This is a genomic window from Klebsiella sp. OBRC7 (assembly GCF_000293135.1).
Lineage (GTDB): Bacteria > Pseudomonadota > Gammaproteobacteria > Enterobacterales > Enterobacteriaceae > Klebsiella > Klebsiella michiganensis.
The window spans coordinates 1-113,992 of sequence record NZ_ALNJ01000146.1 but is presented as its reverse complement, the minus strand read 5'-3'; the positions used below and the strand labels follow the sequence as shown (position 1 = coordinate 113,992).

Annotated in this window: 109 protein-coding genes, 2 tRNA genes and 3 pseudogenes (1 of these 114 cut by a window edge); 68 read left to right on the top strand and 46 right to left on the bottom strand. The window is 56.5% G+C overall.

Annotation, left to right across the window (positions count from 1 at the left end):
• The 7 genes from HMPREF1144_RS28225 to mdcH form a co-directional block, all read left to right on the top strand.
• Positions 1–603, top strand: the 3' portion of a protein-coding gene (locus tag HMPREF1144_RS28225; RefSeq protein ID WP_009654685.1) for a triphosphoribosyl-dephospho-CoA synthase. The gene continues 240 nt to the left of window position 1, outside the view; the window shows 603 of its 843 coding nt (coding positions 241–843); the start codon falls outside the window, past its left edge; its stop codon occupies positions 601–603.
• 17 nt (positions 604–620) lie between these two features.
• Positions 621–920 (top strand): malonate decarboxylase acyl carrier protein, encoded by a 300-nt coding sequence (mdcC, locus tag HMPREF1144_RS28220; protein WP_004851298.1) that lies wholly within the window; start codon positions 621–623, stop codon positions 918–920.
• The gene (locus HMPREF1144_RS28215) at positions 913–1,746 is read left to right on the top strand and encodes a biotin-independent malonate decarboxylase subunit beta (protein WP_004851300.1); all 834 of its coding nucleotides are present in this window, start codon (positions 913–915) and stop codon (positions 1,744–1,746) included. Before mdcC ends, HMPREF1144_RS28215 begins: the two co-directional genes overlap by 8 nt.
• Positions 1,746–2,546, top strand: a complete 801-nt coding sequence (gene mdcE, locus HMPREF1144_RS28210) for a biotin-independent malonate decarboxylase subunit gamma (protein WP_009654713.1) — start codon at positions 1,746–1,748, stop codon at positions 2,544–2,546. Before HMPREF1144_RS28215 ends, mdcE begins: the two co-directional genes overlap by 1 nt.
• A 129-nt stretch (positions 2,547–2,675) precedes the next feature.
• Positions 2,676–3,635 (top strand): AEC family transporter, encoded by a 960-nt coding sequence (locus HMPREF1144_RS28205; protein WP_004851304.1) that lies wholly within the window; start codon positions 2,676–2,678, stop codon positions 3,633–3,635.
• A gap of 2 nt (positions 3,636–3,637) precedes the next feature.
• Entirely contained in the window at positions 3,638–4,258 is a 621-nt protein-coding gene (locus HMPREF1144_RS28200; protein WP_004851306.1) for a malonate decarboxylase holo-ACP synthase, read from the top strand.
• Positions 4,255–5,157, top strand: a complete 903-nt coding sequence (gene mdcH, locus HMPREF1144_RS28195; RefSeq protein ID WP_004851308.1) for a malonate decarboxylase subunit epsilon — start codon at positions 4,255–4,257, stop codon at positions 5,155–5,157. Before HMPREF1144_RS28200 ends, mdcH begins: the two co-directional genes overlap by 4 nt.
• On the opposite strand, the gene HMPREF1144_RS28190 is transcribed toward mdcH, so the two are convergent.
• From HMPREF1144_RS28190 to HMPREF1144_RS28175, 4 genes are all read right to left on the bottom strand, one after another.
• A complete protein-coding gene (locus tag HMPREF1144_RS28190) occupies positions 5,147–6,073 on the bottom strand; it encodes a LysR substrate-binding domain-containing protein (protein WP_004135593.1) in 927 nt (308 codons plus the stop codon). The two genes, mdcH and HMPREF1144_RS28190, sit on opposite strands and share 11 nt — an antisense overlap.
• A gap of 213 nt (positions 6,074–6,286) precedes the next feature.
• Complete coding sequence (gene mqo, locus HMPREF1144_RS28185) at positions 6,287–7,942, bottom strand: malate dehydrogenase (quinone) (RefSeq protein WP_009654732.1); 1,656 nt, start codon at positions 7,940–7,942, stop codon at positions 6,287–6,289.
• 300 nt (positions 7,943–8,242) lie between these two features.
• Positions 8,243–9,148, bottom strand: a complete 906-nt coding sequence (locus tag HMPREF1144_RS28180) for an N-acetylmuramic acid 6-phosphate etherase (RefSeq protein WP_009654768.1) — start codon at positions 9,146–9,148, stop codon at positions 8,243–8,245.
• Positions 9,149–9,379: 231 nt separating this feature from the next.
• Positions 9,380–10,120: an SDR family oxidoreductase gene (locus tag HMPREF1144_RS28175; RefSeq protein WP_009654733.1), complete on the bottom strand. Its 741-nt coding sequence runs from the start codon at positions 10,118–10,120 to the stop codon at positions 9,380–9,382.
• A 107-nt stretch (positions 10,121–10,227) separates the two neighbouring features.
• Between HMPREF1144_RS28175 and HMPREF1144_RS28170 the strand changes: the two genes are divergently transcribed.
• From HMPREF1144_RS28170 to dcuR, 3 genes are all read left to right on the top strand, one after another.
• On the top strand, positions 10,228–11,151 hold the full coding sequence (locus HMPREF1144_RS28170) for a LysR family transcriptional regulator (protein WP_004851316.1): 924 nt from the start codon (positions 10,228–10,230) through the stop codon (positions 11,149–11,151).
• 80 nt (positions 11,152–11,231) lie between these two features.
• Entirely contained in the window at positions 11,232–12,845 is a 1,614-nt protein-coding gene (locus HMPREF1144_RS28165; protein WP_004851318.1) for a sensor histidine kinase, read from the top strand.
• Positions 12,842–13,561 (top strand): two-component system response regulator DcuR, encoded by a 720-nt coding sequence (gene dcuR, locus HMPREF1144_RS28160; RefSeq protein WP_009654714.1) that lies wholly within the window; start codon positions 12,842–12,844, stop codon positions 13,559–13,561. Before HMPREF1144_RS28165 ends, dcuR begins: the two co-directional genes overlap by 4 nt.
• Here the strand turns inward: dcuR and HMPREF1144_RS28155 are convergent.
• Positions 13,542–14,492, bottom strand: a complete 951-nt coding sequence (locus HMPREF1144_RS28155) for an FAD:protein FMN transferase (RefSeq protein ID WP_009654764.1) — start codon at positions 14,490–14,492, stop codon at positions 13,542–13,544. The genes dcuR and HMPREF1144_RS28155 overlap by 20 nt on opposite strands.
• Before the next feature lie 67 nt (positions 14,493–14,559).
• Positions 14,560–17,337: a flavocytochrome c gene (locus HMPREF1144_RS28150; RefSeq protein WP_004851324.1), complete on the bottom strand. Its 2,778-nt coding sequence runs from the start codon at positions 17,335–17,337 to the stop codon at positions 14,560–14,562.
• A gap of 627 nt (positions 17,338–17,964) precedes the next feature.
• On the opposite strand from HMPREF1144_RS28150, the gene HMPREF1144_RS28145 reads away from it, so the two are divergent.
• Together HMPREF1144_RS28145 and fumA (HMPREF1144_RS28140) are read left to right on the top strand one after the other, a co-directional pair.
• Positions 17,965–19,470, top strand: a complete 1,506-nt coding sequence (locus tag HMPREF1144_RS28145; protein WP_004851326.1) for an anion permease — start codon at positions 17,965–17,967, stop codon at positions 19,468–19,470.
• A 52-nt stretch (positions 19,471–19,522) separates the two neighbouring features.
• Positions 19,523–21,178 carry a class I fumarate hydratase FumA gene (gene fumA / locus HMPREF1144_RS28140; RefSeq protein ID WP_009654749.1) on the top strand — a complete coding sequence of 552 codons (1,656 nt, stop codon included), beginning with the start codon at positions 19,523–19,525 and terminating at the stop codon, positions 21,176–21,178.
• Between the two features lie 83 nt (positions 21,179–21,261).
• Here fumA (HMPREF1144_RS28140) and pcaC read toward each other — a convergent pair whose 3' ends face one another.
• From pcaC to HMPREF1144_RS28110, 6 genes are read right to left on the bottom strand one after another with little or no spacing between them, the layout of a single operon-like run.
• Positions 21,262–21,645 carry a 4-carboxymuconolactone decarboxylase gene (gene pcaC / locus HMPREF1144_RS28135; protein WP_004851330.1) on the bottom strand — a complete coding sequence of 128 codons (384 nt, stop codon included), beginning with the start codon at positions 21,643–21,645 and terminating at the stop codon, positions 21,262–21,264.
• Complete coding sequence (pcaD, locus tag HMPREF1144_RS28130) at positions 21,635–22,402, bottom strand: 3-oxoadipate enol-lactonase (protein ID WP_004851332.1); 768 nt, start codon at positions 22,400–22,402, stop codon at positions 21,635–21,637. Before pcaD ends, pcaC begins: the two co-directional genes overlap by 11 nt.
• Positions 22,392–23,744 carry a 3-carboxy-cis,cis-muconate cycloisomerase gene (locus tag HMPREF1144_RS28125; RefSeq protein WP_009654793.1) on the bottom strand — a complete coding sequence of 451 codons (1,353 nt, stop codon included), beginning with the start codon at positions 23,742–23,744 and terminating at the stop codon, positions 22,392–22,394. The genes pcaD and HMPREF1144_RS28125 overlap by 11 nt, the downstream gene beginning before the upstream one ends.
• 9 nt (positions 23,745–23,753) lie before the next feature.
• Positions 23,754–24,956 carry a 3-oxoadipyl-CoA thiolase gene (gene pcaF / locus HMPREF1144_RS28120; protein WP_009654723.1) on the bottom strand — a complete coding sequence of 401 codons (1,203 nt, stop codon included), beginning with the start codon at positions 24,954–24,956 and terminating at the stop codon, positions 23,754–23,756.
• A gap of 10 nt (positions 24,957–24,966) precedes the next feature.
• Positions 24,967–25,623, bottom strand: a complete 657-nt coding sequence (locus HMPREF1144_RS28115; RefSeq protein WP_009654700.1) for a 3-oxoacid CoA-transferase subunit B — start codon at positions 25,621–25,623, stop codon at positions 24,967–24,969.
• A 10-nt stretch (positions 25,624–25,633) separates the two neighbouring features.
• Positions 25,634–26,320 (bottom strand): 3-oxoacid CoA-transferase subunit A, encoded by a 687-nt coding sequence (locus HMPREF1144_RS28110; protein WP_004851341.1) that lies wholly within the window; start codon positions 26,318–26,320, stop codon positions 25,634–25,636.
• 167 nt (positions 26,321–26,487) lie between these two features.
• On the opposite strand from HMPREF1144_RS28110, the gene HMPREF1144_RS28105 reads away from it, so the two are divergent.
• Positions 26,488–27,294 carry an IclR family transcriptional regulator C-terminal domain-containing protein gene (locus HMPREF1144_RS28105; protein ID WP_004851343.1) on the top strand — a complete coding sequence of 269 codons (807 nt, stop codon included), beginning with the start codon at positions 26,488–26,490 and terminating at the stop codon, positions 27,292–27,294.
• Here HMPREF1144_RS28105 and smrA read toward each other — a convergent pair.
• On the bottom strand, positions 27,291–27,854 hold the full coding sequence (smrA, locus tag HMPREF1144_RS28100; RefSeq protein ID WP_004851345.1) for a DNA endonuclease SmrA: 564 nt from the start codon (positions 27,852–27,854) through the stop codon (positions 27,291–27,293). The two genes, HMPREF1144_RS28105 and smrA, sit on opposite strands and share 4 nt — an antisense overlap.
• An 82-nt stretch (positions 27,855–27,936) precedes the next feature.
• Entirely contained in the window at positions 27,937–28,845 is a 909-nt protein-coding gene (locus HMPREF1144_RS28095) for a LysR family transcriptional regulator (RefSeq protein ID WP_004851348.1), read from the bottom strand.
• Between the two features lie 166 nt (positions 28,846–29,011).
• On the opposite strand from HMPREF1144_RS28095, the gene HMPREF1144_RS28090 reads away from it, so the two are divergent.
• The 6 genes from HMPREF1144_RS28090 (at position 29,012) to uspE (ending at position 36,411) form a co-directional block, all read left to right on the top strand.
• Entirely contained in the window at positions 29,012–30,322 is a 1,311-nt protein-coding gene (locus HMPREF1144_RS28090) for a M20 family metallo-hydrolase (RefSeq protein WP_004851350.1), read from the top strand.
• Positions 30,322–31,767, top strand: coding sequence for a M20 family metallopeptidase (locus tag HMPREF1144_RS28085; RefSeq protein WP_009654695.1), 1,446 nt, complete (start codon positions 30,322–30,324; stop codon positions 31,765–31,767). Before HMPREF1144_RS28090 ends, HMPREF1144_RS28085 begins: the two co-directional genes overlap by 1 nt.
• Positions 31,768–31,879: 112 nt before the next feature.
• Positions 31,880–33,406: a p-aminobenzoyl-glutamate transporter gene (gene abgT / locus HMPREF1144_RS28080; protein ID WP_009654727.1), complete on the top strand. Its 1,527-nt coding sequence runs from the start codon at positions 31,880–31,882 to the stop codon at positions 33,404–33,406.
• A gap of 454 nt (positions 33,407–33,860) precedes the next feature.
• The gene (ogt, locus tag HMPREF1144_RS28075) at positions 33,861–34,376 is read left to right on the top strand and encodes a methylated-DNA--[protein]-cysteine S-methyltransferase (protein WP_004851361.1); all 516 of its coding nucleotides are present in this window, start codon (positions 33,861–33,863) and stop codon (positions 34,374–34,376) included.
• 194 nt (positions 34,377–34,570) lie between these two features.
• Positions 34,571–35,323, top strand: a complete 753-nt coding sequence (gene fnr / locus HMPREF1144_RS28070) for a fumarate/nitrate reduction transcriptional regulator Fnr (protein WP_004851364.1) — start codon at positions 34,571–34,573, stop codon at positions 35,321–35,323.
• Positions 35,324–35,460: 137 nt separating this feature from the next.
• A complete protein-coding gene (uspE, locus tag HMPREF1144_RS28065; protein ID WP_004851366.1) occupies positions 35,461–36,411 on the top strand; it encodes a universal stress protein UspE in 951 nt (316 codons plus the stop codon).
• Between the two features lie 128 nt (positions 36,412–36,539).
• On the opposite strand, the gene HMPREF1144_RS28060 is transcribed toward uspE, so the two are convergent.
• From HMPREF1144_RS28060 to pntA, 3 genes are all read right to left on the bottom strand, one after another.
• Positions 36,540–36,728 carry a YdiH family protein gene (locus tag HMPREF1144_RS28060; protein WP_004851368.1) on the bottom strand — a complete coding sequence of 63 codons (189 nt, stop codon included), beginning with the start codon at positions 36,726–36,728 and terminating at the stop codon, positions 36,540–36,542.
• 144 nt (positions 36,729–36,872) lie between these two features.
• Positions 36,873–38,261 (bottom strand): Re/Si-specific NAD(P)(+) transhydrogenase subunit beta, encoded by a 1,389-nt coding sequence (gene pntB / locus HMPREF1144_RS28055; RefSeq protein WP_004851370.1) that lies wholly within the window; start codon positions 38,259–38,261, stop codon positions 36,873–36,875.
• A 10-nt stretch (positions 38,262–38,271) separates the two neighbouring features.
• Complete coding sequence (gene pntA / locus HMPREF1144_RS28050) at positions 38,272–39,801, bottom strand: Re/Si-specific NAD(P)(+) transhydrogenase subunit alpha (RefSeq protein WP_004851372.1); 1,530 nt, start codon at positions 39,799–39,801, stop codon at positions 38,272–38,274.
• A 522-nt stretch (positions 39,802–40,323) separates the two neighbouring features.
• Between pntA and ydgH the strand changes: the two genes are divergently transcribed.
• From ydgH to folM, 3 genes are all read left to right on the top strand, one after another.
• The gene (gene ydgH / locus HMPREF1144_RS28045; protein WP_004851373.1) at positions 40,324–41,274 is read left to right on the top strand and encodes a DUF1471 family protein YdgH; all 951 of its coding nucleotides are present in this window, start codon (positions 40,324–40,326) and stop codon (positions 41,272–41,274) included.
• Positions 41,275–41,453: 179 nt separating this feature from the next.
• On the top strand, positions 41,454–42,836 hold the full coding sequence (locus HMPREF1144_RS28040) for an amino acid permease (protein ID WP_004851375.1): 1,383 nt from the start codon (positions 41,454–41,456) through the stop codon (positions 42,834–42,836).
• Positions 42,837–42,872: 36 nt separating this feature from the next.
• Positions 42,873–43,598: a dihydromonapterin reductase gene (gene folM / locus HMPREF1144_RS28035; RefSeq protein WP_004851378.1), complete on the top strand. Its 726-nt coding sequence runs from the start codon at positions 42,873–42,875 to the stop codon at positions 43,596–43,598.
• Here the strand turns inward: folM and HMPREF1144_RS28030 are convergent.
• Complete coding sequence (locus HMPREF1144_RS28030; protein ID WP_004851381.1) at positions 43,595–43,930, bottom strand: GlpM family protein; 336 nt, start codon at positions 43,928–43,930, stop codon at positions 43,595–43,597. The genes folM and HMPREF1144_RS28030 overlap by 4 nt on opposite strands.
• Before the next feature lie 1,026 nt (positions 43,931–44,956).
• Between HMPREF1144_RS28030 and iraM the strand changes: the two genes are divergently transcribed.
• From iraM to HMPREF1144_RS28010, 4 genes are all read left to right on the top strand, one after another.
• A complete protein-coding gene (gene iraM / locus HMPREF1144_RS32190; RefSeq protein WP_009654719.1) occupies positions 44,957–45,304 on the top strand; it encodes an anti-adapter protein IraM in 348 nt (115 codons plus the stop codon).
• 348 nt (positions 45,305–45,652) lie between these two features.
• Positions 45,653–46,369 carry a two-component system response regulator RstA gene (gene rstA / locus HMPREF1144_RS28020; RefSeq protein WP_004851385.1) on the top strand — a complete coding sequence of 239 codons (717 nt, stop codon included), beginning with the start codon at positions 45,653–45,655 and terminating at the stop codon, positions 46,367–46,369.
• A gap of 409 nt (positions 46,370–46,778) precedes the next feature.
• Entirely contained in the window at positions 46,779–48,551 is a 1,773-nt protein-coding gene (locus HMPREF1144_RS28015) for an EAL domain-containing protein (RefSeq protein WP_009654688.1), read from the top strand.
• An 88-nt stretch (positions 48,552–48,639) separates the two neighbouring features.
• On the top strand, positions 48,640–49,122 hold the full coding sequence (locus HMPREF1144_RS28010; RefSeq protein WP_009654741.1) for a glutathione peroxidase: 483 nt from the start codon (positions 48,640–48,642) through the stop codon (positions 49,120–49,122).
• 177 nt (positions 49,123–49,299) lie between these two features.
• Here the strand turns inward: HMPREF1144_RS28010 and HMPREF1144_RS28005 are convergent, their stop codons facing one another.
• The gene (locus HMPREF1144_RS28005; protein ID WP_009654787.1) at positions 49,300–49,989 is read right to left on the bottom strand and encodes a VIT family protein; all 690 of its coding nucleotides are present in this window, start codon (positions 49,987–49,989) and stop codon (positions 49,300–49,302) included.
• Between the two features lie 318 nt (positions 49,990–50,307).
• On the opposite strand from HMPREF1144_RS28005, the gene rstB reads away from it, so the two are divergent.
• A complete protein-coding gene (gene rstB / locus HMPREF1144_RS28000) occupies positions 50,308–51,609 on the top strand; it encodes a two-component system sensor histidine kinase RstB (RefSeq protein ID WP_004851395.1) in 1,302 nt (433 codons plus the stop codon).
• A gap of 75 nt (positions 51,610–51,684) precedes the next feature.
• Positions 51,685–52,617, top strand: coding sequence for a DNA replication terminus site-binding protein (gene tus / locus HMPREF1144_RS27995; protein WP_009654718.1), 933 nt, complete (start codon positions 51,685–51,687; stop codon positions 52,615–52,617).
• On the opposite strand, the gene fumC is transcribed toward tus, so the two are convergent.
• Positions 52,607–54,007, bottom strand: coding sequence for a class II fumarate hydratase (fumC, locus tag HMPREF1144_RS27990; RefSeq protein ID WP_004851399.1), 1,401 nt, complete (start codon positions 54,005–54,007; stop codon positions 52,607–52,609). The two genes, tus and fumC, sit on opposite strands and share 11 nt — an antisense overlap.
• 141 nt (positions 54,008–54,148) lie before the next feature.
• The gene (gene fumA, locus HMPREF1144_RS27985; protein WP_009654773.1) at positions 54,149–55,795 is read right to left on the bottom strand and encodes a class I fumarate hydratase FumA; all 1,647 of its coding nucleotides are present in this window, start codon (positions 55,793–55,795) and stop codon (positions 54,149–54,151) included.
• A 197-nt stretch (positions 55,796–55,992) separates the two neighbouring features.
• Between fumA (HMPREF1144_RS27985) and manA the strand changes: the two genes are divergently transcribed.
• Positions 55,993–57,171 carry a mannose-6-phosphate isomerase gene (gene manA, locus HMPREF1144_RS27980; RefSeq protein WP_042928666.1) on the top strand — a complete coding sequence of 393 codons (1,179 nt, stop codon included), beginning with the start codon at positions 55,993–55,995 and terminating at the stop codon, positions 57,169–57,171.
• 98 nt (positions 57,172–57,269) lie between these two features.
• The gene (locus HMPREF1144_RS27975; RefSeq protein WP_009654706.1) at positions 57,270–58,832 is read left to right on the top strand and encodes a YdgA family protein; all 1,563 of its coding nucleotides are present in this window, start codon (positions 57,270–57,272) and stop codon (positions 58,830–58,832) included.
• Positions 58,833–58,857: 25 nt separating this feature from the next.
• Here HMPREF1144_RS27975 and HMPREF1144_RS27970 read toward each other — a convergent pair whose 3' ends face one another.
• Positions 58,858–59,886: a Mal regulon transcriptional regulator MalI gene (locus HMPREF1144_RS27970; RefSeq protein ID WP_004851407.1), complete on the bottom strand. Its 1,029-nt coding sequence runs from the start codon at positions 59,884–59,886 to the stop codon at positions 58,858–58,860.
• Between the two features lie 174 nt (positions 59,887–60,060).
• On the opposite strand from HMPREF1144_RS27970, the gene malX reads away from it, so the two are divergent.
• The 5 genes from malX (at position 60,061) to yedF (ending at position 64,891) form a co-directional block, all read left to right on the top strand.
• Positions 60,061–61,653, top strand: coding sequence for a maltose/glucose-specific PTS transporter subunit IIBC (gene malX, locus HMPREF1144_RS27965; RefSeq protein WP_009654752.1), 1,593 nt, complete (start codon positions 60,061–60,063; stop codon positions 61,651–61,653).
• A gap of 48 nt (positions 61,654–61,701) precedes the next feature.
• Positions 61,702–62,874, top strand: coding sequence for a MalY/PatB family protein (locus tag HMPREF1144_RS27960; RefSeq protein WP_014229581.1), 1,173 nt, complete (start codon positions 61,702–61,704; stop codon positions 62,872–62,874).
• Positions 62,875–63,057: 183 nt separating this feature from the next.
• Positions 63,058–63,261, top strand: a complete 204-nt coding sequence (ydfZ, locus tag HMPREF1144_RS27955) for a putative selenium delivery protein YdfZ (RefSeq protein WP_004851411.1) — start codon at positions 63,058–63,060, stop codon at positions 63,259–63,261.
• Positions 63,262–63,449: 188 nt separating this feature from the next.
• Entirely contained in the window at positions 63,450–64,661 is a 1,212-nt protein-coding gene (gene yedE, locus HMPREF1144_RS27950) for a selenium metabolism membrane protein YedE/FdhT (RefSeq protein WP_004851413.1), read from the top strand.
• Positions 64,658–64,891, top strand: coding sequence for a sulfurtransferase-like selenium metabolism protein YedF (gene yedF, locus HMPREF1144_RS27945; RefSeq protein WP_004102619.1), 234 nt, complete (start codon positions 64,658–64,660; stop codon positions 64,889–64,891). The genes yedE and yedF overlap by 4 nt, the downstream gene beginning before the upstream one ends.
• Before the next feature lie 85 nt (positions 64,892–64,976).
• On the opposite strand, the gene metQ is transcribed toward yedF, so the two are convergent.
• Entirely contained in the window at positions 64,977–65,792 is an 816-nt protein-coding gene (gene metQ, locus HMPREF1144_RS27940; protein ID WP_004851417.1) for a methionine ABC transporter substrate-binding lipoprotein MetQ, read from the bottom strand.
• Between the two features lie 271 nt (positions 65,793–66,063).
• Between metQ and add the strand changes: the two genes are divergently transcribed.
• Positions 66,064–67,065: an adenosine deaminase gene (add, locus tag HMPREF1144_RS27935; protein ID WP_004851418.1), complete on the top strand. Its 1,002-nt coding sequence runs from the start codon at positions 66,064–66,066 to the stop codon at positions 67,063–67,065.
• Positions 67,066–67,135: 70 nt separating this feature from the next.
• Here add and HMPREF1144_RS27930 read toward each other — a convergent pair whose 3' ends face one another.
• Positions 67,136–68,176 carry an oxidoreductase gene (locus HMPREF1144_RS27930; protein ID WP_004851420.1) on the bottom strand — a complete coding sequence of 347 codons (1,041 nt, stop codon included), beginning with the start codon at positions 68,174–68,176 and terminating at the stop codon, positions 67,136–67,138.
• A gap of 187 nt (positions 68,177–68,363) precedes the next feature.
• Here HMPREF1144_RS27930 and blr point away from each other — a divergent pair, with 187 nt between their 5' ends.
• From blr to gstA, 13 genes are all read left to right on the top strand, one after another.
• Entirely contained in the window at positions 68,364–68,513 is a 150-nt protein-coding gene (blr, locus tag HMPREF1144_RS27925; RefSeq protein WP_009654698.1) for a division septum protein Blr, read from the top strand.
• Positions 68,514–68,616: 103 nt separating this feature from the next.
• On the top strand, positions 68,617–69,987 hold the full coding sequence (locus HMPREF1144_RS27920) for a GH1 family beta-glucosidase (RefSeq protein ID WP_009654769.1): 1,371 nt from the start codon (positions 68,617–68,619) through the stop codon (positions 69,985–69,987).
• A 219-nt stretch (positions 69,988–70,206) separates the two neighbouring features.
• Positions 70,207–70,422: a transcription modulator YdgT gene (gene ydgT / locus HMPREF1144_RS27915; protein ID WP_004134363.1), complete on the top strand. Its 216-nt coding sequence runs from the start codon at positions 70,207–70,209 to the stop codon at positions 70,420–70,422.
• A 79-nt stretch (positions 70,423–70,501) separates the two neighbouring features.
• A complete protein-coding gene (locus HMPREF1144_RS27910; RefSeq protein WP_004851426.1) occupies positions 70,502–70,942 on the top strand; it encodes a DUF2569 domain-containing protein in 441 nt (146 codons plus the stop codon).
• 77 nt (positions 70,943–71,019) lie between these two features.
• The gene (rsxA, locus tag HMPREF1144_RS27905; RefSeq protein WP_004102633.1) at positions 71,020–71,601 is read left to right on the top strand and encodes an electron transport complex subunit RsxA; all 582 of its coding nucleotides are present in this window, start codon (positions 71,020–71,022) and stop codon (positions 71,599–71,601) included.
• Positions 71,601–72,179 carry an electron transport complex subunit RsxB gene (gene rsxB, locus HMPREF1144_RS27900; protein WP_004851428.1) on the top strand — a complete coding sequence of 193 codons (579 nt, stop codon included), beginning with the start codon at positions 71,601–71,603 and terminating at the stop codon, positions 72,177–72,179. Before rsxA ends, rsxB begins: the two co-directional genes overlap by 1 nt.
• Positions 72,172–74,247 (top strand): electron transport complex subunit RsxC, encoded by a 2,076-nt coding sequence (gene rsxC / locus HMPREF1144_RS27895; RefSeq protein WP_009654734.1) that lies wholly within the window; start codon positions 72,172–72,174, stop codon positions 74,245–74,247. The genes rsxB and rsxC overlap by 8 nt, the downstream gene beginning before the upstream one ends.
• Positions 74,248–75,300, top strand: a complete 1,053-nt coding sequence (gene rsxD / locus HMPREF1144_RS27890; protein ID WP_042928663.1) for an electron transport complex subunit RsxD — start codon at positions 74,248–74,250, stop codon at positions 75,298–75,300.
• A 10-nt stretch (positions 75,301–75,310) separates the two neighbouring features.
• Positions 75,311–75,931, top strand: coding sequence for an electron transport complex subunit RsxG (gene rsxG / locus HMPREF1144_RS27885; RefSeq protein ID WP_009654737.1), 621 nt, complete (start codon positions 75,311–75,313; stop codon positions 75,929–75,931).
• Between the two features lie 3 nt (positions 75,932–75,934).
• Positions 75,935–76,642, top strand: a complete 708-nt coding sequence (locus HMPREF1144_RS27880; protein ID WP_004851436.1) for an electron transport complex subunit E — start codon at positions 75,935–75,937, stop codon at positions 76,640–76,642.
• Positions 76,635–77,270 carry an endonuclease III gene (gene nth / locus HMPREF1144_RS27875; protein ID WP_004851438.1) on the top strand — a complete coding sequence of 212 codons (636 nt, stop codon included), beginning with the start codon at positions 76,635–76,637 and terminating at the stop codon, positions 77,268–77,270. Before HMPREF1144_RS27880 ends, nth begins: the two co-directional genes overlap by 8 nt.
• A 597-nt stretch (positions 77,271–77,867) precedes the next feature.
• Positions 77,868–79,373, top strand: a complete 1,506-nt coding sequence (dtpA, locus tag HMPREF1144_RS27870) for a dipeptide/tripeptide permease DtpA (RefSeq protein WP_032721458.1) — start codon at positions 77,868–77,870, stop codon at positions 79,371–79,373.
• Positions 79,374–79,481: 108 nt separating this feature from the next.
• The gene (gene gstA, locus HMPREF1144_RS27865) at positions 79,482–80,087 is read left to right on the top strand and encodes a glutathione transferase GstA (RefSeq protein WP_009654724.1); all 606 of its coding nucleotides are present in this window, start codon (positions 79,482–79,484) and stop codon (positions 80,085–80,087) included.
• 47 nt (positions 80,088–80,134) lie between these two features.
• On the opposite strand, the gene pdxY is transcribed toward gstA, so the two are convergent.
• The 5 genes from pdxY to anmK form a co-directional block, all read right to left on the bottom strand.
• Positions 80,135–80,995 (bottom strand): pyridoxal kinase PdxY, encoded by an 861-nt coding sequence (gene pdxY, locus HMPREF1144_RS27860; protein ID WP_009654806.1) that lies wholly within the window; start codon positions 80,993–80,995, stop codon positions 80,135–80,137.
• A gap of 61 nt (positions 80,996–81,056) precedes the next feature.
• Entirely contained in the window at positions 81,057–82,331 is a 1,275-nt protein-coding gene (gene tyrS, locus HMPREF1144_RS27855; protein WP_004851444.1) for a tyrosine--tRNA ligase, read from the bottom strand.
• A gap of 378 nt (positions 82,332–82,709) precedes the next feature.
• Positions 82,710–83,366: a pyridoxamine 5'-phosphate oxidase gene (gene pdxH, locus HMPREF1144_RS27850; protein ID WP_004851446.1), complete on the bottom strand. Its 657-nt coding sequence runs from the start codon at positions 83,364–83,366 to the stop codon at positions 82,710–82,712.
• Between the two features lie 57 nt (positions 83,367–83,423).
• Complete coding sequence (gene mliC / locus HMPREF1144_RS27845) at positions 83,424–83,747, bottom strand: C-type lysozyme inhibitor (RefSeq protein WP_014229593.1); 324 nt, start codon at positions 83,745–83,747, stop codon at positions 83,424–83,426.
• 92 nt (positions 83,748–83,839) lie between these two features.
• On the bottom strand, positions 83,840–84,964 hold the full coding sequence (anmK, locus tag HMPREF1144_RS27840) for an anhydro-N-acetylmuramic acid kinase (protein ID WP_004851448.1): 1,125 nt from the start codon (positions 84,962–84,964) through the stop codon (positions 83,840–83,842).
• A gap of 271 nt (positions 84,965–85,235) precedes the next feature.
• Between anmK and slyB the strand changes: the two genes are divergently transcribed.
• Positions 85,236–85,703, top strand: a complete 468-nt coding sequence (slyB, locus tag HMPREF1144_RS27835; protein WP_004851450.1) for an outer membrane lipoprotein SlyB — start codon at positions 85,236–85,238, stop codon at positions 85,701–85,703.
• 229 nt (positions 85,704–85,932) lie between these two features.
• Positions 85,933–87,285 carry a GGDEF domain-containing protein gene (locus tag HMPREF1144_RS27830; protein ID WP_009654807.1) on the top strand — a complete coding sequence of 451 codons (1,353 nt, stop codon included), beginning with the start codon at positions 85,933–85,935 and terminating at the stop codon, positions 87,283–87,285.
• Between the two features lie 41 nt (positions 87,286–87,326).
• Here the strand turns inward: HMPREF1144_RS27830 and slyA are convergent, their stop codons facing one another.
• The gene (slyA, locus tag HMPREF1144_RS27825; protein ID WP_016810099.1) at positions 87,327–87,767 is read right to left on the bottom strand and encodes a transcriptional regulator SlyA; all 441 of its coding nucleotides are present in this window, start codon (positions 87,765–87,767) and stop codon (positions 87,327–87,329) included.
• A gap of 171 nt (positions 87,768–87,938) precedes the next feature.
• On the opposite strand from slyA, the gene HMPREF1144_RS27820 reads away from it, so the two are divergent.
• The 3 genes from HMPREF1144_RS27820 to HMPREF1144_RS27810 are packed head-to-tail and all read left to right on the top strand — an operon-like array spanning position 87,939 to position 91,106.
• Positions 87,939–88,175, top strand: coding sequence for a DUF1656 domain-containing protein (locus HMPREF1144_RS27820; protein WP_004851455.1), 237 nt, complete (start codon positions 87,939–87,941; stop codon positions 88,173–88,175).
• A gap of 10 nt (positions 88,176–88,185) precedes the next feature.
• Positions 88,186–89,082, top strand: coding sequence for an HlyD family secretion protein (locus HMPREF1144_RS27815; RefSeq protein ID WP_009654712.1), 897 nt, complete (start codon positions 88,186–88,188; stop codon positions 89,080–89,082).
• Positions 89,082–91,106: an FUSC family protein gene (locus HMPREF1144_RS27810; protein ID WP_009654701.1), complete on the top strand. Its 2,025-nt coding sequence runs from the start codon at positions 89,082–89,084 to the stop codon at positions 91,104–91,106. Before HMPREF1144_RS27815 ends, HMPREF1144_RS27810 begins: the two co-directional genes overlap by 1 nt.
• Here HMPREF1144_RS27810 and sodC read toward each other — a convergent pair.
• The 3 genes from sodC to HMPREF1144_RS32185 are packed head-to-tail and all read right to left on the bottom strand — an operon-like array spanning position 91,099 to position 92,885.
• Positions 91,099–91,620: a superoxide dismutase [Cu-Zn] SodC gene (gene sodC / locus HMPREF1144_RS27805; RefSeq protein ID WP_004119475.1), complete on the bottom strand. Its 522-nt coding sequence runs from the start codon at positions 91,618–91,620 to the stop codon at positions 91,099–91,101. The two genes, HMPREF1144_RS27810 and sodC, sit on opposite strands and share 8 nt — an antisense overlap.
• A gap of 59 nt (positions 91,621–91,679) precedes the next feature.
• Positions 91,680–92,576, bottom strand: a complete 897-nt coding sequence (locus tag HMPREF1144_RS27800) for an aldo/keto reductase (RefSeq protein WP_009654772.1) — start codon at positions 92,574–92,576, stop codon at positions 91,680–91,682.
• A gap of 48 nt (positions 92,577–92,624) precedes the next feature.
• Entirely contained in the window at positions 92,625–92,885 is a 261-nt protein-coding gene (locus tag HMPREF1144_RS32185; protein WP_161505415.1) for a DUF1289 domain-containing protein, read from the bottom strand.
• Positions 92,886–93,006: 121 nt separating this feature from the next.
• Between HMPREF1144_RS32185 and HMPREF1144_RS27795 the strand changes: the two genes are divergently transcribed.
• The 4 genes from HMPREF1144_RS27795 to rnt all read left to right on the top strand — a co-directional run bounded on the left by HMPREF1144_RS27795 (position 93,007) and on the right by rnt (position 95,995).
• Positions 93,007–93,606 (top strand): TetR/AcrR family transcriptional regulator, encoded by a 600-nt coding sequence (locus HMPREF1144_RS27795; RefSeq protein ID WP_004851468.1) that lies wholly within the window; start codon positions 93,007–93,009, stop codon positions 93,604–93,606.
• Positions 93,607–93,659: 53 nt separating this feature from the next.
• Positions 93,660–94,757: an alkene reductase gene (locus tag HMPREF1144_RS27790; RefSeq protein WP_004851469.1), complete on the top strand. Its 1,098-nt coding sequence runs from the start codon at positions 93,660–93,662 to the stop codon at positions 94,755–94,757.
• A 79-nt stretch (positions 94,758–94,836) separates the two neighbouring features.
• Positions 94,837–95,244, top strand: coding sequence for a lactoylglutathione lyase (gloA, locus tag HMPREF1144_RS27785; RefSeq protein ID WP_004119471.1), 408 nt, complete (start codon positions 94,837–94,839; stop codon positions 95,242–95,244).
• Positions 95,245–95,350: 106 nt separating this feature from the next.
• Positions 95,351–95,995, top strand: a complete 645-nt coding sequence (gene rnt / locus HMPREF1144_RS27780; protein ID WP_004851472.1) for a ribonuclease T — start codon at positions 95,351–95,353, stop codon at positions 95,993–95,995.
• Between the two features lie 51 nt (positions 95,996–96,046).
• Here the strand turns inward: rnt and grxD are convergent, their stop codons facing one another.
• Both grxD and HMPREF1144_RS33415 read right to left on the bottom strand, forming a co-directional pair.
• Positions 96,047–96,394 carry a monothiol glutaredoxin 4 gene (grxD, locus tag HMPREF1144_RS27775; protein ID WP_004102692.1) on the bottom strand — a complete coding sequence of 116 codons (348 nt, stop codon included), beginning with the start codon at positions 96,392–96,394 and terminating at the stop codon, positions 96,047–96,049.
• 22 nt (positions 96,395–96,416) lie between these two features.
• On the bottom strand, positions 96,417–96,566 hold the full coding sequence (locus tag HMPREF1144_RS33415) for a hypothetical protein (RefSeq protein ID WP_009654702.1): 150 nt from the start codon (positions 96,564–96,566) through the stop codon (positions 96,417–96,419).
• A 167-nt stretch (positions 96,567–96,733) separates the two neighbouring features.
• Here HMPREF1144_RS33415 and HMPREF1144_RS27770 point away from each other — a divergent pair, with 167 nt between their 5' ends.
• Together HMPREF1144_RS27770 and sodB are read left to right on the top strand one after the other, a co-directional pair.
• Complete coding sequence (locus HMPREF1144_RS27770; protein ID WP_009654747.1) at positions 96,734–97,588, top strand: C40 family peptidase; 855 nt, start codon at positions 96,734–96,736, stop codon at positions 97,586–97,588.
• 124 nt (positions 97,589–97,712) lie between these two features.
• Positions 97,713–98,294 (top strand): superoxide dismutase [Fe], encoded by a 582-nt coding sequence (gene sodB / locus HMPREF1144_RS27765; RefSeq protein WP_004851476.1) that lies wholly within the window; start codon positions 97,713–97,715, stop codon positions 98,292–98,294.
• A 56-nt stretch (positions 98,295–98,350) separates the two neighbouring features.
• Here the strand turns inward: sodB and HMPREF1144_RS27760 are convergent, their stop codons facing one another.
• Together HMPREF1144_RS27760 and HMPREF1144_RS33160 are read right to left on the bottom strand one after the other, a co-directional pair.
• Entirely contained in the window at positions 98,351–99,517 is a 1,167-nt protein-coding gene (locus HMPREF1144_RS27760; protein ID WP_004851479.1) for an MFS transporter, read from the bottom strand.
• 164 nt (positions 99,518–99,681) lie between these two features.
• Positions 99,682–99,771, bottom strand: a complete 90-nt coding sequence (locus HMPREF1144_RS33160) for a YnhF family membrane protein (protein ID WP_049082851.1) — start codon at positions 99,769–99,771, stop codon at positions 99,682–99,684.
• A 296-nt stretch (positions 99,772–100,067) separates the two neighbouring features.
• Between HMPREF1144_RS33160 and purR the strand changes: the two genes are divergently transcribed.
• Positions 100,068–101,093: an HTH-type transcriptional repressor PurR gene (gene purR, locus HMPREF1144_RS27755; RefSeq protein ID WP_004851481.1), complete on the top strand. Its 1,026-nt coding sequence runs from the start codon at positions 100,068–100,070 to the stop codon at positions 101,091–101,093.
• Positions 101,094–101,111: 18 nt separating this feature from the next.
• Here the strand turns inward: purR and punR are convergent, their stop codons facing one another.
• Positions 101,112–102,023, bottom strand: a complete 912-nt coding sequence (gene punR, locus HMPREF1144_RS27750) for a DNA-binding transcriptional activator PunR (RefSeq protein WP_004851483.1) — start codon at positions 102,021–102,023, stop codon at positions 101,112–101,114.
• Between the two features lie 112 nt (positions 102,024–102,135).
• Between punR and punC the strand changes: the two genes are divergently transcribed.
• The gene (gene punC / locus HMPREF1144_RS27745; protein WP_009654751.1) at positions 102,136–103,320 is read left to right on the top strand and encodes a purine nucleoside transporter PunC; all 1,185 of its coding nucleotides are present in this window, start codon (positions 102,136–102,138) and stop codon (positions 103,318–103,320) included.
• Positions 103,321–103,617: 297 nt separating this feature from the next.
• Positions 103,618–104,766, top strand: coding sequence for a cyclopropane fatty acyl phospholipid synthase (gene cfa, locus HMPREF1144_RS27740; protein ID WP_004851486.1), 1,149 nt, complete (start codon positions 103,618–103,620; stop codon positions 104,764–104,766).
• Between the two features lie 31 nt (positions 104,767–104,797).
• Here the strand turns inward: cfa and HMPREF1144_RS27735 are convergent, their stop codons facing one another.
• Entirely contained in the window at positions 104,798–105,433 is a 636-nt protein-coding gene (locus HMPREF1144_RS27735) for a riboflavin synthase (protein ID WP_004851490.1), read from the bottom strand.
• Positions 105,434–105,662: 229 nt separating this feature from the next.
• On the opposite strand from HMPREF1144_RS27735, the gene mdtK reads away from it, so the two are divergent.
• The 5 genes and pseudogenes from mdtK to HMPREF1144_RS33845 all read left to right on the top strand — a co-directional run.
• Positions 105,663–107,036, top strand: a complete 1,374-nt coding sequence (gene mdtK / locus HMPREF1144_RS27730; RefSeq protein ID WP_004851492.1) for an MdtK family multidrug efflux MATE transporter — start codon at positions 105,663–105,665, stop codon at positions 107,034–107,036.
• Positions 107,037–107,246: 210 nt separating this feature from the next.
• A tRNA-Val gene (locus tag HMPREF1144_RS27725) sits at positions 107,247–107,323 on the top strand.
• A 14-nt stretch (positions 107,324–107,337) separates the two neighbouring features.
• Positions 107,338–107,414, top strand: a tRNA-Val gene (locus HMPREF1144_RS27720).
• Between the two features lie 311 nt (positions 107,415–107,725).
• Positions 107,726–107,869, top strand: a pseudogene (locus HMPREF1144_RS33950) (Arm DNA-binding domain-containing protein); the annotation flags it as partial.
• 46 nt (positions 107,870–107,915) lie between these two features.
• Positions 107,916–108,185, top strand: a pseudogene (locus tag HMPREF1144_RS33845) (hypothetical protein); the annotation flags it as partial.
• On the opposite strand, the gene HMPREF1144_RS32525 reads toward HMPREF1144_RS33845, so the two are convergent.
• The 7 genes and pseudogenes from HMPREF1144_RS32525 to HMPREF1144_RS27685 form a co-directional block, all read right to left on the bottom strand.
• Positions 108,109–108,558 carry a hypothetical protein gene (locus HMPREF1144_RS32525; protein WP_004851494.1) on the bottom strand — a complete coding sequence of 150 codons (450 nt, stop codon included), beginning with the start codon at positions 108,556–108,558 and terminating at the stop codon, positions 108,109–108,111. The pseudogene HMPREF1144_RS33845 and the gene HMPREF1144_RS32525 sit on opposite strands and share 77 nt — an antisense overlap.
• Positions 108,559–108,609: 51 nt before the next feature.
• The gene (locus HMPREF1144_RS27710) at positions 108,610–109,188 is read right to left on the bottom strand and encodes a VasL domain-containing protein (RefSeq protein ID WP_227500463.1); all 579 of its coding nucleotides are present in this window, start codon (positions 109,186–109,188) and stop codon (positions 108,610–108,612) included.
• Positions 109,189–109,255: 67 nt separating this feature from the next.
• Positions 109,256–111,055, bottom strand: a pseudogene (locus HMPREF1144_RS27705) (ImcF-related family protein); the annotation flags it as partial.
• Positions 111,042–112,196, bottom strand: a complete 1,155-nt coding sequence (locus HMPREF1144_RS27700; protein ID WP_009654744.1) for a hypothetical protein — start codon at positions 112,194–112,196, stop codon at positions 111,042–111,044. The gene HMPREF1144_RS27700 and the pseudogene HMPREF1144_RS27705, both read right to left, overlap by 14 nt.
• Before the next feature lie 3 nt (positions 112,197–112,199).
• Positions 112,200–112,466 (bottom strand): PAAR domain-containing protein, encoded by a 267-nt coding sequence (locus HMPREF1144_RS32175; protein WP_042928656.1) that lies wholly within the window; start codon positions 112,464–112,466, stop codon positions 112,200–112,202.
• A 54-nt stretch (positions 112,467–112,520) separates the two neighbouring features.
• A complete protein-coding gene (locus tag HMPREF1144_RS27690; RefSeq protein WP_172619287.1) occupies positions 112,521–113,294 on the bottom strand; it encodes a formylglycine-generating enzyme family protein in 774 nt (257 codons plus the stop codon).
• Positions 113,295–113,469: 175 nt separating this feature from the next.
• Positions 113,470–113,992: formylglycine-generating enzyme family protein (locus HMPREF1144_RS27685; RefSeq protein WP_042928654.1), on the bottom strand; the 523-nt coding region annotated here is incomplete at its 5' end.

The following is a 113,992-nucleotide window of genomic DNA, read 5'->3' as shown; positions in this document are numbered from 1 at the left end:
CGCGAAACCGTTGGCCGGCTTGGCCGCGAAGGCGAAGCGCGGATGATGCAGGCGACCGCCGGGGTCAATACCCATCGCGGCGCTATCTGGGCGTTGGGCCTGCTGGTCAGCGCGACGGCGATGCTCGGGGGGGAGGGTCAGGCACAGAGAATTACGGAAACCGCCGCCGCCCTGGCCCGTCTGCCGGACGCCTGCGCGCCAAAGGCCTTCAGTAAAGGTCTGCGCGCCAGCCGCCGCTGGCAGGTTCCGGGCGCGCGAGAAGAAGCGCAGCGCGGTTTTCCGCACATCACCACCCTGGCGCTGCCGCAGCTATTGCGCAGCCGGGCCGCGGGGGCCAGCGAGGATCAGGCCCGGCTTGACGCGCTGATGGCGATTATGACCTCGCTTAGCGATACCTGCGTGCTCTCCCGCGCCGGAATGGCGGGCCTTGAGGCGATGCGGCAAGGCGCAGGCGAAGTGCTGGCGGCAGGAGGATGTGCGACAGCCAGGGGGCGCGCCGCGCTGGCGCGTCTCGACGTGCAGATGCTGGCGCAGAACGCCTCGCCGGGTGGCGCGGCGGATCTTCTTGCCGCCACCCTGTTTCTCGACCGGGTTTCCGCTTAACGCATTCAGAGGATGTTATGGAACAGATTAAATTGTCATTCCCTGCCAGCCGCGCCCTCAGCGGCAAAGCGCTGGCAGGCGTTGTCGGCTCCGGCGATATGGAAGTGCTCTATACCGCCGGACAGAGCGATACGCTCAACGTCGAAATCACCACCTCCGTGGACAACAGCCAGGCGCGCTGGAACGCGCTTTTCGAACGACTGAGCCTGATTAACGGCCTGCCCGGCGGGCAGCTGATCATCCACGATTTCGGCGCCACGCCCGGCGTCGCGAGGATCCGTATTGAACAGGTTTTTGAGGAGGTGGCTCATGCGTAACGATCGCAGCTTTATTGAACTCCGCGCCCGTGAACGCGCCCGCACCCTGCTGGATGACGGCAGCTATCGCGAACTGCTGGATCCCTTTGACGGCATTATGTCCCCGTGGCTCGGCGCGCAGGGCATCGTCCCGCAGTCCGACGACGGTATGGTCGTCGCAAAAGGCACCATTAACGGCCAGCCGGCGGTAGTCATTGCCATCGAAGGTACCTTCCAGGGCGGCAGCATGGGCGAAGTCTCCGGCGCGAAAATGGCCGCCGCCCTTGAGCTGGCGGCGGAAGATAACCGCAACGGCATTCCTACCCAGGCGGTGCTGTGCCTGGAAACCGGCGGCGTGCGCCTGCAGGAAGCCAATCTGGGCCTTGCCGCCATCGCCGATATTCATGCCGCGATTGTCGACCTGCGCCGCTACACCCCGGTAATCGGCATTGTCGCCGGTACCGTCGGCTGCTTCGGCGGGATGTCCATCGCCGCGGCGCTGTGCAGCTACCTGATTGTCACCCGTGAAGCGCGTCTGGGCCTCAACGGACCGCAGGTTATTGAACAGGAAGCGGGGATTGAAGAGTACGACTCCCGCGACCGTCCGTTTATCTGGAGCATGACCGGCGGCGAAATTCGCTACGCCAGCGGGCTGGTGGATGCCCTGGTGGGCGATGGCATCAACGCGGTGAAAAGCGCGATGAACGAAGCCATTGCCAAAGGCGTGCCCGCCCAGCATCGCAGCGACAAATATGAAGATTTCCTGACCCGTTTGACCCATTTCGATACCCGCCAGCAGGCGGATACCGCTCAGATCAAACAGCTATTCGCCCGGGAGGAGAAATAATGAGCCAGTTCACAAATCGCGCCGCGCTGTGGCTAAACCAGCTGGCGCCGAACGCCCCACTAATGACCGGTCTGTGCCCCTCGGTGCAGGTTGCCGATGCCGATTTTAACGGTGAAACCGCCCGTTTTATCGCCGTGGTGCCGGATGCTAATAACCATTACCCCCGCGCCGCTCAGGGTGAAGTCGGCCTGCTCGAAGGCTGGACGCTGGCCAAAGTGGTCAACGAAACCATCGACGCCGATGCCAATAACGCGGTGAAGCGCCCGATTATTGCGGTTATCGATGTCCCCAGCCAGGCCTATGGCCGCCGCGAAGAAGCATTCGGTATTCATCAGGCGCTGGCCGGCGCCGCGGGCGCCTACGCCAAGGCGCGGCTTGCCGGACATCCGGTGATTGGTCTGATCGTCGGCAAAGCGATGTCCGGGGCGTTTCTGGCCCACGGCTACCAGGCCAATCGTCTGATCGCCTTTAACGACGCCGGCGTGCTGGTGCACGCGATGGGCAAGGCGTCCGCCGCGCATATCACGCTACGTACCGTTGAGGCGCTGGAGAAACTGGCGGCAACCATTCCGCCGATGGCCTATGACGTCAGCAATTACGCAACGCTCGGCCTGCTCTCCGCCCTGCTGGATATCAGCAATCCTGACGCGCCCGACGCCCGCGATCTGACGCTGGTTACCGACACCCTGCGCGACGCCATCGCTGACGCCCGCCGGGATGTCTCGCTGAAGTGCCGCCTTGGCGCGGAAAACCGCCGTAGTTCCCAACAGGTGCGCGATCGCATGCGCGCCAGCTGGTAGTCAGTCCCTAAGTAGAAGAAAACCTGCCGGAAGCGGCCGCCCGGGGCGCCATCGCGCGCCCCGGAAAGGAACCGCTTTTAGAAATTATAACAATCGTGCCAGTACTCTATTTTCATTTACAGGTGATTTATGACTTATGTGATTATTCATGCCCTCGCGCCGATTTTTGTCATCATGCTGCTGGGCTTCTGGGCCGGCAAGGCCAAAATGGTCGATAACAAAAACGTCTCTTTACTCAACATTTTCGTGATGGACTTCGCCCTGCCCGCCACGCTGTTCAGCGCCACGGTGCAAACGCCGTGGAGCGGTATTGTCGCGCAATCGCCGCTGGTGCTGGTGCTGACCGGGGCGATGTGGATTACCTATGCGGCCATCTACTTCCTCGCGACCCGCGTCTTCAAGCGCTCGCCGCAGGATGCCGCCGTGCTGACCCTGACCGTCGCGCTACCTAACTACGCCGCGCTTGGCCTGCCGATTCTGGGCAGCGTGCTCGGCGAAGGCGCCTCCACCTCCCTCTCCGTCGCCGTTTCCATCGCCTGCGGATCGGTACTGATGACGCCGTTCTGCCTGCTGATTCTGGAACGTGAAAAAGCGCTCGCCGCCGGAGAGAACAGCGGCTCGACGCTGGCAATGCTGCCGGTTTTGATGTGGCGTTCGGTGAAAAAACCGATTGTCTGGGGTCCGCTGCTGGGGGTCGTGCTTTCGGCCATCGGTATCAAAATGCCGGATCTGCTGCTGGCCTCTATCAAACCGCTGGGCCTGGCGGCGACCGCCGCCGCGCTGTTCCTGACCGGGGTGATTCTGTCGGCGCGTAAGCTGCAGCTCAATGCGCTGATTGCCACTTCCACTATTGTCAAACTGCTGGTGCAGCCGTTTATCGCCTGGGGTCTGGTGATGCTGCTGGGGCTGCACGGCTCTATCGCCATTACCGCCATTCTGATGATTGCGCTGGCGGCCGGTTTCTTTGGCGTGGTCTTCGGCAACCGCTTTGGCGTGCAGTCGCCGGATGCGGAAGCGGTGCTGCTGTTAAGCTCGGTTCTGTGTATCCTGTCGCTGCCGCTGTTTATCACCTTAACGTCAGGAATCTAACGATGTCATCAACGCCGCGTCCTCATGATTTAGTCTGGTTGAATAATGCCGCCGCACTGGAGGCGATTGAGGAGTCCTGGGTCGCACAGCACTGGCGTATTAGCCTGCCGGTGGTGGTACGACGCGACGTTGATGCTAACGCCCGCATTCCGGTGGGCGTACGGGGTATGAAGCGCGATCAGCGGGCCGCAGGCTGGGTACAGAGGGAAAATATCGTCCGTACCGTCAGCCCGGAAACCCTCGCCGATCGCCAACAGCTCCTGCGCTCGCCGTTTGTCTCCCAGCCGCCGGTGCAGGCGGCGATATCACTGACCTTACACCCCTGGCCGTGGCGCTGGGGCATTACCGGCAGCACCGGCTACGCGCTGGCCACCGAGATTCCGGTACTTCACGCCGCCAGCGATCTCGATCTGCTGATCCGCGCGCCGCAGCCGATCGCCCGCGAAGCGCTGCTCGCCTGGCAGTCCCGCGTCGCGCAGCTGCCCTGCCGGGCGGATACCCAGGTCGAAACGCCCGCAGGGGCTTTCGCGCTAAATGAGTGGCTGCGCGATGGCCGCGTCCTGCTGAAAACGTCCCGCGGCGCGCGCCTGACCGCTGCGCCGTGGAACAGGGAGGAAGCATGAAAATTCTCTTTACCTTTCCCGGTCAGGGAAACCAGCGGCCTGACATGCTCGCCGCGCTTCCCGACCGCCAGAATATCCTCGCTGAAGCGCGAACCGTGCTCGGCGATGAAGTAGACCATTTAGATACCGCCGCCGCGTTAAAACATACCCGTGCGGTTCAGCTGTGCCTGCTGATCGCAGGCACAGCCTGGGCGCGGGAGCTACAGCGTCAGGGAGTAAATCCGGACATGGTCAGCGGCCTGTCGATAGGGGCTTTCCCGGCGGCGGTGATGGCCGGCGCGCTGGATTTCACCGACGCCCTGCGGCTGGTGGCGCTGCGCGGCGATTTAATGGAGCAGGCTTATCCTCACGGCTACGGGCTGACGGCGATTATGGGCCTGACGCTCGACCGCGTGGAAAAGCTGATTGCCGACAGCGACCTCTATATTGCCAACCTGAACGCGGAAACGCAGATTGTCATTGCCGGACGCGACGACGAGATGGCCCGCGTGGCCCGGCTGGCGCTGGCGGCTGGCGCCGGAAAAGCACAGCGGCTGGCGGTCAGCGTCCCTTCACACTGCGCGCTGCTGGATGAACCGGCGGCTAAGCTGGCAAAGGCCTTCTCTGACGTTACTCTGCAGCGCCCGCGCTGCGCCTATCTGAGCGGCTCCACGGCGCGCGTTTTATGGGACCCGTTAAGCATTGCCGACGATTTGGCGCGGAATATGGCGCGAACCGTGCGCTGGCAGGAAGCGATGATCGCCGCTGACGAACGGGACGCGCGGCTGGCGATCGAGATGCCGCCCGGCGGCGTGCTGACCTGTCTCACCCGCCAGGCGGGCTGGCAGGGGGAGTGTATTGCGCTGGAGCGCAGCGGTATCGACGTTGCCCGTCACCTGGCGAACCGGCTTAACGGCTGAGGCTGCGGGCGTACATCCGCCCTTCTGCCGCCAGCGCCAGCAGGTCTGCGTCGCGCTCGCGATGGTGTGAGTAGACAATGGAGATCAGCTGGCGCATCTGATACGGCTCCGCCAGCTTCAGCAGCTGTACGTCGTTTTCATACACCTTTTTCATTCGTCCCGGCAGCAGCGCAAAGCCTACGCCCGCCTGCACCAGGCTAATCATCGAAAAGATGTCGTTAACCCGGGTGACAATTTCAGGCTCGAATCCGGCCACCTGAAAAGCGTCCTGAAATCCGGCATAGGTGGCAAACCCTTCCGCCAGCGAAACAAACTTTCGCCTGGCGTAATCGCGCAGCTCGGCGGGAGCCGTGGTATCCAACTGTTCCGTCGCCGGGGCGGCGAGAAAGATATCATCCTCAAACAGCGGGACCACATCAAAAGCCGAATTATTGAATTCACCTTCGTTAGTGGCGATCAGGATCGCATCGAGCGCGTCATCTTCCAGCATATCCAGCAGCATCTGATTGGAGCCCATGGTGAGATCCAGCTCCAGTTCCGGCCGACGCAGCTTCATGCCCATAATAATGCGCGGCACGGTTTCAAGGGTCAGGGAGTAAAGCGTGCCGATGCGCAGCCGGCCCTGCCCGACACCGGCTACTTTACGCGTCGCTTCCAGCCCGCGGGTCATCAGGCTCATGACGTCCTGACAGTACTCCAGCAGCGTCCACGCAGCCGGGAGCGGCAGCAGGTTGCGCCCTTTATGAATAAACAGCGGGCAGCCGACGCCCTCTTCCAGCGTATGCAGCGCCCGGTGGACGCTGACGCCGCTCAGCTGCATGGCCTCAGCGGTTCTGGCGATGTTCCCTTTCGCCATAAACATCATAAATACCGACAGCTTGCGGAAGGTGATGTCCTGATTAATGTCGTCTTTCATTGCCCTGGGCTCCGCTTTCGGTCTTCATTAGCATTTTCTTTCGTGATTTCAAGACAGTATAACCACAATTAACGAATGAAGGATTAGCCGGAAGGGGGATATCAGCGCGGGGGGAAGAGTAGAGCAATGTCTCGTTTTCGCCGGGGCAGCGAAGAGAGGCCAGTAGGCCCGGTGAGGCGTCAGCCGCCACCGGGCAATGTCAACGACGTGGGCTTACAGCGCCATATCGTGCTGCGGCGACGTTTCCGCCTTCGGCTCTGCCGGTTTGGCGGTCATCACCGGCGCGGTGGCGTTCATCTCAATCACCGGCGGTTTGGTCAGCTGCAGCGCCGCCGCGGTATCATCCCAAACCTGCTGGGTCAGCGCGACGTTGCCGTTCAGCTTCTGGCCGTAGCTCGGGACGATATCGTGAATACGGCGCTGCCATTCCGCTGAATGAAACTGCTCAGGGAACATCTGCTTAAGAACGTTCAGGGTAATCGGCGCGGCGGTAGAAGCCCCCGGCGAAGCGCCCAGCAGCGCGGAGAGGGTTTTCTGCTGGTCGACCACCACTTCGGTACCCAGCTTCAGTATGCCGCCCTTCTCTGCATCTTTTTTGATGATCTGCACGCGCTGACCGGCCTGAATCAGCTTCCAGTCCTCTTTACGCGCGCCAGGATAATACTCTTTCAGCGCCGCAAAACGGTCGTCGTCGCTCAGCATCACCTGGCTGATGAGGTATTTCACCAGATCGAAGTTGTCCAGACCCACGTGGGTCATCGGCAGGACGTTATCGGTGGTGGTGGTGCTCAGCAGGTCGAAGAACGAACCGTTTTTCAGGAATTTCGTTGAGAAGGTGGCGAATGGCCCAAACAGCACTACGCGCTTGCCGTCGAGGAAACGGGCATCAAGATGCGGGACCGACATCGGCGGTGCGCCTACAGAGGCCTGACCGTAAACTTTTTGCTGGTGCGCATTGGTCACCGCCGGGTTTTCGGTCATCAGGAAAGAGCCGCCAACCGGGAAACCCGCATAGTTATCCGCTTCCGGAATACCGGTTTTTTGCAGTAATTTCAGCGCGCCGCCGCCGGCGCCGATAAATACGTATTTCGCATCGATCGCCTGCTCTTCACCACTATTAACGTTTTTAATCGTCACGTGCCAGGAATTATCGGCATTGCGTTTAAAATCGGTGACTTCTGAAGAGGTCTGCAGCGTGAAGTTATTATTTTTCTTCAGGCTACCGATCAGCTGACGGGTTATTTCCCCATAGTTAACGTCGGTACCCACCGGTGTCCAGGTTGCCGCAACGCGCTGCTGCGGATCGCGCCCTTCCATCACCAGCGGCGCCCACTGTTTTATTTGCGCGTGATCGGTAGAGAATTTCATCCCCTGGAATAAGGTCGTTTGCTGCAGCGCGGCGTAGCGTTTTTGCAGATAATCAACGTTATCTCCCCAGACGAAACTCATGTGCGGCGTGGAGTTAATAAAAGAGTGCGGATCGTGCAAAATGCCGCGTTTGACCTGCGCCGTCCAGAACTGGCGGGAGATCATAAACTGTTCGTTAATATCCAGCGCTTTGCTGACGTCGATGGTGCCGTCCGGGCGCTCCGGGGTATAGTTCAGCTCCATATTCGCGGAGTGCCCGGTACCGGCGTTATTCCAGCCGTTAGAGGACTCCAGCGCGACGCCATCCAGCTTCTCAACCATCACCTGTTTCCAGTCCGGCTGTAATTCCTGCAGCCAGGTCCCCAGCGACGCGCTCATAATACCGCCGCCAATCAGCAGGAAATCGGTTTTTTTCGAGGTATCGTCATTTGCGAAGGTCGCCGAGCTGACGAACATCGCTAATGCGGTCATAGATATAATCGTATTTTTAATTGCAGGCATAATAGAAATATCACATAGCACAAGTGTAATAAGAGCGTGCATATTAACGCACTTTTACTTTATTTTAAAATATCATTTACACATCCGCACACATAGCTAATTATTGTTAACCTGGTTTTTTAACTTAAAAAAGTAAAAACCTCGCTGGCAGCAATAAATACGCTTTGCGATCGCTATTTTCAGAAGGGGAATTAAACCCGGGTAAGCGGATGAAGAGTATGGAATAACGATGCTGTGTATGGCCAGATTATTTTGCGTTATCCGGCGCGTATTGTGGAAATACGCGCCGTCGGGTTAAGTTCAGGCAACCGTCTGCGCCGCGCGTAGCGCAATCCGCAGATGATCGTTATGCTCTGCCAGCAGCTCGCGCGCCTGCCAGGCATCCAGCCCGCAGAGGAGCATGAGTATTGCCGTCCGGCAGTGCTGATTGCAGCTGGCCAGCGCGGCTTTGGCCTCGCTGCGCGAGCACCCCGTCGCCGCCATCACGATGGCTATCTGCCGCTCGGCCTCGTGCGGCGTATTGGCCTGCAGATCGACGCGCAGGTTTTCATAGACCCGTCCTTCGCGAATCGCCAGCCCGGTGGTCAGCATCGTCAGGATCTGCCGCTGCGCGATGCGCGCTTTCGGATTCCCGAACCCCGCCACCGCTTCCGGCCCGGTTTGCGGGGCGATAATGATATCCGCGAGCTGCGCGGCTTCACTGGTGGCCTGTTGCGTCAGAACCGCAATCGGCGCCCCCAGCGACCAGGCGTGGCGCATCGCGCCCCAGACCCACGGCGTTTTGCCGCTGACCGTCAGCGCCAGCAGCATATCCTGGTTGCTGAATCGAAGAGCCTCAAGTTCGAAAGCCCCAAGATCGTAATGACTCGCGGCGGTTTCCATCTCCTGCCGCGCGGCGGTCGCTCCTCCGGCGATAAGGGCGACCAGCGAATGTTTTCCCTCCGGGGTAAATTCATTCACCGCCTGCGCGGCGGCTTGACCCGATGCCCCGGCCCCCACAATCACCAGCCGCCCTCCCCGGCTGAGCGTCGCCGTCGCGTTATCCATCAGGCGCGCGATCGCCGGCAAACAGGCTTCAACGGCATCGGCAATCCGCTTATCATCCTTATGCAGCAGCGTCAGCATATCGAGGGTGGCAAGACTATCAATATGGGTGGTTTCAGGGTGGCGTCGTTCCATCATTGAAGCGGTTGGCTTACTGCTCATAAAAACCTCCATTTAAACGCGAAAGAACCTTCCGGGACGAAAGCGCTGGCCTGAGGCAAACCCTTTCATTGACCATGGCTATTAATGGCAGTGTAAGGCTTAAGCGACGCGCTTTACCGCCACCGGAGTCACAGTTTTCATCCCCCTGAAGCCATTCAGCCGCCGATTGGTCGTTATCCAACCAGCGGCGCGTTCGGCGCGACGAGGTTGCGAGACGAGGCCAATGCGCTATTAGCGCAACGTCAGCCCGCCATCCACGACATACTGGCTACCGCTCACGAAAGACGCCGCGTCGGAAAGCAGAAACAGCGCCACATCAGCCGCTTCAGCCGCCGTCCCCTGACGGTGAAGCGCCAGGCGGCTGACAACCGAGGCTTCAAACTCCCGGCGCACCTCATCGCGCATAAAATGACGAAAATCGGTATCGATCGGACCGGGAACCAGGGCGTTAACGCGAATATTTTTTTCGCCTAACGCCGATGCCCAGCAGCGGGTTAACGAAATCAGCGCGCCTTTTGTCGCCGAATAGAGACTCGCCGCCGCGGCCCCCTCATAAGCGGAGGTGGATGCCGTCACCACTACCGAGGCTCCCGCATTAAGCTTTCCGGCGAGCGCCGCCATCTGGAGAACCGGCCCGCGCACGTTGGTCGCCATCATGCGATCAAAGGCCGCGGCATCCACCTGCGACAGCTCTCCAACCGCTGCGTATCCGGCATTGAGCCAGAGGCCATCAAGCCCGCCGGATGAATCGATCGCCTCGGCCAGCGACGCGCCGGTGAGCGGATCGCTGGCATCATTGGCAATGACCCGCGCCCGATCCGAGAGCTGCCGGCGTAGCAGCGCCAGCCGCCTGGGATCGCGCCCGGTGGCTATCACCCAACCGCCTTCGCTATCGATACGCTGTGCTCCGGCAAGCCCGATTCCGCTTGTCGCACCGGTGATAAGAACTCTTTTTGCGCTAAATCTCGCCATCGTCGTTTCCCCTGTCCGTTAAATGATATTCATCAGGATGGTAACCAGCGGGAGACTGTTTGATAATATACCTATTATCAACAAGACTGTTTGGGGAAATCGCCATAATGCGGGGAAGTGATTTTGCGGAATTAAAAGCCTTCGCGATGGTCGTTGAGCAAGGCAGTTTTACCCGGGCGGCGGCGCATCTCGGCGTCACGACCTCCACCTTAAGCGCAACCATCCGTCGTCTCGAGGAGCGCATCGGCGTACGTTTATTACACCGGACCACGCGCAGCGTCGCGCCGAGCGAGGCCGGCAAGCGCATGATGCAGCGGCTGGCTCCCGCGCTGGCGGCGCTGGAAGACGCGGTTACCGATGCCCGGACGGCCAGCGCGCCCGCGGGCCGCCTGCGCCTCAATGTGTCGCGCATCGCCGCGATTCATTATCTGGCCCCGCTGCTGGGCGGATTTATGCAACGCTATCCCAACATTGAGCTGGATATTGTTACCGACGATGCTTTAGTCGATATCGTTTCTGCCGGTTTTGACGCCGGAATTCGTCTCGGTGAAAAGCTCCATCAGGATATGGTTGCCGTCAGGCTGAGCGGCGACCTTGAAATGAAAGTCGTCGCCTCGCCGCACTACCTGGCGCAAGCGCCGCAGCCGCGAAAGCCGCAGGATTTGCTGCAGCACCCCTGTCTGACTTACCGCAGGCCCAGCGACGGCAGCGTTTATCGTTGGGAGTTTCAGCGCGACGGCGAACGCTACGAGATTGCGGTCAAAGGGCCGATCGTCGTCGATGAACCGGCCATGCTGACGCCGTTAGCCCTCAAGGGCACAGGCCTTGCCTATCAGTTTGCCCATCAGGTCGATCCCTGGCTGGAGACAGGCCAGCTAGTCCAGCTATTGAAAGAGTGGACCCCGGCTTTTCCCGGGTTTTACGTTTACTACCCCAGCCGTAAGCAGATGGCATCGCCGCTGCGGGCGTTTATAGACTATCTGCTGGCCGTCGGCGGCAAATCGCGTCCGCCAGAATTGCCGTCTGGCTGATTTTGCTTTTATTACGCGGCTTTATGAAAACCGCGCATTCAGCGATAATACGCCTCTATCCGTTTTCTCCTGGGGTCGGTATGAATGAATTCGCGCAGCAGCCCGCGCGTAAACGCGCAATGAGCATGAAGCTGAGCACCGCCGTGACCTTAATGATCGGCAGCGTCATCGGTTCAGTACTGATTCTGGTCTATGCCCTGTGGTTTATGCAGATTAGCGGCGCCACCCGCGACGGCGTGAAAGATACGGCGCTGGCGGTGGCGCGGACGCTGGCCGACACCCCTGAAGTCAAGCGCGGCCTGACGCTGCCGCCGGACAGCGGCATTATTCAGCCGCTGGCGCTGGCCGTCACCCGGCGCAATGGCCTGCTGTTTGCCGTCGTCACCAATATGGACGGCATTCGCTACTCGCATCCCAATAGCCAGATTATCGGCAAACCTTTTATCGGCGATGACATCCGGCCCACGCTGGCGGGCAAAGAGAACGTTGCCGTCAACCACGGCGTGCTGGCTCCGGCGCTGCGCGTCTTCACCCCGGTGTTTGACGATAGCCGCCGGCAAATCGGCGTGGTGGCGATTGGCATTTCGCTGAGCAAAGTTGATACGCAGATCGCCGCCAGCCGCTGGGATGTGATTCTGACCGTGCTGTTCAGCGCGCTCGTGTGCGCCGTCGGTACATGGAGCCTGGTTCGCGGCCTGAAGCGCGTCCTGCTGGGTCTTGAGCCGCAGGAGATCTCAACGCAGTTCCAGCAGCGCCAGGCGATGCTGCATTCATTAAAAGAGGGGGTCGTGGCGGTGGACACAGACGGCAAGGTGACGCTGATTAACCCTGCCGCGCGCGACATTCTGTTTAACGGCCCCGGGAACGATATCGCGCAAACGCCGCTGCTGGCGGATTTGCAGGAAGTGCTGCAAACCGGCGAGCCGATTTACGATCGGGAGCTGGGCTGTAACGGTCTGCTGCTGATCAGCAACACGGTCCCCGTCCGCGACGAGGATGACGTGGTCGGCGCCATCAGCACCTTCCGTGACAAAACCGAAGTCAGCCAGCTGCTGCAGCGTCTTGACGGGATGGTGAACTATGTGGACGCCCTGCGCACCACATCGCATGAATTTATGAATAAGCTACACGTGATCCTCGGCCTGTTGAATATGAAAAGCTACGATAAGCTGGAAGAGTACGTGCTGCAGACCGCCCATACCTATCAGGCGGATATCGGCGAAATCCAGCACCGGATTAAATCACCAGTAGTGGCAGGCTTTTTGATCGGCAAAATTCAGCGCGCTAAGGAGCGGGGTTTTACCCTCACTCTCGCCGAAGAGAGCCTGGTGCCGGACTGCCCGAATGAAAAACAGGTCACCGTACTGGTTACGGTGCTGGGTAATTTAATCGAAAACGCGCTGGATGCCATGAGCGGCCAGGCCGAAGGCGAAGTCGGCCTGCTGCTGCATTATCAGAACGGCTGGTTAAGCGGCGAAGTCAGCGATGATGGTCCCGGTATTCCGGAAGCGTTTATCGATGATATTTTTAATAAAGGCTTCTCCACCAAAGGCGAAAACCGCGGCGTCGGGCTGTTTCTCGCCAGCCAGCAGCTTCGCGAACTGGGCGGATCGCTGGCCGTGGAATCCGAACCCGGCGTATTTACTCAATTTTTTGTTCATCTCCCGTGGGACAGTAAAAGGAAAAGTGCGTGATAAATGTATTAATTGTTGACGATGATGCCATGGTTGCCGAACTGAACCGCCTGTACGTGGGACGGGTCAGCGGCTTCCACTGCAGCGGCACGGCGTCTACGTTGAGTAAAGCCAGGGAGATGATTAACGATAAGGATCTGGAGATAGATCTGGTGCTGCTGGATGTCTATATGCAGCAGGATAGCGGTCTGGATCTGCTGCCCGCCATTCGCGCGTCCGGACGGGCCATCGACGTGATTATGATTACTTCCGCCGCGGATGCCGCGACGGTTCAGGCCTCGATGCGCTACGGCGTGGTGGACTATCTGATCAAACCCTTCCAGTTTCCACGGTTTGAAGAGGCGCTCACCGCCTGGCGCGAAAAGCGTAAGCTGATGACCGGTCAACCCTATTATGAACAAGCGGATGTCGACCGGCTGCTGCACGGTGGCGTACCGGAAGCCGCTGACGCCCGCAAGTTGCCGAAAGGCCTGACGCCCCAGACGCTGCGCACCCTCTGTCAGTGGATTGATGCCCATCCGGACGTGGAGTTCTCCACCGACGAGCTGGCGGCAGCGGTAAATATATCCCGGGTTTCGTGTCGCAAATACCTGATTTGGCTGGCGCAAATTAATATTTTGTACACCAGTATCCACTACGGCGCCACGGGACGTCCGGTGTACCGCTACCACCTGATAGCGGAGCAGTACGGCCTGCTTAAGCAGTACAGCCAGTAAGCCGGTAGCCGTCATCCAGCAGTTGAAAGCGGAAACGGCGCTGTGAAGAGAGGATAACGTCGCGATTTTTAGTGACGAAAATCGCTTCGATATCCTCGCGCTGGCGCAGCGCCGCGCAGCCTTTCTCTACGCCAAGACCGTAGATCAGGGTGGTCCAGATATCGCCGTCCAGCGAGTCGGCGGAAATAATCGTTACGCTCTCCAGCTCGTTATCCAGCGGGTAGCCGCTGCGCGGGTCGAGAATATGGTGCCAGCGTTTGCCGTCCTGCTCGAAGTAGCGTTCGTAAATGCCCGAGGTCACCACCGATTGTCCCGCCACCGCAATGCTGCCAATCAGCGCATCCGCCGCTGAATACGGTTTTTTCAACCCGATAGACCATTCGCCCAGCGTGTGGACGTTGCCGCCGAGATTAATCAACGCGGCATTCACGCCCTGCTGCCGCAAATAGTCGCGCACCCGGTCGGCGATATAGCCTTTCGCGATGGCCCCAAGATCGATCTCCATTCCCGTCCGCGCAAGGTAGACGCTGCCGGCGGCGTCATCGAGGATTACATCCTGCGGACGCGTTAACGTCAGGCGAGCGGCAATATCCTGCGCGGCGGGCACGCTCTGGCCCTGAAAACCAACGCGCCACAGCTTCACCAGCGGACCGATCGCCAGGTTAAACGCGCTGTCCCGCACCATGCTGGCGGCTTTGGCGCATTTAATCAGCGCATACACCGGGCGGCTCACCGTCACCGGATGCCGCCCGGCGGCATGGTTGATATCCATCACCTGGGAGTGCGCGCGGTTAACGGTGAAAAGATCTTCATAGCCTTTAATCAGCTGAAAGACGCGGGAAGCAAGCGGTTCATCGTGAACGTAGAGCTTGAGGAGAATGGGCGAACCCATCAGTACGGCGGAGTAGCTGTAGACGCGGTTGTCGGACATATCGCCCTCCTCAGAGAGATAAGAAGCCGGGCCCTCTATTTGCCAGCCCGGCGGGTGTCGCTGACGCTTAACCTCTGGCGCGTTTCGCCGCCTGATGGCCCGCGAGGGTCCCGAAGATAATGATATCGGCCACCGCGTTACCGCCGATGCGGTTACCGCCGTGAATGCCGCCCACCACTTCGCCCGCGGCAAAAGCGCCCGCAATCACCTGGTGACTGGCATTCAGCACCGCGGTATCGGTGTTAATGGTCACGCCGCCCATCGTGTGGTGAACCCCCGGGGCGATACGAATCGCATGGTAAGGGCCTTCATTGATTGGCGCACGCAGCGCGGTGGTACGGCCAAAGTCATCGTCATGCTGTTTTTCAACAAAGCCGTTGTAGCGTTCCAGCGTATTGAGAAAAGCATGGTAATCCATCCCCAGTTTCTCCGCCAGCTGACGCGGCGAGCTGGCGCTGGTGACGAAACCTTTAGCGATGTACTCATCGGCGGCTTTGTTTTTCGCCCGGACGTGCTCGTCAAAGACGATATAGGCGAAATGCTCAGGCAGCGCGATAATCGCGGCGGAAACCTTATCGCGGGTCTCCATTTCGTTGAAGAAGCGGTTGCCCTGCGGGTTCACCAGTATCGCCCCGCCGCCGCGAATCGACTCGGAGATCAGGTACGAGGTTTGCTGCTCGACGGTTGGGTGAATCTGAATTTCACCCATATCCACGGTGCCCGCGCCGATGCGTTCAAGCAGCGCGATACCGCCGCCGGTCGCCCCTTTATGGTTGGTGGTCACAAAGCCCGCCAGATCCGGGCGGTATTTCACCACCATCGCGCTGTTGGCGCTGAAGCCGCCGGTAGCCACCACGATGCTCTTCGTCTGTACCACAACGGATTCGTTTTCATCGGTGAGCAGGCGTACGCCGCTCACCTCATCGTCGGTCATCAGGATCTCTTCCACCGACGTATCCAGCAGGACATCAATACCGCGTTTGGTGATGTTACGCACCAGGCCGCTGATCAGGTAGCCGCCGACCGCCGACCCGTCGCGCGGACGGTGGGTGCGGTCGATGCTCATCCCGCCGGTAGTGGTGATATCGTTAAGCATAATGCCGCGACGCGCCAGCCACTCAATGGCTTCCGGCGCATTCTCCACGAAGCGGCGCAGCAGCTGCGGGTCGTTTTTGCTCTTACCGCCTTTCAGCGTTTCCTGGTAAAACAGCTCTTTGCTGTCTTCAATACCTTTCACGCGCTGGAAGCGGGTCTCTGCGGCGTTCATCCCGGCAGAAGCTTTAATCGTGTTACCGCCGATGGTCGGCATTTTTTCAACGATCAGAACGCTCGCGCCCTCATCGTGCGCCTGAATCGCGGCCGCCAGACCGGCTCCGCCGCTGCCCACCACCACCACATCGTAGCTTTTCGGCGCCGCATCGCCCGCGCCCTCTTCGGCGGCCAGCGCTTTACTGGACTTCAGCATCGCTTTGGAAACCGCCTTTTTCACCGCTTCGCTCTGGCTGGTTGCGCCGGAAATCGCATCCACGTGCGGGGTGTTGGCGCTGAGGATCCGCTCGCGGATCTCTTCAAAGCTGGTGGTGAACTCGACGGTCTGTACCGGGCTTGCCGCCAGTGCGATATCGGCAATGCGGTCGTTTTCCAGGCTGACGTTGATCACCAGCTCGTTAGCGTCGTCCTGAACGGTTTCGACGAACATCCCCGGTTTGAATTTGGCGTCGCCCATGCTCATATCGCGGATCATCGCCTCCACCAGCGAGAAGCGCCACAGCGGCTCCGGGATGTTCAGCGCTTCGCGCTGGGTGCTGTCAATAAACAGCTCCAGCTCTTCGCCGGCAGCAATGCGCGCCGTCCAGTCAGGATACGCGATACAGGCGCGGCCCACCGCCATCAAGTCGTAGCCGTGATCCAGACCCTGCTCGGCATCGGCCGCGTTCACTACCCCGCCCACGCCCATCACCGGCACCTGAGCCAGGGTTTCAGAGCGCATGGCGCAATATTTTTCAATCAGCGGCGTGGGATCGGTGGTATCGACAATCGAGGGTCGCAACGTGGCGCCAACCGAGAAGTGGAGATAGTCGACGCCGCGGGCGGCCAGCTTTTCCAGCAGATACATGGTGTCAGCAAAACGGATACCGGGGACTTCCATCTCTTCCGGGGAGAAGCGGTAGCCGATAATAAAGGCATCGTCGGCGTACTGGCGGGCCATTTTGTGGGTGATGTCCAGTACCGCCAGCGGGAATTTCGCGCGATTATCGCGGCTGCCGCCCCATTCATCGTCGCGCTGGTTAGAGTTTGGCGAATAAAACTGCTGGATCAGATAGGTGTTCGCGCCGTGAATCTCGACGCCATCGAAACCGGCCTGAATGGCGCGGCGTACGCCTTCGCCAAACTTCGCGATCATGCCCTCGACTTCAGCACCGCTCAGCGCGCGGGGGGTTGCTGCGCCATCGCGCGGCGCGGCAATCGCGCTCGGGGCCACCGGCTGGCGTCCGCCGATAAGCTGCGGATCGACCATCCGGCCGCCGTGGTAGATCTGCAGAATCGCTTTTGACCCTTCCGCCTTGATGGCGGCGGCAATTTTCGCCAGGCCAGCCACTTTTTCATCATTATCGATACCGATGGCGCCGGGGAACGCCAGACCGTAGTCATCAATAAAGCAGCATTCAACGATAATGGTGCCGATACTGCCTGCGCGAGCGCGGTAGTACTCAACCAGTTCGCTGGTCACGGTACCGTCAAAATAACCGGTGCAGGTGGTCATCGGCGCCATTAACAGGCGGTTTTTAAGCTCAGTACCGTTCGGTAAAGTAAAAGGACGCAAAATTCGTGGATGACTGGTCATAATGACGCTCCAGATTTTAAATATTGAAAATTGAGAATTGGGTGACGGAATTGTTTTTGTTTGTATTTGGTAATCCCTTAAGTCATGCCAATAATATAGCGCTTTTTTTAGTTACCAAAATAATTACGTTAGTTAAAAAACTATTTAATACCAACAATAACATCGATACCTCCTTTGTATTATTAATTAAATATAATTCGTTCACATAGTGGATATAACCAATAACAAACCGGAAACCATTTTTAACATGTGCCGCCAGGAAGATATCAAAATAAAATGATAAAATTCAATAATATAAATAAATTATCAGTTCATGGAGCCATTCGTGATTTAACATTAAGCCAAATTTCAGACAAATAAACACCTCACTAAACAGGGTTATCCGTAATAATAAAAAAGTGGCTAACAACCCGCTTTTTTTGATCTAAATCAATTGCAACGGCGCATGAAAGCGCAATATATAGATAACCCAATATTTTAATTTAACGCCCAGCGAAGCGCGTTAAATAACGGTCAGCGCAATAACCAAAACCGACAATTAATAATTAAAGAAAGTTTTGCAACTAAAGAAATTGAACGGTTAAGCGATGACGAAGCCCTATTTTTAACTACTTGCAGATACTCATTATGAAAGAGAAAAAGACAACCATACCGCCTGCCGGTGCAGCAACAAATGCTGCTTATAAACGTCTGCTGATGATGGCGATGCCCATTATCGTTGCCGTCTTACTCTTATTCGTCCCGGTGCCCGACGGCCTTCCCCCTTACGCCTGGCACTACTTTGCCATTTTCGTCGGCGTGATCGTCGGTCTGATCTTCGAACCGCTACCCGGCGCGGTCATCGGTATTACCGGCGTGGTGGTGATTGCGCTGTGCAGCCAGTGGCTGCTGTTCAGCCCTGAACAGCTGGCCGCGCCAGGGTTCAAGCTTGCCGGCGCCTCCTTTAAATGGGCGGTGAGCGGTTTCGGTAACTCCACCGTCTGGCTTATCTTCGGCGCCTTTATGTTTGCCGCCGGCTACGATAAGACCCAGTTTGGCCGCCGTCTGGCGCTTATTCTGGTGAAGTACCTCGGCCGCCGCAGCCTGACGCTGGGCTACGCCATCACCTTCGCCGACCTGCTGCTGGCGCCGTTTACCCCCTCCAACACCGCGCGCAGCGGGGGGACTATCTACCCGATTATCGCTAACCTGCCGCCGCTGTACGGCTCTAAGCCCAACGACCCGAGCGCGCGCCGTATCGGCTCCTACCTGATGTGGGTGGCCATTACCGCCGCCTGTATCACCAGCTCAATGTTTCTCTCCGCACTGGCGCCGAACCTGCTGGCGCTGGCGCTGGTGAAAAGCATCGTCGGCATTAATATCTCCTGGGGCACCTGGTTTATCGCCTTCCTGCCGCTGGGTATCCTGCTGATTCTGGCAATGCCGCTGCTGGCCTACTGGTTCTACCCGCCGGAAGTGAAAGTCAACGATGAAGTACCGCTGTGGGCCGCCCGCGAGCTGGAAAAACTTGGCCGCCTGTCGCGCAATGAAATTCTGCTGCTGGTCTTCGTCTGCTTTGCACTGATGATGTGGATCTTCGCCGCCGAATGGATTGAACCGGCGCTGGCCGCCCTGCTGGTTATCGTGCTGATGCTGTGGACCGGCGTACTTTCGTGGAACGATATCACCAGCAACAAAGCGGCATGGAATACCTTTGCCTGGTTCGCGACCCTGGTGGCGCTGGCCGACGGCCTCTCCTCCACCGGTTTTATCGCCTGGCTGGGTAAAGAAGGAGGCGCGCTGATGAGCGGCATCTCCCCGGGCGTCGCGACCGTTGTCCTGCTGCTGGCGTTCTATCTGCTGCACTATCTGTTCGCCAGCACCACCGCGCACACCACCGCGCTGCTGCCGGCCATGCTGACTATCGCCTCCACCATTCCGGGGATGAATATGCAGGTGTTCGTGCTGCTGATGGTGACCTCGCTCGGCGTGATGGGGATTATCACCCCCTACGGTACCGGTCCCAGCCCAATCTACTACGGCAGCGGCTATCTGCCGACCAAAGACTACTGGCGTCTCGGCACGATTTTCGGCGCCATCTTCCTGGCCGCCCTGCTGCTGATTGGCTATCCGTGGATGTCCATGATGTTCTGATTCATAACCGTCGGGCCGAACCCCGGCGGTTTTACTCTTAGGGAGCAAAGCAATGTCGACTAAACCATTTGTCTATCAGGAAGCCTTTCCGCTAGCAAAAGATAAGACTGAATACTATCTGCTGAGCAAAGAGCACGTGTCCGTGGCCGAATTTGAAGGCCAGGAGATCCTCAAAGTAGACCCTCAGGCCCTCACTCTTCTGGCACAGCAGGCCTTCCACGATGCGGCGTTTATGCTGCGCGTTTCCCACCAAAAACAGGTCGCGCAGATCCTCCTCGACCCTGAAGCCAGCGATAACGATAAGTACGTGGCGCTGCAGTTCCTGCGCAACTCTGAAATCGCGGCTAAAGGCGTGCTGCCCACCTGCCAGGATACCGGCACGGCGATTATTATGGGTAAGAAAGGCCAGCGCGTTTGGACCGGCGGCGGTGATGAAGCGGCCCTCGCCCGCGGCGTCTATAACACCTATACCGAGGATAACCTGCGCTATTCGCAGAATGCCGCGCTGGATATGTATAAAGAGGTCAATACCGGGACTAACCTGCCTGCGCAAATCGACCTCTACAGCGTCGACGGCGACGAATATAAATTCCTCTGTATGGCCAAAGGGGGCGGCTCGGCCAACAAAACCTATCTGTATCAGGAAACCAAAGCGTTAATCACTCCGGCGAAGCTGAAAAACTATCTCGTTGAGAAGATGCGCACGCTAGGCACCGCCGCCTGCCCGCCGTACCATATCGCTTTTGTGATTGGCGGTACCTCGGCAGAGGCGACGCTAAAAACGGTGAAGCTGGCCTCTACCCACTATTACGACGAACTGCCGACCGAAGGCAACGAACACGGCCAGGCCTTCCGCGATATTCAGCTGGAGCAGGAACTGCTGGTGGAGGCGCAACACCTCGGTCTCGGCGCACAGTTCGGCGGCAAATACTTCGCCCACGATATCCGCGTCATCCGCCTGCCGCGCCACGGCGCCTCCTGCCCGGTGGGCATGGGTGTCTCCTGCTCGGCGGATCGCAATATCAAAGCCAAAATCAACCGTCACGGCATCTGGATTGAGAAACTGGAGAGCAACCCGGGCCAGTATATTCCCGAGCCTCTGCGCCAGCAGGGCGAAGGCAAGGTCGTCAGCATCGATCTTAATCAGCCGATGAGCGCGATTCTGGCCCAGCTTTCCGCCCATCCGGTCTCGACGCGTCTGACCCTCAACGGCACCATTATTGTGGCCCGCGATATCGCCCACGCGAAGCTGAAGGAGCTTATCGATAACGGTGAGGAACTGCCGCAGTACGTCAAAGATCATCCGATCTACTACGCGGGCCCGGCGAAAACCCCGGAAGGCTATGCGTCCGGCTCCCTTGGCCCGACCACCGCAGGCCGCATGGACTCTTACGTTGACCTGCTGCAATCCCACGGCGCAAGCATGGTGATGCTGGCCAAAGGCAACCGCAGCCAGCAGGTGACCGACGCCTGTCATAAACACGGCGGTTTCTACCTCGGCAGCATCGGCGGCCCGGCAGCGGTGCTGGCACAGCAGAGCATCAAGAGCCTGGAGTGCGTGGCCTATCCTGAACTGGGGATGGAAGCCATCTGGAAAATCGAAGTGGAAAACTTCCCGGCGTTTATTCTGGTGGATGACAAAGGCAATGACTTCTTCCAGCAGATCCAGAATAAGCAGTGCGCAGGCTGTTCGCAGCAAAGAGGATGAGATTACCCGCCCCTGGCGGCGGGTAACCGTCGAAGGCCGTCGCATGACGGCCTGAAATGAGCGACAAACCTGCCGGGTGGCGGCTAAACGGCATCCATCTCGTCAAATACCTGCTGTGCGAGGTGCATCGTGGCGTTGGCGGCGGGCAGGCCGCAGTAGAGCGCGGAGTGCATAATCAGCTCTTTCAGCTCATCGCGGGTGACGCCGTTATTAAACGCCGCGCGCAGATGCATTTTCAACTCAGCTTCCCGGTTCAGGGCAATCAGCATGGCGATGGTGATCATACTGCGGGTATGATGATCGAGCCCCGGTCGGGTCCAGGTTTCTCCCCAGGCGTAGCGGGTAATAAAATCCTGGAACGCTTCGTTGAGCGGCGTCAGCTTTTGCAGCGTCTTATCGACGTGAGCATCGCCGAGCACCTTCCGCCGGACCTCCATTCCCCGCTGATACCGCTGTTTATCGTCCATGCTTTTCCCCCTGAACAAAACCCAGCAGCGCCGAGCTGAACGCCCCCGGCGCTTCGATATTCGATAAATGCGAAGCCGCCAGCACGACGACTTCAGAGACCGGGATCTGCTGATGCAGGAAGTTGGCGTCCGCCACCGTTGTGACAGGGTCACTTTCTCCGGCGACGATCAGCACCGGAATCGCAATCTGCGCGACCTCTCCACGCAGATCGGCGGCGGCCAGCGCTTCGCAGCAGGCCGCATAGCCTTCAGCATCGATATGGGTCAGCTGGTGACACAACGCTTCCACCACTTCCGGCGTCTTCTGACGAAATGCGTGGGTAAACCAGCGGTCCGCGGCGCCTGCGGCGACCACTTCCATCCCTTCCTGACGCACCGTACGGGCGCGCGACAGCCAGCCGGCCTGGTCACCAATACGCGCAGCGGTGTTGGCAACGACCAGCCCCTGAAAACGTTCGGGGGCAAAGCGCCCCAGCCACAGGCCGGTCAGGCCGCCCATTGAAATCCCGCAGAACCAGGCTTTAGCGATATTAAGATGATCGAGCAGCGCAATCACATCTTCGCCGAGCTGCGCCAGCGTCACTTTACCGGTTTTACGGGTGGCGCCATGGCCGTGGGTATCGTAGCGCAGCACGCGAAAATGCTGCGTTAACGCCTCAAGCTGCGGCTGCCACATCGCCCGGGTAGTGCCCAGCGAGTTAGAGAGAACGATGACGGGCGCGTCTTGCGGCCCATCTATCTGATAATCAACATTCATGACGTTGCTCCTTATAGCGCGCCACAACCTGGCGCACGAAGAGTGCTGAGCTGCCGGTCGCCGTTGTCGGGTCCAGCAATTGGGTTAAGCGGCTGGCGGAGAGATGTTCGCTGACCAGCGGATCGGTTTCCAGCACGCTTAACAGCGAACGAGACGCATCCAGCGCCTGGCGACACAGCGCCTCAACCCGGTGATGAGCCTCGGCTTTGCCGACAAACTCCGCCAGCGCCAGAGTGACGGCCTCGGCCATAATCAGGCCATGGGTGATATCGAGGTCGGCGCGCATCTTATGCGGGAAGACCTGCATGTCGCGGACCAGCGCCTCGCTCTGCGCCAGCGTGCCGCCGACGAGAGTTATCAGCTCTGGCAGCGTTTCCCACTCCGCCTGCCAGCCGCCCAGCGCCCGCTCGTGCTGCTGGATCTGCCCGGCATAGAGCGTTGCCACCAGTCCGGGCGTACGCTGGGCGGCGGTCAAAATAGCGGCGCAGGAGATGGGATTGCGTTTGTGCGGCATGGTGGACGATCCGCCGCGCCCTTCGGCGACCGGTTCACCCACCTCTGCAACCTCGGTTTGCATCAGCAGAGAAAAATCATTGGCGAATTTACCCAGCGTGCCGCAGACGCCCGCGTACCATGCCCCCACCTCCAGCAACCGGTCGCGCTGGCTGTGCCACGGCGCATCCGGAAGCTGCAGGTCGAGGGTTTTCGCCAGCGCGCCGGCGATCCGCGGCGCCTGCGTTTTAAGGGAATCGAGGGTGCCCGCCGCGCCGCCAAACTGCAGCGCCAGCACCCTTGAGCGCATCTCTCGCAGACGCACCTGCCAGCGCAGCAGCGCATCCAGCGTCCCGGCCAGTTTCAGACCGAAGGTGACCGGCAGCGCATGCTGCATCCAGGTACGCCCGGGCATCACCGTATCCTGATAGCGCGCCGCCTGATGGGCTAACGCGTCGATCAGTTGCTGCAGCAGGGAGTCCGTTTCCTCCAGCGCGCCGCGCAGTTGCAGGATAAAGCCGGTGTCGATAGCATCCTGGCTGGTCGCCCCCCAGTGTACGTAGCGCGCCGCCGCGTCATCCCGTTGTTTCACCCGCGCGGTCAGCTGTTTGACCAGCGGGATCGCCAGATTCCCGGCGCTGGCGGCGGCCTGCCCCAGCGCGGCAAAGTCGATATTTTCGTGCCGGCAACTCTCGATAATGGGATTAAGCGCCGCCTGCGGCACGAGGCCGCATTCGACCTGAGCGCGAGCCAGCGCGGCTTCAAAATCCAGCATCCCCTGTACCCGCTGCGCATCGCTGAACCAGGCGGTCAGCGGACTGGTGCGCATCATCGGGGTCAACAAACTCATTATGGCTCCTTAAACGCGTTCTATAATCAGCGCGATCCCCTGACCGACGCCGATACACATGGTGCACAGCGCATAGCGCCCGCCGGTACGGCGCAGCTGGTACGCCGCGGTCATTGCCAGACGGCCGCCGGAGGCGCCAAGCGGATGTCCGAGGGCTATCGCGCCGCCGTTAGGGTTGACGTGCGCCGCATCGTCGGGCAGACCCAGATCGCGCGTGACCGCCAGCGCCTGAGCGGCAAAGGCCTCATTCAGTTCAATGACGTCCATCTGCCCAAGCGTTAGCCCGGTTTGCGCCAGCACCTTACGTACCGCCGGCGCCGGGCCAAATCCCATAATACGCGGCGCCACCCCTGCCGTCGCGACGCCCACCACGCGGGCGAGCGGCTGTAAATCATTGGCGGCCAGCGCCTGCTCGCTGGCAAGCAGCAGCGCGCAGGCGCCGTCGTTGACTCCGGAAGCGTTACCTGCCGTCACCGTACCGTCGGCGCGCACCACGCCGCGCAGCCTGGCCAGCGCCTCCGCCGTGGTGCTGCGCGAGTGCTCATCGCGGCTAAAGAGTAGTGGTTCGCCCTTACGCTGCGGCACCGAGACGGCGATCAGCTCGTCGGCAAAGCGTCCGGCCTCCTGCGCCGCCGCCGTACGCAGCTGGCTGCGAAGCGCAAACGTATCCTGGTCCTCCCGCGAAATGGCGAAATCGTCCGCCACGTTTTCCGCCGTTTCCGGCATCGAATCCACGCCGTACAGCGCTTTCATCTGCGGGTTAATGAAGCGCCAGCCGATGGTGGTATCTTCCATCCGCATCGTGCGGCTAAAGGCGCTTTCGGCCTTGCCCATCACAAACGGCGCGCGCGACATGCTCTCCACGCCGCCGGCGATCATCAGCTGAGTTTCGCCGCTTTTAATCGCGCGCGCTGCGATACCGATCGCATCGAGGCTGGAACCGCACAAGCGGTTTACGGTACTGCCCGGTACGCTTTCCGGCAGACCAGCCAGCAGCAGCGCCATGCGCGCGACGTTGCGGTTATCTTCCCCCGCCTGGTTAGCGCAGCCGTAAATCACATCGTCAATACGCGCCGGATCGAGTCCCGGGTTGCGCTCCAGCAGCGCCTTCAGCGGCAGCGCCGCCAGATCGTCGGCGCGCAGGGTGGCCAGGGTACCGCCAAAGCGGCCGAACGGCGTGCGCACCGCATCACAGATAAATGCCTGATTCATCATAGGTTCCTTACGCGCTTTCCGCCAGTTGTGCAAAAGTCAGCGCCACCGGAGTGATGCGCTGCAGTTCCTCAAAAGAGAGGCCGTTGAAGATTTCCCGCACCACCGGGCCGCTTTCGCTGATATCGATAACCGCCAGGTCGGTGTAAATCCGGCTGACGCAGCCGACGCCGGTCAGCGGATAGGTACAGTGCTCTACCAGCTTGCATTCACCATCACGAGTCAGGTGATCCATCATCACGAAGACCTGACGAGCGCCAATGGCCAGATCCATCGCCCCGCCGACGGCAGGAATGGCGTCGGGCGCGCCGGTGCTCCAGTTCGCCAGATCGCCGCTGGCGGAAACCTGATAGGCACCGAGCACGCAGATATCGAGATGGCCGCCGCGCATCATGGCGAAGGAGTCGCCGTGGTGAAAGTAGCAGCCGCCCTGCAGCAGAGTCACATACTCTTTTCCGGCGTTAATCAGCTCCGGGTCCTCTTCGCCAGTCTGCGGCTTTGGCCCCATTCCCAGCAGGCCGTTTTCGCTGTGCAGGAAGATTTCTTTATCGGCAGGAAGGTAGTTGGCGATACGGGTGGGTAAGCCGATCCCCAGGTTGACGTAAGCGCCTTCGGGAATATCGCGGGCTACGCGCTGGGCCATTTCATCGCGAGTCAGTTTTTGCATTACGGGTTCCTCAGGCGCTTTTAGCGGCAATCAGGTTTTCCAGGGAGTAGACGCGCTGAACAAAAATCCCCGGCGTGATGATGCTTTCCGGATCGAGCTCGCCCAAGGGCACCAGCTGCGAAACTTCCACGATGGTGGTTTTGGCGGCGGTCGCCATAATCGGGCCGAAGTTGCGCGCCGCTTTGCGATACACCAGGTTTCCCCAGCGGTCGCCCTGGTGGGCTTTGATCAACGCGAAGTCGGCCCTGATGGGGTATTCAAGCACGTAATGACGCCCGTCGATTTCGCGGGTCTCTTTCCCCTCCGCCAGCGGCGTACCGTAGCCAGTGGGGGTAAACACCGCGCCGAGGCCCGCGCCTGCCGCCTGGATCCGCGCCGCGAGATTCCCCTGCGGTACCAGCTCCAGCTCAACTTTGCCGCGGCGATAAAGGTCATCGAAAATCTGCGAATCAACCTGACGTGGGAACGAACAGATCATTTTTCGCACCCGACCGGCCTTCAGCAGCGCCGCCAGGCCGACTTCGCCGTTGCCCGCATTGTTATTGATAATGGTTAAATCACGGGCCCCCTGTTCTATCAGAGCATCTATCAGGTACGTCGGCTGCCCGGCGGGGCCAAAACCGCCAATCATTATGGTCGCCCCGTCGTGGATCCCGGCGATGGCATCACGTAGCGTCGACACGCTTTTATCAATCATCAGGTCGCTCCTGTATGTGCGGTAATCGCACTTTTATTCGTTGTTCGCACAAAATGTGACCCGCTTAACGATGCTGGTCAAGGGCGATAATCGAAATATGGTGCGATAATCGAACATCGTGTATGTTTAGCGAAAGAATGTGATCGACGGCAAATACGGAGAAGAAAATGGAGAAGCATCCAGATGATTTACTGACGGGCGATAGCGATCCGTTTAAGGGCGATCCGAACTTTATGGCTTCGCTGGCGCGCGGGCTGGAGGTGATCCAGGCGTTTACTCCGCAGCGCCCGCTGCTCTCAATTTCGCAGATCAGCCAAAAGACCGGTATTCCGCGCGCGGCGGTGCGCCGCTGCCTGTATACGCTGAGCAAACTGGGCTTTGTTTACGCCGAAGATGGTAAAAATTTCCAGCTGCGACCGAAAATTCTGGCACTGGGCCACGCCTGGCTTGCTTCCACGCCGCTGGCGCGTTCGGCGCAGCCGGTGCTGAAGCATTTAAGCGAAATGCTCAATGAGTCCTGCTCCATCGCCACTCTCGACGGCGACGACATTCTTTATATCGCTCGCGCGTCCAGTTCACGCATTATGACCATCGATCTCGACATCGGCAGCCGCCTGCCCGCCTGGGCGACCTCCATGGGACGCGTGCTGCTGAGCTATCAGCCGGAGGAGAAGCTGAACGATATGCTGGGCCGGGTCACGATGATTCGCTATACCCCACAAACCGTTGATTCGGTTGCGAAGCTGCGTACCGAACTCAAGCGCGTGCACCAGCAGGGCTACGCGCTTAACGATCAGGAGCTCGAGATGGGGCTGCGCTCGCTGGCGGTGCCGCTGTTTAACCCTCAGGGGCAGATTCAGGCTGCGCTGAACGTCGGCGTACACGCCGGGCAGGTCTCCACGCACGAGATGCTGGAGCGGGTGTTACCCGAGCTACAGAAAGCAGCCCGGGAACTGACGCTGCTGATGCGCTAGCGGCTATGCTTGGCGTGGCGCTCCCAGTTTTCCTGCTTTGCCTCCGCCGATTTCCGCAGGGCCACGTAGCAGGCGCCGCTGCCGCCGTGGTGCGGTAACGCCGCGCAGAACGCCTGGACTTCCGGGAGTTCCACCAGCCAGCGCGCCAGGTAGCTGCGAATAATATTGGCGTGCGCGTTATCGTCGCGCCCTTTGCCATGCACGATCAGCACATTACGCAGCCCCTCTTTTTGCGCCTGGACCACAAAAGCAAACAGATTCTGTCGGCACTTCTCCACCGGCTGGCGCAGCAGATTGAGGCTTGCCTGCTGGCCGTATTTGCCGCGCCGGAGCTTCTCCAGTACGCCGCTTTGCAGACCTTCCCGCTTAAACTCAAGGGCGGTTGCCAGCGGCACAATATCGAGATAGCCGGTGGTCAGAAAGTTATCCAGCTGCAGGGGATCAATCCGCTGCGCGGCGCGAGTATTGCGCGCGGGGTGCCAGTGAACGTCGTGATTATGTTTCAGAGGCTGAACGTCCTCCATGGCGCCAAGGAATAGGGATTTGTCGTCAAGGTTCATGCGCGCTCCTCCAGCTACTACCGGGTGGTTACTATAGCCGTCTCGCGGCGCCTCCTCAACGCGTTTAACCACCTCTGCGCGATTATGGAAACAGTTGTCGGCTCTGACGACGAAACAGCGTAATTAATGACGCGGTTAAGGGCGTTTGCCGCGTATCGCGGCGCTGAATCAGAAAATAGGTGGCTTTAGGTAACGCTTCGCGGATGGGGATCATCACCAGCTTATCCGCCATCATCGGGTCGTTGCCAAGTTCGACCGGCAGAATGCTGAGAAAATCGCTTTTCACCACCAGGCTAATGCACGAAGAGAAGGTCTCACAAACGATATCAACCTTTGGCGCCAGTCCGGCCTGGTTAAACATCTCCTGCAGCTGTTTGAAGTAGCTGCCGCGCGGCGTCGGCATCGTCCAGTGGCGATCGAGCAGCTCGGTCAGTGAAGTGACGTGTGCCGCCGGGTGACCAGCGCGGGCGAATACCGCGAAGGGTTTCTCAAATAGCTTCTCAAAGCTGAATTCATGATCGTAGGGGCCGGGATAGTAAGTATTGATGGTGAAATCCAGCTCACCCTGGCGCAGTTCATTAATCATCGCCAGCAGCTGTCCTTCCATAATCCGCACCTTCACCAGCGGATGCTGCTGATGAAAGCGGCAAATAACCGAAGGCATCAGCGAACGCGCTACGCTGGCGCCAAGGCCGATATTAATCTGCCCGGCCTGCTCGCCCTGACGTTGCAGCAATTCATCCTGCGCTACCCGCAGCTCTTCCAGGATCAGGCTCGCATGTTGATAAAAGCTTTCGCCATTTTCGGTCAGCGCCACCCCCTGGCTACGGCGCACAAATAGCTGCGCGGAGAGCCCCTCTTCCAGCTCTTTAATCGCTTTGGTCAACGCCGGCTGCGAAATCGCCAACGCCCGGCTGGCGCCGCGAATACTTCCTTCGCGCGCGACCTCAACGAAGGCGCGAATGTGGTGAAATTTAATCTGAAATGACATGTTGTGAGTGATAACCAGTGTTTATCAGACAGAAGAAAATGACATCTACTGTAATCGATCGTGCTGTGGCAGGTTAAGGATGAGAGTGCATGAAAGTGATGAGTGATAAGTAAAGGCTATCACTTCGTGAACACCATCACAGTTTTTGCTTATAACGGGAAAGGTTATGCCGCAACTTTATGATTTCATCAACCAGCTGGCGCCAAAAATGACCGAATGGCGTCGCGATTTTCACCTGCATGCGGAATCCGGCTGGCTGGAGTTCCGCACCGCCAGCAAAGTGGCGGAAGTATTAGACGGTCTGGGTTATCAGCTGGCGCTGGGGCGCGACGTTATCGATGCCGATAGCCGTATGGGCCTGCCTGATGAAGAGACCCTGGCGCAGGCGTTCCAGCGCGCCCGCGCGCAGGGTGCGCCTGAACGCTGGCTACCGGCGTTTGAAGGCGGCTTCGCCGGAGTGGTGGCGACCCTCGATACCGGGCGGCCGGGGCCAACGCTGGCGTTTCGCGTCGACATGGATGCGCTCGATCTCAACGAGCTACATGACGATAGTCACCGTCCGCATCGCGATCGTTTCGCCTCCTGCAACGACGGTATGATGCATGCCTGCGGCCACGACGGCCATACCGCGATCGGACTGGGTCTGGCGCACGTGCTGAAGGAGTATGCCGCGCAGCTCAACGGGACGATCAAGCTGATTTTCCAGCCGGCGGAAGAAGGTACCCGCGGCGCGCGCGCTATGGTGACGGCGGGCGTGCTTGATGACGTGGACTATTTCACCGCCATTCATATCGGTACCGGCGTCCCTTCCGGCACCGTCGTCTGCGGCGGCGATAACTTTATGGCCACCACCAAATTCGATGTGCTGTTCAGCGGTGTCGCCGCCCACGCGGGCGGTAAACCGGAAGATGGCCGTAACGCGCTACTGGCGGCGGCCCAGGCCGCCCTTGCCCTGCACGCCATCGCGCCCCACAGCGCCGGGGCGTCAAGGGTTAACGTCGGCGTCATGCAGGCCGGTACCGGGCGTAACGTGGTTCCTTCTTCCGCGCGATTAAAAGTCGAAACCCGTGGCGAAACCGATGTCATTAACCAGTACGTCTTTGAGCGGGCCAAACAGGCGATCGCCGGCGCGGCGACCATGTATGAAGCCCGTTACCAGCTGCAGCTGATGGGCGCGGCCACCTCCAGCGCCCCGTCACCGGCGTGGGTGGACTATCTGCGCCAGCAGACGGCCCAGGTCCCCGGCGTTAAACAGGCTGTCGATCGTATCGCTGCCCCGGCGGGTTCCGAGGATGCCACTCTGATGATGGCCCGGGTCCAGGAGCGCGGCGGTCTCGCCTCATACATGATATTCGGCACGGAGCTGAGCGCCGGTCACCACAATGAAAAATTCGATTTCGACGAGAACGTGATGACCCTGGCCGTTGAAACGTTAGCACGCGTCGCCCTGAACTTTCCCTGGCAGCGAGGTGTGTAATGGAACACGTTTATCAATTTGTCGATGACGTTATTGAGGGACGGCGCAACGATTTTTGCGCCATTGCCGATGATATCTGGGACCATCCGGAAACCCGCTTTCAGGAATTCTGGTCCGCTGCGCGTTTGGCCGATGCGCTGGAAGCGGAAGGCTTTCAATTGACCCGCAATGCCGGCGGGATCCCCAACGCCTTTATCGCCAGCTTCGGCGCGGGCCAACCGGTGATTGCCCTCCTCGGCGAATTTGACGCCCTGGCGGGGCTCAGCCAGCAGGCCCACTGCGCGGAACCCGCGTCTTCGACACCGGGAGAAAACGGCCATGGGTGCGGGCATAATCTGCTTGGTACGGCGGCGTTCGCCGCCGCGCTCGCCGCCAGGAACTGGCTGCAGCAACAGGGTGGCGCCGGCACGCTTCGCTTCTATGGCTGTCCCGGCGAGGAAGGCGGCTCGGGGAAAACCTTCATGGTCCGCGAGGGGTTATTCGATGACATCGATGCCGCCCTGACCTGGCATCCGGAAGCCTGGGCCGGGATGTTCAGCACCCGTACCCTTGCCAACATTCAGGCGGCGTGGCGGTTTACCGGCACTGCGGCGCACGCGGCAAACTCGCCGCATTTGGGCCGCAGCGCGCTGGATGCCGTGACGCTGATGACCACCGGCAGCAACTTCCTTAACGAACATATTATCGAAAAGGCGCGGGTGCACTACGCCATCACCGATACCGGCGGCGTCTCCCCCAACGTTGTCCAGGCGCAGGCGGAGGTGCTGTATCTCATTCGCGCGCCGGAAATGGCCGATGCGCAGCAAATCTTCGCCCGGATCGAGAAAATCGCCCAGGGCGCGGCGTTGATGACCGAGACCCGCGTCAGCTGTCGCTTCGAAAAAGCCTGTTCCAGCTATCTGCCCAACCGCACGCTGGAAGCGGCGATGTATCAGGCGGTTTGCCATTACGGCACGCCGCCCTGGAGCGCGGAAGAGCGCGCATTCGCCGCCGAAATTCGCGCAACCTTGAGCGCGAACGATATCAATAACAGCCTGAAAAACATTGCCGACACCGGCGGCGAGGACGGGAAAGCGTTCGCCCGCCGCCACCGCGAAACGCGCCTGATCGATGAAGTGGCGCCGTGGGCGGCAACGGACAACATCCTTGTGGGCTCTACCGACGTCGGCGACGTAAGCCGGAAGGCCCCCGTGGCCCAGTGCTTCAGCCCCTGTTTTGCCGTCGGGACCCCGCTTCACTCCTGGCAACTGGTGAGCCAGGGCAGAACCTCCATCGCCCACAAAGGGATGCTGCTGGCGGGGAAAGTGCTGGGCGCGACGGCCATTCGTCTGTTCAGCGACAGGGCGTTACTGACCGCCAGCCAGCAGGAACTGGCCCAGGTCTTAGCCGAAAGGCCTTACCGGTGCCCCATTCCAAAGGAGGTCAAGCCTTCGATTTTAAAATAATAAAAGCCCCGTGGATGGAGTACGGCAACGCGGTAATCGCCAAAAAAACAACGGCTGACACGCCCTGGGGTAAAGAGACAACCAACACAACAACGACAACTGAGGAACGCCCATGAGTATGTCATCCATACCGTCGCCTTCCCCCACCGGTAAGCTTTATGGCTGGGTTGAAAAAATAGGTAACAAGGTCCCGCATCCGTTTTTACTGTTTATCTATCTGATTGTGGCGTTAATGGTCGCCACCGCCATCCTGTCGGCGCTGAACGTCGGGGTACATAACCCCACCGACGGCTCGCGAGTGGTGGTGAAAAATTTGCTTAGCGTTGAAGGATTGCACTGGTTTTTGCCGAACGTCATTAAGAACTTCAGCGGTTTCGCGCCGCTGGGGGCCATTCTGGCTCTGGTGCTGGGGGCCGGTTTTGCGGAACGAGTGGGCCTGCTGCCTTCGCTGATGGTGAAAATGTCATCCCACGTTAGCGCCCGTTACGCCAGCTATATGGTGCTGTTTATCGCCTTCTTTAGCCACATCTCTTCCGATGCCGCGCTGGTGATTATGCCGCCGCTAGGCGCCCTGATGTTCCTCGCCGTCGGCCGCCACCCGGTTGCCGGGCTGCTGGCGGCTATCGCTGGCGTCGGCTGCGGCTTCACGGCCAATCTTCTCATCGTCACCACCGATGTCCTGCTCTCTGGCATCAGCACCGAAGCGGCAAAAACCCTTGACGCCTCACTTCACGTCAGCGTGATTGATAACTGGTATTTTATGGCAACCTCAGTGATCGTTCTCACGCTGGTTGGCGGATTGATTACCGATAAACTGGTGGAGCCGCGATTAGGGCGATGGCAAGGCAACAGCGATGAAACGCTGCAGACGTTGACGCCGGAACAGCGCTTCGGCCTGCGCGTGGCCGGCGTGGCCGCGCTGTTATTCGTGGCGGCGATCGCGCTGATGGTCGTGCCGGAAAACGGTATCCTGCGCGATCCCATCAAGCATACCGTGATGCCTTCGCCGTTTATAAAAGGGATCGTCCCGCTCATTATCTTTTTCTTCTTCGTCGTTTCACTGGCCTACGGCATCGCCACCGGCAAAATTCGCCGCCAGGCCGATCTGCCTCAGCTAATGATTGAGCCGATGAAAGAGATGGCAGGTTTTATCGTGATGGTCTTCCCGCTGGCCCAGTTCGTCGCCATGTTCAACTGGAGCAATATGGGCAAATTTATGGCCGTCGGCTTAACGGATCTGCTGGAGAGCGCGGGAATGAATGGCGTACCGGCGTTTGTCGGCCTGGCGCTGCTCTCCGCCTTTTTGTGTATGTTTATCGCCAGCGGTTCGGCAATCTGGTCGATTCTGGCGCCGATCTTCGTGCCGATGTTTATGCTGCTGGGCTTTCACCCGGCATTCGCGCAGATTCTGTTTCGCATCGCCGACTCATCGGTGCTGCCGCTGGCGCCGGTATCGCCGTTTGTGCCGCTATTTCTCGGCTTCTTACAGCGCTACCGGCCCGACGCTAAGCTGGGAACCTACTACTCGCTGGTCTTGCCTTATCCATTAATATTCCTTGCCGTCTGGCTACTGCTGCTGGTTGGCTGGTACCTACTGGGTCTGCCCATCGGACCGGGTATTTATCCGCGATTACCTTAACGTCGCGACAGGCCAGGGAAGGCCACAAAAACGTTAACGCCAGGTCGTGCGATTACTGATGACTTTATACAGTCCTTCAATCGCCAAAGCGATCAGATGAATTACTAAGCCGCTGATAATCACAATGACAACGCCAGTCATCATATATTGCATATCACCACCTTTGTTGGTAAAAACCCGCGCAGAAACGCCGGAAAATCATGGACTCAAGGAAAGCCAGTCTGTTTATCTGCCGCGCCGGATGGTTGCCGGTGAATTCACCGCCGGATAAAGGTAGCAAAATCGCCTTGCCAACGCGTCTGCAAGTTAATGTAAAAATAAACATCGCTTTCCTCACCTCATAATTAATAGTCCATGCTGACCCTGTTTGTTGACCTTTTCGGAGTATGGTTTGCCCACATCGCGCCGTGCTATGGTGATGCCCTGCCAAAATAACCTCGCTGAAGGAGGACCGATGCTCACGCTGTTGCAAGATAAAATTGACACCCCGCTGGGGCCGCTGTGGGTGATTTGCGATGAGCAATTTAACCTGCGGGCCGTTGAGTGGGATCAGCACCGCGACCGCATGGAACAACTGCTGGATGTTCATTATCGCCGTGAAGGCTACCAACGCGTTGATTCGCGTAATCCAGGTAACCTGAGCCGTAAGCTTAGCGATTACTTCGCGGGCGATCTCGCCATTATCGACACCTTACCTACCGCCACCGGCGGGACGCCGTTTCAGCGGGAAGTCTGGCAAACGCTGCGCACCATCCCCTGCGGCCAGGTTATGCACTACGGTCAGCTCGCGGAGGCGCTGGGACGTCCGGGCGCGGCGCGCGCCGTGGGTGCCGCCAACGGTTCAAATCCTGTCAGTATTGTGGTGCCCTGCCACCGGGTGATCGGGCGTAACGGCACCATGACGGGTTACGCCGGCGGCGTGCAGCGAAAAGAGTGGCTATTGCGTCACGAAGGCTATCTGCTCCTTTGACCGTAAGTGCCTTTTCTGGAATTTTCAGGTAATTTTACAATCCAACATCGCCAGATAACTTATTTATAATCAATGAGATAAAATGGGTAACTGATTTACCCTTTTAATATTACGTGTTTCAGGGGTTCGAGACTTACCTGCTCACCAAAAAGATGTTAAAATTGACCAATATCAATTAAAGCCTGAGCAGACTTATGATCCCGGAAAAGCGAATTATACGACGCATTCAGTCTGGCGGTTGTGCAATCCATTGCCAGGATTGCAGCATTAGCCAGCTTTGCATCCCTTTTACTCTGAACGAGCATGAGCTTGACCAGCTTGATAACATCATCGAGCGGAAAAAGCCTATCCAGAAAGGACAGACCTTGTTCAAAGCCGGTGATGAGCTGAAATCGCTGTATGCAATTCGTTCTGGCACCATTAAAAGCTACACCATCACCGAACAGGGCGATGAGCAGATCACCGGTTTTCATCTGGCCGGCGATTTGGTCGGCTTCGACGCCATCGGCACCGCCCACCACCCGAGCTTTGCCCAGGCGCTGGAAACCTCAATGGTCTGCGAGATTCCGTTTGAAACGCTGGACGACCTCTCAGGTAAGATGCCGAACCTGCGTCAGCAGATGATGCGTCTGATGAGCGGCGAGATCAAAGGCGATCAGGATATGATCCTGCTGCTTTCCAAAAAGAACGCAGAGGAGCGCCTGGCGGCCTTTATCTACAACCTGTCCCGCCGTTTCGCGCAGCGCGGCTTCTCGCCGCGTGAGTTCCGCCTCACCATGACCCGCGGCGATATCGGCAACTATCTGGGCCTGACGGTAGAAACCATCAGCCGCCTGCTGGGACGTTTCCAGAAAAGCGGTATGCTGGCGGTTAAAGGCAAATATATCACCATCGAAAACAGCGACCTGCTGGCGCAGCTTGCTGGCCAGGCCCGCAACGTCGCCTGATAGTCCTCCCGTATCCGGCCGGATCGCGAATTTTTTTCTAATTTGTTGATCTGGCCAGGCTCATCCCCTGTTTCATTTCATCCATATAGGTTATCTTTTTAATACAGACTGTAGTTACAGTTGTAAGGAGACCCTGTATGGCGAAGTATCAGAACATGCTGGTAGTAATCGACCCCAATCAGGACGACCAGCCTGCATTGCGGCGCGCGGTGTATCTGCACCAACGGATTGGTGGCCGCATCAAAGCCTTTTTGCCGATCTATGATTTTTCTTATGAAATGACCACTCTGCTCTCCCCCGACGAACGTACGGCCATGCGCCAGGGCGTCATCGGGCAGCGTACCGCCTGGATCCGCGAGCAGGCAAAATTCTATATAGAGTCCGGCGTGCCCATTGATATTAAAGTGGTGTGGCACAATCGTCCCTTCGAAGCCATTATTCAGGAAATCATCAGCGACAAGCATGATTTAGTGCTGAAGATGGCGCACCAGCACGACAAGCTGGAAGCGGTGATTTTTACCCCAACGGACTGGCACCTGCTGCGTAAATGCCCATGCCCGGTCTGGATGGTCAAAGATCAGCCGTGGCCGGAAGGCGGTAAAGCGCTGGTGGCGGTCAATCTCGCCAGTGAAGAGAACTACCACAACGCGCTTAATGAAAAACTGGTCAGAGAAACCATTGAGCTGGCGGAACAGGTTAACCATACAGAGGTTCACCTGGTGGGCGCCTATCCCGTCACGCCCATCAATATCGCGATTGAGCTCCCTGATTTTGACCCCAGCGTCTATAACGACGCTATTCGCGGTCAGCATCTGCTGGCCATGAAAGCGCTGCGGCAAAAATTCGGCATCGATGAAGGCCGCACCCACGTTGAAAAAGGGTTACCTGAGGAGGTCATTCCCGACCTGTCAGAGCATCTTCAGGCGGGGATCGTGGTACTAGGTACGATTGGTCGAACCGGCCTCTCGGCAGCCTTCCTCGGCAATACCGCTGAACAGGTTATTGACCACTTGCGCTGCGACCTGCTGGCGCTGAAGCCGGACCAGTACCAGACGCCGGTTGAACTGGACGACGAAGAAGACGATTAGTCCGTTGACTTCATTTGAGGTCATAAGACGTCATCCCCCGCCCGCGCGGGGGATTTTTTTGCATCCCATTAACAAAAATAAAGGGCCATTTGGCCCCGATTTCAACAGCTTTGCGGGTAACGAAAACGTTAGTGGATACCTAAGCGCCAGGCGTGATCGATCTCTTCTTTAAGCTCCATGGACGAAAGCGCCATTAAATCGGCGAACTCAAGTTCCAGCAATTTCAGCTTTTTCAGATACTGCGCGGGGGTTAAAGCAGCGGGGTCACGGCGCAGAAATTCGATGGCCAGTTGCGCGGGGGTTAACTCGGTATCCATAATATCCTCAGTTTGGGTGAAAAACGGCCTATTGTAACACCTTTCCCTGATTATTTTATGAGCAAACACCCCCTTCGTTACCTATATGAAAAAGCCGTCTCAGAAGAGACGGCTTAAGAAGCACTGGTTTTAAACGACCAGGCCTTACAACGCTTTCAGAATCGCATCGACGCTGGCTTTGGCATCGCCAAACAGCATGTGGGTGTTCTCTTTAAAGAACAGCGGGTTTTGTACGCCAGCGTAGCCGGTGTTCATTGAACGTTTAAATACAATGACGTTCTGCGCTTTCCACACTTCCAGCACCGGCATACCGGCAATCGGGCTGCCCGGATCGTCCTGCGCGGCCGGGTTCACCGTGTCGTTAGCGCCGATGACCAGTACGGTGTCGGTATCGGAGAAATCATCGTTGATCTCATCCATTTCCAGCACGATGTCATACGGGACTTTAGCTTCCGCCAGCAGGACGTTCATATGGCCCGGCAGACGCCCGGCAACCGGATGAATACCGAAACGCACTTTGATTCCGCGCGCGCGCAGTCTCTCAGTGATTTCCGCGACCGGATACTGGGCCTGCGCAACCGCCATGCCGTAGCCCGGGGTGATGATAACCGACTGGGAACCTTTCAGCATCTCAGCGGTTTCTTCGGCGCTGATTTCACGGTGCTCGCCCACTTCTTCATCACCTGTGGACGCCGTGCCGTCAGAACCAAAACCGCCGGCAATCACGCTGAAAAACGAACGGTTCATCGCCTTACACATGATGTAGGACAGAATTGCACCGGAAGAACCTACCAGCGCACCGGTTACGATCAGCAGGTCGTTGCTGAGCATAAAGCCCGCCGCCGCCGCCGCCCAGCCGGAGTAGGAGTTCAGCATTGATACCACGACCGGCATATCCGCGCCGCCGATGGAGGCCACCAGGTGCCAGCCAAACGCCAGGGCAATCACGGTCATCACCAGCAGGCACAGTACCTGCATGCCGATGCTGTCGGTACGCACGAAAACGATCAGCAGCAGGAAAGAAATGACCAGCGCCGCCAGGTTTAGCTTATGACGGTTCGGCAGCATCAGCGGCTTAGAAGACATCTTGCCGCACAGCTTGCCAAACGCCACAACGGAACCCGTAAAGGTCACCGCGCCGATGAAGATACCGAGGAACACTTCGGTCAAATGAATATTGACCAGAATCTGTTCCATGCCGGTTTCATGCTGCAGATAGCTGTTAAAGCCAACCAGTACCGCCGCCAGGCCCACGAAGCTGTGCAGAATCGCCACCAGCTCCGGCATCTCGGTCATTTCAACTTTCTTCGCCAGGCGAATACCGATCGCGCCGCCGATAACCATCGCCAGCAGGATCCACGCGACGTTGCTGCTATCCGGCCCCAGAATGGTCGCCACCAGCGCAATCGCCATCCCGGCAATGCCGTAGTAGTTCCCCTGCTGGGAGGTTTCGTGTTTGGAAAGCCCCGCCAGGCTAAAAATAAACAGAATCGCGGCAACAATGTATGCAGCTGTAACTAATCCACCAGACATTTGTTACCCCTTATCCTTTGCGGAACATTTTCAGCATGCGCTGAGTGACGGTGAAACCACCAAAAATATTAATGCTGGCGATCAGCACCGCGATAAAGCTCAGGAAGCTGACCCAGCCGCCGTGGCCTATCTGTAACAATGCCCCTACCACGATAATGCCGGAAATCGCGTTAGTGACCGACATCAGCGGCGTATGCAGCGCATGGGAGACGTTCCATACGACGTAGTAACCGACCACGCAGGAGAGCGCGAAAACGGTAAAGTGGCCGAGGAACTCTTTCGGCGCCACGCTTGCCAGCCAGCCAAACAGAATAATCGCCAGCGCCATCAGCGCATACTTGCGCAGCGGCGAGCTCGGTTTCGCCTCTGCTTTTGGCGCTTCAACCTTTTTCGCTGCCGCCTGCGGCTGAGCAGATACCTGAATGGGTGGAGCGGGCCAGGTGATTTCACCCTCGCGAACCACGGTAACGCCGCGGATAACGACATCATCAAAATCGATAACGACATTGCCGTCTTTCTCTTTGCACAGCAGCTTAAGCAGGTTAACCAGGTTGGTGCCATACAGCTGTGAGGACTGCGTCGGCAGACGACCTGGAAGATCGGTATAACCGATAATCTTCACGCCGTTGGCGGTGGTAACCACCTGGCCCGGCACGGTGTATTCACAGTTGCCGCCGTTTTGTGACGCCAGGTCAACTACCACGCTGCCGGACTTCATGGAGTCAACCATCTCGCGAGTAATCAGCTTCGGCGCCGGTTTACCCGGAATCAGCGCGGTGGTAACGATGATGTCGACGTCTTTGGCCTGAGCGGCAAAGAGCGCCATCTCGGCTTTGATAAAGGCTTCAGACATGACTTTGGCATAGCCGTCGCCGCTGCCCGCTTCCTCTTTAAAATCCAGCTCAAGGAACTCGGCGCCCATACTCTGCACCTGTTCTTTCACTTCCGGACGGGTATCAAACGCGCGGACGATTGCGCCGAGGCTGTTAGCCGCGCCGATAGCCGCCAGACCGGCAACCCCGGCTCCGATAACCATCACCTTCGCGGGAGGAACCTTACCTGCCGCGGTGATCTGCCCGGTGAAGAAGCGGCCAAACTCGTGGGCGGCTTCAACGATCGCGCGATAGCCGGCGATGTTAGCCATCGAACTTAACGCATCCAGCGACTGAGCGCGCGAAATACGCGGCACTGAATCCATCGCCATCACGTTGATATTACGCGCCGCCAGTTTTTCCATCAGCTGCGGGTTTTGCGCCGGCCAGATGAAGCTGATGAGCGTCGTGCCGGGATTAAGCAGCAGGATCTCTTCGTCATCGGGCGCGTTCACTTTCAGAATGACGTCGGACTGCCAGACGTCATCACCGCTAACGATCTCCGCTCCAGCCTGAACGAAGGCCTCGTCGTCGAAACTGGCCAGCTTACCTGCACCGCTTTCTACCGCGACGCTGAACCCGAGTTTCAGCAGCTGCTCCACCGTTTTCGGCGTGGCGGCGGCCCGGGTTTCCAGGGCTAGTCTCTCTTTTGGTACACCAATACGCATAGTTTTCCCTTCCATCGGTTTTTGATGATGGTTTACTTTTCTTACAAACGACCGTCGCGAAGGCGGATGGACGTGCCTTCCAACATATGTCTGAAAAAATAAAACAGTAACAAACTTTTTATAACCTACTGAAAATACCGATTGTGATCTACAGCAATAAAACAGAAATTTTGATTTTATTGGTAAAACGCACGGCTAACCGTGCCAGGCAGCAATATTTACCTTATTTTTATGCCAGCGCCTGATAATCCGCTTGGCAGAGGGGTTAATTCACCATTTATCGCCGTCTTGATCATCACATTAACATTACGTTAACTTATGAAAGTGATATCGATTATCGATTTTGCTGGTCAAGCGGCTGTTTTTTCAACATATCGAAAAATGTTATATTTCTGCAGTATACGTTTAGGGCGACAACTGAAAATTGACGCAGACAGTCACTCACGATAAATGCAATAATCAAATGTTTTCAGTCAACAACAATACCAGTACATGGTTTGCGCAAGGCAAAGGATTATTTTTATGAAGCTTAAGAACTCACTCCTGGCGTCTGCTCTTCTGGCTACAACCGCGTTGTCTGCCCATGCAGCGACCGAGCTGACTCCGGAGCAGGCGGCAGCGCTGAAGCCCTACGATCGCGTAGTGGTTACCGGCCGTTTTAACGCCATTGGCGACGCGGTGCAGGCCGTTTCCCGTAAAGCAGACAAAGATGGCGCAGCATCCTTTTATGTTGTCGACACGTCTGATTTTGGCAGCGGCGGCAACCTGCGCGTAACGGCCGATTTTTATAAAGAAAATGCCCCGCAGGCCGACGCGCCGAAAAATCGTGTGATTAACGGCGTAATGGAATTACCGAAGGACCAGGCCGTCGAGCTGGAGCCGTTTGATACCGTCACCGTACAGGGCTTCTACCGCAGCCAGCCGGAAGTTAACGACGCCATCACCAAAGCCGCTAAGGCCAAGGGCGCCGCCTCCTTCTTTATCGTACGCCAGGTTGATGCCAACCAGGGCGGCAACCAGCGAATCACCGCCTATATCTACAAAGCCGATGCCAAAAAACGCGTTCTGCAAAGCCCGGACGCTATTCCGGCAGATTCAGAAGCCGGTCGCGCTGCGCTGGCCGAAGGCGGAGAAGCCGCGAAGAAAGTGGAAATCCCGGGCGTAGCGACCACCGCAGCGGTCGGTTCCGGCACCGGCGTAGGCCGCTTCTTTGAAACGCAATCGTCTAAAGGCGGGCGTTACACCGTCACGCTGCCGGATGGTACCAAAGTCGAAGAAGTGAACAAAATCACCGCCGCGCAGATGGTTCCTTACGACAACATCAAGTTCACCGGTAACTACGGTAACATGACGGAAATCTCCTACCAGACTGCTAAGCGCGCGGCGAAGAAAGGCGCGAAGTACTATCACATTACTCGTCAGTGGCAGGAGCGCGGCGGCAACATCACCATCAGCGCCGACCTGTATAAATAACGGCAACTGAGCTGAACAAAAAGGCGGCGATCTGCCGCCTTTTTTCTTTTTTTCATTTCTCGCCATTGCATGCATACAAAACACTCCGTAAAATCCCGCGCCTTAGCGCAATCCTCCATTTTTATGCGATTTCGCCAAATAAATATTCTTAGCTTGATGGTTATCACCTCGGGAATGCAATGGAAAAGAAACTGGGCCTTAGCGCCCTGACCGCGCTGGTACTTAGCTCGATGCTGGGGGCGGGTGTATTCAGTCTGCCGCAGAACATGGCAGCCGTTGCCAGCCCTTCCGCACTGCTTATAGGCTGGGGCATTACCGGCGTAGGGATCCTGTTCCTCGCCTTTGCCATGCTGCTGCTCACGCGGATTCGCCCCGACCTTGACGGCGGTATTTTCACCTACGCCCGGGAGGGTTTCGGCGAGTTGATTGGCTTCTGCTCCGCCTGGGGCTACTGGCTGTGCGCGGTTGTCGCCAACGTCTCCTACCTAGTTATCGTCTTCTCGGCGCTCAGTTTCTTTACCGATACGCCCGAACTGCGCCTGTTCGGCGATGGCAATACCTGGCAATCCATCGTCGGCGCCTCTGTCCTGCTGTGGATTGTCCATTTCCTGGTTCTGCGCGGTGTACAAACGGCCGCGGGTATCAACCTGGCCGCGACGCTGGCTAAACTGCTACCCCTCGGCGCGTTTATCGCGCTGGCCGCCATCGCGTTTCGTATGGAGACATTCCGCCTGGATTTCAGCGGCCTGGCGCTGGGCGTACCGGTATGGGAGCAGGTGAAAAACACCATGCTGATCACCCTGTGGGTTTTTATCGGCGTCGAAGGCGCGGTCGTGGTTTCCGCACGCGCGCGGAATAAACAGGATGTTGGCCGCGCGACGCTGCTGGCAGTACTCTCCGCGCTGGCGGTCTACCTGCTGGTGACGCTTCTCTCGTTAGGCGTCGTGCCGCGTAGCGAGCTGGCGGAAATACGCAACCCCTCAATGGCCGGGCTGATGGTCAACATGATGGGCTCATGGGGGGAGATTGTTATTGCCGCCGGGCTGATTATTTCCGTCTGCGGCGCGTATCTGAGCTGGACCATTATGGCGGCGGAGGTGCCCTATCTGGCAGCAACGCATAAAGCCTTCCCGCGCCTGTTTGCGCGGACCAATAAAAACAATGCCCCGTCGGCTTCGCTGTGGCTCACCAACGTCAGCGTACAGGCTTCGCTGGTATTGATTTGGCTTACCGGCTCAGATTACAACACGCTGCTGACCATCGCCTCTGAGATGATCCTGGTGCCCTACTTTCTCGTCGGCGCATTTTTGCTGAAGATTGCCGAGCGCCCGCTACACAAGGCCGTCGGTGTCGGCGCCTGCATTTATGGCTTATGGTTATTATATGCCTCCGGCCCTGTGCATTTATTGTTGTCAGTGATACTTTACGCTCCGGGTCTTCTGGTTTTCCTGTATGCCCGTCGTACACACCAGCACGATCGCCCGCTCAAACGCCGTGACCTGGCATTAATTGGCTTTTTGCTGGTTGCCGCCGTACCGGCAACGTGGATGTTGGTAGGGTAAGCGGTTACCCTGCCGCTGAACTCAAAGGAGATACCCATGGCTGATATCCAGCCTCGTCCAATCCTGATTACCGGCGGGGGCCGTCGTATCGGCCTCGCCCTGGCCCGCCATTTTCTGGCCCGGCAGCAGCCCGTTATTATCAGCTACCGCACCTGGTATCCCGCCATCGACGCGCTGCGTGAAGCGGGCGCCGTTTGTCTGCATGCGGATTTCAGCACTGACGATAGCATTCTGGCGTTCGCCGAAGAGGTGAAGGCGCACGCCGGCAGCGGTCTGCGCGCCATCATCCATAACGCCAGCGGCTGGATGGCGGAAAAACCCGGAGTCCCGTTAAGCACGGTGCTCGCCAGCATGATGCAAATTCACGTCAACGCCCCCTACTTGCTCAACCATGCTCTGGAGAGCCTGCTGCGCGGCCACGGCCATGCGGCCAGCGACATTATCCATATCACCGACTACGTTGTGGAGCGCGGCAGCGACAAACACATTGCCTACGCCGCCAGCAAAGCGGCGCTGGATAATATGAGCCGCTCGTTCGCCCGCAAGCTGGCGCCGGAAATTAAGGTCAATGCTATCGCCCCCTCGCTGATTTTATTTAACGAAGGCGATGACGCGGAATACCGCAAGCAGGCGCTTGATAAATCGCTGATGAAAATCGCGCCAGGCGAAAAAGAGATCAGCGACCTGATCGAATACCTGTTCAGCAGCCGCTACGTGACCGGTCGCTCATTTGCCGTCGACGGCGGCCGCCACCTGCGCTAATGAAAACGGCTCCAGCCGATAATTAACAGCCACGCGCAGAGGCACCAGCACCCCACTGCGCCTGCCAGAGCGAACGGCAGGCGCATAATGCCGATGAAATACCATAGCGAGAGCAAATAGATAAAGTACGGAATGATCGACCACATCCCAAAGACGATGGTGGTTCGCAGCGCTTCGATCCCCCGCTCGCTGGCAACGATATAGTTCGCGATCAGGGCGAAAGTCGGAAAGAGCGGAATTAACCCGGCGATATAGTAGTTCTTCGTTTTAGACAGCACGCCAATCAGGACAACGACCAGTGCGCCGAGCAGCGCTTTTATCAACAACCCCATTCCTTTTGCCTTAACATTTAAACAACAAGACCCCGCAGCATAACGGAAGCTCCGACAATTATAAACGCGCAAGAGCGGCCGATACCGTGTAGAGGCAAAAGACTTTTTTAGCGCTCTCGTCACTGCCGCCCCCTCTATGCCTAATATCCGCAACTGGCGATAACCGTTCGCAAGCATGATATCCCAGGCAAGCGGAGCGCGTCATTCGAGAGTCGTTTTCGCTGTCTTGAAAACCCCTCGGTCCAATACATTCATTAAATCGAAAAGAGAATTTTTTCTCTGGTTGTTGAGTTATACGTATAACATATTATTTTTCGTATTTTTAGATACAAATCAAATTAGCCTATTCTCGGCGCATCTCTTCCTTACATATTCACACAGATTTTAAAGCCTGGAGCGCTTGACTGGCGGGCATTTTTAAAATGCCCGGCTCAACAACTGCACCGCTGCAGTGCAGCTATTTTTTTGCACTAAATGATTCAAATCAATACTGGCAAAATAGAGTAAAAGCGGTTAATTGATATGATTGACTTTTATCATAAGAGGTTATTTTTAAATTATTTTTTTTGCGCAAATCCTGAATAAGCGCACATAGCCATTTTATAGTAAAATGGCTAAATAAAAGCAATTATTTTGATTTATATCAACATAAAACCGATTTCATAAGGAAGCATACTTTGCCATTAATAAAAGGCGAAGTAGTAGATATGATCGTAATTGTTTGATTTCACAATCTTTCGATCTATCCTTGATATCTGAATCAGAATTTTATTCTGTTCACAATCCTCAATACAGCTATTTAGTTCAGCTCACGCCAGTTTTTCGAATCTTTTACTTGTTGCTATTATCATTACTAGTATTAGACACTCATCTGATTGTTATTATTTTATATTAATCAGCATAAGAATCAGTTAAAGGAATAACCATGTTTGGACCTGCTTCATGCAAAGTAAAAATGGCCATGAACTTAATCAAAATATATTCATCAACGCGAAAATGCTCGTAAATTACCGGAGAGCGTCAAGCATGCAGTGGAATATTAAAAATAGCCTTGTATGTCCTGTAACAGGAACAGGTTTTTCAGTTGCGGCAAGTGCCAAAAATCTGAAATTAATTATTTGGTATAGCGGAGATTATTTTTTGAGCATTGGTTCTGTTATTAACATTACGCAAAATGAAGTTTTCATCAATGGTATACCCGGCGATTTGCAGGTCATTCATGCTTTCCCCTATACGGAAAATTTGTGGTCAACATTTTCAAAGAATATTAAATGCCCCGGTAATCAGAACCCGATGCTGCTCATCTGCAATCGAAGAAGTCTCTGCAAATTCACCTTGTGCCCCTACGGCGCCAGGCAAAAGAGGATGCAATAAGGCTTCTCCATCATTCGCGCTAGCGTACCGGTACTTATTTTCCCGGCGGGCATAGGCTATCCTGACAGTCCGTGCCCACATTGTGCCGCACCCTATGTTCTTAATGCGCAAAGCTTCTGCTCGCATCTGAATCATTGTCTGGCTCCGCAAAGAATAGTCCTGAACCGCAGCTCCGGGAATCATAGCGAATTTCATGGCTAATATATAGCTCATATTAATGTCCGGATGGTTTACAATGGCGGTAGCGAATGAATAGGCACCTGACTTCAGATGCGGAATGCGCCACCTCAGCCGCGATTCAGGTAAAGAGATTCAAGCGATTAAAAGATGAGTGCAAGCATACACAATATGAATAAAATTGTTTTCGTTGAGGATGATGCCGAGGTCGGCGCACTGATTGCGGCCTACCTTGGCAAACACGATATGGACGTGGTGGTAGAACCGCGCGGCGATCGGGCGGAAGAGGTTATCGCGCGCGAAAAGCCGGACCTGGTGCTGCTGGATATCATGCTGCCGGGTAAAGACGGTATGACGCTGTGCCGCGATTTACGCGGCCAGTGGCAGGGGCCAATCGTATTGCTCACTTCACTGGACAGCGATATGAACCATATTCTCTCACTCGAAATGGGCGCCAGCGATTATATCCTGAAAACCACGCCGCCCGCGGTGCTGTTAGCTCGCCTTCGCCTGCATTTGCGCCAGCATATTGCCGTGCCGGACGGCAGCGTCCCCTCCTCGCTCACCCCGCATAAAGCGATCGCCTTCGGCTCCCTGAGTATCGACCCGGTGAATCGACAGGTGATGCTCGGCGGCGAAAGCGTCGCCTTATCCACCGCGGATTTCGATCTTCTGTGGGAGTTAGCGACACATGCTGGACAAATTATGGATCGGGACGCGTTATTAAAAAATCTGCGCGGCGTCAGCTACGATGGTATGGACCGTAGCGTCGATGTCGCCATCTCGCGGCTGCGTAAAAAGCTTCTCGATAATGCGACTGAGCCATATCGTATCAAAACGGTACGCAATAAAGGTTACCTGTTCGCCCCGCACGCCTGGGACAATTAATTCAGGCATGTGGCGATGGAATAGCTGTTTGTGCGGAGTTAGCCGCAAGAGCCAATTCAACCTCCTGTTAATTATTTTTAAAACAGGGGTTACGCTTGACGCCAGGCCGGAACGGGTTCGCTAACGCGATGTTACTCCGCACATTCTTTTGCGAATCACATCGCCTCTTCCCGACCCGAACATCAGCGGTGAAATTGCTTTTCCAACGCAAAACCCGCGCTTCACCGCGCGGCGCGCCTCATGACTTGCCGGGCGGGTGATACTCTTTTGCAGACAATCAACGGAAAACATTCTACTGTGAAGCGATAGCGCTGGCGCCTGGCCAGTATCGACACCCGTCGTGAGTATAGAGATACACACCTTTAGTGGGTTGGGATAACCGGAATATCTACTGCACGGGAGCATCCATATGTTGAACGATCTCAGCAGCGATGAAAGCAAAAGACGCGCGGCGATTGACCTGTTAAAAAACGCGGACGAAGGGCGAGACGAAGCGTTAAAAAAATACACTCATCTCCTCTGCCAGTTGTTAAAAATGCCGATGAGTTTTGTGTCAATACTTGACGATGAAAAGCAGTACATCAAATCCGCTCAGAATATCGCCCCCACGGACACCAGCCTGGCCGGAGCATTTTGCGAACAGACCCTGAAACAGGGTGAGACTTTCCTTTGTCCTGATACACATCTGCACCCGATCTTTCATCGCGATCGGGCGGTCACAGAAGCACCATTCATTCGCTTTTATGCAGGATGCCCGCTGAGAACCCGCGATGGAGTGATCGTGGGTATCTTGAGTATCTTAGATACGCAACCCAGGGCACTTTCGGATGAGCAGATCGCTATTTTTAAGGCGCTGGCCGAGCTGATATCGGATTTCTTAGCCTCCTGGCACTCAGTGGGGTATATCGACGTCGTCACGCTTTTACCCAATAGGCAGCGCCTGCTCAAGGACATTGAGGTGTCGGCGGAGGGTACTTTCAGGCTGATCATTATTGACTGCATTGATATGCCATTTGCCTACGAGATGGCCCGCTCATTGGGGATGCTGGCCGTAGAGAATTTGCTTCGTGACATGACCGTCGCGCTGCAGGCGCGCCTGCCCATGGCGAGCAAACTTTACGCCGTGGCGGTGGGACGCTTTGCCTTTTTCACCCCGGAACCCATGGCGCTGTCACTGGAGAGTATCGCACTACGGCTTCAGGGAACCCAGGCCAGGATCGGCCCGGACGTTCCCCTGGATTTGAATATTCACATGGGTGACTCCGGTATTTGCGATAGCGCCCTGACGCCAAATGAAATTCTGCGGCGCGCGGTGAGCGCACTGCATGAAGCGATAAGCCAGGGGCACCGCTTTACGACCTATAATGACGCACTGGACATCCGCAAGAAGCGAGATTTCAGCCTGCTGACCGAACTCAGGCAAACGCTGCAGGGAAACCAGGGGTTATATCTGGTCTTTCAGCCAAAAATTTCGCTGACGACGGGAGCCGTGACGGGCGCTGAAGCCTTGATAAGATGGAAGCATCCTATCAATGGCGAAGTGCTGCCGGGTGAATTTATTCCGCTGGTCGAAAAGACTAGCCTGATGCGCGAACTCTCGGCCTGGGTTATCGATCATACTATCGCGCAGCTGAGTGACTGGCAGGATCAGGGGCTTTCTCTTCCCGTCTCAATTAATCTCGCCGCCAGCGATTTTTCTCGACCCGATTTCGCTGAGGAGCTTGAGCAGAAACTGCGGGAGGCGTGTCTTGACCCAGCCCTGCTGGGGGTGGAGTGTCTGGAGACTGAGAAGATGCTTGAAAGTCCGGCCGCGCTGAACGGACTGGATATGCTCAAAAAACGCGGGTTTAAAATTTCTCTGGATGACTTTGGTTCGGGATACAGCAACATTAATTACCTGCGGCAAATCCCGCTGGACATCATCAAACTCGACCGGTCTATTGTGAGGCATATAGTCCATGAGAAAGCCAGCCGCATTATTGTGCACAACGTTATCAGGCTCCTCAAGCAGCTCGATTACGTCGTTCTTGCCGAAGGCGTCGAGGATCTCGAAACAGTTGAGATTTTACGCAGCCTGGGCTGCGATGAGGTTCAGGGATATTTTTTTGCCCGGCCGATGGTCTCCGTTGATTTTGCCGCATGGTATCGCGCCAGAAAGGCAGACCTGGGAAAGAAATCCTGAGACGAGCAACTCTTTTCAATGTTCTTTCAGGATATGAACCAATCCAGCGATAAAGACGCGCAACGGGCGCTGCACTGAGGAACACGATATGACTACCTTTTACCAATTGACTGCCACCAGCCTGCACGGCCAGCCTATCTCAATGGCTGACTATGCTGGCAAGCTCGTTCTGGTGGTCAATACCGCCAGCTACTGTGGCTTCACGCCACAATATGCAGGGCTGGAAGCGCTCTACGCGAAATACGCTGCCCAGGGGCTGATAGTGCTTGGTTTCCCCTGCAACCAGTTTGGTAAGCAGGAGCCCGGCGGCGTCGATGACATCGAGCAGACCTGTCTGATCAATTACGGTGTGAGCTTCCCGATGTTCGAGAAAGTGGAGGTCAACGGCGCCAGCGCGCACCCGCTGTTTCGTTACCTGAAAGATGAGTTACCCGGCGTACTGGGCGGGCGGATCAAATGGAACTTCACGAAGTTCTTGATCGGTCGCGACGGCACCCCTCTCACGCGTTTCGCGCCGTTCACCACCCCGGAGAAAATGGAGTCCGCCATCCTTGCCGCACTAAAGATTTAAATCTGTTGCCTCCCTGACCGCTGCCTGTACGCGAGTGAATGTTCGCTCCGCGCCGGAAGTGCACCTGAAAAAATGACGATGGGTTATGAATAAGTCCCGCGCACGCGATACAAATCACTCATTTTTTCAGCCCACTACACGGCAGATATTTCTCTTTTCTGCGAGTTAAGCCATCTCTTAAAACAATACCTGCCCGGCAAGATGACCTATTCCCATCGACGAAAGCATCGCCAGGGTGCTCCAGAAAGTAATTCTGCCGATCGCCCTGACAGGGGAGGCTCTGCTGACAATTGAAGATATATAGCCAAGAGCGGCCAGTGAAAAAAGGGAGGAGAGAATAACAAAGAGAAAAACCAGCGTTGCTGGAGAAAGCCATGCAACGACTAAAGGCAACGTTGCGCCAGCGGAAAAGCTCAGCGCCGAGAAAACGGCAGCCTGCAGGGGGCGCGCAGAATTGGTATCCGTCAGTCCCAGCTCCTCGCGGGCATGCGTGTCCAGAGCATCTTTCACCATGAGTTGTTCGGCAACCTTTTGGGCAAGCTCTGGCTCGAGTCCGCGTTGCACATAAAGTAAAGTCAGCTCGCGTACTTCTCCCTGATAATCTGTTTCCAGTTCCCTCTTTTCCTGAGCGAGAGCCGCGTTTTCCGTGTCGGCCTGAGATGAGACGGAAACATATTCCCCCGCAGCCATCGACATCGCCCCCGCGACCAGCCCGGCAATGCCCGCAAGTAAAACCCCGGAAGAGCCCGTATTAGCCGACGCAACGCCAAGAACAAGACTCGCTGTCGAAACAATACCATCGTTAGCCCCGAGTACAGCAGCCCTCAACCATCCGACGCGTTCAATGCTGTGTCGTTCAAGATGCATGCTTTTATTCTCCTTTAAGTACGACTGTTGAGCCTGCCGGGATGAGGATGGAATAAGACGGATTAAAACAGAGAACGCTTCGCACATCGGCGCCGACCGCGGTACATTACATTCTTCTCTGATTTGGCTTCAACCCCCACCATCATACTTATGCGTGCCGGATGTTGTCAGCCGCAGCGAACCCTGCTTTCATAGCAAATCAAATGGGCATAAAACGCAACAAGGTTTTTTCACGTAGATTCCGCCTTGATAAATGCCCCCGCAGTGCCCCTGCAGGTAAAAGCAGGGATTTAACTTTCTGATTTTGAGTGAGATTTAATGAAAAAGCTGTTTGTGCAGTTTTACCTCCTGCTGTTCGTCTGCTTCCTGGTCATGACCATGATGGTGGGCCTGGTGTACAAATTCACCGCCGAACGCGCAGGACGTCAGTCGCTGGACGATCTGATGAAAAGTTCGCTGTATCTGATGCGCAGCGAGCTGCGGGAGATCCCGCCGCGCGACTGGAGCAAAACGCTCAAAGAGCTGGATCTCAATCTCTCTTTCGATCTGCATATCGAGCCCATCAGCAAATTCAAGCTCTCGGAAAACTCGATGCAGCATCTGCGCGCCGGTGATATCGTCGCCCTCGACGATCAGTACACCTTTATCCAGCGGATCCCGCGCAGCCACTACGTGCTTTCCGTCGGTCCGGTGCCGTATCTCTATTTTTTGCATGAGATGCGCCTGCTCGATCTGGCCCTGATGGCTTTTATCGCCATCTCGCTGGCCTTTCCGGTCTTTATCTGGATGCGTCCTCACTGGCAGGAGATGCTGCGTATTGAGACCGCCGCCCAGCGCTTCGGCGATGGACATCTTACTGAACGTATTCATTTCGACAGCATGTCCAGCTTCGCGCGGCTGGGGGTGGCGTTTAATCAGATGGCCGATAACATCAACGCGCTTATCGCCAGCAAAAAACAGCTGATCGATGGCATCGCCCATGAGCTGCGGACCCCGCTGGTGCGTCTGCGCTATCGCCTGGAAATGAGCGAGAACCTCACCGAAGCCGAATCGCAGGCGTTGAACCGCGATATCGGCCAGCTGGAGGCGCTGATTGAAGAACTTCTGACCTACGCCCGGCTTGATCGCCCGCAGAACGAACTGAAGCTAACGACCCCCAATTTCCCGGCGTGGATCCGCGATCACGTGGAAGATATTCAGACGGTTAATCCCCAGCGCGAGATTGCGCTAACCGACGTCGTGGCCGGGAATTACGGCGCGCTGGATATGCGCTTAATGGAACGGGTGCTGGATAATCTGGTGAATAATGCCCTGCGCTACAGTAACCAGCGTATTCAGATCAGCCTGACGCTGCAGGCTTCGCGCGCGACGCTGCGGGTCGAAGATGATGGCCCCGGAATTGCGCCTGATGAACGTGAGCGAGTGTTCGAGCCTTTCGTACGCCTCGACCCGAGCCGCGATCGCGCGACCGGCGGCTGTGGCCTCGGTTTAGCTATCGTCCACAGCATCGCCCAGGCAATGTCCGGGGAAGTGCATTGCGAAGCGAGTTCGCTGGGCGGGGCCTGTTTTTGCTTTAGCTGGCCGGTCTATCATCAGTTGCCGGATTTTACCTCCGCCTGATACGCCTTTGCGCAAAAGCTGAGGCCTGCTATAGTTAAAAAATCGATAAGTATGTTGTAACTAAGGTGGGGAAATATGGCCAGCTATGACCTTGTTGAACGTCTGAACGACACCTTTCGCCAGCTCGAGCATGAACTACAGGCGCTAAAACACGCCCTGAGCCAGTGCCGCCTGCTGGCCGCCCGCGTCTTTGAGCTGCCGCCGGTGAGTAAAGACGCTGAACACCAGCCGCTGGAGAGCATCAACGTGGTTCAGCACACCGGCAAAACCGCGCTGGAGATGGCGCTCAGGCACTATAGTCATCTGTTTATCCAGCAGCAGTCGGAAACCCGCAGCAGCAAAGCCGCCGTGCGTTTACCCGGCGCGATTTGTCTGCAAACTGACGCCCGCGAACAGGCTGAACTCTTAGACAAAATCACCCATATCAACGACCTCAAAGCGCGCTTCGAGAAGATTATCACCGTGGATTCCGGCCTGCCTGCCGCCGCGCGGTTTGAGTGGGTCCATCGCCACCTGCCGGGACTGATTACGCTGAGCGCCTATCGCACGCTAACTCCCCTCCTCGATCCGAGCACCATCCGCTTCGGCTGGGCCAATAAGCACGTGATTAAAAATCTCACCCGCGATCGGGTACTCATGCAGCTGGAAAAAAGCCTTCAGTCGCCCCGGGCGGTTCCGCCGTGGACCCGCGAGCAGTGGCAAAGCAAGCTGGAGCGAGAGTATCAGGATATTGCCGCCCTGCCGCAGCGGGCAAAGCTGAAAATAAAGCGGCCGGTGAAGGTGCAGCCCATCGCCAGGGTCTGGTACAGTGGGGAACAAAAACAGGTGCAATACGCCTGTCCGGGACCGATGATTGCGCTGATATCCGGCACGAAAGGCGTCAGCGTGCCGGACCTCGGTGAACTCCTGAACTATGACGCCGATAACGTGCAGTATCGCTACAAACCGCAGGCGCAGTCGCTCAGGCTACTGATTCCGCGGCTGCACCTGTGGCTGGCTAGCGAGTAGACATACTGCCCACCATCTCTTCCGGGCGTACCCAGCGGTCAAACTCGGCTTCCGTCAGGTAGCCGAGCGCCAGCGCCGACGCTTTCAGGGTTAACCCCTCTTTATGGGCCTTTTTGGCAATTTCCGCCGCTTTGTCATAGCCGATATGGGTATTCAGCGCGGTCACCAGCATCAGCGACTCATTCAGCAACTGGCTGATGCGTTCACGGTTCGGCTCAATGCCTTCTGCGCAGTGCTCGTTAAAGCTCGCCATCCCGTCAGCCAGCAGCCGCACCGATTGCAGGAAGTTGTGGATCACCATCGGGCGATAGACGTTGAGCTCAAAGTTGCCCGATGCACCGCCGATATTCACCGCGACATCGTTGCCCATCACCTGACAGCACAGCATGGTCAGGGCTTCGCACTGAGTCGGGTTCACCTTGCCCGGCATAATCGACGAACCCGGTTCATTTTCCGGGATCGCAATTTCGCCAATCCCGCAGCGCGGGCCGGAGGCCAGCCAGCGCACATCGTTGGCAATTTTCATCAGCGACGCGGCCAGCCCTTTCAGCGCCCCGTGCGCGTGCACCAGCGCATCAACGGTCGCCAGCGCTTCAAACTTGTTCGGCGCGGTGACAAACGGCTGGCCGCTTAAGGCCGCCAGCTCGGCGGCGACGCGTACCGCATATTCCGGATGGGTATTGAGCCCGGTTCCCACCGCCGTCCCGCCCAGCGCCAGCTCGGCCAGATGCGGCAGGCTATGGTCGAGATGTTTTAAATTGTGTTCCAGCATGGCTACCCAGCCAGAGATCTCCTGACCGAGGGTCAGCGGCGTCGCATCCTGCAGATGGGTGCGGCCGATTTTGACAATATCGCTGAAGGCAACGGCTTTATTGTTCAGGGTCTGCTTCAGCACGTTGAGCTGCGGGATCAGCTTCTCCCGCAGGGCAATCATCGCCGCCACGTGCATCGCCGTCGGGAACACGTCGTTAGAGCTCTGGCTCTTGTTGACATCATCGTTGGGGTGAATCTTACGCTCCATCCCGCGCGGACCGCCCAGCAGTTCACTCGCGCGATTGGCCAGTACCTCATTCATATTCATGTTGCTTTGCGTGCCGGAGCCGGTTTGCCAGATAGCCAGCGGAAACTCGTCCGGATGTTTGCCTGCCAGCACTTCGTCTGCAGCCTGAATAATCGCTTGCGCTTTCTCCGCGGCCAGAAGGCCGAGATCGTTATTCACCTTCGCCGCTGCGCGCTTGGTCAGCGCCAGCGCATAAATAAGCTCGGCCGGCATTTTTTCCGTTGAAATACGAAAATGCTCCAGCGAGCGCTGGGTTTGCGCGCCCCATAGCTTGTCGGCAGGCACATCGATGGCGCCCATTGAGTCTTTTTCACTGCGATGCGTTGTCATGACTTTCTCCTTGGATTCAACGTGCGTAATAGCGACAAAGCTCACCTGCTCAAGGGTAAAGTATGGGTCAGATTTATAAGTTGTTTTGGTGGTTCGTGCCGCTAAGCGGCATAAAAAAACCGCCCCGAAGGGCGGCTGAAATCATTTCACGCAGCGGGTGCACTGCGAGCTCTGGATTTGCTGGAAGAAGTCGTTGCCTTTGTCATCCACGAGGATAAACGCCGGGAAGTCTTCGACTTCAATTTTCCAGATGGCTTCCATACCCAGCTCCGGGTACGCCACGCACTCAAGGCTGCGGATACTCTGCTGCGCCAGTACCGCCGCCGGGCCGCCGATGCTGCCGAGGTAGAAACCGCCGTGTTTGTGGCAGGCGTCGGTCACCTGCTGGCTGCGGTTGCCTTTGGCTAACATGATTTTACTCGCCCCGTGCGCCTGCAGCAGGTCGACGTAGGAGTCCATGCGGCCAGCGGTCGTCGGGCCAAGGGAGCCGGACGCGTAGCCATCGGGCGTTTTCGCCGGGCCCGCGTAGTAGATCGGGTGGTCTTTGACGTACTGCGGCAACGCCTCACCGCTGTCGATGAGCTCTTTCAGCTTCGCGTGGGCGATATCGCGGGCCACGATAATCGTCCCGCTCAGCGACAGGCGGGTCGACACCGGGTACTGCGACAGCAGCGCCAGAATATCGCTCATCGGCTGGTTGAGGTTGACCTTGACCGCCTCACCCTCGCCGGCCTGACGAAGATGCTCGGGAATATATTTGCCCGGATTGCTCTCCAGTTTCTCAATCCAGATCCCCTGACGGTTGATCTTGGCTTTGATATTGCGATCCGCCGAGCAGGAGACCCCCATGCCCACCGGGCAAGAGGCGCCGTGGCGCGGCAGGCGGATGACGCGGATATCGTGGGCGAAGTATTTGCCGCCGAACTGCGCGCCGAGACCAAGGTTTTGCGCCTCCACCAGCAGTTCCTGTTCCAGCTGAATATCGCGGAAGGCCTGACCGTGTTCGTTGCCTTCGGTCGGCAGGCCGTCGTAGTACTTGGTTGAGGCCAGCTTAACGGTTTTCAGGGTGGACTCCGCCGAGGTGCCGCCAATGACGAAAGCAATATGGTACGGCGGGCAGGCGGCGGTTCCCAGAGTGCGCATCTTTTCGACGAGATAGTTTTTCAGCTTCGCCGGGGTAATTAACGCTTTGGTTTCCTGGTACAGGTAGGTTTTATTCGCCGAGCCGCCGCCTTTGGCGATGCAGAGGAATTTGTACTCCTCGCCGTCGGTGGCGTAAAGATCGATCTGCGCAGGCAGGTTAGTGCCGGTGTTGACCTCTTTATACATATCCAGCGGCGCGTTCTGCGAATAGCGCAGGTTATCCTGGATATAGGTGTTATAAACGCCCTGCGCCAGCGCGGCTTCATCGCCGCCGCCGGTCCACACGCGCTGGCCTTTTTTGCCGGTAATAATCGCGGTACCGGTATCCTGGCAGGTCGGCAGCACGCCTTTGGCGGCGATATCCGAGTTGCGCAGAAACTGCAGCGCCACGTACTTATCGTTTTCGCTGGCTTCCGGGTCGTTGAGAATATCGGCCACCTGCTGCTGGTGCGCCGGGCGAAGCATAAAGGAGGCGTCGTGGAAAGCGTGTTGTGCCAGTAAAGTTAGCGCCTGAGGTTCAACTTTCAGAACTTCCTGGCCGGCGAATTCGGCGACGGAGACGTAATCACTGCTGAGGAGGTAGTACTCGGTATCGTCCTTTTTCAGTGGAAAAGGATCCTGATATACAAACGGTTTATTCGACATTGTGCTCTCACTTACTGCTTAGCTGATTATATTTCAGGCAGACACTCCATTTGCCCGTGGAAAAGCGAGTCGATCGATTTTACACAATTTTTTAACAAAAACTGAGACAAGGACGACTTTTTCTTCGCGCCGGTTGCTTATCGGTCGATTGCTGGTTTAATAGTGCCATGACTATTAAGTGGAAACAGGGATTGAGAATGCAAAAGCTCATTAACTCAGTGCAAAACTACGCCTGGGGAAGCCATACCGCCTTAACCGAACTTTATGGGATTGCTAACCCGGACAACCTGCCGATGGCGGAGCTTTGGATGGGCGCCCATCCCAAGAGCAGCTCGCAGATTGTGGATAATAGCGGGACACCGCGCTCTCTGCGCGACGCGATCGAAAGCGATAAAGCAACCCTGCTTGGCGCGAAAGTCGCCGAGCGTTTTGGCGAACTGCCGTTCCTGTTCAAAGTCCTGTGCGCCGCGCAGCCGCTCTCTATCCAGGTGCACCCCAACAAGCAGGCCTCGGAAATCGGTTTTGCCAAAGAGAACGCTGCCGGGATCCCGCTTGATGCCGCCGAACGTAACTATAAAGATCCGAACCACAAGCCGGAGCTGGTTTTCGCCTTAACGCCGTTCCTCGCCATGAACGCCTTCCGCGAGTTTGCCGAGATCGTCACCCTGCTGCAGCCGGTTGCCGATGCGCATCCGGCGATTGCCCAGTTCCTTGCGCAGCCTGACGCCGGGCATCTGAGCCAGCTGTTCGCCAGCCTGCTGAATATGAAAGGGGATGAAAAAGCGCACGCCTTACGGGTGCTGCAGGCGGCGCTGGACAGCGAGCAGGGTGAGCCCTGGCAGACTATCCGCCTGATCGCCGAGTTCTACCCGGACGATAGCGGCCTCTTCTCTCCGCTGCTGCTCAACGTAGTCAAACTGAATCCCGGTGAGGCGATGTTCCTGTTTGCGGAAACCCCGCACGCCTACCTGCAGGGCGTGGCGCTGGAGGTGATGGCCAACTCTGACAACGTGCTTCGCGCGGGCCTGACGCCGAAATATATCGATATTCCGGAACTGGTGGCGAACGTCAAATTTGAGCCAAAACCCGCGGGCCAACTGCTGACCCAGCCGGTGATTCACGGCGCGGAGCTGGACTTCCCCATCCCGGTTGACGATTTTGCCTTCTCGCTGCACGACCTGTCGACGCAGCCGTCAACCATCGCCCAACAGAGCGCGGCGATCCTGTTCTGCGTCGAGGGCGAAGCGGTCATCGCCAAAGACGAGCAGAGCCTGACGCTGAAGCCGGGTGAATCCGCGTTTATCGGCTGTAATGAATCACCGGTGCAGGTCAGCGGCCACGGCCGCGTGGCGCGCGTGTTTAATAAGCTCCAGTAAGTTACTGAACTTTTTAGCCACAGTTGCTAGACTTTCACCCATCATGACAACACAACCAGGCGGCCCGATCCGCCTGGTTTCATTTATGGACAAATGCTATGAAAAAATCGCTGGTCGCAGCAGGAGTTATCATTGCGCTGGGCGTCGTCTGGACGGGCGGCGCGTGGTATACGGGGAAGCAGTTGGAAAGCCGCATTGCCGATATGGTGCAGCAGGCTAATGCTCAGCTGCAAAGCAGCGCGCCGCAGGCTGGCGTGGAGCTGACGTATCAGGGCTATCAGCGCGGACTGTTCCGCAGCTATTTACAGCTGGTGCTGAAGCCCGCTGCCGGCAAAGCGCCCCGCTGGCTTGCCGCCGGACAGTCGCTGGTGTTTGATGAAGTCGTCGATCACGGCCCTTTCCCGCTGGCTTCGCTCAAATCCTTTAACCTCGCCCCGGCGATGGCGTCGGTCAAAACCACCCTGACCAATAACGATGCCAGCAAGGCGCTGTTCGACATCGCTAAAGGCGAAACGCCGTTCACCATTGATACCCGTATCGCTTATAGCGGCGACAACACATCCGCTATTGTGCTCAATCCGCTTGATTACGCAAAAGGCGATGAGAAGGTGGCCTTCAGCGGCGGACAGTTCCAGCTGGACGCTGACCGCGAAGGGAAAACCCTCAGCCTGAGCGGCGAAGCCGGTAGCGGGCAGATTAACGCGGTTAACGAGTACAACCAGAAAGTTCAGCTCACCTTTAATAACCTGAAAACCGACGGCTCTACCGAAATGGCCAGCTTCAACGAGCGTATCGGTAAACAGGCTATCTCGCTGGACAAGCTGGCGATTGGCGTTGAAGGCAAAGAGCTGGCGCTGTTCGAAGGGATGAAAATTGACGGCAATTCGTCGCTGACTGCCGACGGTAAAGGTATTAACAGCCAGCTGGACTACACGGTCAACAGCCTCAAGCTGCAAAATCAGGATATCGGCAGCGGCCGGCTGACGCTGAAGCTGGACAACATTAATGGCGAAGCCTTCCATCAGTTCAGCCAAAAATACAACGCTGAAGCGCAGGCGCTGATGGCGGATCCGCAGCTGGCGCAGAATCCTGAGCTCTATCAGCAGGCGTTAACGCAAACCTTCTTTAGCGCGCTGCCGATGATGCTGAAAGGGAGCCCGTCCCTGACCATTTCGCCGCTGAGCTGGCGCAATGCGAAGGGGGAAACCACCCTGAATCTTTCGATTCTGCTGAAAGACCCGTCGCTGACCACCACCCCGCCGCAGACGCTGGCGGATGAAGTGGATCGCAGCGTTAAATCGCTCGACGGTAAGCTGGTGATCCCGGTGGATATGGCAACGGCGTTTATGACCCAGATTGCCGGGCTGGAAGGCTATCAGCCCGCCGACGCCGCTAAGCTTGCGGATCAGCAGGTGAAAGGCCTGGCGGCGATGGGGCAGATGTTCCGCATCACCACCATGGAAGATAACGCCATTACCTCAAGTCTGCAGTACGCTGACGGCCAGGTTACGCTGAACGGACAGAAAATGCCGCTGGATGAGTTTGCCGGAATGTTCGGTTTAGCGCTTCCCGCCGTCTCTGAACCCGCAGCGCCGCAGGAAACTCAGCCGCAAGATGACGCGCCGCAAGACGTGGTGCCACCCGCCGCGCCGCAGCAATAAACGGCAAATAGCCCCTGTGCAGGGGCTATTTTCGGGTAATCAGCCGGGGAGAAATAATCTGGTTTCTCGCCGCGCCCTGTCCCTCTTCCATACGCCGTAAAATACACTCCGCGAGGCTTTGTCCCAGCTCCCGGGCGGGCGTCGTCACCCAGGTCAGCGGCAGATCGTCCAGCGCCTCCTCGGGTAACTCCGCAAAGGCCGCCAGCGCGACCCGCTGTTCAAAATAGCTTTCGACGCCAGCTTCGCCGCTCTGCCGCCCGGCGCGCATCAGCCCAAACCACGCCCCGGTGGCAATCACGCTGTTGTAGCACAGCACCGCACTGATCGTTGGGTTTTGCCGCAGCAGCGCCGCCATCGCCTCTGCCGCCTGCTTCTGGCTCGACTCGCACTCCAGCACCCACTCGCTATGAAACGGCAGGCCATACTTCAGCAGGGTGGCGCAGTAGCCGCCTACCCGTTCAGCGCGCGTCAGGGACGAGCTCTGCCCTCCCAGCCAGGCAATGCGCTGATGGCCGCGGCGGATCAGGTGCTCGGTGACAATCTGCGCCGCCTGCATATTATCCGGGCGGATCAGGTCGACATCGTCGAGATAGCTGGCGCGGGAAGCAAACACCAGCGGCATTCCAGCTTGCGCCGCGCGATCGCGCAGCTCCGCCCCCTGGTCGATCGCCCCGGCAATCACCACGCCGTCGACCCCTTGCGCCACCAGGGTATCAAAACGCTGGAGCATTTTTTCACCGCTGTGCCCCCCCTGGGTGAGAAACACCATTCTGCCCTGCGACTCAAGCGCGTCGGTCAATCCGGCGGTCATCTCCGCGTAGAAAGGCTTCGATAAGTCGCTGACGATCAGGCCAATAACGCCGCTCTGGCCGCCGCGCAGCGACGCCGCCTGGCGGTTGCGCACGAAACCCAGCTGTTCAATGGCATGATTGACGCGCTCGCCGGTGGCCGACGAAATACGCCCCTTGCCGCTCAGCACCAGCGATACCGTACTGACCGACACGCCCGCCGCCTGGGCGACATCATTAATGGTGATTTTTTTCGCGATAGCCATAACTGCAGGCCGACTCCCTTTGGCTGTCGATAAAACGTTTTATCAAGATACTCTCTTTATAAACGTTATTATCGCCGGAATATGTGATTTTTATCGCACTAAAATTTGATAAAACGTTTTATCTTTCCGTGGCGTTACATCCTACCGATAACTTAAAGAACCAGGATTCGTGTTATGACGGCGAAAACAGCAACCAAAATTACCCTGTGGGAGTTTTTCCAGCAGTTAGGGAAAACCTTCATGTTACCCGTGGCGTTGCTCTCCTTTTGCGGGATCATGCTGGGGATCGGCAGCTCTCTGAGCAGCCATGATGTCCTGACGCTCCTGCCGTGGCTGGACGTGCCGCTGCTGCAGGCCGTATTTATCTGGATGGGCAAAGTCGGCTCCTTCGCCTTCAGCTTTCTGCCGGTGATGTTCTGTATCGCCATTCCGCTAGGACTGGCCCGGGAAAACAAAGGCGTCGCCGCGTTTGCCGGTTTTGTCGGCTATGCCGTGATGAATCTGGCGGTTAACTTCTGGCTGACGGCCAAAGGCATTCTGCCGACCACCGATGCCGCCGTCCTCAAAGCGAACAACATCCAGAATATTATCGGCATTCAATCGATCGACACCGGGATCCTCGGCGCGGTGATCGCCGGGATCATCGTCTGGATGCTGCATGAGCATTTTCACAATATCCGCCTGCCCGACGCGCTGGCCTTTTTTGGCGGCACCCGCTTTGTACCGATTATCACGACCGTGGTTCTCGGCCTGGTCGGTCTGGTCATTCCGCTGATCTGGCCCGTCTTCGCCATGGGGATCAATGCCCTCGGCCACGTCATCAATAGCGCGGGAGATTTCGGACCGATGATTTTCGGTACCGGAGAGCGCCTGCTGCTGCCTTTCGGCCTGCACCATATTCTGGTGGCGCTGATCCGCTTTACCGAGGCGGGGGGAACCATGGACGTTTGCGGCCATAGCGTCAGCGGCGCGCTGACGATTTTCCAGGCCCAGCTCAGTTGCCCAACCACCCACGGCTTCTCCGAAAGCGCGACCCGTTTCCTCTCGCAAGGCAAAATGCCGGCCTTCCTCGGCGGCCTGCCGGGAGCGGCGCTGGCAATGTACCACTGCGCTCGCCCGGAAAACCGCCATAAAATTAAGGGGCTGCTGATTTCCGGCGTTATCGCCTGCGTGGTAGGCGGCACGACCGAGCCGCTGGAATTTTTATTCCTGTTCGTCGCCCCGGTGCTGTACGTTATCCACGCGCTCCTCACCGGACTGGGCTTTACCATGATGGCCATTCTGGGCGTGACTATCGGCAACACCGACGGCAACGTTATCGACTTTGTGGTGTTCGGCATTCTGCACGGTCTGTCAACCAAGTGGTATCTGGTACCGGTGGTCGCGGCCATCTGGTTTGCGGTTTACTACGGTATCTTCCGTTTCGCTATCACCCGTTTTAACCTGAAAACCCCGGGACGCGATATTGAAACCAATAGCGCTTTCGAAAAGGCCGTCACCGGCGTGACCGGAAAATCAGGCTACAACGTTCCGGCGATTCTGGCCGCGCTCGGCGGCGCGGAAAATATCGTTTCGCTCGATAACTGCATAACCCGCCTGCGTCTGTCGGTTAACGACATGAGCAAAGTCGACAGCGCCGCGCTGAAAGCGAATCGCGCCATCGGCGTGGTGCAGCTTAACCAGCACAACCTGCAGGTGGTGATTGGCCCGCAGGTGCAGTCGGTGAAAGATGAAATGGCTGTCCTGATGAATACCGTTGAGGCATAGGCTCCGCCCCCCTCCGTACAGGAGGGGGACATGATGAAGGAAGTGCAGATGTTTGATTTTTCAACGCCGGTCGACCGTCACGGCACCTGGTGCACACAGTGGGATTACGTCGCCGACCGTTTTGGCGCAGCCGACCTGCTGCCCTTTACGATCTCCGACATGGATTTCGCCACCGCCCCCTGCATCATCGATGCCGTCAGCAAACGCCTGGCGCACGGCGTTTTTGGCTACAGCCGCTGGAAAAACGATGAATTCCTCGGCGCGGTGAGCCACTGGTTCGCCAGCCGTTTTCATAGCCCAATCGACCGCGAAGCAATTGTTTACGGGCCGTCGGTTATCTATATGGTGGCGGAGATGATTCGTCAGTGGTCGGCAGCGGGTGACGGTATTGTGGTACACACTCCGGCCTACGATGCCTTTTATAAAACCATTGAAGGCAACCAGCGGCGCGTCGCGGCGGTTCCGCTCTCCCTCGACAACCATCAGTGGCGCTGCGATATGGCGCAGCTGGAACGGGTACTGGCTCAGCCGCGTAATACCGTGCTGCTGCTGTGCAGTCCGCATAACCCCACCGGCAAGGTATGGACCCGCGAAGAGCTGGAAACCATGGCACGGCTGTGCGAGAAGCACGGCGTAAAGGTAATTAGCGACGAGATCCACATGGACATGGTGTGGGACGAACACCAGCACACCCCGTGGTGCGAGGTGGCGCGCAGCCCCTGGGCACTGTTCACCTCCGGATCGAAAAGCTTCAACATTCCGGCGTTTACCGGCGCATACGGGCTGATTGACGATCCCGCGGCGCGCGAAAGCTATTTGCACGCGCTTAAGGCCCGCGATGGCCTCTCTTCCCCTTCCGTACCGGCGCTGGTGGCGCATATCGCCGCCTATCGCGAGGGCGCCGCCTGGCTGGATGCCCTGCGCGGCTATCTGCAGGAGAATATGCGCTACATCGCGCGCGAACTGAATCAGGCGTTTCCCGAGCTAAACTGGCAGCCGCCGCAGGCGACTTACCTGGCGTGGATTGACCTGCGCCCGCTGGCGGTGGACGATCGCGCCCTGCAAAAAGCACTTATTGAGGAACAGAAGGTCGCCATTATGCCAGGGGACACCTACGGCGATGAGGGTAAGGGTTTTGTCCGCCTGAATGCAGGCTGCCCGCGCGAGAAGCTGGAAAAAGGCGTGCAGGGATTAATTGCTGCCCTGGGCTCGCTGCGCTAACTGTTTTCGCTGGTCGCCAACGCGGTAGCGGCCTGTCCGCTACCGCTGACTCTCCGCTCACTCATCCGTCCTCCCGGCACAATAAAACGATATTTTGACGAGACTCAAAAAACGCTATTTCACAAAGGTGTATTTAAATGCCGTTTTTAATTCCCGTCAAAATATTCACCAGGAGGAAAAAATATGAACACCTACGATCGTAACCGTAACGCTATCGCTACCGGCAGCATGGTTATGGTGGCCGACAGCGGCGCGACGGGCGTCATCAAAGCCATCCACGCCGAGGGTAAAACGGCGGAGCAGCTCCGCCGGGCGGACTGTGTGGAAATAGACGGACATCAGGGGTTATATTGCCCGCTAAACCTTATTCGCCTGGGCTTTAATTAATCACAATATCCGTCATCAATATCTGACCGCGGATCCGCAGGCGTAAAAGGCCACCCAAGCGTGGCCTTTGATATTTTCTTTATCGTTCAATTTGATCCCATCGAGCGTTTTACATTAATAAGCAGCGTATTATCGCCCCTCTTCTACCCGCTACGGGTAATATACCTTCTGAGTTCAGAGGCATCTTCATGACATGGCAACAGTTCAAACAGGCGTGGCTGATTAAATTCTGGTCGCCCGTCCCCGCCGTTATCGCCGCGGGTATTCTCTCAACCTACTACTTCGGCATTACCGGCACCTTCTGGGCCGTCACCGGCGAATTCACCCGCTGGGGTGGGCAATTGCTGCAACTCGTCGGCGTGCACAGCGAAGAGTGGGGCTACTATAAACTCATTCATCTCGAGGGCACCCCGCTCACCCGTATCGACGGCATGATGATCATCGGCATGTTCGGCGGCTGTTTCGCCGCCGCGCTGTGGGCGAATAACGTCAAGCTGCGCTTCCCCCGCAGCCGGATCCGCATTCTGCAGGCCGTCGTCGGGGGAATCATCGCCGGTTTCGGCGCCCGTCTGGCGATGGGCTGCAATCTGGCCGCATTTTTTACCGGTATCCCACAGTTTTCTCTGCACGCCTGGTTCTTTGCCATCGCTACCGCTATCGGAACCTGGTTCGGCGCGCGCTTTACCTTACTGCCCATCTTCCGTATTCCGGTAAAAATGCAGAAAGTGTCCCAGGCCTCGCCGCTGACGCAAAAACCTGACCAGGCGCGGCGCCGGTTCCGTCTCGGCATGGTGGTCTTTTTCGCCATGATCGCCTGGGGCCTGCTCACCGCGGCCGATCGGCCGAAGCTCGGCCTGGCGCTGCTGTTTGGCGTCGGATTTGGCCTGCTCATCGAACGGGCGCAGATCTGCTTCACCTCCGCCTTTCGCGATATGTGGATCACCGGGCGTACCAATATGGCGAAGGCGATTATTTTCGGCATGGCCGCCAGCGCTATTGGGATCTTCAGCTATGTGCAGCTGGGTATGGAGCCGAAAATCATGTGGGCGGGGCCCAACGCGGTTATCGGCGGCCTGCTGTTTGGCTTTGGCATCGTCCTGGCGGGCGGCTGCGAAACCGGCTGGATGTACCGCGCGGTGGAAGGTCAGGTGCACTACTGGTGGGTCGGGCTGGGCAACGTTATCGGTTCAACGATCCTCGCCTACTACTGGGACGGGCTCTCTCCGGCGCTGGCCACAAGCTGGGATAAAATCAACCTGCTGGCGACCTTCGGACCATTCGGCGGCCTGCTGGTAACCTATCTCCTGCTGCTGCTCGCTCTGGTTCTGGTGATTGGCTGGGAAAAACGGTTTTTCCGCCGCCACTCTCTCGCCCCCTCGACGGTTAAGGAAAGCGCATGAAAACTCTGGTCCCCGATTATCGCCTCGATATGGTTGGCGAACCCTGCCCCTATCCGGCCATCGCCACGCTCGAAGCCATGCCTTCGCTGAAGAAAGGCGAGATTCTGGAAGTGGTCAGCGACTGTCCGCAGTCGATTAACAACATCCCGCTGGATGCCAAAAACCACGGCTACACCGTGCTCGACATTCAGCAGGATGGGCCAACCATCCGCTATTTGATTCAAAAATAGCCAGAAAAAGGCCGGTAGTGGGCTACCGGCCGTCTTTCGCATCACATGCGCTAGCCCGCGCATCAGGGGCTGAAAACGTCAACGATTACCAGCCCTTAACCGCATCGCCTTTGTAAAGCTGTTCTGCTGCCGCGGCCACCTCATCGCTCTGGTAGGCCTTCACGAGGTTTTTCACCTTTTCGCTGTCTTTATTTTCGATACGACTGGCGAAGATATTCACGTAAGGGGAATCTTTGCTTTCCACGAACAGGCCGTTGCGCGACGGCGACAGCCCGACCTGGCTTGAGAAGGTGGTATTGATAATCGCCATGGTTATCTGCTGGTCGTCCAGCGCTCGGGTGAGCTGCGGCGCTTCAATTTCGACGATTTTCAGCTTTTTCGGGTTGTTAATAATATCCAGCGAGGTGGGCAGCAGACCCACACCGTCTTTCAGCGTAATCAGCCCCTGCTTTTGTAGCAGCAGCAGAGAGCGGCCGAGGTTAGTTGGATCGTTGGGGACCGCCACCTGCGCGCCATCGGGCAGCTGAGCGACCGACGTGATTTTCTTTGAATAGGCCGCTATCGGATAAACGAACGTGGTGCCAACCTGAACCAGCTTATAGCCGCGCTCCTGGATCTGTTTGTCCAGATAGGGCTTATGCTGGAAAGCGTTAGCATCAAGATCGCCGTTGTTTAGCGCCTCGTTGGGCAGGACGAAATCATTAAACGTCACCACCTCAACATCGAGATTGTACTTCTCTTTCGCTACTTTTTGCGCCACCGCCCAGACTTCCTGGTCAACGCCTGCGCTTATGCCCACTTTGATGTGGTTGGGGTCCTGCTCGCCAGGTTTGCAGGCGGCCAGCAGCAGCGAGCCTGCGACAACCAGCGGTACCGCGACTTTTTTTAACGTGAAGATCATATTCCCAGAGTCCTTTTTAAAATTGCCTGCCATTCATTGCAGGAAAACCAGCGCCTGAGACTATAGAAAATCTCGGGCGCGAAATTAAATACTGATTGTCTATGATTAATAGCGTTTTGCTATGAGCGATTTCGTCATTGCTCCCTTTAAGAGGGCAATCTTCCCTTCCCTCACCCTTTTTCCTTGTATTGTTCGGTAATTTTCTCCGCTTTTAACCATTTATCGTTCTGATGTACAATGACGCGCACTTTAACTAAAAAAGAGTGCGACCATGATTGATTTAACTTTGCCATTAACCGACATCCATCGCCACCTTGATGGTAATATCCGGGCCCAAACCATTCTCGATCTTGGCCGCCAGTACAACCTCGCCCTTCCGGCAGACACTCTCGACACATTACGTCCTCATGTACAGGTCACCAGCAATGAGCCTGACCTGGTCAGCTTCCTCGCTAAGCTTGACTGGGGCGTAAAGGTGCTGGCCTCGCTGGAAGCCTGCCGCCGCGTCGCTTATGAAAACCTCGAAGATGCCGCACGCAACGGCCTGCACTACGTTGAACTGCGTTTCTCTCCGCGCTATATGGCGATGACCCACCAGCTGCCGGTCGCGGGCGTGGTCGAAGCGGTGATCGCCGGCGTTAAAGAAGGCAGTCGCGACTTTAACGTTGAGGCCCGCCTGATCGGCATTCTGAGCCGCACCTTTGGCGAAGCGGCCTGCGAAGAGGAGCTTGCGGCCCTGCTCGCCCATCGCGATGGCATCACCGCCCTCGACCTCGCCGGAGATGAGCTCGGCTTCCCGGGAAATCTGTTTATGGATCACTTCAGCCGCGCGCGCGATGCAGGCTGGCGCATCACCGTACATGCGGGCGAAGCCGCTGGCCCGGAAAGCATCTGGCAGGCGATTCGCGAACTGGGCGCCGAGCGTATCGGCCACGGCGTGAAGGCGGTGCAGGATCCGGCGCTGATGGATTATCTCGCCGCGCAGCGAATCGGGATTGAGTCCTGCCTGACCTCTAATATTCAGACCAGCACCGTGCCATCCCTGGCCGAGCATCCGCTGAAAACATTCCTTGAACACGGCGTGCTGGCCTGCATCAATACCGACGACCCCGCCGTTCAGGGCGTCGATATTATCCATGAATACACCGTCGCCGCCCCGGCAGCCGGTTTAAGCCGCGAGCAAATTCGCCAGGCGCAGAGAAACGGTCTGGAGCTCGCCTTTTTAAGCGCCCAGGAGAAAGCGGCGCTGCTCCAGCGCGTGCATCAGGCTTGATGTTTCTCCCCCGTGCCAGCACGGGGGGAAGCTCAATCAACGCCTGGCCAGCGCGTTTCGTCAGGTCGGCCTAATTCAGGCACAGCGTCGCCCGATGCCTGGCCGACTCCAGCCCAAGCTCAATCAGCTCCATAATCTGAATCGCCTGGCTTGCCGGAACCGGGTTAACGCCGATGCCGTTAAGCGCATCGCGAATGGCGGCGTAATAGGCCGGATAGTTGCCCGGTAGCGTCAGCCACGACTCCTCGGTGATTTCCTCGCCTTCGGCACGCGTCAGCAGCCCGTCGCGCATATCGTACCCCCAATCCTCCTGCGGCAGGCGCTCACCGCCTTTCAGCCGTTCTTCCTGCGGATCAAGGCCGTATTTCACATAGCTTCCCCGCGAACCGTGGATGATAAAGCGCGCCGTTTCCGCCGCGGCCACCAGGGTTCCGTGCAGCACCACGCGACGCTGCGGCCAGGCTAACACCGCATGAAAATAGTCTGTGGACTGGGAGCCAGGCCGTAGCTGAGCCAGGTCGACCTGCATACTCACCGGCAGACCAAAGAGATTTACCACCTGATCCAGCAGATGCGGGGCAAGATCGTACCAGATGCCGCTGCCCGGCCCACCTTGCTCGCGCCAGCGTTGCCGTACCTGCGGTCGATAGCGGTCGAAATGCGACTCAAAATAGCCGACTTCCCCTAACAGGCCTTCGTTAATCAGCGACTTCACCGTCAGAAAATCGCTGTCCCAGCGGCGGTTATGGAACACGGACAGCAGTCGGCCCTCGCTTTTGGCAATGGCCTCAAGCTCGCGCGCCTGTGACAGTGTCACGGTAAACGGTTTATCCACCACTACATGCTTGCCCGCTTCCAGCGCGGCTTTCGCCAGCGGGAAATGGGTATCGTTGGGCGTGGGGATCACCACCAGATCGATATCGGGGTCGCTAAAGAGCGCCTGCGGCGCGGTCACCACCTTCACCGCAGGCCAGTCGGCCAGCACTTTCGTTTCATCGCTGCTCGAGACCGCCGCCAGCGTCATCCCCGGCGTACCGCTGACCAGCGGCGCATGAAAGGTTTTGCTCGCATAGCCGTACCCGATTAAACCTACCCGGATAGGGTCACTCATTTTTCTGCCCCCTTAACGAAATGTCGCAGCCGCACTAACACCGCGATTCTGAACGCATCTTCGACGCGTTTGCCCCTGCACGGTTGCTCAGCTTTACGCCATTTGCGCAGCTAAGATCATGTAACACTTGCGTTACTTCAGTCGTTGAGTACCATTTCAGTCTGGTTTCACCATTTGCCGTAGAGTTATGGAAAACGTTTTTAACCGTATTGTAGAACTTATTGGCTGGATTGTTTTGGGCGTTTCGGCCCTGCTTTTAGTTATCGCTCATCATATTGATAACTACCAGTCCCCGCCTGCCATTGATGCTGTTCAGACGAAGCCGCTGTCGAAATAAACAGTGACCCGCTTCGCAACTATGCAACCGGTTTCTGAAACCGGTTGCATAGTTGCATACGCCTTTATTACACTCTCTTTATCAATCGATAAGGAGTTTCTTCATGTCCAAATTCCCGCAACACTTTTTATGGGGCGCCGCGACCGCGGCCTGGCAGGTTGAAGGCGGTCACGATGCCGACGGCAAAGGCCCTTCTATCTGGGATATTTATTCCCACCTTCCGGGTACCACCTATCAGGGGACGACCGGTGACGTCGCCGTTGACCACTACCATCGTTTTCGCGAAGACGTAGCGCTGATGGCGGAAATGGGTTTGCAAAGCTATCGCTTTTCTATTTCCTGGCCCCGCCTGCTGCCTGGCGGCCACGGTGAAGTGAACGAGGCTGGCGTCCAATTCTACAGCGACCTGATTGACGAACTGCTGGCGCATAACATTGAACCGATGATTACCCTGTACCACTGGGATCTCCCCCAGGCGCTGCAGGATGAAGGCGGCTGGGAGGCGCGCAGTACCGCGGAAGCCTTCGCTGAGTACGCTCGCCTGTGCTATCAACGTTTTGGCTCCCGGGTCAAACTGTGGGCAACCTTTAACGAGACTATCGTCTTTATCGGCCACGGTTACATTAACGGCCTCCATCCTCCTGCGGTGCGCGATCCGGCGCGCGCCATTCAGGCCTGCCACCACGTCTTTATCGCCCATGCGCTGGCCGTGAAAGCGTTTCGTGAAATGGGTGTGGCGGGGGAGATAGGGTTTGTCAACGTGCTGCAGCCGCACACCGCATTAACCGACAGTGAGGAAGATAAGCGGGCGACAGAGATGGCGGACGCCATCCATACCCACTGGCTCTACGATCCGGTATTAAAAGGCGGCTATCCCGCAGAGCTACTGCAGCAGACCCGGGCACTGTGGGGGGTTCCGGTCTTTGAACCGGGAGACGACGCCCTGCTGCGTGACAACCGCTGTGACTTTATCGGCCTGAACTACTATCGCCGTGAAACCGTGTCGGCGCAGCCTCCTGAAGTACCGACCGGCGGCGAGCCGGGCGTGGATGGGCTCTTCTACTTCGTGCGCAACCCGCAAAGCACCTATACCGAATGGGGCTGGGAAATTTGGCCTCAGGGCTTAACCGACGGGATCATGATGATTAAAGCGCGCTACGGTGATATTCCGATCTACATCACCGAAAACGGCCTGGGGGCGATAGACCCGATTATCAATGGCGAAATCGTCGACGACCCGCGGATTGACTATCTCAGTAGCCATATTACCGCGCTGGAAAAAGCGCTGGAACAGGGCGCCGACGTTCGCGGCTACTACCCCTGGTCCTTTATTGATCTTTTGAGCTGGCTGAACGGTTATAAAAAACAATACGGATTCGTTTATGTCGATCACCAGCAAAATCTGGCGCGTAAACGGAAAAAGAGTTTTTTCTGGTACCAAAACGTTATTGCCAGCCGAGGCGAACAGCGTTAATCTTCTCTCCCAGGCGCCTTCCGGCGCCTGATTCAGTTCTGGAATACGCTTAAATTTCTTTTTACCAGGCCGGAAACATCATCTGTTCTTGTCACCGGTATTTACAACCGAAATAATTGCATACAGTTTATCTTAGAAAGGAACTGCCGGTTGAGAACAGGTTTACTCAGTATGGGTATATTCAACTTAATTTATTCCGATTATAAAATGGATACGCAAATGACCGTTCAGGACTACTTATTAAAATTTCGTAAAATCAGTTCGCTGGAAAGTCTGGAAAAACTTTTTGATCACCTTAACTATTCCCTGACCGATAACGAAGAGATCGTCAACATGTATCGTGCGGCCGACCATCGCCGGGCGGAGCTGGTTTCTGGCGGCAAATTGTTCAACATCGGCGAAGTGCCCAAGTCCGTCTGGCGCTACGTGCAATAAAGACTGTCATCATTCACGCCAGTTGCTTATACTTCCGCCCTGCTTTTATTTATAACTGGCGTTGAATTTTGGAGTAATAATGTCTTCTGACTCTGTGGAACGTATTGGCGGATGGCTTCTGGCACCGCTGGCATGGCTCCTGGTAGCCCTGCTTAGCGCCTCATTGTCGCTGCTTTTTTTTGCTGATGCTCTGATGTCTTCCCAGACTTACACATTGCTGAGCGCGATGAGTATCGAACATCTCGCCCTGTGGATCGCCTCCTTAGCCTTTGCGATCGCCATGTGGTACTACACGCTGTGGTTGACCATCGCCTTCTTTAAACGGCGGAAAGGGGTACCGAAGCACTACATTATCTGGCTGCTGATCACGCTTCTGCTGGCGGTAAAAGCCTTTGCCTTTTCCCCGATTTCCGACGCGCTCGCGCTGCGCCAGCTGCTTTTCCCTCTCCTCGCCGCAGCGCTGCTTGCGCCCTATTTCAGGCGTTCTCAACGGGTTAAGCGGACCTTTGTGAATCCGTAATAACCACACAGTTAACCTGTTGTCGCCGGTATCGATTTATTCGATAATAGACGGCTTTTTCTATTTCAGGTCGAATGATGGCTGATTATTTACTGCTCTTTGTTGGCACTGTCCTGGTTAACAACTTCGTGCTGGTGAAGTTTCTTGGACTGTGCCCGTTTATGGGGGTTTCCAAAAAGCTGGAAGCCGCTATGGGGATGGGGCTCGCCACCACGTTTGTGATGACGCTGGCCTCTATTTGCGCCTGGTTAATTGATACCTGGATCCTTATCCCGCTGGATCTGGTCTATTTACGTACGCTGGCCTTTATCCTGGTCATCGCCGTGGTGGTGCAGTTTACCGAAATGGTCGTGCGTAAAACCAGCCCGGCGCTGTATCGCCTGCTGGGCATCTTCCTGCCGCTGATCACCACCAACTGCGCGGTGCTCGGCGTGGCGCTGCTCAACATTAACCTCGGGCATAATTTCCTGCAATCGGCGCTGTACGGTTTTGCCGCCGCGGTCGGTTTTTCGCTGGTTATGGTGCTTTTCGCCTCCATTCGCGAGCGACTGGTGGTAGCGGATGTTCCCGCGCCGTTTCGCGGTAACGCGATTGCGCTGGTCACCGCAGGTTTAATGTCCCTTGCTTTTATGGGCTTTAGTGGTTTGGTGAAGTTGTAATGAACGCTGTCTGGATAGCCGTGGTCGCCATTAGCCTGCTGGGGCTAATTTTCGGCTTAATTCTGGGGTACGCTTCCCGCCGCTTTGCGGTGGAAGATGACCCGGTGGTGGAAAAAATTGATGCCCTGCTTCCGCAGAGCCAGTGCGGCCAGTGCGGCTACCCTGGCTGTCGTCCCTACGCTGAAGCGGTGGGGACCCAGGGCGAGAAAATCAACTGCTGCGCCCCCGGCGGCGAAGCGGTAATGCTGAAAATCGCCGAGCTATTGAACGTCGATCCGCAGCCGACAGACGGCGATGCGCAGGAAGCCGAACCAGCGCGAATGCTGGCGGTGATTGACGAGGCGAACTGCATCGGCTGCACAAAATGCATTCAGGCCTGTCCCGTCGATGCCATCGTCGGCGCCACGCGCGCCATGCATACGGTGATGAGCGATCTCTGTACCGGCTGTAATCTTTGCGTCGCGCCTTGTCCGACGCAATGTATTGAACTGCGCCCGGTGGCGCCGACGACAGAAACCTGGAAATGGGATCTTCAGACCATCCCGGTACGCATTATTCCCGTGGAACAACATGTTTAAGTTATTTTCCGCTTTTCGCAAAGATAAAGTCTGGGACTTCAACGGCGGCATCCATCCGCCAGAGATGAAAACCCAGTCCAACGGTACCCCGCTACGTCAGGTGTCGCTGCCACAGCGTTTTGTCATTCCGCTAAAACAGCATATCGGCGCGGAAGGTGAACTCTGCATTCAACCGGGCGATCGCGTCCTGCGCGGCCAGCCGTTAACGCGCGGCTGGGGCAGAATGCTGCCGGTGCACGCCCCGACGTCCGGTACGGTGGCGACCATTGCCCCCCACTCTACCGCCCACCCTTCCGCGCTGGCGGAAATGAGCGTCATTATTGATGCCGATGGCGAAGACCGCTGGATTGAACGCGATGGCTGGAACGATTACCAGAATAAATCCCGCGAAGCGCTGATTGAGCGTATTCACCAGTTTGGCGTGGCCGGACTGGGCGGCGCGGGTTTCCCGACCGGCGCCAAGCTGCGCGGCGGCGGCGACAAAATCGACACACTCATTATCAACGCCGCCGAGTGCGAACCCTATATTACCGCCGACGACCGTCTGATGCAGGATTGCGCGGCGCAGATCGTCGAGGGTATTCGCATCCTTGCCCATATTCTGGAGCCAGCTCAGGTCCTGATCGGCATCGAGGATAATAAACCGCAGGCGATTTCGATGCTGCGCGCGGTATTAGCCGACACCCACGGTATTTCCCTGCGCGTGATCCCCACGAAATATCCCTCCGGCGGCGCGAAACAGCTGACGCAGATCCTCACCGGCAAGCAGGTGCCTCACGGCGGACGCTCCTCTGACATCGGCGTGCTGATGCAGAACGTCGGCACCGCCTATGCGGTGAAACGCGCGGTAATCGACGGCGAGCCGCTGACTGAGCGCGTCGTCACCCTGACCGGAGAAGCGATCTCGCGTCCGGGCAACGTCTGGGCGCGCCTCGGCACTCCGGTCAGCCATCTGCTCAACGATGCCGGTTTCTGTCCGAGCGGCGATCCTATGGTAATTATGGGCGGGCCGCTGATGGGCTTCACCCTGCCGTGGCTCGACGTGCCGGTCGTGAAAATCACCAACTGCCTGCTGGCGCCGTCGGCGAGCGAAATGGGCGAGCCGGAAGAGGAAAAAGGCTGCATCCGCTGCAGCGCCTGCGCGGACGCCTGCCCGGCCGATCTTCTGCCGCAGCAGCTTTATTGGTTCAGCAAAGGCCAGCAGCACGACAAAGCCACCAGCCATAACCTGGCGGATTGCATTGAGTGCGGCGCCTGCGCCTGGGTCTGCCCAAGCAATATCCCGCTGGTGCAGTACTTCCGCCAGGAAAAAGCGGAGATTTACGCGCTTGCTCAGGAAGAGAAACGCGCGGCGGAGGCGAAATTACGCTTTGAGGCCCGTCAGGCGCGTCTTGAGCGCGATAAAGCCGCGCGTCTGGAGCGGCATAAGCAGGCCGCGGTCCAGCCCGCGGCGAAAGATCAGGACGCGATTAACGCCGCCCTTGCCCGGGTACGGGAAAAGCAGCGTGACGCGGCGCAGCCGATTATCGTGCTCTCCGGCGCCAAACCGGATAACAGCGAAGCCATTGCCGCCCGCGAAGCCCGCAAGGCCGAGGCCCGGGCACGCAAAGCGCAGCAACAGGCACAAAGCAACGTCCCCGGGCCGTCATCCGACGCCGCCGTTGACCCGCGCAAGGCCGCCGTCGAGGCCGCCATCGCCCGGGCCAAAGCCCGCAAAGTCGAACAGCAGGCGGTTCCTGCGGAAGACGCCGTAGCAGAGCAGCTTGCCGCCAGTGACCCGCGCAAAGCCGCCGTTGAGGCCGCCATCGCCCGGGCCAAAGCGCGTAAAGCCCAACAGCAGGCCGCGCCGGCAGAAGACGCCCCAGCGGAGCAGCCCGCCGCCGTTGACCCGCGCAAGGCCGCCGTCGAGGCCGCCATCGCCCGCGCCAAAGCGCGTAAAGCAGAACAACAGCAACAAGCAGTTCCCCCGTCGGCAGCCAATGATGACGCCCGCAAAGCGGCAGTCGCTGAAGCAATCGCCCGCGTTCAGGCCCGGAAAGCATCCCGGCAGGCAGTTAACGAGGATTAAATGGTTTTCAGAATCGCAAGTTCCCCTTATACCCACAATCAGCGCCAGACTTCGCGGATTATGCTGCTGGTCCTGCTCGCCGCCGTGCCCGGCATCGCGGTTCAGACCTGGTTTTTCGGCTGGGGTAGCGTGCTGCAAATTATCCTTGCCGCCATCACGGCGTGGGGAGCCGAAGCGGCCATCCTTAAACTGCGCAAACAAAATATTCCCGCGATCCTCGCCGATAACTCCGCGCTGCTGACCGGCCTGCTGCTGGCCATCAGTATTCCGCCTTTTGCTCCCTGGTGGATGGTGGTGCTGGGGACCGCGTTCGCGGTGATCATCGCTAAACAGCTCTACGGTGGTCTGGGTCATAATCCTTTTAACCCGGCGATGATCGGCTATGTCGTACTGCTCATCTCCTTCCCGGTCCAGATGACTTCGTGGCTCCCGCCGCATGAGATAGCCGCCAATGTTCCCGGATTTAGCGACGCGCTGCGGATGATTTTCGCTGGCCATACGGCGAGCGGTGGAGACATGAACAGCCTGCGAATGGGCATTGACGGTATCAGCCAGGCCACGCCGCTGGATACCTTCAAAACCTCGCTTCATGCCGGTCACGCGGTTGAAGAGATTCTCCAGTATCCTGTCTACGGCGGCGCGCTCGCCGGCCTCGGCTGGCAGTGGGTTAACCTGGCCTATCTGGCGGGTGGTCTGTTCCTGTTATGGCAAAAAGCCATTCGCTGGCATATCCCGGTCAGTTTTCTGCTGAGCCTTGCCGTTTGCGCTACTCTCGGATGGCTGTTCTCCCCGGAAAGCCTCGCCTCGCCGCAAATTCATCTGCTGTCCGGCGCCACCATGCTGGGCGCGTTCTTTATTCTGACGGATCCGGTAACCGCCTCCACCACCAATCGCGGACGCCTGATCTTCGGCGCGCTGGCGGGATTACTGGTATGGCTAATTCGCAGCTTTGGCGGCTATCCGGATGGCGTGGCCTTTGCCGTTCTGCTGGCCAATATTACCGTTCCCTTGATCGATTACTATACGCGCCCGCGCGCGTACGGCCACCGCTGAGGACCCGAACATGTTACAAAGCATGCGTAAACACGGCATCACGCTGGCCCTCTTTGCGGCCGGGTCTACCGGGCTGACGGCCGCGATTAACAAGCTGACCAAAAGCACCATTGAAGACCAGGCTGCCCAGCAGCAAAAAGCCTTATTTGACCAGGTTATGCCGGCTAATCTTTATAACAACGACTTGCTGAAAAGCTGTTATCAAGTTACCGCCCCGGCGCTGGGAAAAGGCCAGCACAAGGTTTGGATCGCTCAGGATGGCGAAAAACCGGTGGCTGCGGTGATGGAAGCCACCGCACCGGACGGCTATTCCGGGGCCATTCAGCTGCTGGTGGCCGCCGATTTTAAAGGTACCGTGCTGGGTACCCGCGTCACCGAACATCATGAGACGCCGGGGCTGGGCGATAAAATTGAACTCAGAATTTCCGACTGGATCACTCTCTTTGCCGGTAAAGTGATTCATGGGCAAAACGACAGCCACTGGGCCGTGAAAAAAGACGGCGGCGACTTCGACCAGTTTACCGGGGCCACCATTACCCCGCGCGCGGTGGTCAATGCCGTCAAGCGCGCCGGCCTGTACGCACAAACGCTGCCCGCGCAGATTTCCGCATTCACTCCCTGTGGAGACTAAATCATGAGCGAAGTAAAAGACGTTATTGTTCAGGGGTTGTGGAAAAACAACTCCGCGCTGGTTCAGCTGCTGGGGATGTGTCCCCTACTCGCCGTGACCTCAACCGCCACCAACGCCCTTGGCCTTGGGCTGGCGACAACGCTGGTGCTCACCCTGACGAACCTGACCATTTCCAGCCTGCGCCGCTGGACGCCGGCGGAAATCCGTATTCCGATTTACGTCATGATCATCGCTTCGGTGGTGAGCGTCGTGCAGATGCTGATCAACGCCTACGCGTTCGGCCTCTATCAGTCTCTTGGGATCTTTATCCCGCTGATTGTCACCAACTGTATCGTGGTTGGGCGCGCCGAGGCCTTTGCCGCGAAAAAAGGCCCGGCGCTGTCGGCGCTGGATGGTTTTTCCATCGGTATGGGGGCGACCTGCGCGATGTTTGTGCTCGGCTCAATGCGGGAAATTCTCGGCAACGGTACCCTGTTTGACGGTGCCGATAGCCTGCTCGGCAGCTGGGCTAAAGTTCTGCGCATTGAAGTATTTCATACCGATACGCCGTTTCTGCTGGCGATGCTGCCGCCGGGGGCATTTATTGGCCTCGGTATGATGTTGGCGGTAAAATACCTTATCGATGAACGTAGCAAACAGCGCAAAGCTAAAGCGGTACAAGCCGATGTCGTTGCGCCGTCTGATGTGACGGGAAAAGCCTGGAATGAATAAGAGTAAACGCCTGGAGATCCTCACCAGGCTCAGGGATAACAACCCGCACCCCACCACGGAGCTGAATTTTCACTCGCCGTTTGAATTATTGATCGCCGTCCTGCTCTCGGCGCAGGCCACCGACGTCAGCGTCAACAAAGCGACGGCAAAACTCTACCCGGTCGCCAACACGCCGGCGGCCATGCTGGCCCTGGGCGTTGAGGGCGTGAAGTCGTATATCAAGACCATTGGCCTGTTTAACAGCAAAGCAGAAAACGTCATCAAGACCTGTCGTATCCTGCTTGAGCAGCACAATGGCGAAGTGCCGGAAGATCGGGCGGCCCTTGAGGCGCTTCCCGGCGTCGGCCGTAAAACCGCGAACGTGGTACTCAACACCGCCTTTGGCTGGCCGACAATCGCCGTCGATACGCATATCTTCCGCGTTTGCAATAGGACACAATTTGCGCCCGGTAAGAACGTTGAACAGGTCGAAGAAAAGCTGTTAAAGGTGGTTCCAGCGGAATTTAAAGTCGACTGCCATCACTGGTTAATCCTCCACGGTCGTTATACCTGTATTGCCCGCAAACCGCGCTGCGGCTCCTGCCTGATAGAAGACCTTTGCGAGTACAAAGAGAAGGTCGATCTCTGAACACGCATCGCGTCATTATCCATCAGGGTGATGACGCTGCTTTTCCCCCGCCTTTATCGACATTCACGCCATCATTTTCGCGCTGTTGCGGGTGATTATGCGGTTATATAATCATCGGCCAGCTTATTCATTTTTTTTAGAGGCAAAATTTCTATACATTTGTGATCGAGATCACCTGGTCAATTTATTGTTGATTTAATGTTAACGTCCTGGCGTGGAAACCTGCTGATTCAAATACCCTTAAGTTAAATACCAACACAATAACCCATCAATTTTTAGGATTATGGGCTATATCACTGGATGCAAGCGCATACAGCAGAACATATCGCCATTATGCGAAAAACTTCGGATTCCAACAGATAAAAACTCTACCTTTGGCTAAACCTTGAAATTTAACTCTGAATAACATTTGAGTAGATGGTGTATTATGCCGCATGGAATATGTGTAACAGATTATTGCAAAGCTATTGCCTGAAGGGGCAGGATAGTGAACATTACCTGCCGTTTTCCCTCCAGAATAACTATAAAGGCGGCGGTCTGAGAAGATTGCGCCCCGAACACCCCCCGTTAATATGGGATGTAAAAAAAGAGGTATTTGTGTCGACTGCAAACAATAAACCAACAGAAAGCGTAAGTTTAAACGCTTTCAAACAACCACGTTCGTTCTATCTCATCTTCTCTATTGAGCTGTGGGAACGTTTTGGTTTCTACGGCCTGCAAGGGATCATGGCCGTTTACCTGGTTAAACAGCTGGGTATGTCAGAAGCGGACTCTATTACTCTGTTCTCCTCCTTTAGCGCGCTGGTCTACGGTCTGGTGGCGATTGGCGGCTGGCTTGGCGACAAGGTGCTTGGCACTAAGCGCGTCATCATGCTCGGCGCAATCGTTCTGGCTATCGGCTACGGCCTGGTGGCATGGTCAGGGCACGATGCGAGCATCGTATATATAGGTATGGCGACGATTGCCGTCGGTAACGGTCTGTTTAAGGCTAACCCCTCTTCCCTGCTCTCAACCTGCTATGAAAAGAACGACCCGCGTCTGGACGGTGCATTTACCATGTACTACATGTCCATCAACATCGGTTCCTTCTTCTCTATGCTGGCCACGCCGTGGCTGGCGGCGAAGTTCGGCTGGAGCGTCGCTTTCGCTCTGAGCTTTGTCGGCCTGGTGATCACCATCGTCAACTTCACTTTCTGCCAGCGCTGGGTTAAACAGTACGGCTCGAAGCCTGACTTCGCCCCGCTGCAGGTAGGCAAGCTGCTGGCGACAATCGTTGGCGTGGTGGTTCTCATCGCGATTGCAACCTGGCTGCTGCACAACCAGGGTATTGCACGTATGGCACTGGGCGTGGTTGCGCTGGGCATCATCGTTATTTTCGCTAAAGAAGCCTTCGCGATGCAGGGCGCGGCCCGTCGCAAAATGATCGTCGCGTTCATCCTGATGCTGCAGGCGATTATCTTCTTCGTTCTGTACAGCCAGATGCCAACCTCCCTCAACTTCTTTGCGATTCGCAACGTTGAACACTCTCTGCTGGGCATCGCTTTCGAGCCTGAGCAGTACCAGGCGCTGAACCCATTCTGGATCATTATCGGTAGCCCGATTCTGGCCGCTATCTACAACAAAATGGGCGATACCCTGCCGATGCCGATGAAGTTTGCTATTGGTATGGTCCTCTGTTCCGGCGCCTTCCTCGTACTGCCGCTGGGCGCTAAGTTTGCCACCGACGCGGGTATCGTGAACGTCAGCTGGCTGGTTATCAGCTACGGCCTGCAAAGTATCGGTGAACTGATGATTTCCGGTCTGGGTCTGGCGATGGTGGCACAGCTGGTTCCGCAGCGCCTGATGGGCTTCATCATGGGTAGCTGGTTCCTGACTACCGCTGGCGCCAACCTGATCGGCGGCTACGTCGCCAACATGATGGCGGTGCCTGATAACGTAACTGACCCGCTGATGTCGCTGGAAGTTTACGGTCGCGTGTTCCTGCATATCGGTGTCGCCACCGGCATTATCGCCATCCTGATGCTGCTGACGGCGCCGAAGCTGAACCGCATGACCCAGGACGATGATAAAACAGCAAAAGCCAGCGATACCGCTACGGCCTAAGCTCACCGGGAAAACCCAAAACTTTAAACCGCTAACGCGCTGTTAGCGGTTTTTTTTTACCCCTGGGCGGACTAACATACAGGAAACCGCAGCCACGAGGAGTTACCGATGAAACTGTTCTACAAATCCGGCGCTTGTTCTCTTGCTTCGCATATCGCGCTACGCGAAAGCGGGCTGGACTTCACCCTGCAGGGCGTTGACGTGATGAAAAAACGTCTCGAAAACGGAGATGATTATCTGCAGATCAACCCGAAGGGTCAGGTACCGGCGCTGCTGCTGGACGATGATGTGCTGCTGACGGAAGGCGTGGCCATTATGCAATATATCGCCGATCGCGTGCCGGACCGCCAGCTGCTGGCGCCGGTGGGAAGCATTGCCCGCTATCAGACGCTGGAGTGGCTAAACTACGTGGCGACGGAGCTGCATAAAGGTTTTACCCCGCTGTTTCGCCCGGATACGCCGGAGGATTACAAACCGGTCGCTCGCGCGCTGCTGGACAAAAAAATGCAGTACGTGAATGAAAGCCTGGAAGATAAAGAGTGGATTAACGGGCACCGTTTCACTGTCGCCGATGGCTACCTGTTCACCGTGCTGCGCTGGGCGTACGCCGTGAAGCTGGATATGGAAGGCTATAGCAATATTGCGGCATGGATGAAGCGAGTTGCTGCGCGGCCTGCGGTAGCCGCCGCCCTTGAGGCTGAAGGGCTGAAGTGAAGCCGATGCTTGCCCGACGCAGGTCGGGCAAGTTGTTCTCACGCCTCTTAAAGCTGCGTGGCGCTGAAGTAGTGCTCCGGCTGCGCGATGCGATCCTGAGCCGCCACAACCTGTAGCTCATACTCCTGCATATTTTTTGTCGCCAGCATGATTTCATATACCGCGGCGGTCACGTGCTCCAGCGCATCGCGCAGTCCCGCGCCCTGCAGCAGCTTAACCAGCAGCAGCCCGCTGGTGACATCGCCGACGCCCACCGGCTGGCGCATGCCAAAATCAACCAGCGGACGGCTGATATGCCAGGCTTCCTGCGCGGTGACCAGCAGCATTTCGAAACGATCCATACTCAGCCCGGCGCGTGAGAGATGCTTCACCAGCACCACTTCCGGCCCCTGTGCAATCAGCTCGCGCGCGGCCAGCACCGCTTCGTTGACGTTCGCCACCGGATGCCCGCAGAGGATCTCCAGCTCAACCAGGTTTGGCGCAATAATATCGCTCGCCGGCAGCGCATAGCGTACATGAAACTCCGCGACGCCGGGCGCCACGATACAGCCCTTTTCAGGGTGCCCCATGACCGGATCGCAGAAATATTTCGCGGCCGGATTGGCGCTTTTCACCTGACGCACGATGCCAAGAATATGTTCGCCCTGTTCCGCCGATCCCAGGTATCCGCTTAATACCGCGTCACAGCGCTGCAGCTGGTTAATATCGGCAATCCCCTGAACAATTTCCGTCAGATGCGCTGGCGGCATCACGCAGCCGGTCCACTTTCCGTATTGGGTATGGTTGGAGAATTGTACGGTATTAAGCGGCCAGACGTTGGCGCCAAGGCGGCGCATCGGAAATTCAGCGGCGCTGTTGCCCGCATGGCCAAACACAACGTGGGACTGGATGGCGAGGATATTCTTCATCTTGATTACCTGAGAGCAAAAAATAAGGGGCGCGGTTTCCCACGCCCCTGCCTTTACGCAATTACTTCCAGCAGACCAGACAGTAATTTTTCTTACCGCGACGCAGTAAGGTGTAGCGACCAAAGAGACGGTCGGCATCGACAAATACGTATTCCGGGTCGGACTGTTTTTCGCCGTTGATGGTCACCGCATTGGATGCGATGGTTTTACGCGCCTGACCGCGGGACGGCTGCAGCTCAGAATCCACCAGCGCCTGCATCAGATCGGCGCCTTTATCCATTTCGATCATCGGCACGCCATCCTGCGCCAGCTGTTCGAAATCGGCCTCGCTCAAATCGCTCAGGTTACCGTTGAACAGGCTCTCGGTAATGCGTTTTGCCGCCACCAGACCTTCTTCACCGTGCACCAGGCGGGTCACCTGTTCGGCCAGCACATACTGGGCGCGCGGTGCTTTACCGCTGTTTTTGTCTTCTTCTTCCAGGGCATTAATTTCAGCCATATCCATAAAAGTGAAGAACTTCAGGAAGCGATAAACGTCGGCATCAGCGGTGTTGATCCAGAACTGGTAGAACTTGTACGGACTGGTTTTCTTCGGATCCAGCCACACTGCGCCGCCTTCGGTTTTACCGAATTTCGTGCCGTCCGCCTTGGTGATCAGCGGAACGGTGAGGCCAAAGACCTGGTTCTGGTGCAGACGACGGGTCAGGTCGATACCGGAGGTAATGTTGCCCCACTGGTCAGAACCGCCGATTTGCAGCGCCACGCCGTGCAGCTTGTTCAGGCAGGCAAAGTCGTAACCCTGCAGCAGATTGTAGGAGAACTCGGTAAAAGAGATGCCCTGGTCGTCGCGGTTCAGACGCTGCTTCACCGCTTCTTTGTTGATCATCTGGTTTACCGAGAAGTGCTTGCCGATATCACGCAGGAAAGTCAGCACGTTCATGCTGCCAAACCAGTCGTAGTTGTTGGCGGCAATGGCAGAATTTTCACCGCAATCAAAGTCGAGGAAAGGCGCGACCTGTTTGCGAATTTTATCTACCCACTCCTGCACGGTATCTTCAGTGTTCAGTTTACGCTCCGCGGCTTTAAAGCTCGGGTCGCCAATCAGACCGGTCGCGCCGCCCACCAGGGCAACCGGTTTATGGCCGGCCATCTGGAAGCGTTTCAGGCATAACAATGGAACAAGATGCCCCAAATGCAAGCTGTCAGCGGTGGGATCGAAGCCGCAATAGAGCGCGATCGGGCCTTGCGCCAGTCGCTCTGCTAACGCTTCTTCGTCCGTCACCTGGGCTATCAGCCCCCGCTCCTGCAATTGTTTAATCAAGTTACTGCTAGCCATCAAATTCTCCATCTATAAAACGACTGCACCTCTGCCGGTACACGACTTTTCGCCAGACGCGAAAAAAACATCTATACCCTAAATAATTCGAGTTGCAGGAAGGCGGCAAGTGAACGAATCCCGATGAGCTTACTGTAGTAAGTGATTCGGGTGAGTGAACGCAGCCAACGCACATGCAACTTGAAGTATGACGGGTATACGCAAAATTGTTCAAGCTGCATCGCCGCGGCAAGCATGTGAAAGCCCAGGGAACTTACTCAGGTAAGCGACAGAGCCAGGCAGGCGCAGCTAACAAAGATGCAGCTTGAAAAATGAAGCGTATAGAATAAAGCGCCGGGCCACGATGCACCAGCGCTTAACACAACATTTTTGCGTCCTTTATGGCGCCAGTCGGTCGATTTGCCAGCCGCCGTTTTGCCGCTGGTAGAGAAAACGATCGTGCAGACGATGCTCGCCGCCCTGCCAGAACTCCATCTGTTCGATACTGACGCGGAATCCGCCCCAGAAGCTCGGCAGCGGCACTTCGCCCTGCTGGAATTTTTGCTTAAGCTCAAGGAACTTACTCTCAAGGATGCCGCGCGCCGAGATACGGCTGGACTGCTGCGACACCCATGCACCAATCTGACTATCGCGCGGACGGCTATGGAAATATTTCACCACTTCCAGCGTTGAAAGACGTTCCGCTTTACCGATAACCATAACCTGACGCTCCAGCATATGCCATGGGAAAAGCAGGCTGATGCGGGGATTCTTTTCAATCTGATGGGCTTTGCGGCTGCCAAGGTTGGTATAGAACACCAGGCCTTTCTCATCGTAGTGCTTGAGCAACACGATGCGCTGGTAAGGCTGCGAGTTTTCATCGACGGTCGCGACAACCATCGCCGTTGGGTCAGCGAGCTTTGCGTCACAGGCCTGACGCAGCCAGCGCTCAAAGAGTGCCAGCGGTTCGGCAGGAAGATCGTGGCGGCGCAGGCCACCACGGGTATACTCACGGCGCAGGTGCGCGATTTGCTGCAATTCGTCGTTATCAGACATGGCAATTGAGAAAATAATCAAAGGGTAGCGTTATTGTGCGCCCCCATGGCTGAAATCTCAACGTTTGGCGGTTTGCAGCTGACAGTTTTCCAGCACGATACGGTCCCGTTTATAGACGGTGGCGCTATCGCCCTTCGACCAGAAGACGTAAACGCCATCGGTATAGCGCGCGCCAGAGGCGGAGAGTCCCTGCTGTAAATTGAGCTGCTGATTATCGTAAATAAAGCTGACCTGCTGGCGAGTATGATTGAGATGGACGGTCAACGGTTTCTGGTCACACTGATACTCGAGGGTGTCCGTATTCATCCGCTCGACAAACTGGTTGTAGTAGCTACAGCCCGCCAGCATAAAAGGTACAGCAAGAATAAGAATTTTTTTCATCAATTTGCCTTCGACTTTCCCGGTCCGGGAAGGCATAACGCCCTCCCTCAACGCTGTTCAGTTTACGAAGAAACCGCCGCGGGTGATTTCAGTTAACTCTGATTTTGCGGCGGATTAGCCGGAAAAATCGCGCCAAGCACGGAAGCTTGCGACGCGCCGGTCACGGAAGGGAGATTGCCGGGTAGTCCGGCAAGCGTCCGCCACGCCAGCCATGCGAAAGCCAGCGCCTCCATATCATCACCGCTGATCCCCGCCTCATCGGTCGTCGATACCTCGGTTCCCGGCAGCAGCGCCGCCAGACGGGCCATCAGCAGCGGATTGCGCGCCCCGCCGCCGCATACCAGCAGACGTTCACATCCCCCGCTGAGCAGCACCTGTTCACTGATGCTGACGGCGGTCAGCTCCGCAAGGGTCGCCTGAACGTCCTGGGCGCGAAGCCCCGGATAACGCGCCAGATGCTGCGACAGCCAGCCGTAGTTAAAGTATTCACGACCGGTGCTCTTTGGCGCCGGCAGCGCAAACCACGGATCGCTTAGCATATCCTGCAGTAACGGCAGCACAATTTTACCCTCGCTGGCCCACTGCGCGTCTTTATCGTAGGGTTTGCCACACTGACGCCACACCCACGCATCCATCAGCATGTTGCCCGGGCCGGTGTCGTAGCCGCGCACCGGCAGACCTGGCGCCAGCAAAGAGAGGTTGGCGATCCCGCCAATATTGAGAACCATTCGACGCTCAACCGGGTGCGCCAGCAGCGCGTGATGGAACGCCGGGACCAGCGGCGCGCCCTGCCCGCCGAGCGCCATATCGCGACGGCGAAAGTCCCCGACCACCGTCACGCCGGTATGCGCGGCAATCTGGTTATTGTCGCCAATCTGCAGAGTATGCGGCGCATCGCCTGCTGGCTCATGCCAGACCGTTTGGCCATGGCAGCCGATAGCGATGATGTCCGCAGCCTTGAGCTTTTCCTGAGCCATCAATGCCAGAACCGCATCGGCAAATAGCCGTCCCAGGCGCGTATCGAGACGCCCCAGCTGTGAAAGAGTCAGCTGCTGCCCCTGGCAGATGGCCAGGATATCTTCTTTAATCGCGATGGGGATGGGATAGGTCAGGCTGGCCTGCTGGGCAACCAGATTTTCATTAATTGCTGCGAGAACAACATCAACACCATCAAGGCTGGTGCCGGACATAACGCCGATAAAACGGCCTGATTTCATACGCTTTCCTTCATTCCATGACTCTCGTATATCCCCACACTCCATCATAAACGAGGGGGCAAAGCTACGCTGCTATAATACTTTTTAACAATACAAGCAGCGCTGCCGGTTCTTAGGGTAAAGAACTTGTGTTTAGTTTAGGTTGAGACGACTCTGATTATTATTTTTTGTATAGTCGTTGCATCTGCTATGCCAGCAGACGCTTAAATGCCATATAATTGGCTACAAGGAAGTTCAACAGAACGCTTCTTGGTGAACAGGAGATTCATAAATGATTTTACGTGTTTTGGCTGTCTCGATGATTGGTTTTACGCTTGCAGGCTGCGTCAGCAGCAGCGGCCTGTCCGGCGATGTTTACTCCGCATCTGAAGCCAAACAGGTCCAGAGCGTGACCTACGGCACCATTGTGCATACCCGCGCGGTGCAGATTCAGGGCGGAGATGACAGCAACGCCATCGGCGCCATCGGCGGCGCGGTGCTCGGCGGCTTCCTCGGTAACACCATTGGCGGCGGCACGGGTCGCTCCCTGGCAACGGCGGCAGGCGCTGTCGCCGGCGGCGTAGCCGGTCAGGGCGTACAGGGTGCGATGAACAAAACCCAGGGCGTTGAGCTGGAAATCCGTAAAGATGACGGTAACACCATCATGGTAGTGCAAAAGCAAGGCAGCACGCCTTTCTCCGTCGGCCAGCGCGTAGCCATTGCCGGCAGCGGCAGCCAGGTGACGGTCTCCCCGCGCTAAATCTTCTCTCTGCGGCCCGGACGGGCCGCTTATTGATACAAAATACGTATTATTTCCTCCGCGTAAATAAATAATTCATATATATTTATATTTTTCTTTTATACATACACTAATTTGCGCCCGCGCAATATTCTGCCCGTCGCCATCACGTATTCTCCACTCAGTATTATTTAAAAGCATTCACGACTACCTTGTCGTTTTACCTTCGCATTTCTCAGGGATGTTGACTATGCGCGTTAATATAAAAAGCTTACCCTACCGGATATTTATTTACGCTGTCGCGTGCGGTTTATCCATTGCCGTGGTTAATTTTATCACCACCTCATTAATTCATCGTATCTCTACAACATCATCCATGCTTTTCCCCGTGCTGACTATTTCGCTGATGGGCTTTCATATTATGATTGCCTGCTTTATGGGCATGAAATATCTGTGTGATAAAAAACAGCTGTACCTGGCCCCGATAGCCTTCGCGTTTACCTGCTCGGCCCTGCTGATGCTGGGAACGATAGGCAGCTATCCCGACTGGCTGGTCTGCGCTCAGGGGCGCGAGATCAATCAAAATGACGCGCTGATTTTTTATTTTTTCCGCAACATAATGATGGCTATTTTATTTATAGCGGCAATTTTTTTATATCGTGTCCGCCATCTCACCGCCCACTCAAGAAAAATTCACGGCGCGGTACTCATGAGTTGTTTTATTTTTATCAGCGCAACGCTCATATTATCGTGGGTCCATTCCAGCAACTCGTCGTTGCTAAGCATTGAATTCATTGATAACCTGACCTATACCTTTACGCCACTATGGCATAATCGCATTGGCTGGCTATTAATTATCATATGGTCATTAACGCTGATTTTACTTATCGGCCTGACTCGGTTGCGTAATATATTCTGGTACAGCGGCGCCTTTTTTTGTACCGCCTATATTTTTACGCTGCTGGTGCTGCTCTCCACGGTTAGCGGTAACGCTCACTCCTGGAATCAGGCGCGGCTTTTTGAAACGCTTAGCACCCTGTTTCTGATTTTAATTCTGCTTGGTGACGTTTTTATACTCTATCGTGAATCAAACGAAAGATACGTCCGCTCTTACCAGAACTCGATTCGCGATCCCCTGACCCGGCTGTATAACCGCAGCTATTTCTATGACACCCTGACTCAGCGATTGTCGAAGGCTTCCGCTTCACAGCCGCTGTCGGTCATCGTCTGCGATCTCGATCGCTTCAAGCGCATCAATGACACCTACGGTCACGTGCAGGGAGATAAGGTGATTCAGTTTGCTGCCAGCGTGTTGCAGAACAACGTGCGCCAGGACGACGCTGCCGCGCGTATCGGCGGGGAAGAGTTTGCCGTGCTGCTGGTGAATATCGGCGCCAACGAAGCGCTGGCAATCGCCGAACGTATCCGCCTGTCGGTCAGCGAGAAGCAGGAGGGATTACCGGAGAGAATGACCATCAGTATGGGCGTGTTCACCACGCAGGATGCGCACGTTTCGGCAGAAGAGTGCGTTAAGCGCGCGGATACCGCGATGTACGAAGCGAAAAACGGCGGGCGTAACCGCGTAGTGGTCTGGCATGAATGAATAAAAAAGAGGCCTTGAGAGTCCTCAAGGCCTCGCTAAGGTCAATCTTTTGCCTGGAGATCGAGAATGTTGTGTTCAAGTTTACGAATCAAATTAAGCAGCGTTTCCACTTCTTCCTTAGATACGCCGGCCAGAATCTCATCACGCGTTTTGCCGATAACCTCTTCCATTTCGTTAATCAAAGGCTCGGCTTTTTCGGTAAGCTTGATACGTTTTGCCCGCCGATCGTTAGCACAGGTCTGGCGAGAAATAAGCCCTTTCTCCTCCAGCTGGTCGAGCGTGCGAACCAGCGACGGCTGCTCAATACCAATGGCTTTCGCCAGCTGAATCTGCGACTGTTCAGGCGGCAGCTGGTGAATGTTATGCAGCGTGACCCAGTGCGTCTGCGTTAACTCCAGAGGTTTCAGGCGATGGTCGATTAGCGCGCGCCAGACGCGCACCAAACGTGCCAGATCAGAACCAAGTGGCGATTCCAATTTCATCTCCTTATAATTAGCTTGCTAAGTTATTATACTGATTTTAGAATAGTGTGCAGCATTTAAATTACCAAAACAAATGAATTACCCGATTCACTAAAATCAGAACAATGATTTACAATGTGAATAATCGCATAACCTGAACATTCTTCCTGCAACGGCAAAGGATTTTTGCTTGTGAAACTGAGTCTTAACACTGCCGGATTGTCGCTCCAGGACCTGGTGTTCGGCGCTTCTGTCTATTTCCCTCCCGTCTTTAAAGCCGTTTTGCTGGGCTTTTTTATCTGGTTGATTATCCACCGCCAGCTGCGGGACTGGATGTATGCAGGCGAGATTTGGCATCCCCTGCTAATGGACCTCTCCTTCTTTGCGCTCTCCGTCTGTCTGGCGCTGGTTTTACTGACTATCTGGTAATGTTCATTACATGAAGAAACTAAAATACTTATCCACGCTGCTGGTCGCCGCGCTGGCTATTATTGCCGCCTGGCTGGTCTGGAATTACTACACGCAATCCCCGTGGACCCGCGACGGCAAGGTCCGCGCCGAGCAGGTTGGCGTCACGCCGCAGGTTTCCGGCAGCATCCTGCAGCTTAACGTGCGCGACAACCAGCTGGTTAAAGCGGGAGACGTGCTGTTCAGAATCGATGACACGCCTTATAAAATCGCCCTGCTCAACGCCCAGGCCCAGCTCGACAAGGCTCGAGCTGAAGTTGCCCGCGCGCAGGCTGAACAGAAAAAAGCCGCCAGCGATGCCGCTCGCCGACGCCATCTCTCCGAGAATTTCATCTCCGCAGAAGATTTAGAAAACGCCAATACTGCGCTTAATACCGCTAATACTAACCTGGCAGCGGCTAAGGCCGTCGTGGGAGCCGCCCAGGCCACCCTCGATCATGCCCAATGGCAGCTCGCGCAGACCGAAATTAAGGCCCCGGTTGACGGCTGGGTAACGAACCTTTCGACCCGCGTTGGCGACTACGCAGCCGTAGGCCATCCGCTTTTTGCCCTCGTCGACAGCCACTCCTTTTACGTGATCGGTTATTTTGAAGAAACGAAACTGCGTAATATCCGTCCCGGCGATAGCGCGCAGATCGTACTCTATAGCAGCAAACAAAAGTTACAGGGTCACGTAGGCAGTATCGGACGCGCCATCGTCGACCAGAGCGTGGAGAGCGGCGGCGATCTGGTGGCGAACATTAAGCCGAATATTCCGTGGGTCCGTCTTGCCCAGCGCGTACCGGTGCGTATTGAGTTTGATCATTTGCCGCCGGATACCATCCTGGTCTCCGGTACCACCTGCACCGTAGCCATCGGCGCGCAATAATGAAGCTGCAGGCTCTGACGTGGCGCTCGCTCCCGTGGATTAAGGCCAACCGTCCGCAGTGGCGCTATGCCCTGCGTAACGGAATTGCCATGTGCCTGGCGCTGAGCGTCGCCTACTGGCTGAATCTTGACGAACCCTACTGGGCGATGACCTCCGCCGCGGTGGTCAGCTTTCCCACCGTCGGCGGGGTGATCAGCAAAAGCTTCGGGCGTATTGCCGGCAGCCTGCTCGGCGCCTGCGCGGCGCTGCTGCTGGCCGGACATACGCTCAACGATCCGTGGCTATTTCTGTTCAGCATTTCGGCGTGGATAGCCCTCTGCACGTGGGCCTGCGCGATGTTTACCAATAACGTCGCCTACGCTTTCCAGCTTGCGGGCTACACCTGCGCGATTATCGCTTTCCCGGTTATCAATATCACCGACGCGAATGAGCTGTGGACCATCGCCCAGTCGCGCGTCTGCGAGGTTATCGTCGGTATTTTGTGCGGCGGGCTGATGATGATGATCTTACCGAGCACCTCCGATGGCGCTACGCTGCTGACGGCGCTGAAAAACATGCATGCGCGCCTGCTGGAACACGCCAGCCTGCTGTGGGTGCCGGAAACGACCGATGCCATTCGCACCGCGCACGAGAGCGTGATTGGGCAAATCCTGACCATGAATCTGCTGCGCATTCAGGCCTTCTGGAGCCACTATCGCTTTCGTCGGCAAAATCCGCTGCTGAACTACCTGCTGCATCAACAGCTGCGAATGACCAGCGTGATTTCGAGCCTGCGGCGAATGCTGCTCAACTGGCCCACCGCGCCCGCCCGCACCCGCGAGATACTGGAGTCGTTGCTCAACGAGTTATCTCATGCCAACGCCGACGCCCTGAGCGTTGCCCGCATCATCGCTCCGCTGGCGCCGCCCGCGGACGCTGACTACCGGCATATCGCCTTCTGGAAGCGTCTGCGCTACTTCTGTCGTCTCTATCTGGTGAGCAGCCGCTGGCTCAGGCGCATCGAAAACGCCAGCGCGATAACCGAATTTAACGTACCTTCCGCGCCAGCGCTGGCCCGCCATACCGATCAGGCCGAAGCCTTATGGAACGGCGTACGCACCTTTTGCGCGCTGGTGATGGTCGGCGCCTGGGGAATTAGCACCCAATGGCAGGCCTGCGCCGCAGCCCTGACCCTGGCGGCGATCTGCTGCGTGCTCTATTCGGTCTCTCCTTCGCCGTTTAAGTCACTAACGCTGCTGATGCGTACCCTGATCCTGCTTTCACTCTTTAGCTTTGTGGTGAAGTTTGGCCTGATGGTGCAGATAACCGATTTATGGCAGTTCCTGCTGTTTCTGTTTCCCCTGCTGACCACCATGCAGCTGCTGAAACTCCAGATGCCTAAGCTCGCCGGACTGTGGGGGCAGCTGATTGTATTTATGGGGTCGTTTATTTCGGTGACCAACCCGCCGGTCTACGACTACGCATCGTTTCTTAACGATAATCTGGGCAAAATCATCGGCGTCGGCCTTGCCTGGCTGGCGTTCGCCATCATCAGCCCGGGTTCAGACGCGCGTAAAAGCCGCCGTCATATCCGTGCGTTACGGCGTCACTTTGTCGACCAGCTAAGCCGCCGCCCGCAGCATAGCGAGCATGAATTTGAATCGCTGGTTTATCACCACATCAGCCAGCTCAGCAATAGCCAGGATGCGCTGGCGCGCCGCTGGCTGCTGCGCTGGGGCGTGGTTTTGCTCAACTGTTCCCACGTGGTGTGGCAGCTTCGCGAGTGGGAAACCCGTTCCGACCCGCTATCGCAGGTGCGCGATTTATGTATCAGCCTGCTGCGGGATGTGATGAGCGAGCGCGGGGTACAGCAGCGGCCACTCGCCTCGACGCTGCAGGAGCTGCAGCGCATCTGCGACGCGCTTAATCACCACCACCAGCCGGCGGCCAAAGAGCTGGCGGCGGTTATCTGGCGACTATGGTGCGCACTGTCGCAGCTGGAACAGGCGCCAATTGCCGGCACCTTAACGGAAAGAACTACTTAATCACGCCGCAGGCGAACCGCTCACCGCCGCCGCCAAGGGGCTGCGGGCTATCGGACATATTGTCGCCTCCCACGTGAATCATCAGCGCCTTCCCTTTAACCTCATCCAGCGTTTTTAAGCGCGGCGCGACCACCGGCTGGGTTGCTTTACCATCGTTATTGACCACAAGGAACGGCAGATCGCCGAGGTGACCAGCGCCGTCGGGACCTTCATGCTTACCGGTTTTTTGCGGATCGTAGTGCCCGCCTGCTGCGCCAGCGGCGACGGCTTTACCCTCTTTAATCGCGGGCTGGCAGCTGCCGTTGGCGTGGATATGGAAGCCGTGCTCGCCGGGAGGCAGCGCCTTCAGGTCTGGCGTAAACTCCAGGCCTTTCGCGGTTTCGCTGATTTTAACGCTACCGATAGCCTGACCGACGCTCTGGCTGGTGACAAGATTGATATCGACGCTTTCACTGGCCGCCTGCGCGCCTGCGCACGCGGCCAGGGTAAGTATGGCGAGAATACATCGTTGCATAACACCTCCTTAATGGCTCTGTCGCTACTAAGTGTAGGCCATTGCGGAGATGATGGGGTTTACGGAACGTCGTAGCCTAACGCCGCTTTGCGGATACGGAACCACTGCTGGCGGGACATCTTCAGCTTTTCGGCCACCACCGCGGAACGCACGCGCTCTATTTTCCCTGAGCCAATAATCGGCAACGGCTGCGACGGCAGGCGCAGGATCCAGGCATACACCACCTGCTCAATGCTCTCCGCATTCAGCTCCTGAGCAACGCGCGCCAGCTCATCGCGCAGCGGCTGGAAGCTGTCGTCGTTAAACAAACGACCGCCGCCGAGGCAGGACCATGCCATCGGGCGAATGCGCAGCTGCTGAAGCTGATCCAGCGTACCGTCAAGCAGCAGCGGCTGATGGACCGGAGAAATTTCCACCTGGTTGGTCGCCAGGGTAAACGGCAGGCGCGACTGCAGCAGGGTAAACTGGGCGGGGGTAAAGTTCGATACGCCGAAGTGACGAACCTTGCCGCTATGGTGAAGGGCCAGGAAGGCTTCCGCCACTTCATCCGCATCCATCAGCGGGTCCGGACGATGAATCAGCAGCAGGTCAATATGGTCGGTGGCAAGGTTACGCAGCGACTGCTCCGCGCTGAGAACAATATGGTCGCGGTCGGTAATATAGTGACCGATGGTGTTTTCCGCCCGCGCTTTCGTGGCAATCCCGCACTTGGTGACAATTTCCATCCTGCTGCGCAGATGCGGCGCCAGCTTTAGCGCTTCGCCAAACGCCGCCTCGCAGCGATAGTCACCGTAAATATCGGCATGATCGATGGTGGTAATGCCCAGATCCAGGTGTTGCTCAACAAAGCCCACCAGCGCCTGAGCGGACATATTCCAGTCCATCAGACGCCAGTAGCCCATCACAAAACGAGAGAATTCCGGCCCCTGCGGAGCCATAGCAATACGCTGAACCATAACAGCTTCCTCAATAAAAAAGTGCCCTGAGTATACGCAATTTTAGGCTTAAAACAGTGAGGGTTGCTGCGGTTCTACCGCACTATCCTGCTTAGCTGCGCGTAATTTGCGCAGCAACCGCTGTCGGCACAGACGCAAAACATCCTGCTTTTGCGCATCGCTCATTTTCTGCCAGTTAAAACGCTCGTCGCGGCTACGCATACACCCCCGACAGTAGCCGCGTTCATCAGACTGACAAATCCCCCGGCACGGACTCTGTACCGGGAAGAATTCCAGTTGTTCAGCCACTTCGCCTCTCCTGCCACTCATCTCTTTCTTTATTGAAGACGTTTCATCCGCCGTACGCAAATTTTGTTCATCAGCCTCTGCGCCAGGCGGCATTTTTAATTATGACTTGCATTAGACCAATCGGTCTATTACAGTGAGCACCATGAACAAGCACAGTGAATGTAACACCCGCGAACATATCCTGGCCACCGGCGAGCAGCTCTGCATGCATCGGGGGTTTACCGGTATGGGGCTGAGCGAACTGCTGAAAACAGCGGAAGTGCCGAAAGGCTCTTTCTATCACTACTTTCGCTCTAAAGAAGCCTTTGGCGTTGCGCTGCTCGACCACCACTACGCCGGATATCTTCAGCGCCTGGTCGAGCATTTTGACCACGGCGAGGGGAACTATCGCGACCGCCTTTTGGCCTACTATCAGCATACGCTGACGCAGTTTTGCCAGCAGGGCATCATCAGCGGCTGTCTGACGGTGAAGCTGTCGGCAGAGGTCTGCGATCTGTCAGAAGATATGCGCACCGCGATGGATAAAGGCGCCAGCCAGATCATCGTTCTCCTCGGCGACGCGCTGGAGAAAGGCCGTCAGGAGGGCAGCCTTGCGTTTGACGGAGACGCCTTAACCCTCTCGCAGGTGCTTTACTCCCTGTGGCTGGGGGCGAATCTGCAGGCTAAAATTACGCGTAGCGCAACGCCGCTGGAAAGCGCCCTTGCCCACGCCAAACGTATTATTGCTGCGCCTGCCGTTTAACAGGCGTTTTTATTTACCCCGTTTCAAGACGACCGGTCTACTCAGGAGTCATTATGTCAGAATCAAAGTTGTTTACCCCGTTGAAAGTGGGTGCGGTAACCGTACCGAATCGCGTGTTTATGGCTCCGCTGACGCGTCTGCGCAGCATTGAACCGGGCGATATTCCTACCCCGCTGATGGGCGAATACTACCGCCAGCGCGCCAGCTCAGGCCTGATTATTTCCGAAGCTACCCAGATCTCCGCTCAGGCTAAAGGCTACGCGGGCGCACCGGGCCTGCACAGCCCGGAACAGATTGCCGCATGGAAAAAAATCACCGCCGGCGTACACGCGGAAAACGGGCGTATTGCCGTTCAGCTGTGGCACACCGGGCGCATTTCGCACAGCAGCATCCAGCCGGGTGGCGCCGCGCCGGTTGCACCATCGGCCATTAGCGCGGGCACCCGTACCTCGCTGCGTGATGAAAACGGCCACGCTATTCGCGTAGACACCTCGATGCCGCGCGCGCTCGAAACCGCCGAGATCCCCGGGATCGTTGATGATTTCCGTCAGGCGGTAGGCAACGCCCGCGATGCCGGCTTTGACCTTGTCGAACTGCACTCCGCGCACGGCTACCTGCTGCACCAGTTCCTTTCCCCTTCTTCCAACCATCGTACTGACCAGTACGGCGGCAGCGTGGAGAATCGCGCTCGCCTGGTGCTGGAAGTGGTTGATGCGGCGAGTAAAGAGTGGAGCGCCGACCGTATTGGGATTCGCGTCTCGCCTATCGGTAGCTTCCAGAACGTCGATAATGGCCCGAATGAAGAAGCCGACGCGCTCTATCTCATCGAAGCGCTGGCCAAACGCGGTATTGCTTACCTGCATATGTCCGAGCCGGATTGGGCTGGCGGCCAACCGTACAGCGATGAATTCCGTCAGAAAGTCCGCGACCGCTTCCCCGGTGCTATTATCGGCGCTGGCGCCTACACGGTGGAAAAGGCAAACGATCTGATCGGTAAAGGCCTGATCGATGCCGTGGCCTTCGGTCGCGACTATATTGCCAACCCGGATCTGGTCGCGCGCCTGCAGAAGAAGGCCGCGCTGAATCCGCAGCGTCCGGAAAGCTTCTACGGCGGCGGCGCGGAAGGTTATACCGATTACCCTACTCTGTAATCCCTCCATTGATAGCGGCGGGTTATCGCCGCTATACTTAACGCTCTGATGTATCAAAATAAACTGCATAGGGGACATTATGCGCTTACTTCACACCATGCTGCGCGTTGGCGACCTGCAACGTTCTATTGAGTTTTACACCAACGTGCTGGGCATGAAACTGCTGCGCACCAGCGAAAACACTGAGTATAAATATTCGCTGGCATTCGTGGGTTACGGCGAAGAGAGCGATACCGCCGTGATTGAGCTGACCTACAACTGGGGCGTTGATAAGTACGATCTCGGCAGCGCTTATGGCCATATCGCGCTCAGCGTTGAAAACGCGGCAGAAGCCTGCGAGCGTATCCGCCAGAACGGCGGCAACGTAACGCGTGAAGCCGGCCCGGTCAAAGGCGGCACCACCGTCATCGCTTTCGTCGAAGATCCGGATGGCTATAAAATTGAACTGATTGAAGAGAAAGACGCCGGAAAAGGCCTCGGCAACTAATCGGCTGCGGGCACCCGCGGTGCCTGCTGTTTTATCCCCTTCCTGCTGCAAGCCGCGGCAAAATTTGCCATAATGCGCGCTACTTTTTTCCAGCTAAGAGAATCTGATGTCCGAGAACGTTCAACTTAATGGTCTGTGCGACCGTTTTCGCGGTTTTTATCCTGTGGTAATCGATGTTGAAACCGCCGGATTTAATGCCAAAACCGACGCCCTGCTGGAGATCGCCGCTATTACGTTGAAAATGGATGAGGAAGGCTGGCTGATGCCGGACGAAACGCTGCATTTTCATGTTGAGCCTTTTGAAGGCGCCAACCTGCAGCCCGAAGCGCTGGCTTTTAACGGTATTAATCCTAACGATCCCGAGCGCGGCGCGGTGAGCGAATACGATGCGCTGCACGCGATTTTTAAAATGGTCCGCAAGGGAATGAAAGAGAGCGACTGCAGCCGCGCGATTATGGTCGCGCATAACGCCACGTTCGATCACAGCTTTACCATGGCGGCGGCAGAGCGGGCTGGCCTGAAACGTAACCCTTTTCATCCGTTCGTGACCTTCGATACCGCGGCTCTGAGCGGCCTGGCGCTGGGTCAAACGGTGCTGTCGAAAGCCTGTATTGCTGCGGGAATGGCATTTGATGGTACCCAGGCACACTCGGCGCTTTACGATACCCAGCAAACCGCCCAGCTGTTCTGCGAAATCGTCAACCGCTGGAAGCGCCTTGGCGGCTGGCCATTACCCATGGCCGAAGAGTAAGCGATAAAAAAAGCGACTTCACCGGAAGTCGCTTTTTTATTGGCAGCCGAATTACTCTGCTTTCGGTTCGTCAGTCTTGTACTTCGCGGCCGTTTCTTTGATCAGCTGCTGCAGTTCGCCGCGCTGATACATTTCAATCACGATGTCACAGCCGCCGACCAGTTCACCGTCAACCCACAGCTGCGGGAAGGTCGGCCAGTTAGCGTATTTCGGCAGCTCTGCGCGGATGTCCGGATTTTGCAGGATATCGACGTAGGCAAAACGTTCGCCACAGGCGGAGAGCGCCTGAACGGCCTGAGCGGAGAAACCGCAGCTTGGCAGCTTCGGCGACCCTTTCATGTACAGCAGGATCGGGTTTTCAGCGATTTGACGTTGGATTTTTTCTAAAGTCGTGCTCATTGTCGTGCTTCCTTAAACTTCTTTACGGCAGTAATTTGTCATTGTAGCGCCCTGGGCGCAGGACCGATAATAACATTTTTTTCACTTGCCACATTTTATCTTCTGTCGGCATAAGTTGCCTTAAAAATATCATTTTATTGCTATACGCGGCAACGCCTTGCGCGTTTTTCACGCTCAGGTACCTCTGACGGAAGCATTTTTTTGCAAATGTTAACCAAACGAGACGTTAGATACAAAAGAGTAGTAACTCTCCACGATTTTATGCTTTAGAATCGATGCGGTTTGTCATTCATCGTCAGGCATCTGTATATGTCTGTAATTTAATCAGGGGAGTGCTCAGTGGCGCGTCTTAACAAAATCGCGATTTCGCTCTGTGCATTACTTTTCACATCTATTTCACTGACGCCGCTGGCGCATGCTTCCGGGCATACGCACGCTTCGGCCACGCCAAAAGCGCATCCGGCCAAGGGCACGACCGCAGAGCGTAAGAAAAAAGCAGCCAGCTCTAAAAGTAAAACCACCGCCAAAACCCCCAGCAAGAAAACGTCGACCGCCAGCCGCAGCAACTCAACCGCGTCACGCCAGACTGCCAGCGCCACAAAAAAATGCGTTCTGCGCAAAGGCTATAAAAAACTGTGCGCCAGCTCGACAAGGTCGATAGCAGAAAGCAAAATGGCAACCGCAAGCGTGCAGAAAAAGTGCGTAGTGCGTAAAGGCTATAAAACCCGCTGCAAACCGGTTGCCGACGAGCCGCAGCTGACCATCGCCGACGCGCATAAAGCTCGGGTACAAAAGGCGCAAAGCACCGCCATGTCCAAGCTGATGGATCAGATTGGCAAACCCTATCGCTGGGGCGGCACCTCTCCGCGTACCGGGTTTGATTGTAGCGGTCTGGTCTATTATGCCTATAAAGACCTGGTTAAAATTCACATTCCGCGCACCGCCAATGAGATGTATCACCTGCGCGACGCCCGTCCGGTGGATCGCGGCGAGCTGCAAAGCGGGGATCTCGTCTTCTTCCGCACCCGCGGGCGCGGCACTGCCGATCACGTCGGGGTTTACGTTGGCAACGGCAAATTTATCCAGTCTCCGCGTACCGGCCGCGATATTCAGATCACCTCATTAAGCGACGATTACTGGGTACGCCACTACGTTGGCGCGCGTCGCGTCATGACGCCGAAAACCATTCGCTAATTGTGCCTTGTCGCTGCGGCGGCAGGGTAACTCTCTCTTTTGCCACATCTTTTAATTTGCTACTATTATTACCCTGCGTAATACATGGTTATTACGCAGGCAAACTATAAAAAGGAGAGTAGCAATGTCGTTCGAATTACCTGCATTACCATATGCAAAAGACGCCCTGGCGCCGCACATTTCCGCAGAAACCCTGGAATACCACTACGGTAAACACCACCAGGCCTACGTCACCAACCTGAATAACCTGATCAAAGGCACTCCGTTTGAAGGCAAAACCCTGGAAGAGATCGTGCGTTCTTCCGATGGCGGCGTTTTTAACAACGCCGCTCAGGTCTGGAACCACACCTTCTACTGGAACTGCCTCGCGCCGAACGCCGGCGGCGAACCGCAAGGCGAACTGGCGGCGGCTATTGCTAAGTCCTTCGGCAGCTTCGCTGATTTCAAAGCCAAATTCACCGACGCAGCGGTAAAAAACTTCGGCGCAGGCTGGACCTGGCTGGTGAAAAACGCCGACGGTAGCCTGGCCATTGTCTCCACCAGCAACGCCGGTACGCCGCTGACCAGCGACGCGACTCCCCTGCTGACCGTGGATGTCTGGGAACACGCTTATTACATCGACTACCGTAACGCCCGTCCGAACTATCTGGAGCACTTCTGGGCGCTGGTAAACTGGAAGTTTGTTGCTGCTAATCTGGCTGCATAAAAGCAAACCGCAGAAGCCTTTCAGCTTCTGCGGTTATTGTATGACTTCACGCAATATTAACGGTTGGCGAACGCCTCTTCCGGTTGCGCCCGGCCGCTGAACAGCACCAGCAGTAGCGCCACGCCCGCGATAATCGCCCCCATCACCGGGACAAAGGCATAGCCCAGGCCGCCAGAGATGACCGCGCCGCCCGCCGCCGCGCCCAGCGCATTTCCGAGGTTAAAAGCCCCAATATTGACCGATGATGACAGCCCCGGCGCTTCGTGGGCGACGCGCATCACGCGCATCTGCAAAGGCGGCACCACCGCAAAGGTCGCTGCACCCCAGACCACCATACTGATTGCCGCGCCCACCTGCGATTGCGCCAGCAGCGGGATCGCCAGCATGATAACCATCAGCAGCAGCAGAAAGCCCTTCAGCGTACCGCTAACGGAACGGTCGGCAAACTTACCGCCAAGGTAGTTACCCAGCGAGAAACCGACGCCAATCAGCACCAGCATGGCGGTCACAAACAGCGGGGAGGCGTGGGTGATGGTATGCAAAACGGGAGAAATATAGGTATAAAGCGTGAACATCGCCCCTGCCCCCAGTACCGTCGTCAGCAGCGCCGACAGCACCTGCGGACGCATCAGCACGGAAAGCTCCTGCTTGACGTCAGGGCGCTCGCCGGCGCTGCCCTTCGGTAGAGAAAACCACAGACCGATAATCGCGATCACGCCCAGCCCCGCCGTTGCAAGGAACGACATCCGCCAGCCGATGGTTTCGCCCAGCCAGGTCGCCGCGGGAACGCCGCCGATATTCGCGATGGTCAGCCCCATAAACATCGTCGCCACCGCGCTGGCCTGTTTGTGTTTTGGCACAACGCTCGCCGCCACCACCGAACCCAGGCCGAAGAAGGCGCCGTGGTTAAGGCTGGTAATAATGCGCGACAGCAGCAGCGTGGTGTAATCCGGAGCAATGGAAGAGAGTACGTTACCGAGGGTAAAAATCGCCATCAGAAAGATCAGCGCATTTCTGCGCGCGCGGTGGGAGAGCAGCAGAGTCATCAGCGGCGCGCCGACCATCACGCCGATGGCATAGGCGCTAATCAGCATTCCCGCCGCCGGAATCGAAACGTCCACGCCTTTAGCGATAACCGGTAATAGCCCCATCGGGGAGAACTCGGTTGTGCCGATACCAAAGGCACCGATCGCCAGCGCGAGCAGGGGAAAATTGATTTTCATGCAGGGACTCCATCAGGCCGCCTTCCGCGACGGCATCTCTTCAGAAGTCAAAAGCATGACATCAATCACAGAAAAACAAAAGTGAACGAAATGGCAAAAGATTTTTGCGAAAATGATAATAATGGCGGAGAGAAAGGGAGAGCGGCCCCTCCCTTATCGCATAATTAGTGCAGTACGGCGGTCAAACCTGCGGCAACAATCAAACCAAGAACAATAATCGTCGTCGTCAGCGAAAACTTTAAATTTGTATCCATCAATTTTTCCCCCTGATTATCCCCACATGAAAAGTGAGCTTGCTCATTTTTACACAGAATAGCGTAAAAATCTTCCGAGATTTAGAGTGATGCACATTTTTGCTCTTCCCCTTTGCCCCAAGATCGGACAAAATCCCACGCTAATTTGAAAGCGTATCGGCCATTGACCCCTTCCTGTCGTTCTGTGTCGTTTTCCCGACGTGATGCCATGCTCAATTTTGGCGCCAGGGTGTGTACAGGCAAACGTTTACGTACCGATAAACAGACGATCAGGTCAAGGTCTGGAGTGAGAAGTAATGGCAACTATTAAAGATGTAGCGAAGCGCGCAAACGTTTCCACTACAACAGTGTCACATGTGATTAACAAAACCCGATTCGTTGCGGAAGAGACGCGCAATGCGGTGTGGGCGGCAATAAAAGAACTGCATTACTCCCCCAGCGCCGTTGCCCGCAGCCTGAAGGTCAATCACACCAAATCTATTGGTCTGCTGGCAACCAGCAGCGAAGCGGCCTATTTCGCTGAGATTATCGAAGCCGTCGAGAAGAGCTGCTTCCAGAAGGGCTACACCCTGATCCTCGGCAACGCGTGGAACGACCCGGAGAAACAGCGCGCCTATCTGTCAATGATGGCGCAGAAACGCGTAGACGGCCTGCTGGTGATGTGCTCCGAATATCCGGAGTCGGTGTTAAGCATGCTGGAGGAGTATCGCCATATTCCGATGGTAGTGATGGACTGGGGCGAGGCAAAAGCCGACTTCACCGACTCGGTTGTCGATAACGCCTTTGAAGGCGGCTATATCGCCGGGCGCTACCTTATTGAGCGCGGGCATCGCGATATCGGCGTGATCCCCGGCCCGCTGGAGCGTAACACCGGCGCAGGCCGGCTGGCAGGTTTTATGAAAGCGATGGAAGAGGCGCAGATTAGCGTTCCGGAAAACTGGATTGTGCAGGGTGATTTTGAGCCGGAATCCGGCTACCGCGCCATGCAGCAGATTCTCGGCCAGCACCCTCGCCCAACGGCCATCTTCTGCGGCGGGGATATTATGGCGATGGGCGCCATCTGCGCGGCGGATGAAATGGGTCTGCGCGTGCCGCAGGATATTTCGCTGATCGGTTATGATAACGTGCGCAACGCCCGCTACTTTAGCCCGGCGCTGACCACCATTCATCAGCCTAAAGACTCTCTTGGCGAGGCGGCGTTTAACATGCTGCTGGACCGCATCGTTAATAAGCGTGAAATCTCGCAGTCGATTGAAGTCCACCCTCGCCTGGTCGAACGCCGTTCCGTGGCCGACGGCCCGTTTGTCGATTATCGCCGTTAACCTTTCCCGCGGCGTCGGTCATTCCGGCGCCCGCAGCCACTCCCGGTTTAGCGTTTCGCTATCGCCAAGGTAATCCAGCAGCCATAGCAGCGCCGGCGAAGCATCGCTTTGCTGCCACGTCAGGCAGCATGCTGCGTCCGGGAAGGGGTTCTCCAGCTCCAGCGCCGTCCATGCGCCGCTATCAAGCCACGGGCGCGCTAAATGCCCGGGTACCATACCGACGCACAGTCCGGCGGAGAGACAGGTTTCTGAGGCATCCCAGTCCGGCACCACCACCCTCTTCTGATTATCCAGCAGCCAGGTGGTCCGCTTCGGCAACGAGCGCGAGGTATCCTCCCTGACCAGGGACGGCCAGTTGCGCAGAACGTCATCGCTCAGAGGCCCGGCCATTTTGGCCAGCGGATGGTGGCTCGCGACGACGCAGTCCCAGCTCAGCATTCCCATATCGCGAAAGGCGTAGCGGCCTCCTACCGGAATTGAGCGCGTCGCGCCAATGGCCAGCTCCACGCGACCGTCGGCGAGCGCATCCCAGACGCCGTTGAACACCTCCTGAAAAACAATCAGTTCGACGTCATCAAAATGACGATAGAAATCAACGATCATCTGCCGCATGCGCGTGGGTTTAACGATATTATCCACCGCAATAGAGAGCTGCCCGCGCCAGCCGTTGGCTATCTGCTGGCACTGCTGGCGGGTGATCTGCATTTTTTTGATAACAGATCGCCCCTCCTGTAAAAACCAGACGCCGGCCGGCGTTAATTCCACATCACGATGACGACGTTCGAACAGCGGTACCGCCAGCCACTCCTCCAGCTGACGCACGGTATAGCTGACGGCCGAGGGTACGCGGTGCAGTTCCTGCGCTGCGGCGCTAAAGCTGCCGTTGCGGGCGACAGCATCGACAACTTCAAGCGAGTATTCGGACCACATTTTCTGCCTGCAAAATTTTTGAATTCACCTGACAAATATTAGCGTTTCACAAGCCTTAATGCACTCCCTACACTCTGCGCCATCGTACCTGCAACAATAAAAAGAGAAGATGATGCAACAACCTGGGAAAGGATTTTTAGTCTGGCTGGCTGGACTCAGCGTACTGGGCTTTCTGGCGACCGATATGTATCTTCCGGCTTTCGCCGCCATGCAACAAGATTTGAACACTTCTGCGGCCTCCGTCAGCGCCAGCCTGAGCTTGTTCCTGGCAGGCTTTGCGCTGGGCCAGCTTTTCTGGGGGCCCCTTTCCGATCGCTATGGCCGCAAGCCGGTGCTGTTGAGCGGGCTGGCCATTTTTGCTGTCGGCTGTCTGGGGATGCTGTGGGTTCGCGATGCCAACCTGATGCTCGCGCTGCGATTTATTCAGGCCCTGGGGGTTTGCGCCGCCGCGGTGACCTGGCAGGCGATGGTCACCGATTATTATCCAGCGCAAAGAACCAACCGGATTTTCGCCGCCATTATGCCGCTGGTCGGTTTATCGCCGGCGCTGGCGCCGCTGCTCGGCAGCTGGCTGCTGGTCCATTTTGAATGGCAGGCTATTTTTGCCGTGCTGTTCGCGATTACCCTGCTGCTGATGCTGCCCGCCCTGCGTCTGAAGCCAGCGAACAAACCGGTTGCCAGCGCCCAGCAGAAGCTCACGTTTCTCACCCTGCTGCGCTCGCGCGAGTATAGCGGTAACGTGCTCATCTACGCCGCCTGTTCCGCCAGCTTTTTTGCCTGGCTGACGGGTTCGCCGTTTATTCTTCATGAAATGGGCTATGGCCCGACAGTTATCGGCCTGAGCTACGTTCCGCAAACTATCGCGTTTCTGGTGGGCGGTTATGGCTGCCGCGCGGCGCTGCAAAAATGGCAGGGCCAGCAAATTCTGCCCTGGCTGCTGGCGATTTTCGCCCTCAGCGTCGCCGCCACCTGGCTGGTAGGCCTGCGGGAAAACGCCACGCTCGTTGGTTTGATGATTCCGTTCTGCGCCATGGCGGTGGTGAATGGCGGTATTTACCCTATCGTCGTCGCGCAGGCCCTTAAGCCATTCCCACAGGCGACCGGCCGCGCCGCTGCGCTGCAAAACACCCTACAGCTTGGCCTCTGTTTCCTTACCAGCCTGCTTGTCTCGACGCTGATTGCCACCCCGCTGCAAACGACCACCAGCGTGATGCTGGTCTCCATCGTGCTGGCCGGGATGGGCTACCGCATGCAGTACAAAGCTGAGCATCTGGCAACAAAATCGTCACATGCTTAAGGTAATGTGCTGATAGTGCTAAGATCCAGTAATTAGCTTGCTAAGATATTTTTGTTGAAAGCCTGTTTTTAGCGGCCTATACTGGATCCGGCATCACATAAATAGAAATTAATTGATTTTAACGGGAGCAGGATGCATCCCGTTTCACCATGGAAGGCCTTTCGGCAAGGGTTATCTCCCTTCCTCTGTTCTACGTCGGATAGCAGCCTCACGGATTATCCGTGAGATTTCTCACAAAGCCAAAAAAGCGTCTACGCTGTTTTAAGGTTCTGATCACTTGGGCGTGATGGAGAAGCTATGAGTTCATCGTGTATAGAAGAAGTAAGTGTACCAAATGATGACTGGTACCGAATTGCAGCTGAATTATTAGGCCGTGCGGGCATTGAAATTAATGGTCCTGCTCCCTCCGACCTGCGAATTAAAAACCCTCTCTTTTTTAAGCGCGTTTTACAGGAAGGGTCGCTGGGGTTAGGCGAGAGCTATATGGACGGCTGGTGGGATTGTGAGCGGCTGGATATATTTTTCCATAAAGTTTTACGCGCCGGTCTGGAAAATCAGCTTCCCCATCATTTCAAGGATACCTTGCGTATCGCCAGCGCACGCTTATTCAATCTGCAAAGTAAAAAGCGGTCCTGGATTGTCGGTAAAGAGCATTACGATTTAGGTAACGATCTGTTCAGCCGCATGCTCGACCCCTATATGCAGTACTCTTGCGCTTACTGGAAAGACGCGCAGAGTCTCGATGACGCGCAGCAGGCAAAATTAGATCTGATCTGCCGTAAACTTGAGCTTGAGCCCGGGATGCGGGTACTCGATATCGGCTGCGGCTGGGGCGGGCTGGCTTACTACATGGCCAAACATTACCAGGTCAGCGTGGTTGGCGTGACCATCTCGGCAGAGCAGCAGAAAATGGCGCAGCAGCGCTGCGCGGATCTCGACGTCACCATCCTGCTCCAGGACTATCGCGACCTGCACGAAAGCTTCGATCGTATTGTTTCCGTTGGCATGTTCGAACATGTCGGGCCTAAAAATTACGCCACCTATTTTGATGTGGTCGATCGTAATCTGAAACCCGATGGCCGTTTCCTGCTGCATACCATCGGTTCGAAAAAAACCGATCATAGCGTTGACCCGTGGATTAACAAATATATCTTCCCTAACGGCTGCCTGCCGTCGGTGCGCCATATTGCCGAAGCCAGCGAATCGCATTTCGTTATGGAAGACTGGCATAATTTTGGTGCCGACTACGACACAACGCTGATGGCCTGGTATGAGCGCTTCCTCACCAGCTGGCCGGAAATCGCCGACAACTACTCGGAACGCTTCAAACGTATGTTTAGCTATTATCTGAATGCCTGCGCTGGCGCTTTCCGCGCGCGCGATATTCAGCTCTGGCAGGTGGTTTTTTCTCGCGGTGCCGAACACGGCCTGCGCGTGGCCCGCTAAAAATATCCCCCGCGTCGGCGGGGGATATTTTTTACTCGGCCGCCGTTTTCAGTGCCGCCTCTTTCGCCGCCAGCACGCGCTCGACGGTATCGATGACCGCCTGAGTCTGCGGATCGATTTCAATATTCACCCGATCGCCCAGCTTTTTCACCCCAAGCGTAGTGCGCTGTAGCGTTTCCGGGATTAAATGAACGCAAAAGCGGGTTGGCGTCACTTCACCGACGGTAAGGCTAATCCCATCTACGCCGATATAGCCTTTATAGAGGATATATTTCATCAACGTCGGGTCCTGAACCTTAAACCAGATCTGGCGGTTATTTTCCGAGGTAAGAATTTTCACCACTTCCGCGGTGGTCATAATATGGCCGGACATCAGGTGACCGCCAATTTCATCGCTGAATTTCGCCGCCCGCTCAACGTTAACGCTGTCGCCCTCGCCAACCTCGCCCAGATTGGTTATACGCAGGGTCTCTTTCATCAGGTCAAAACTCACTCGCGCGCCGTCTATATGGGTGACGGTCAAGCAGCAGCCGTTGTGCGCCACGGAAGCCCCGGTTTCGAGCCCCGCCAGCATATGCTCAGGCAGCTCCACGACGTGGGTGCGAAAGTTAGGTTTTTCATCGATCGCCACCACTTTGGCGGTCCCCTGCACAATACCGGTAAACATATTTTGCTCCTGTATAAATTCGTGACGGTATCAGTACCGTTTTAGGCTATGACGAACAATAACAGGTGGCAAAACAGGTTGCCAGCGCACAACGTGCAGTGGAATTTTTTCACTGGCTAAATGGCTAATCCTCGCTACAATAGTCTGGCAAATCCCTCTGCTTTTCTTCTTGCTGCCACATATGGCGGCTTTTTTAGTCCTCCAATAACAACAATATAAAGGTGTTTACGTGCAGAAGTATTTTATTGAAGCGCGTCAGTTATTAGCACTGGCTATACCCGTTATACTCGCCCAGGTGGCGCAAACCGCCATGGGCTTCGTCGATACCGTGATGGCGGGTGGCTATAGCGCCACCGACATGGCGGCCGTCGCCATCGGCACCTCTATCTGGCTACCGGCGATCCTCTTTGGCCACGGCCTGCTGCTGGCCCTGACGCCCGTTATTGCCCAACTGAATGGTTCCGGCCGTCGCGAGCGTATCGCTCACCAGGTACGCCAGGGGTTCTGGCTGGCTGGCTTCGTCTCCCTCATGGTGATGGTCGTGCTGTGGAACGCCGGTTACATTATCAGCTCAATGCATAACATCGACCCGGCGATGGCAGATAAGGCGGTCGGCTACCTGCGGGCGCTGCTGTGGGGCGCGCCCGGCTATCTGTTCTTTCAGGTCGCTCGCAACCAGTGTGAAGGCCTGGCGAAAACCAAGCCGGGTATGGTAATGGGATTTATCGGTCTGCTGGTCAACATTCCGGTGAACTATATTTTTATCTATGGCCACTTTGGGATGCCGGAGCTCGGCGGTATCGGCTGCGGCGTGGCGACGGCATCGGTTTACTGGGTCATGTTTTTCAGCATGCTCTTCTGGGTGCGCCGCGCGCGTTCGATGCGCGATATTCATCACACAGAGCGCTTCAGCAAACCGGATTTCGCCGTCATCCAGCGTCTGGTACAGCTGGGCCTGCCGATTGCGCTGGCGCTGTTTTTCGAAGTGACCCTCTTCGCCGTCGTGGCGCTGCTGGTTTCGCCGTTGGGGATCGTTGACGTCGCCGGGCATCAGATAGCCCTCAACTTCAGCTCGCTGATGTTCGTCTTGCCGCTCTCGCTGGCGGCAGCGGTGACCATTCGCGTCGGTTTCCGTCTCGGGCAGGGTTCCACGCTGGAGGCGCAGACCTCAGCCAGAACCGGCGTCGGCGTCGGGGTGTGCATGGCCGTTTTCACGGCGGTTTTCACCATTCTGATGCGCAAGCAAATCGCGCTGCTGTATAACGATAATCCCGAGGTGGTTACCCTCGCGTCCCAGCTGATGCTGCTGGCGGCGATCTACCAGATTTCCGACTCCATTCAGGTGATCGGCAGCGGGATTCTGCGCGGCTACAAAGACACGCGTTCCATCTTCTTTATCACCTTTACCGCCTACTGGGTATTGGGACTGCCGAGCGGCTACCTGCTGGCGCTAACCGATATCGTGGTACCGCGCATGGGCCCCGCCGGGTTCTGGTGCGGCTTTATTATTGGCCTCACCTCCGCCGCCGTAATGATGATGCTGCGCATGCGTTTCCTGCAGCGTCAGCCTTCCAGCGTCATTTTACAACGCGCGGCGCGCTAGCCCGTCCCGGAAGCGAAGTCGCTATCCAACGGCGCTGATTCAGCGCCGTTTTCTCATGCTGGTGAAGAAATATTCTTTTGCATCAGTAAAATATAACCAATATGGATAAAACTTCTGCGATCGTGAGAAATCTGGAAGAAAAGTGACGTTTGCCTCTTGCCACAACCCCTCCCTCCCGCTAATATGCGTCCCCGTTGCCACTGCAACATTGCGTTCATAGCTCAGTTGGTTAGAGCACCACCTTGACATGGTGGGGGTCGTTGGTTCGAGTCCAATTAAACGCACCACCTTGCATTTTTATGCGTCTGTAGCTCAGTTGGTTAGAGCACCACCTTGACATGGTGGGGGTCGATGGTTCGAGTCCATTCAGACGCACCAATCCGCTACCTCTCTGTAATTTCTGTATTTTTAATCTGAAACTCACTGCTTTCGTTTGCCAGAACTTTTGTGTGCGGAACAAGATTTTTATCCTTGCATATTCCATACCAATCCAGACTCGTGCAGGGGCATCCAGCGCATTTAAGTACATTTTTAAGTATATCGAAAATGGCCTTTCAGCTCCCGTATGACGGGATAAAACACCCTTTCACCGGGCCATTTTTTTATTTTTTCAGCGGAAAAGTATTTCAGAATTTAAAAATTCAGACATAGATATTACAGAGTATTGCAGACTGAGTGAGGTGAATATTATGCCACTATCTGATACTGCTATTCGCAATGCTGATATACGCTCTAAAAACTACTCACTGACCGACATGGATGGGCTTTCCCTGTTTGTCAGCAAAACAGGTACCAAAAGCTGGCACTTTCGCTATTACCAGAATGGAAAACAGAACCGTCTGAGTTTTGGCTCTTACCCTGAAATTTCATTAAGCGAGGCTCGCGTCTTACGACACCCACTCGTACTTCAACCTCTGGGGCCTGCAAAACATCTCCGACGATCTGATTGTGAATATCCTTGTGGGCGTGATGTTTCTGGTGTTACCCGCATTCTGGCTGGGGGCGCTGACGTGGGCGGGCGTCAGGATCGGCGCGGCAGTAACCGGCTCTATCAATGGTGGAACAGCAGAAATTAACGTAGATTCATGTCATAAGCCATCCGTCTTACTCCCTCGGGACTCCTGCCGAGTATGGAAGCGATCTTACTGACAGGCATGATGCCGTGATGGTCTTTTAAAAACTGACGTTCCTGATTGCTCCAGTTACTGACCGTCACACCCAGATGGCAGGCTTGTGCGTAAATTGCCAGCCTTGTTCTGCCGGGCAACAGTACCTGCATATAATCCAGCCCCTTATGATAATGCAGACGGATCAGCGACCGTTCGTCTTCAATCCAGGGCCGGGAACCCGGTTTACCCACCCCGGATGTAAGCGCTATTCGTTGCATAGCACCAGCGCTTCGCCCCAGTTTTATGGCGATCTCCTCTGTCGGAAGCCGCCCATAGTGTTGTTCAACATACTGAATATCTTTAATCGTCCATGGGGACAGATGATTTCGCCGGTTTTGCGCTTTACCTGCCATCAGTTCGACTCCCTGTTACCTTCCTGCTCCCTGACAAACGGGATTTTTTGCTTAACGACGGAACGTGCCGGGATCACTGGCACCCGGGTCTGTTTCTGAATGAACATCCCCACCCTGGTTCGACACCTTTCCCAGTATGTGACTCAACGAATCCAGATGACGTGAGACTTGTTCTGCATTACTCGCGTTAGCGTTCTCCTGGGGGGGAACAAGCTGTCGCAGTTGCTCTTCGACCGGCACTGCGCTGGCAAACGAACTCGTTATCTGCCAGACCATCGTCTTCAGCTCGCTTCCCGTCAGGTATTTTCCCTTCTGGTGATCCAGCGCATCAAGCTTAGCCGACAGCGCCCGGAGTTGCGTCATTCCCTCATGCCAGCCCTGGAGCTGGCTGGCTGGCAGCGACCGGGCTCCCTGATATTGCTCCCAGCGCTTTACCAGTTCACGGGTTGCCGGATCGTCCGGCCACAGCGCTTTCGCCTGCGACACCAGTCCCTGACCATAGCGAAGCCGCCATCCTGGCGACTGGTTCATGATCCCGTTGACCTGGTTCGTGATTCGCTCAAGCCACTTGGCAGAATCTTTCCGGCCGTTACCCGTTTCCCTGAACGCAGCGATTTGCGGGGCCGTCATGGGTTCGGGCAGCGAGGCAACGGAGGCAGCCAGGGTTTTTGTGGCGTCATCCGGTTGATGCAGAACCAGCCACCCGGGAGAGCATCTTCTGGTACAGGGTCGATTCGCTGTTACGCACGCCCATCAGGCGAACCAGCAGGGAGCGCGCCTGGCTGACCATGTTTTCATCGGCTCGCAGTTTCCACTCAGGATGAGTGACCAGCTGTGCGCCATAGAACGACAGCAGCGACGGAGCCATACCCTGCCAGACGCCGTTTTTTACACCGTTACGCACCGGCCAGTCATTCAGCAATGCAGCGCTGAACCAGGCGGCGTCCATATGTTCCGGACGCGCCAGCATCAGGTAGAGTTTGAGCTGGTCATAGGTGTTTTTTGCCATCTGCTCGCGCAGCGGGTTGCCCGGCGGCAGCGCATTAAAGGCAGTGAGCTGAGTCTGCAGATGCTCTGCGGCCGCATCCCGCAACAGCGGCAATACGCTGTCCTGATAGCGTGGCCAGAGTGCGGCCAGCAGCGCATTGTTCTGGCTCAGCCCGGCCTGCTCGTACCACGGCACGCCGTGTTCTGAACGGTACTGCAGTCGGGCCAGCGTTTTCTGCAGTTCAGACAGCGCGTGCAGACGCTGCTCCAGCGGCTGATTCTGTCGGGCGGCAAGTGCGGCCTGGGCATTCGCGCCGTCAATCTGGCTGCGGTTGGTGACATACGCGATGCCCATCCATGCAGCCCAGCTCACCATCGCCAGGGCGACGACAGACGCAAACACTTTGCGCCATGGAATGCCCGGCTTGCGCGGACGCAGTCCGGCAGCAAGCGTGCGGACAGACTCAGGTAAAACATCCCAGCGCTTATCCATGCCCCAGTGGTGCGTCACGGCACGTTCGGTACCGGCAGAGGGCTGACTGAACACCACACCGGCCAGCGGCAGCGGGCGGTACGGATTAAGCATCACCGACAGCGGTGCGGTCACGCTTTCCGGCTCACGAATGAGCTGGTCGGCAAGCGTCAGCAGGAAGTTATGTTTCACCTCACCGCAGGTCTGCTGAAGACCCTGTGAAGTCAAATCTGGCGTCAGGGCGGACAGTTGCTCTGCCAGCCCTTCAGTACGGCAACCGGCAGGCAACAGACAGCCGGTTGCCTGCGTAATGCGCCCTTCCGGCTTACCGGCGCGCGGGTGCAGGGACCAGACATACAGCGGGAGTTTCCAGCCAAGTATATCCATTCGGTTGCTGATGGCGTGGGAGAGCGAATCCATGGTGCTGTCTGAAGGTACCGGCAGCGGCTGCCCCAGCCCTGGTGCTGAGAGCTGGTCAAAGGCCGAAGTGACCCACACCAGCCCATCTACCGGACAACGGCGCAGTTTTCGCAGCGCGGTCAGCCAGGCACTGTCTGCCGGCGTATTGAGGTCGCCGCCCCACAGCAACAGCGTGCCGCAGTCTTCCTGCCAGAGCTGAGCCGTAAGACCAGGGGTCAGTTGCTCCACCTCAGAGGCGGTACCGGTTATCAGCAGGATGCGTGTTTTACGCCCCCAGCAACGACCGTAGAGGTTACGCATGGCGTCACGGATGGTGTCGACGGTGACATTGCGGGGCGCGGTCTGCTTGACGCGGCCTTCATCGACGGGCAGAACATTTTTGCGTTTTGCCTGAAAGCGATGCCAGCCCTGTTTGATGGCAAGTGTAATTGTTTTGCCATGGCGCAACAGCATCAATAAAACCAGGACACCGGCAATGACCAGCCCTTTAAGTAACGGAGTATGCAGCCCCATTTGATCACCAAAGTGCCAGATACCCCAGGCAATTCCGCCTGATAAAAGCGCAGAGAAGCCCAGTCTTCCCCAGACTCCGCGCCATGCTGAATCACCCGTGGTCATCGTTTCGGTTCCCTGTTTGTACTGTATTAATAAATTTCTGGTTGCCATCTGTAGAAAGCATCAGACAGTCTGCTTTTTGTATATTCACAATATCGCTGGCGACTGCGGCCATTACCCATGGAGAAAAGGGGCCGCTGAGCCCGGCATATTTTTCCAGCCAGTGGAGCTGTTCAGGTTTCCAGTGCCCTGTGTATACGGCAGCTGCTTCAAGCAGGTCAGGAAATGCATCACCCCAGGCAGCCTGATCGCCGATGATATTTTCTGTGGCACAGGCCTGAGTCTGCGTTGAGAAAAACGTATCCAGTGATTGACCGATATCAACCATATCTAACGACATTGGCCGTAGCAGGCGGGCATCATGTGTAAGTTGATATTTTGTGGCAACATCATCTGATGTCAGCAACAAAGAGGCCAGGATGTCGCTATAACACCCTTTCCCCTGAGTCTGATGCACCAGAATAAGATCCACATCCAGCGTTGGCGATTTGATCCTTTCTTCCAGCCAGATAAAGGTCTTTGCGGTCTGTATATTAAAAATAGGGACAGGGCGTAAAGGAACTGTGTCCTGCCAGACCTTCGCAAATTCGTCCTGCAGTTTCAGGGGATCTTCCTGCGAATCCGTCAGCAAAGAGACACTGAGGGGTAAGTCTGATGGAACCCTGGCCAGGGCATCACTTGCACATTCAAGTAGTTGTGAGAAGGAATTTTCTGGAGCTGGGTGATGAAAATGCTGCGTCAAAGTTGTGTGCTGCATCTGCTCTGCTGAGGCCTGCAAAAAGCGAGATGGCGTCAGAGCCTCCGGAAAAATGACACTGCTATGGAGCACTGCAATGTTTCTCCCGGCCCATTCAGTCCATTGTTGCTGGGCGTAATCAGCCTCATTAGCCTCGAACTCGTGCTTATCAAATGCACTATTGAAGACCCAAGCCCGCAGGCAAAGGAAGAAAAACCAGATAACTATGGGGCTTGCTGTGACGACCCAAATATTGAATGCCTGTAAAGGCCCTGAAAGCTTATTAGCATGCAGGACGAACAGCATCACACTCCCTACAACTGCAACAACTCCCAACATAAACCAAAGAACAAAGGAAGGTTCTTCAGGCTTCTTGGATACCGTTGATTTCTGACGCTCCCAGCTCATTAGTTATCCTATTACACAATCCGGCGCGCTGGATATCAGCTGACAACCACATTCACTGCGGCAACCATCCACAGCAATCGCTTTACCGTCTGAAGACCATTCAGGCGAACCTTCAATAATGGCATTAACACCATGTCCTTCTTTCGGACAGCTAACTTTGTCTCCGATCAGTGCAACCTTTTTACCATTAACAATCATGGTCGATGACGCAGAAAGCACCTGCCCACCATGTGTAGTTTTATCACCGAGTAAAACGAATCCTTTAGACATAAATTGTTCCAGTTACAGATAGTGTTTGGAATAAAGCGTAACGACTAAAATATATTAATTGTTCATCACACAGCGGAATACATACTGTGGACCAATGCCAAACCTCTCATAATCGTCATCAGCATTGATCTTTGGAATTGGTAATTTAGATTGTCTGAACATTGTTAATGAATATTGGGGGTTACTTCCAACGGCCCCTCTCAACACTTTTTTAGTTCCGGTCTCCGGCCCTTGCGGATCCCTTTCAGGAGAATGTTCATAATAATTAGCCGAATACCAATCATTAGTCCACTCAGAGCCACTTAGTCCCATATCATAAAGACCAAGAGGATTTGGTGGATATTTACCTATGGGATAAAATGGAAAACCAAACCCATCAGTAAACTTATCTAACTCATCATCGCTTGGTATATTCTTACCTTTTTCAAACTTACCATTATTGGTTGCAAATGGTAGATATTGGCCTCGAGATCTCGCAGCATATTCCCATTGAGCTTCCGTAGGTAAATCAATATTCTTTCCTGCCGTATGGCCCAACCATTGGCAATAATCTTTGGCCTGTTGCCAAGTGACACTGACAGAATAATCACCTCCAGCTAAAGAGGGATAATCCTTAACAAGGATGTTAACTGGTGGTTTTTCTTTCCCAGTCGCATTCAAATAGACAAGATAATTAGCATTCGTGACCTTGAATTTTGAAATTGAAAAATCACTTAAAACAACCCTATGTGATTTTTTATCATCTTGGTTAATGCTAAATGGAAGTTTCTCACCTACCAGTGGGCCAAAATCGCCCATGAGAAACTCACCTCCCTGAACAGAGATCATGTTCGCGACTGACTTATCTGCAAGGATTTTCGCGGCCAGAGTATCGGCCGCTGCACTACCCTGATCGCAACCGGTCAGAAAACACACTCCCGTCGCGATAGCTATTAGCTTCTTATTCATCTCATTCCTTAATGATTACGCCATTATGGTGCTTTCATGAGGCTTGATGAAAGTGCTACTTATTCATCACACAACGGAATACGTACTGTGGGCCAACACCATACTTCTCGTAATTATCGTCTTTGTCGATTTTAGGTACAGGCTCTGACGATTGTCTGAACATGGTAAGAGCATATTGGCTGTCACCACCAATGTAGCCTCGCAGCACTTTCTGAGTGCCATTCTCTGGCCCATGAGGATCGTTCAATGGTGAATGAGAGTAATAGTCCGATGCGTACCAGTCGTTCACCCACTCGGAACCGCTTAGGCCCATGTCATAAAGCCCGAGTGGATTTGGGGGGTATTTGCCGATAGGGTAGATGGGCAGCCCCATTCCATCAGTGTATTCATCCAGTTGTTCTTCGCCGGGAATGTTCTTGCCTTTCTCGAATTCCCCGTTGTTGGTAGCGAAGGGAAGGAATTGCCCTCTGGACCTCGCGGCGTATTCCCACTGCGCTTCGGTCGGCAGGTCGATCTTTTTACCTGACACCTTACCCAACCACTGGCAGTAATCCTTAGCCTGTTGCCAGGTTACGCCA

Coding starts and splice junctions, on each gene's coding strand:
- slyA (WP_016810099.1), bottom strand. CDS start 87,767: ATGAAATTGGAATCGCCACTTGGTTCTGATCTGGCACGTTTGGTGCGC.
- HMPREF1144_RS28165 (WP_004851318.1), top strand. CDS start 11,232: ATGAATGAATTCGCGCAGCAGCCCGCGCGTAAACGCGCAATGAGCATG.
- sodC (WP_004119475.1), bottom strand. CDS start 91,620: ATGCAACGATGTATTCTCGCCATACTTACCCTGGCCGCGTGCGCAGGC.
- HMPREF1144_RS28015 (WP_009654688.1), top strand. CDS start 46,779: ATGTTGAACGATCTCAGCAGCGATGAAAGCAAAAGACGCGCGGCGATT.
- mdcH (WP_004851308.1), top strand. CDS start 4,255: ATGAAAATTCTCTTTACCTTTCCCGGTCAGGGAAACCAGCGGCCTGAC.
- ydgT (WP_004134363.1), top strand. CDS start 70,207: ATGACCGTTCAGGACTACTTATTAAAATTTCGTAAAATCAGTTCGCTG.
- folM (WP_004851378.1), top strand. CDS start 42,873: ATGGCTGATATCCAGCCTCGTCCAATCCTGATTACCGGCGGGGGCCGT.
- rstA (WP_004851385.1), top strand. CDS start 45,653: ATGAATAAAATTGTTTTCGTTGAGGATGATGCCGAGGTCGGCGCACTG.
- tyrS (WP_004851444.1), bottom strand. CDS start 82,331: ATGGCTAGCAGTAACTTGATTAAACAATTGCAGGAGCGGGGGCTGATA.
- HMPREF1144_RS27800 (WP_009654772.1), bottom strand. CDS start 92,576: ATGGTTCAGCGTATTGCTATGGCTCCGCAGGGGCCGGAATTCTCTCGT.
- HMPREF1144_RS28115 (WP_009654700.1), bottom strand. CDS start 25,623: ATGCAAAAACTGACTCGCGATGAAATGGCCCAGCGCGTAGCCCGCGAT.
- HMPREF1144_RS28125 (WP_009654793.1), bottom strand. CDS start 23,744: ATGAGTTTGTTGACCCCGATGATGCGCACCAGTCCGCTGACCGCCTGG.
- HMPREF1144_RS28105 (WP_004851343.1), top strand. CDS start 26,488: ATGGAGAAGCATCCAGATGATTTACTGACGGGCGATAGCGATCCGTTT.
- manA (WP_042928666.1), top strand. CDS start 55,993: ATGCAAAAGCTCATTAACTCAGTGCAAAACTACGCCTGGGGAAGCCAT.
- cfa (WP_004851486.1), top strand. CDS start 103,618: ATGAGTTCATCGTGTATAGAAGAAGTAAGTGTACCAAATGATGACTGG.
- rsxC (WP_009654734.1), top strand. CDS start 72,172: ATGTTTAAGTTATTTTCCGCTTTTCGCAAAGATAAAGTCTGGGACTTC.
- purR (WP_004851481.1), top strand. CDS start 100,068: ATGGCAACTATTAAAGATGTAGCGAAGCGCGCAAACGTTTCCACTACA.
- slyB (WP_004851450.1), top strand. CDS start 85,236: ATGATTTTACGTGTTTTGGCTGTCTCGATGATTGGTTTTACGCTTGCA.
- HMPREF1144_RS33160 (WP_049082851.1), bottom strand. CDS start 99,771: ATGGATACAAATTTAAAGTTTTCGCTGACGACGACGATTATTGTTCTT.
- HMPREF1144_RS28005 (WP_009654787.1), bottom strand. CDS start 49,989: ATGCATCTTGAACGACACAGCATTGAACGCGTCGGATGGTTGAGGGCT.
- pdxY (WP_009654806.1), bottom strand. CDS start 80,995: ATGAAGAATATCCTCGCCATCCAGTCCCACGTTGTGTTTGGCCATGCG.
- HMPREF1144_RS28095 (WP_004851348.1), bottom strand. CDS start 28,845: ATGTCATTTCAGATTAAATTTCACCACATTCGCGCCTTCGTTGAGGTC.
- HMPREF1144_RS27710 (WP_227500463.1), bottom strand. CDS start 109,188: ATGACGGCCCCGCAAATCGCTGCGTTCAGGGAAACGGGTAACGGCCGG.
- HMPREF1144_RS32525 (WP_004851494.1), bottom strand. CDS start 108,558: ATGGCAGGTAAAGCGCAAAACCGGCGAAATCATCTGTCCCCATGGACG.
- HMPREF1144_RS27975 (WP_009654706.1), top strand. CDS start 57,270: ATGAAAAAATCGCTGGTCGCAGCAGGAGTTATCATTGCGCTGGGCGTC.
- rsxD (WP_042928663.1), top strand. CDS start 74,248: ATGGTTTTCAGAATCGCAAGTTCCCCTTATACCCACAATCAGCGCCAG.
- HMPREF1144_RS32175 (WP_042928656.1), bottom strand. CDS start 112,466: ATGTCTAAAGGATTCGTTTTACTCGGTGATAAAACTACACATGGTGGG.
- metQ (WP_004851417.1), bottom strand. CDS start 65,792: ATGATCTTCACGTTAAAAAAAGTCGCGGTACCGCTGGTTGTCGCAGGC.
- anmK (WP_004851448.1), bottom strand. CDS start 84,964: ATGAAATCAGGCCGTTTTATCGGCGTTATGTCCGGCACCAGCCTTGAT.
- HMPREF1144_RS28180 (WP_009654768.1), bottom strand. CDS start 9,148: ATGAGCAGTAAGCCAACCGCTTCAATGATGGAACGACGCCACCCTGAA.
- HMPREF1144_RS28010 (WP_009654741.1), top strand. CDS start 48,640: ATGACTACCTTTTACCAATTGACTGCCACCAGCCTGCACGGCCAGCCT.
- iraM (WP_009654719.1), top strand. CDS start 44,957: ATGCAGTGGAATATTAAAAATAGCCTTGTATGTCCTGTAACAGGAACA.
- HMPREF1144_RS28205 (WP_004851304.1), top strand. CDS start 2,676: ATGACTTATGTGATTATTCATGCCCTCGCGCCGATTTTTGTCATCATG.
- HMPREF1144_RS27795 (WP_004851468.1), top strand. CDS start 93,007: ATGAACAAGCACAGTGAATGTAACACCCGCGAACATATCCTGGCCACC.
- HMPREF1144_RS27970 (WP_004851407.1), bottom strand. CDS start 59,886: ATGGCTATCGCGAAAAAAATCACCATTAATGATGTCGCCCAGGCGGCG.
- gloA (WP_004119471.1), top strand. CDS start 94,837: ATGCGCTTACTTCACACCATGCTGCGCGTTGGCGACCTGCAACGTTCT.
- HMPREF1144_RS27735 (WP_004851490.1), bottom strand. CDS start 105,433: ATGTTTACCGGTATTGTGCAGGGGACCGCCAAAGTGGTGGCGATCGAT.
- rsxG (WP_009654737.1), top strand. CDS start 75,311: ATGTTACAAAGCATGCGTAAACACGGCATCACGCTGGCCCTCTTTGCG.
- HMPREF1144_RS27880 (WP_004851436.1), top strand. CDS start 75,935: ATGAGCGAAGTAAAAGACGTTATTGTTCAGGGGTTGTGGAAAAACAAC.
- mdcC (WP_004851298.1), top strand. CDS start 621: ATGGAACAGATTAAATTGTCATTCCCTGCCAGCCGCGCCCTCAGCGGC.
- yedE (WP_004851413.1), top strand. CDS start 63,450: ATGACATGGCAACAGTTCAAACAGGCGTGGCTGATTAAATTCTGGTCG.
- HMPREF1144_RS27930 (WP_004851420.1), bottom strand. CDS start 68,176: ATGAGTGACCCTATCCGGGTAGGTTTAATCGGGTACGGCTATGCGAGC.
- rsxA (WP_004102633.1), top strand. CDS start 71,020: ATGGCTGATTATTTACTGCTCTTTGTTGGCACTGTCCTGGTTAACAAC.
- HMPREF1144_RS27810 (WP_009654701.1), top strand. CDS start 89,082: ATGAAGCTGCAGGCTCTGACGTGGCGCTCGCTCCCGTGGATTAAGGCC.
- ogt (WP_004851361.1), top strand. CDS start 33,861: ATGCTCACGCTGTTGCAAGATAAAATTGACACCCCGCTGGGGCCGCTG.
- uspE (WP_004851366.1), top strand. CDS start 35,461: ATGGCGAAGTATCAGAACATGCTGGTAGTAATCGACCCCAATCAGGAC.
- rstB (WP_004851395.1), top strand. CDS start 50,308: ATGAAAAAGCTGTTTGTGCAGTTTTACCTCCTGCTGTTCGTCTGCTTC.
- HMPREF1144_RS28170 (WP_004851316.1), top strand. CDS start 10,228: ATGCGGGGAAGTGATTTTGCGGAATTAAAAGCCTTCGCGATGGTCGTT.
- pdxH (WP_004851446.1), bottom strand. CDS start 83,366: ATGTCTGATAACGACGAATTGCAGCAAATCGCGCACCTGCGCCGTGAG.
- HMPREF1144_RS28145 (WP_004851326.1), top strand. CDS start 17,965: ATGAAAGAGAAAAAGACAACCATACCGCCTGCCGGTGCAGCAACAAAT.
- fumC (WP_004851399.1), bottom strand. CDS start 54,007: ATGACAACGCATCGCAGTGAAAAAGACTCAATGGGCGCCATCGATGTG.
- HMPREF1144_RS27690 (WP_172619287.1), bottom strand. CDS start 113,294: ATGATCTCTGTTCAGGGAGGTGAGTTTCTCATGGGCGATTTTGGCCCA.
- punC (WP_009654751.1), top strand. CDS start 102,136: ATGCAACAACCTGGGAAAGGATTTTTAGTCTGGCTGGCTGGACTCAGC.
- HMPREF1144_RS28060 (WP_004851368.1), bottom strand. CDS start 36,728: ATGGATACCGAGTTAACCCCCGCGCAACTGGCCATCGAATTTCTGCGC.
- gstA (WP_009654724.1), top strand. CDS start 79,482: ATGAAACTGTTCTACAAATCCGGCGCTTGTTCTCTTGCTTCGCATATC.
- tus (WP_009654718.1), top strand. CDS start 51,685: ATGGCCAGCTATGACCTTGTTGAACGTCTGAACGACACCTTTCGCCAG.
- HMPREF1144_RS27815 (WP_009654712.1), top strand. CDS start 88,186: ATGAAGAAACTAAAATACTTATCCACGCTGCTGGTCGCCGCGCTGGCT.
- HMPREF1144_RS28155 (WP_009654764.1), bottom strand. CDS start 14,492: ATGTCCGACAACCGCGTCTACAGCTACTCCGCCGTACTGATGGGTTCG.
- mdcE (WP_009654713.1), top strand. CDS start 1,746: ATGAGCCAGTTCACAAATCGCGCCGCGCTGTGGCTAAACCAGCTGGCG.
- pcaC (WP_004851330.1), bottom strand. CDS start 21,645: ATGGACGATAAACAGCGGTATCAGCGGGGAATGGAGGTCCGGCGGAAG.
- HMPREF1144_RS27790 (WP_004851469.1), top strand. CDS start 93,660: ATGTCAGAATCAAAGTTGTTTACCCCGTTGAAAGTGGGTGCGGTAACC.
- HMPREF1144_RS27910 (WP_004851426.1), top strand. CDS start 70,502: ATGTCTTCTGACTCTGTGGAACGTATTGGCGGATGGCTTCTGGCACCG.
- HMPREF1144_RS28085 (WP_009654695.1), top strand. CDS start 30,322: ATGGAACACGTTTATCAATTTGTCGATGACGTTATTGAGGGACGGCGC.
- HMPREF1144_RS28040 (WP_004851375.1), top strand. CDS start 41,454: ATGGAAAAGAAACTGGGCCTTAGCGCCCTGACCGCGCTGGTACTTAGC.
- HMPREF1144_RS28215 (WP_004851300.1), top strand. CDS start 913: ATGCGTAACGATCGCAGCTTTATTGAACTCCGCGCCCGTGAACGCGCC.
- HMPREF1144_RS28030 (WP_004851381.1), bottom strand. CDS start 43,930: ATGGGGTTGTTGATAAAAGCGCTGCTCGGCGCACTGGTCGTTGTCCTG.
- ydgH (WP_004851373.1), top strand. CDS start 40,324: ATGAAGCTTAAGAACTCACTCCTGGCGTCTGCTCTTCTGGCTACAACC.
- fnr (WP_004851364.1), top strand. CDS start 34,571: ATGATCCCGGAAAAGCGAATTATACGACGCATTCAGTCTGGCGGTTGT.
- nth (WP_004851438.1), top strand. CDS start 76,635: ATGAATAAGAGTAAACGCCTGGAGATCCTCACCAGGCTCAGGGATAAC.
- sodB (WP_004851476.1), top strand. CDS start 97,713: ATGTCGTTCGAATTACCTGCATTACCATATGCAAAAGACGCCCTGGCG.
- punR (WP_004851483.1), bottom strand. CDS start 102,023: ATGTGGTCCGAATACTCGCTTGAAGTTGTCGATGCTGTCGCCCGCAAC.
- mliC (WP_014229593.1), bottom strand. CDS start 83,747: ATGAAAAAAATTCTTATTCTTGCTGTACCTTTTATGCTGGCGGGCTGT.
- smrA (WP_004851345.1), bottom strand. CDS start 27,854: ATGAACCTTGACGACAAATCCCTATTCCTTGGCGCCATGGAGGACGTT.
- pcaD (WP_004851332.1), bottom strand. CDS start 22,402: ATGAATGTTGATTATCAGATAGATGGGCCGCAAGACGCGCCCGTCATC.
- rsxB (WP_004851428.1), top strand. CDS start 71,601: ATGAACGCTGTCTGGATAGCCGTGGTCGCCATTAGCCTGCTGGGGCTA.
- rnt (WP_004851472.1), top strand. CDS start 95,351: ATGTCCGAGAACGTTCAACTTAATGGTCTGTGCGACCGTTTTCGCGGT.
- add (WP_004851418.1), top strand. CDS start 66,064: ATGATTGATTTAACTTTGCCATTAACCGACATCCATCGCCACCTTGAT.
- yedF (WP_004102619.1), top strand. CDS start 64,658: ATGAAAACTCTGGTCCCCGATTATCGCCTCGATATGGTTGGCGAACCC.
- abgT (WP_009654727.1), top strand. CDS start 31,880: ATGAGTATGTCATCCATACCGTCGCCTTCCCCCACCGGTAAGCTTTAT.
- fumA (WP_009654773.1), bottom strand. CDS start 55,795: ATGTCGAATAAACCGTTTGTATATCAGGATCCTTTTCCACTGAAAAAG.
- mqo (WP_009654732.1), bottom strand. CDS start 7,942: ATGCCTGCAATTAAAAATACGATTATATCTATGACCGCATTAGCGATG.
- HMPREF1144_RS27960 (WP_014229581.1), top strand. CDS start 61,702: ATGTTTGATTTTTCAACGCCGGTCGACCGTCACGGCACCTGGTGCACA.
- HMPREF1144_RS32185 (WP_161505415.1), bottom strand. CDS start 92,885: ATGAGTGGCAGGAGAGGCGAAGTGGCTGAACAACTGGAATTCTTCCCG.
- HMPREF1144_RS28090 (WP_004851350.1), top strand. CDS start 29,012: ATGCCGCAACTTTATGATTTCATCAACCAGCTGGCGCCAAAAATGACC.
- fumA (WP_009654749.1), top strand. CDS start 19,523: ATGTCGACTAAACCATTTGTCTATCAGGAAGCCTTTCCGCTAGCAAAA.
- blr (WP_009654698.1), top strand. CDS start 68,364: ATGGAAAACGTTTTTAACCGTATTGTAGAACTTATTGGCTGGATTGTT.
- HMPREF1144_RS28190 (WP_004135593.1), bottom strand. CDS start 6,073: ATGAAAGACGACATTAATCAGGACATCACCTTCCGCAAGCTGTCGGTA.
- pcaF (WP_009654723.1), bottom strand. CDS start 24,956: ATGAATCAGGCATTTATCTGTGATGCGGTGCGCACGCCGTTCGGCCGC.
- HMPREF1144_RS28175 (WP_009654733.1), bottom strand. CDS start 10,120: ATGGCGAGATTTAGCGCAAAAAGAGTTCTTATCACCGGTGCGACAAGC.
- HMPREF1144_RS27700 (WP_009654744.1), bottom strand. CDS start 112,196: ATGAGCTGGGAGCGTCAGAAATCAACGGTATCCAAGAAGCCTGAAGAA.
- HMPREF1144_RS28110 (WP_004851341.1), bottom strand. CDS start 26,320: ATGATTGATAAAAGCGTGTCGACGCTACGTGATGCCATCGCCGGGATC.
- HMPREF1144_RS28150 (WP_004851324.1), bottom strand. CDS start 17,337: ATGACCAGTCATCCACGAATTTTGCGTCCTTTTACTTTACCGAACGGT.
- pntB (WP_004851370.1), bottom strand. CDS start 38,261: ATGTCTGGTGGATTAGTTACAGCTGCATACATTGTTGCCGCGATTCTG.
- malX (WP_009654752.1), top strand. CDS start 60,061: ATGACGGCGAAAACAGCAACCAAAATTACCCTGTGGGAGTTTTTCCAG.
- HMPREF1144_RS27920 (WP_009654769.1), top strand. CDS start 68,617: ATGTCCAAATTCCCGCAACACTTTTTATGGGGCGCCGCGACCGCGGCC.
- ydfZ (WP_004851411.1), top strand. CDS start 63,058: ATGAACACCTACGATCGTAACCGTAACGCTATCGCTACCGGCAGCATG.
- grxD (WP_004102692.1), bottom strand. CDS start 96,394: ATGAGCACGACTTTAGAAAAAATCCAACGTCAAATCGCTGAAAACCCG.
- pntA (WP_004851372.1), bottom strand. CDS start 39,801: ATGCGTATTGGTGTACCAAAAGAGAGACTAGCCCTGGAAACCCGGGCC.
- HMPREF1144_RS28200 (WP_004851306.1), top strand. CDS start 3,638: ATGTCATCAACGCCGCGTCCTCATGATTTAGTCTGGTTGAATAATGCC.
- HMPREF1144_RS27830 (WP_009654807.1), top strand. CDS start 85,933: ATGCGCGTTAATATAAAAAGCTTACCCTACCGGATATTTATTTACGCT.
- HMPREF1144_RS27760 (WP_004851479.1), bottom strand. CDS start 99,517: ATGAAAATCAATTTTCCCCTGCTCGCGCTGGCGATCGGTGCCTTTGGT.